At 68.5% G+C, this 115,343-nt stretch carries 99 protein-coding genes and 3 tRNA genes (2 of these 102 only partly in view); 38 read left to right on the forward strand and 64 right to left on the reverse strand.

The annotated features are described in order from the left end of the window. Positions 1-9, reverse strand: the start of a protein-coding gene (locus ASG69_RS04645) for an NAD(P)-dependent oxidoreductase (RefSeq protein ID WP_056440816.1). The gene continues 858 nt to the left of window position 1, outside the view; only the first 9 of its 867 coding nucleotides appear in the window; its start codon is at positions 7-9; its stop codon lies off the left edge, out of view. Positions 10-123: 114 nt separating this feature from the next. Here ASG69_RS04645 and ASG69_RS04650 point away from each other — a divergent pair, with 114 nt between their 5' ends. After that, complete coding sequence (locus tag ASG69_RS04650) at positions 124-1,635, forward strand: MFS transporter (protein ID WP_027505920.1); 1,512 nt, start codon at positions 124-126, stop codon at positions 1,633-1,635. 78 nt (positions 1,636-1,713) lie between these two features. Here ASG69_RS04650 and ASG69_RS04655 read toward each other — a convergent pair whose 3' ends face one another. The 3 genes from ASG69_RS04655 to ASG69_RS04665 form a co-directional block, all read right to left on the reverse strand. Next, the gene (locus ASG69_RS04655; protein ID WP_027505921.1) at positions 1,714-3,180 is read right to left on the reverse strand and encodes a glutamate synthase subunit beta; all 1,467 of its coding nucleotides are present in this window, start codon (positions 3,178-3,180) and stop codon (positions 1,714-1,716) included. Beyond that, complete coding sequence (gene gltB, locus ASG69_RS04660; protein WP_056440819.1) at positions 3,173-7,774, reverse strand: glutamate synthase large subunit; 4,602 nt, start codon at positions 7,772-7,774, stop codon at positions 3,173-3,175. Before gltB ends, ASG69_RS04655 begins: the two co-directional genes overlap by 8 nt. 444 nt (positions 7,775-8,218) lie before the next feature. Then, positions 8,219-8,304: transfer RNA gene (locus ASG69_RS04665), tRNA-Leu, on the reverse strand. Positions 8,305-8,579: 275 nt separating this feature from the next. On the opposite strand from ASG69_RS04665, the gene ASG69_RS04670 reads away from it, so the two are divergent. The 7 genes from ASG69_RS04670 (at position 8,580) to pknB (ending at position 18,563) form a co-directional block, all read left to right on the forward strand. Further along, positions 8,580-10,184 carry a DUF3662 and FHA domain-containing protein gene (locus ASG69_RS04670; RefSeq protein WP_056440822.1) on the forward strand — a complete coding sequence of 535 codons (1,605 nt, stop codon included), beginning with the start codon at positions 8,580-8,582 and terminating at the stop codon, positions 10,182-10,184. A gap of 138 nt (positions 10,185-10,322) precedes the next feature. Continuing rightward, positions 10,323-10,784, forward strand: a complete 462-nt coding sequence (locus ASG69_RS04675) for an FHA domain-containing protein FhaB/FipA (RefSeq protein WP_027505924.1) — start codon at positions 10,323-10,325, stop codon at positions 10,782-10,784. Further along, entirely contained in the window at positions 10,781-12,241 is a 1,461-nt protein-coding gene (locus ASG69_RS04680) for a PP2C family protein-serine/threonine phosphatase (protein WP_056440824.1), read from the forward strand. Before ASG69_RS04675 ends, ASG69_RS04680 begins: the two co-directional genes overlap by 4 nt. Then, complete coding sequence (locus ASG69_RS04685) at positions 12,241-13,725, forward strand: FtsW/RodA/SpoVE family cell cycle protein (protein ID WP_056442124.1); 1,485 nt, start codon at positions 12,241-12,243, stop codon at positions 13,723-13,725. Before ASG69_RS04680 ends, ASG69_RS04685 begins: the two co-directional genes overlap by 1 nt. Beyond that, positions 13,722-15,209, forward strand: a complete 1,488-nt coding sequence (locus ASG69_RS04690) for a penicillin-binding transpeptidase domain-containing protein (RefSeq protein ID WP_027505927.1) — start codon at positions 13,722-13,724, stop codon at positions 15,207-15,209. Before ASG69_RS04685 ends, ASG69_RS04690 begins: the two co-directional genes overlap by 4 nt. Before the next feature lie 7 nt (positions 15,210-15,216). Next, complete coding sequence (locus ASG69_RS04695) at positions 15,217-16,632, forward strand: serine/threonine-protein kinase (RefSeq protein WP_082544262.1); 1,416 nt, start codon at positions 15,217-15,219, stop codon at positions 16,630-16,632. Continuing rightward, on the forward strand, positions 16,629-18,563 hold the full coding sequence (gene pknB / locus ASG69_RS04700) for a Stk1 family PASTA domain-containing Ser/Thr kinase (protein WP_056440827.1): 1,935 nt from the start codon (positions 16,629-16,631) through the stop codon (positions 18,561-18,563). The genes ASG69_RS04695 and pknB overlap by 4 nt, the downstream gene beginning before the upstream one ends. An 18-nt stretch (positions 18,564-18,581) precedes the next feature. Here pknB and ASG69_RS04705 read toward each other — a convergent pair whose 3' ends face one another. Beyond that, positions 18,582-19,214: an aminodeoxychorismate/anthranilate synthase component II gene (locus tag ASG69_RS04705; RefSeq protein WP_027505929.1), complete on the reverse strand. Its 633-nt coding sequence runs from the start codon at positions 19,212-19,214 to the stop codon at positions 18,582-18,584. A gap of 126 nt (positions 19,215-19,340) precedes the next feature. Between ASG69_RS04705 and crgA the strand changes: the two genes are divergently transcribed. Together crgA and ASG69_RS04715 are read left to right on the forward strand one after the other, a co-directional pair. Then, a complete protein-coding gene (gene crgA, locus ASG69_RS04710; RefSeq protein ID WP_027505930.1) occupies positions 19,341-19,604 on the forward strand; it encodes a cell division protein CrgA in 264 nt (87 codons plus the stop codon). A gap of 78 nt (positions 19,605-19,682) precedes the next feature. Further along, positions 19,683-20,144 (forward strand): PH domain-containing protein, encoded by a 462-nt coding sequence (locus ASG69_RS04715; RefSeq protein ID WP_027505931.1) that lies wholly within the window; start codon positions 19,683-19,685, stop codon positions 20,142-20,144. On the opposite strand, the gene ASG69_RS04720 is transcribed toward ASG69_RS04715, so the two are convergent. Next, positions 20,141-21,034 carry a rhomboid family intramembrane serine protease gene (locus ASG69_RS04720; protein ID WP_056440830.1) on the reverse strand — a complete coding sequence of 298 codons (894 nt, stop codon included), beginning with the start codon at positions 21,032-21,034 and terminating at the stop codon, positions 20,141-20,143. The two genes, ASG69_RS04715 and ASG69_RS04720, sit on opposite strands and share 4 nt — an antisense overlap. Positions 21,035-21,073: 39 nt before the next feature. Next, the gene (locus ASG69_RS04725; protein ID WP_027505933.1) at positions 21,074-21,601 is read right to left on the reverse strand and encodes a peptidylprolyl isomerase; all 528 of its coding nucleotides are present in this window, start codon (positions 21,599-21,601) and stop codon (positions 21,074-21,076) included. Positions 21,602-21,642: 41 nt separating this feature from the next. Here ASG69_RS04725 and ASG69_RS04730 point away from each other — a divergent pair, with 41 nt between their 5' ends. Continuing rightward, a complete protein-coding gene (locus tag ASG69_RS04730) occupies positions 21,643-22,005 on the forward strand; it encodes a hypothetical protein (protein WP_056695686.1) in 363 nt (120 codons plus the stop codon). Between the two features lie 14 nt (positions 22,006-22,019). Here ASG69_RS04730 and ASG69_RS04735 read toward each other — a convergent pair whose 3' ends face one another. From ASG69_RS04735 to dnaA, 14 genes are all read right to left on the reverse strand, one after another. Next, positions 22,020-23,336 (reverse strand): alpha/beta hydrolase, encoded by a 1,317-nt coding sequence (locus ASG69_RS04735; protein WP_056440833.1) that lies wholly within the window; start codon positions 23,334-23,336, stop codon positions 22,020-22,022. A gap of 110 nt (positions 23,337-23,446) precedes the next feature. Further along, positions 23,447-24,442, reverse strand: a complete 996-nt coding sequence (locus tag ASG69_RS04740) for a GGDEF domain-containing protein (protein WP_231476347.1) — start codon at positions 24,440-24,442, stop codon at positions 23,447-23,449. Positions 24,443-24,563: 121 nt separating this feature from the next. Continuing rightward, positions 24,564-24,636 (reverse strand) — tRNA-Ala (locus ASG69_RS04745). A gap of 132 nt (positions 24,637-24,768) precedes the next feature. After that, a tRNA-Ile gene (locus tag ASG69_RS04750) sits at positions 24,769-24,842 on the reverse strand. 98 nt (positions 24,843-24,940) lie between these two features. Then, positions 24,941-25,891, reverse strand: coding sequence for a DUF3566 domain-containing protein (locus tag ASG69_RS22060; protein ID WP_082544263.1), 951 nt, complete (start codon positions 25,889-25,891; stop codon positions 24,941-24,943). Continuing rightward, positions 25,888-28,410: a DNA gyrase subunit A gene (gyrA, locus tag ASG69_RS04760; protein WP_027505935.1), complete on the reverse strand. Its 2,523-nt coding sequence runs from the start codon at positions 28,408-28,410 to the stop codon at positions 25,888-25,890. Before gyrA ends, ASG69_RS22060 begins: the two co-directional genes overlap by 4 nt. Before the next feature lie 37 nt (positions 28,411-28,447). Continuing rightward, positions 28,448-30,487 carry a DNA topoisomerase (ATP-hydrolyzing) subunit B gene (gene gyrB / locus ASG69_RS04765; protein WP_027505936.1) on the reverse strand — a complete coding sequence of 680 codons (2,040 nt, stop codon included), beginning with the start codon at positions 30,485-30,487 and terminating at the stop codon, positions 28,448-28,450. Between the two features lie 253 nt (positions 30,488-30,740). Next, on the reverse strand, positions 30,741-31,835 hold the full coding sequence (locus ASG69_RS04770; RefSeq protein ID WP_056442127.1) for a PDR/VanB family oxidoreductase: 1,095 nt from the start codon (positions 31,833-31,835) through the stop codon (positions 30,741-30,743). Positions 31,836-31,861: 26 nt separating this feature from the next. After that, on the reverse strand, positions 31,862-32,725 hold the full coding sequence (locus tag ASG69_RS04775) for a metal-dependent hydrolase (RefSeq protein ID WP_235578854.1): 864 nt from the start codon (positions 32,723-32,725) through the stop codon (positions 31,862-31,864). Between the two features lie 154 nt (positions 32,726-32,879). Beyond that, the gene (locus tag ASG69_RS04780; RefSeq protein ID WP_027505939.1) at positions 32,880-33,425 is read right to left on the reverse strand and encodes a DUF721 family protein; all 546 of its coding nucleotides are present in this window, start codon (positions 33,423-33,425) and stop codon (positions 32,880-32,882) included. Next, a complete protein-coding gene (gene recF / locus ASG69_RS04785) occupies positions 33,422-34,687 on the reverse strand; it encodes a DNA replication/repair protein RecF (RefSeq protein WP_056440835.1) in 1,266 nt (421 codons plus the stop codon). The genes ASG69_RS04780 and recF overlap by 4 nt, the downstream gene beginning before the upstream one ends. Continuing rightward, complete coding sequence (gnd, locus tag ASG69_RS04790) at positions 34,688-35,593, reverse strand: phosphogluconate dehydrogenase (NAD(+)-dependent, decarboxylating) (protein WP_027505941.1); 906 nt, start codon at positions 35,591-35,593, stop codon at positions 34,688-34,690. Between the two features lie 46 nt (positions 35,594-35,639). After that, the gene (gene dnaN, locus ASG69_RS04795; RefSeq protein WP_027505942.1) at positions 35,640-36,824 is read right to left on the reverse strand and encodes a DNA polymerase III subunit beta; all 1,185 of its coding nucleotides are present in this window, start codon (positions 36,822-36,824) and stop codon (positions 35,640-35,642) included. 498 nt (positions 36,825-37,322) lie between these two features. Then, the gene (gene dnaA / locus ASG69_RS04800) at positions 37,323-38,885 is read right to left on the reverse strand and encodes a chromosomal replication initiator protein DnaA (protein WP_027505943.1); all 1,563 of its coding nucleotides are present in this window, start codon (positions 38,883-38,885) and stop codon (positions 37,323-37,325) included. A 549-nt stretch (positions 38,886-39,434) separates the two neighbouring features. On the opposite strand from dnaA, the gene rpmH reads away from it, so the two are divergent. The 9 genes from rpmH (at position 39,435) to ASG69_RS04845 (ending at position 46,036) form a co-directional block, all read left to right on the forward strand. Further along, complete coding sequence (gene rpmH / locus ASG69_RS04805; protein WP_027505944.1) at positions 39,435-39,578, forward strand: 50S ribosomal protein L34; 144 nt, start codon at positions 39,435-39,437, stop codon at positions 39,576-39,578. Between the two features lie 24 nt (positions 39,579-39,602). Then, positions 39,603-40,025 carry a ribonuclease P protein component gene (gene rnpA, locus ASG69_RS04810; RefSeq protein ID WP_051613399.1) on the forward strand — a complete coding sequence of 141 codons (423 nt, stop codon included), beginning with the start codon at positions 39,603-39,605 and terminating at the stop codon, positions 40,023-40,025. A 65-nt stretch (positions 40,026-40,090) separates the two neighbouring features. Next, positions 40,091-40,414, forward strand: coding sequence for a membrane protein insertion efficiency factor YidD (gene yidD / locus ASG69_RS04815; protein WP_374197732.1), 324 nt, complete (start codon positions 40,091-40,093; stop codon positions 40,412-40,414). A gap of 4 nt (positions 40,415-40,418) precedes the next feature. Beyond that, positions 40,419-41,522: a membrane protein insertase YidC gene (gene yidC / locus ASG69_RS04820; protein ID WP_027505946.1), complete on the forward strand. Its 1,104-nt coding sequence runs from the start codon at positions 40,419-40,421 to the stop codon at positions 41,520-41,522. Between the two features lie 71 nt (positions 41,523-41,593). Next, positions 41,594-42,199: a Jag family protein gene (locus ASG69_RS04825; protein WP_081821301.1), complete on the forward strand. Its 606-nt coding sequence runs from the start codon at positions 41,594-41,596 to the stop codon at positions 42,197-42,199. Between the two features lie 187 nt (positions 42,200-42,386). After that, the gene (rsmG, locus tag ASG69_RS04830; protein WP_056440841.1) at positions 42,387-43,091 is read left to right on the forward strand and encodes a 16S rRNA (guanine(527)-N(7))-methyltransferase RsmG; all 705 of its coding nucleotides are present in this window, start codon (positions 42,387-42,389) and stop codon (positions 43,089-43,091) included. 37 nt (positions 43,092-43,128) lie between these two features. Next, the gene (locus ASG69_RS04835) at positions 43,129-44,124 is read left to right on the forward strand and encodes a ParA family protein (RefSeq protein WP_056440844.1); all 996 of its coding nucleotides are present in this window, start codon (positions 43,129-43,131) and stop codon (positions 44,122-44,124) included. Next, positions 44,121-45,113 carry a ParB/RepB/Spo0J family partition protein gene (locus ASG69_RS04840; RefSeq protein ID WP_056440847.1) on the forward strand — a complete coding sequence of 331 codons (993 nt, stop codon included), beginning with the start codon at positions 44,121-44,123 and terminating at the stop codon, positions 45,111-45,113. The genes ASG69_RS04835 and ASG69_RS04840 overlap by 4 nt, the downstream gene beginning before the upstream one ends. 212 nt (positions 45,114-45,325) lie before the next feature. Then, the gene (locus ASG69_RS04845) at positions 45,326-46,036 is read left to right on the forward strand and encodes a hypothetical protein (RefSeq protein ID WP_056440849.1); all 711 of its coding nucleotides are present in this window, start codon (positions 45,326-45,328) and stop codon (positions 46,034-46,036) included. Positions 46,037-46,066: 30 nt separating this feature from the next. Here the strand turns inward: ASG69_RS04845 and ASG69_RS04850 are convergent, their stop codons facing one another. The 8 genes from ASG69_RS04850 to ASG69_RS04885 form a co-directional block, all read right to left on the reverse strand. Continuing rightward, on the reverse strand, positions 46,067-47,251 hold the full coding sequence (locus ASG69_RS04850) for an N-acetylmuramoyl-L-alanine amidase (protein WP_027505952.1): 1,185 nt from the start codon (positions 47,249-47,251) through the stop codon (positions 46,067-46,069). Between the two features lie 187 nt (positions 47,252-47,438). Further along, on the reverse strand, positions 47,439-47,771 hold the full coding sequence (gene trxA / locus ASG69_RS04855; RefSeq protein WP_027505953.1) for a thioredoxin: 333 nt from the start codon (positions 47,769-47,771) through the stop codon (positions 47,439-47,441). A 45-nt stretch (positions 47,772-47,816) separates the two neighbouring features. Continuing rightward, positions 47,817-48,806: a thioredoxin-disulfide reductase gene (gene trxB, locus ASG69_RS04860; protein WP_056440853.1), complete on the reverse strand. Its 990-nt coding sequence runs from the start codon at positions 48,804-48,806 to the stop codon at positions 47,817-47,819. 134 nt (positions 48,807-48,940) lie between these two features. After that, positions 48,941-49,618: a hypothetical protein gene (locus tag ASG69_RS04865; RefSeq protein ID WP_056440855.1), complete on the reverse strand. Its 678-nt coding sequence runs from the start codon at positions 49,616-49,618 to the stop codon at positions 48,941-48,943. Positions 49,619-49,678: 60 nt separating this feature from the next. Continuing rightward, positions 49,679-50,257: an RNA polymerase sigma factor SigM gene (sigM, locus tag ASG69_RS04870; protein ID WP_056440861.1), complete on the reverse strand. Its 579-nt coding sequence runs from the start codon at positions 50,255-50,257 to the stop codon at positions 49,679-49,681. Between the two features lie 76 nt (positions 50,258-50,333). Next, on the reverse strand, positions 50,334-54,155 hold the full coding sequence (gene murJ / locus ASG69_RS04875) for a murein biosynthesis integral membrane protein MurJ (RefSeq protein ID WP_442971094.1): 3,822 nt from the start codon (positions 54,153-54,155) through the stop codon (positions 50,334-50,336). Positions 54,156-54,281: 126 nt separating this feature from the next. Further along, positions 54,282-56,654, reverse strand: a complete 2,373-nt coding sequence (locus ASG69_RS04880) for a DUF6049 family protein (protein WP_156380469.1) — start codon at positions 56,652-56,654, stop codon at positions 54,282-54,284. A 38-nt stretch (positions 56,655-56,692) separates the two neighbouring features. Next, positions 56,693-57,355 (reverse strand): NUDIX hydrolase, encoded by a 663-nt coding sequence (locus tag ASG69_RS04885; protein ID WP_082544265.1) that lies wholly within the window; start codon positions 57,353-57,355, stop codon positions 56,693-56,695. Between the two features lie 78 nt (positions 57,356-57,433). On the opposite strand from ASG69_RS04885, the gene ASG69_RS04890 reads away from it, so the two are divergent. Continuing rightward, positions 57,434-58,885 (forward strand): CCA tRNA nucleotidyltransferase, encoded by a 1,452-nt coding sequence (locus ASG69_RS04890; protein WP_056440866.1) that lies wholly within the window; start codon positions 57,434-57,436, stop codon positions 58,883-58,885. On the opposite strand, the gene ASG69_RS04895 is transcribed toward ASG69_RS04890, so the two are convergent. Further along, entirely contained in the window at positions 58,830-60,170 is a 1,341-nt protein-coding gene (locus ASG69_RS04895; RefSeq protein ID WP_235578855.1) for an MFS transporter, read from the reverse strand. The genes ASG69_RS04890 and ASG69_RS04895 overlap by 56 nt on opposite strands. Before the next feature lie 73 nt (positions 60,171-60,243). Between ASG69_RS04895 and ASG69_RS04900 the strand changes: the two genes are divergently transcribed. Then, positions 60,244-60,849, forward strand: a complete 606-nt coding sequence (locus ASG69_RS04900; RefSeq protein WP_027505973.1) for a YqgE/AlgH family protein — start codon at positions 60,244-60,246, stop codon at positions 60,847-60,849. Positions 60,850-60,863: 14 nt separating this feature from the next. Here ASG69_RS04900 and ASG69_RS04905 read toward each other — a convergent pair whose 3' ends face one another. Together ASG69_RS04905 and ASG69_RS04910 are read right to left on the reverse strand one after the other, a co-directional pair. After that, entirely contained in the window at positions 60,864-62,240 is a 1,377-nt protein-coding gene (locus ASG69_RS04905) for a glutamate decarboxylase (RefSeq protein WP_056440868.1), read from the reverse strand. 49 nt (positions 62,241-62,289) lie between these two features. Continuing rightward, entirely contained in the window at positions 62,290-62,919 is a 630-nt protein-coding gene (locus tag ASG69_RS04910) for a UdgX family uracil-DNA binding protein (protein WP_027505975.1), read from the reverse strand. 73 nt (positions 62,920-62,992) lie between these two features. Between ASG69_RS04910 and ASG69_RS04915 the strand changes: the two genes are divergently transcribed. Together ASG69_RS04915 and ASG69_RS04920 are read left to right on the forward strand one after the other, a co-directional pair. Continuing rightward, entirely contained in the window at positions 62,993-63,886 is an 894-nt protein-coding gene (locus ASG69_RS04915) for a glucose 1-dehydrogenase (RefSeq protein ID WP_056440870.1), read from the forward strand. An 82-nt stretch (positions 63,887-63,968) separates the two neighbouring features. Continuing rightward, complete coding sequence (locus ASG69_RS04920) at positions 63,969-64,370, forward strand: hypothetical protein (RefSeq protein WP_027505977.1); 402 nt, start codon at positions 63,969-63,971, stop codon at positions 64,368-64,370. On the opposite strand, the gene ASG69_RS04925 is transcribed toward ASG69_RS04920, so the two are convergent. After that, positions 64,345-65,343: a bile acid:sodium symporter family protein gene (locus ASG69_RS04925; protein WP_235578856.1), complete on the reverse strand. Its 999-nt coding sequence runs from the start codon at positions 65,341-65,343 to the stop codon at positions 64,345-64,347. The two genes, ASG69_RS04920 and ASG69_RS04925, sit on opposite strands and share 26 nt — an antisense overlap. Position 65,344: 1 nt before the next feature. Then, positions 65,345-65,758 carry an SdpI family protein gene (locus ASG69_RS04930; protein WP_027505979.1) on the reverse strand — a complete coding sequence of 138 codons (414 nt, stop codon included), beginning with the start codon at positions 65,756-65,758 and terminating at the stop codon, positions 65,345-65,347. Between the two features lie 66 nt (positions 65,759-65,824). On the opposite strand from ASG69_RS04930, the gene leuS reads away from it, so the two are divergent. Beyond that, positions 65,825-68,680 (forward strand): leucine--tRNA ligase, encoded by a 2,856-nt coding sequence (gene leuS / locus ASG69_RS04935; RefSeq protein ID WP_056440874.1) that lies wholly within the window; start codon positions 65,825-65,827, stop codon positions 68,678-68,680. 11 nt (positions 68,681-68,691) lie between these two features. On the opposite strand, the gene ASG69_RS04940 is transcribed toward leuS, so the two are convergent. The 4 genes from ASG69_RS04940 to ASG69_RS04955 all read right to left on the reverse strand — a co-directional run bounded on the left by ASG69_RS04940 (position 68,692) and on the right by ASG69_RS04955 (position 72,661). Next, positions 68,692-69,486: a DNA/RNA non-specific endonuclease gene (locus ASG69_RS04940; protein ID WP_056440880.1), complete on the reverse strand. Its 795-nt coding sequence runs from the start codon at positions 69,484-69,486 to the stop codon at positions 68,692-68,694. A 141-nt stretch (positions 69,487-69,627) separates the two neighbouring features. After that, complete coding sequence (locus ASG69_RS04945; protein ID WP_027505981.1) at positions 69,628-71,133, reverse strand: tripartite tricarboxylate transporter permease; 1,506 nt, start codon at positions 71,131-71,133, stop codon at positions 69,628-69,630. After that, positions 71,133-71,681: a tripartite tricarboxylate transporter TctB family protein gene (locus ASG69_RS04950; protein WP_056440883.1), complete on the reverse strand. Its 549-nt coding sequence runs from the start codon at positions 71,679-71,681 to the stop codon at positions 71,133-71,135. Before ASG69_RS04950 ends, ASG69_RS04945 begins: the two co-directional genes overlap by 1 nt. Next, the gene (locus tag ASG69_RS04955; RefSeq protein WP_235578857.1) at positions 71,678-72,661 is read right to left on the reverse strand and encodes a Bug family tripartite tricarboxylate transporter substrate binding protein; all 984 of its coding nucleotides are present in this window, start codon (positions 72,659-72,661) and stop codon (positions 71,678-71,680) included. The genes ASG69_RS04950 and ASG69_RS04955 overlap by 4 nt, the downstream gene beginning before the upstream one ends. 177 nt (positions 72,662-72,838) lie before the next feature. Here ASG69_RS04955 and ASG69_RS04960 point away from each other — a divergent pair, with 177 nt between their 5' ends. Continuing rightward, complete coding sequence (locus ASG69_RS04960) at positions 72,839-73,225, forward strand: universal stress protein (RefSeq protein WP_027505984.1); 387 nt, start codon at positions 72,839-72,841, stop codon at positions 73,223-73,225. 24 nt (positions 73,226-73,249) lie between these two features. Here ASG69_RS04960 and ASG69_RS04965 read toward each other — a convergent pair whose 3' ends face one another. Then, positions 73,250-73,921, reverse strand: a complete 672-nt coding sequence (locus ASG69_RS04965; protein WP_027505985.1) for an SDR family oxidoreductase — start codon at positions 73,919-73,921, stop codon at positions 73,250-73,252. Between the two features lie 9 nt (positions 73,922-73,930). Next, entirely contained in the window at positions 73,931-74,389 is a 459-nt protein-coding gene (locus tag ASG69_RS04970; protein WP_027505986.1) for a MarR family winged helix-turn-helix transcriptional regulator, read from the reverse strand. 99 nt (positions 74,390-74,488) lie between these two features. Between ASG69_RS04970 and ASG69_RS04975 the strand changes: the two genes are divergently transcribed. From ASG69_RS04975 to ASG69_RS04985, 3 genes are read left to right on the forward strand one after another with little or no spacing between them, the layout of a single operon-like run. Continuing rightward, entirely contained in the window at positions 74,489-74,995 is a 507-nt protein-coding gene (locus ASG69_RS04975; protein ID WP_027505987.1) for a VOC family protein, read from the forward strand. A 45-nt stretch (positions 74,996-75,040) separates the two neighbouring features. After that, on the forward strand, positions 75,041-75,640 hold the full coding sequence (wrbA, locus tag ASG69_RS04980) for an NAD(P)H:quinone oxidoreductase (RefSeq protein ID WP_027505988.1): 600 nt from the start codon (positions 75,041-75,043) through the stop codon (positions 75,638-75,640). A gap of 30 nt (positions 75,641-75,670) precedes the next feature. Continuing rightward, positions 75,671-76,453 carry a pirin family protein gene (locus ASG69_RS04985; RefSeq protein ID WP_027505989.1) on the forward strand — a complete coding sequence of 261 codons (783 nt, stop codon included), beginning with the start codon at positions 75,671-75,673 and terminating at the stop codon, positions 76,451-76,453. A 14-nt stretch (positions 76,454-76,467) separates the two neighbouring features. Here ASG69_RS04985 and ASG69_RS04990 read toward each other — a convergent pair whose 3' ends face one another. Next, positions 76,468-77,898, reverse strand: coding sequence for an amino acid permease (locus tag ASG69_RS04990; RefSeq protein WP_056440890.1), 1,431 nt, complete (start codon positions 77,896-77,898; stop codon positions 76,468-76,470). 23 nt (positions 77,899-77,921) lie between these two features. Then, on the reverse strand, positions 77,922-78,863 hold the full coding sequence (locus tag ASG69_RS04995; protein ID WP_156380437.1) for a universal stress protein: 942 nt from the start codon (positions 78,861-78,863) through the stop codon (positions 77,922-77,924). A 133-nt stretch (positions 78,864-78,996) separates the two neighbouring features. Here ASG69_RS04995 and ggh point away from each other — a divergent pair, with 133 nt between their 5' ends. Next, positions 78,997-80,334, forward strand: coding sequence for a glucosylglycerate hydrolase (gene ggh, locus ASG69_RS05000; protein WP_056442140.1), 1,338 nt, complete (start codon positions 78,997-78,999; stop codon positions 80,332-80,334). Between the two features lie 27 nt (positions 80,335-80,361). Here the strand turns inward: ggh and ASG69_RS05005 are convergent, their stop codons facing one another. Beyond that, on the reverse strand, positions 80,362-82,416 hold the full coding sequence (locus ASG69_RS05005) for a PhoX family protein (RefSeq protein ID WP_056440896.1): 2,055 nt from the start codon (positions 82,414-82,416) through the stop codon (positions 80,362-80,364). A gap of 153 nt (positions 82,417-82,569) precedes the next feature. On the opposite strand from ASG69_RS05005, the gene ASG69_RS05010 reads away from it, so the two are divergent. Further along, the gene (locus tag ASG69_RS05010) at positions 82,570-83,400 is read left to right on the forward strand and encodes an alpha/beta fold hydrolase (protein WP_056440899.1); all 831 of its coding nucleotides are present in this window, start codon (positions 82,570-82,572) and stop codon (positions 83,398-83,400) included. 46 nt (positions 83,401-83,446) lie between these two features. Here the strand turns inward: ASG69_RS05010 and fdhA are convergent, their stop codons facing one another. The 3 genes from fdhA to ASG69_RS05025 form a co-directional block, all read right to left on the reverse strand. Then, a complete protein-coding gene (gene fdhA / locus ASG69_RS05015; RefSeq protein ID WP_056440903.1) occupies positions 83,447-84,667 on the reverse strand; it encodes a formaldehyde dehydrogenase, glutathione-independent in 1,221 nt (406 codons plus the stop codon). A 112-nt stretch (positions 84,668-84,779) separates the two neighbouring features. Next, positions 84,780-85,535: an amino acid ABC transporter ATP-binding protein gene (locus ASG69_RS05020; RefSeq protein WP_056440906.1), complete on the reverse strand. Its 756-nt coding sequence runs from the start codon at positions 85,533-85,535 to the stop codon at positions 84,780-84,782. Positions 85,536-85,538: 3 nt separating this feature from the next. After that, positions 85,539-87,362, reverse strand: a complete 1,824-nt coding sequence (locus ASG69_RS05025; RefSeq protein ID WP_037185965.1) for an ABC transporter substrate-binding protein/permease — start codon at positions 87,360-87,362, stop codon at positions 85,539-85,541. A gap of 190 nt (positions 87,363-87,552) precedes the next feature. Between ASG69_RS05025 and ASG69_RS05030 the strand changes: the two genes are divergently transcribed. Further along, positions 87,553-88,917 (forward strand): ammonium transporter, encoded by a 1,365-nt coding sequence (locus tag ASG69_RS05030; RefSeq protein ID WP_027505997.1) that lies wholly within the window; start codon positions 87,553-87,555, stop codon positions 88,915-88,917. A 3-nt stretch (positions 88,918-88,920) separates the two neighbouring features. Here the strand turns inward: ASG69_RS05030 and ASG69_RS05035 are convergent, their stop codons facing one another. The 4 genes from ASG69_RS05035 to ASG69_RS05050 form a co-directional block, all read right to left on the reverse strand. Continuing rightward, positions 88,921-89,688 (reverse strand): LLM class F420-dependent oxidoreductase, encoded by a 768-nt coding sequence (locus tag ASG69_RS05035; RefSeq protein WP_027505998.1) that lies wholly within the window; start codon positions 89,686-89,688, stop codon positions 88,921-88,923. Between the two features lie 52 nt (positions 89,689-89,740). After that, a complete protein-coding gene (locus tag ASG69_RS05040; protein WP_056440909.1) occupies positions 89,741-90,259 on the reverse strand; it encodes a TIGR04338 family metallohydrolase in 519 nt (172 codons plus the stop codon). Next, entirely contained in the window at positions 90,256-91,071 is an 816-nt protein-coding gene (locus tag ASG69_RS05045; protein ID WP_056440912.1) for a DUF2786 domain-containing protein, read from the reverse strand. The genes ASG69_RS05040 and ASG69_RS05045 overlap by 4 nt, the downstream gene beginning before the upstream one ends. A gap of 113 nt (positions 91,072-91,184) precedes the next feature. Then, a complete protein-coding gene (locus ASG69_RS05050) occupies positions 91,185-94,634 on the reverse strand; it encodes an ATP-binding protein (RefSeq protein WP_156380438.1) in 3,450 nt (1,149 codons plus the stop codon). A gap of 134 nt (positions 94,635-94,768) precedes the next feature. Between ASG69_RS05050 and ASG69_RS05055 the strand changes: the two genes are divergently transcribed. Next, the gene (locus ASG69_RS05055) at positions 94,769-95,311 is read left to right on the forward strand and encodes a hypothetical protein (protein WP_056440918.1); all 543 of its coding nucleotides are present in this window, start codon (positions 94,769-94,771) and stop codon (positions 95,309-95,311) included. Positions 95,312-95,378: 67 nt separating this feature from the next. On the opposite strand, the gene ASG69_RS05060 is transcribed toward ASG69_RS05055, so the two are convergent. From ASG69_RS05060 to ASG69_RS05075, 4 genes are all read right to left on the reverse strand, one after another. Further along, complete coding sequence (locus ASG69_RS05060) at positions 95,379-96,470, reverse strand: inositol-3-phosphate synthase (RefSeq protein WP_027506003.1); 1,092 nt, start codon at positions 96,468-96,470, stop codon at positions 95,379-95,381. Then, a complete protein-coding gene (locus tag ASG69_RS05065; RefSeq protein WP_027506004.1) occupies positions 96,463-97,101 on the reverse strand; it encodes a PadR family transcriptional regulator in 639 nt (212 codons plus the stop codon). Before ASG69_RS05065 ends, ASG69_RS05060 begins: the two co-directional genes overlap by 8 nt. 127 nt (positions 97,102-97,228) lie before the next feature. Continuing rightward, positions 97,229-98,068: a DUF1707 SHOCT-like domain-containing protein gene (locus ASG69_RS05070; protein ID WP_056440921.1), complete on the reverse strand. Its 840-nt coding sequence runs from the start codon at positions 98,066-98,068 to the stop codon at positions 97,229-97,231. A gap of 9 nt (positions 98,069-98,077) precedes the next feature. Continuing rightward, complete coding sequence (locus ASG69_RS05075; RefSeq protein ID WP_162246736.1) at positions 98,078-98,875, reverse strand: DUF1707 SHOCT-like domain-containing protein; 798 nt, start codon at positions 98,873-98,875, stop codon at positions 98,078-98,080. Between the two features lie 138 nt (positions 98,876-99,013). Here ASG69_RS05075 and ASG69_RS05080 point away from each other — a divergent pair, with 138 nt between their 5' ends. The 3 genes from ASG69_RS05080 to ASG69_RS05090 all read left to right on the forward strand — a co-directional run bounded on the left by ASG69_RS05080 (position 99,014) and on the right by ASG69_RS05090 (position 103,942). Beyond that, positions 99,014-99,433 (forward strand): DUF5318 domain-containing protein, encoded by a 420-nt coding sequence (locus ASG69_RS05080; RefSeq protein ID WP_056695695.1) that lies wholly within the window; start codon positions 99,014-99,016, stop codon positions 99,431-99,433. Between the two features lie 655 nt (positions 99,434-100,088). Next, positions 100,089-102,179 carry a transglycosylase domain-containing protein gene (locus tag ASG69_RS05085; RefSeq protein ID WP_081821327.1) on the forward strand — a complete coding sequence of 697 codons (2,091 nt, stop codon included), beginning with the start codon at positions 100,089-100,091 and terminating at the stop codon, positions 102,177-102,179. Between the two features lie 245 nt (positions 102,180-102,424). Next, a complete protein-coding gene (locus ASG69_RS05090; RefSeq protein ID WP_082544267.1) occupies positions 102,425-103,942 on the forward strand; it encodes a glycosyltransferase family 87 protein in 1,518 nt (505 codons plus the stop codon). On the opposite strand, the gene ASG69_RS05095 is transcribed toward ASG69_RS05090, so the two are convergent. The 7 genes from ASG69_RS05095 to ASG69_RS05125 are packed head-to-tail and all read right to left on the reverse strand — an operon-like array spanning position 103,905 to position 111,405. Next, on the reverse strand, positions 103,905-104,372 hold the full coding sequence (locus tag ASG69_RS05095) for a universal stress protein (protein ID WP_027506008.1): 468 nt from the start codon (positions 104,370-104,372) through the stop codon (positions 103,905-103,907). The two genes, ASG69_RS05090 and ASG69_RS05095, sit on opposite strands and share 38 nt — an antisense overlap. A gap of 22 nt (positions 104,373-104,394) precedes the next feature. Further along, positions 104,395-105,624 (reverse strand): TerD family protein, encoded by a 1,230-nt coding sequence (locus ASG69_RS05100; protein ID WP_235578858.1) that lies wholly within the window; start codon positions 105,622-105,624, stop codon positions 104,395-104,397. 38 nt (positions 105,625-105,662) lie between these two features. Further along, complete coding sequence (locus ASG69_RS05105; RefSeq protein ID WP_056442152.1) at positions 105,663-106,490, reverse strand: hypothetical protein; 828 nt, start codon at positions 106,488-106,490, stop codon at positions 105,663-105,665. Between the two features lie 44 nt (positions 106,491-106,534). After that, entirely contained in the window at positions 106,535-107,644 is a 1,110-nt protein-coding gene (locus tag ASG69_RS05110; RefSeq protein ID WP_056440927.1) for a cysteine protease StiP family protein, read from the reverse strand. Continuing rightward, the gene (locus ASG69_RS05115) at positions 107,641-108,903 is read right to left on the reverse strand and encodes a phosphoribosyltransferase family protein (RefSeq protein WP_235578859.1); all 1,263 of its coding nucleotides are present in this window, start codon (positions 108,901-108,903) and stop codon (positions 107,641-107,643) included. Before ASG69_RS05115 ends, ASG69_RS05110 begins: the two co-directional genes overlap by 4 nt. Positions 108,904-108,911: 8 nt before the next feature. Continuing rightward, positions 108,912-110,096: an HpcH/HpaI aldolase/citrate lyase family protein gene (locus ASG69_RS05120; protein WP_056440932.1), complete on the reverse strand. Its 1,185-nt coding sequence runs from the start codon at positions 110,094-110,096 to the stop codon at positions 108,912-108,914. A gap of 16 nt (positions 110,097-110,112) precedes the next feature. Continuing rightward, a complete protein-coding gene (locus ASG69_RS05125) occupies positions 110,113-111,405 on the reverse strand; it encodes a hypothetical protein (RefSeq protein ID WP_056440935.1) in 1,293 nt (430 codons plus the stop codon). A gap of 77 nt (positions 111,406-111,482) precedes the next feature. Between ASG69_RS05125 and ASG69_RS05130 the strand changes: the two genes are divergently transcribed. After that, positions 111,483-112,058 carry a TerD family protein gene (locus ASG69_RS05130; protein ID WP_027506015.1) on the forward strand — a complete coding sequence of 192 codons (576 nt, stop codon included), beginning with the start codon at positions 111,483-111,485 and terminating at the stop codon, positions 112,056-112,058. 171 nt (positions 112,059-112,229) lie between these two features. Beyond that, positions 112,230-113,342 (forward strand): DUF475 domain-containing protein, encoded by a 1,113-nt coding sequence (locus ASG69_RS05135; RefSeq protein ID WP_056440938.1) that lies wholly within the window; start codon positions 112,230-112,232, stop codon positions 113,340-113,342. A gap of 10 nt (positions 113,343-113,352) precedes the next feature. Here ASG69_RS05135 and ASG69_RS05140 read toward each other — a convergent pair whose 3' ends face one another. The 3 genes from ASG69_RS05140 to ASG69_RS05150 form a co-directional block, all read right to left on the reverse strand. After that, positions 113,353-113,664, reverse strand: coding sequence for a helix-turn-helix transcriptional regulator (locus tag ASG69_RS05140; RefSeq protein ID WP_081821310.1), 312 nt, complete (start codon positions 113,662-113,664; stop codon positions 113,353-113,355). Positions 113,665-113,831: 167 nt separating this feature from the next. Then, a complete protein-coding gene (locus ASG69_RS05145; RefSeq protein ID WP_056440941.1) occupies positions 113,832-114,413 on the reverse strand; it encodes a GNAT family N-acetyltransferase in 582 nt (193 codons plus the stop codon). Continuing rightward, a protein-coding gene (locus ASG69_RS05150) for a glycosyltransferase 87 family protein (protein ID WP_056440943.1) crosses the window boundary here: on the reverse strand, positions 114,410-115,343 show its 3' portion. The gene runs 476 nt beyond the window's last position; 934 of the gene's 1,410 nt are visible here — the last part of the coding sequence; its start codon lies beyond the right edge, outside the window — the gene reads right to left on this strand; the stop codon is at positions 114,410-114,412. Before ASG69_RS05150 ends, ASG69_RS05145 begins: the two co-directional genes overlap by 4 nt.

Raw genomic sequence — 115,343 nt, forward strand, 5'->3', positions numbered from 1 at the left:
CACCCGCATGTTCGTTCCCTCTCACCGGCTGGAGCGGATTCTTTTCCGACCCGCTCCGTGTGTTGCAATGCAGGGTGTTCCCCTCACGGAGCACCACCACACGCACTCTCGAACGGATCACGCATGACCAGCACCGACACGCCCGCCACCGAACGGGCGGGGCGTCGCGAGTGGTGGGGTCTCGCCGTCCTCGTCGTCCCCATCGTCCTCGTCTCGATGGACATGTCGGTCCTGTACCTCGCCCTGCCCTCGCTGACCGAGGACCTCCAGCCGAGCAGCTCGCAGCAGCTGTGGATCCTCGACATCTACAGCTTCATGCTCGCCGGCCTACTGGTCACGATGGGCTCCCTCGGCGACCGCATCGGCACCCGTCGGCTGCTCATGATCGGGTCGCTCGTCTTCGGCATCGCGTCCGTCGCCGCCGCCTTCTCGCACACCCCGGAGGCCCTCATCGCCTCGCGGGTGCTTCTCGGAATCGGCGGCGCCACCCTCGCGCCGTCGACACTGTCGTTGCTGCGCAAGCTCTTCGTCGACCCCGTGCAGCGCGGTGTCGCCATCGGAATCTGGACGGCCGGATTCGCCGGCGGTGGCTCGTTCGGCCCGGTCATCGCGGGCGCGCTGCTCGAGTACTTCTGGTGGGGCTCGGTGTTCCTCATCAACATCCCGATCATGGTGGTCCTGCTGATCGCCGCGCCGGTGATGCTGCCCGAGGCGAAGAACCCGAACCCCGGCCGCTTCGACCTGCCCGCCGTCGGCGCCTCGATCGTCGCGATGCTCGGTATCGTCTACGCGCTCAAGCACGCCGCGCAGAACGGCCTCGACTGGCAGGTGGCCGCCGCGCTCGCGGTGGGGCTCCTGGTCGGCTGGTGGTTCGTGCGACGTCAACGCGCGAGCACGCACCCGGTCATCGAGTTCGACCTGTTCCGCACCCCGGCCTTCTCCGTCGCGGTGATCGTCATCCTCGTGTCGGTCTTCATCATCACGGGCTTCAATCTGATGCTGTCGCAGTATCTTCAGCTCGTCATGGGGCTCGGAACCCTCGAGGCGGGACTGTGGTCGCTGATCCCGGCGATCGCGACGGCCACCGCCTCACTGACGGCCCCCCTGATCATGAAGCGCCGCCCGCCGGCCGTCATCCTCGTCGGCGCCATCTCCGTGATGTTCGTCGGTGCCGTCGTGATCGGTGCGGTGGCCCTCCCCTCGGACGTCGGGTCGGGCGCCACGCTCGCGATCCTGCTGTGCGGCATGGTGATCGCTGCGTTCGGTGTGGGTACCGGCACGACGTTCGGCTCGGATCGGGTGCTCGCCACCGCGGCACCGGAGAAGGCGGGCGCGGCCGGTGCCGTGTCGGAGACGGGTGCGGAACTCGGTGGGGCACTGGGCATCGCCGTGCTCGGCTCCATCAGCGTGGCCACGTACCGCCTGGTGCTGGGGCCCGCCGACACGTCCGGAGACGGCACGCTCGCCGGCACCCTGGCCGAAGCCGGCCGGATGTCACCCGACGTCGGGCCCGACCTCGCGTCCCGCGCCCGCGAGGCGTACGTGGACGGCATCGTCGCCGCGTCCGGGGCCACGCTCGTCACGCTGCTGATCGCCGGCAGCGCGGCCGCCGTCCTGTTCCGTCGAGCGCGCTGACGCACCGACTCCCGACACAGAACACCCCCTGCAGCAGGCTGCAGGGGGTGTTCTGTTCGTACCGGGGGTGTGGGCTCGCTACCGCTGGGGTGCCTGGGTGGGCACGATCGGCGCGGGCAGCGCCGTCTTTCCCATGAGGAACGAATCGACCGCGGACGCGCAGGAGCGGCCCTCGGCGATGGCCCACACGATGAGCGACTGACCGCGGCCCATGTCGCCGGCCACGAAGACACCGTCGACGTTGGTGTTCCACTTGTCGGTCCGCGACACGTTGCCGCGCTCGTTGAGGTTCACTCCGAGATCGGTGAGCAGGCCCGGCTTCTCGGGCCCGGTGAAGCCCATCGCGAGGAACACGATGTCGGCCTCGAGGTGGAAGTCCGACCCCTCGACCTTGGCAAAGCGACCGTCCTTGAACTCGACCTCGTGCGCGTCGAGTCCGGTGACCATGCCGTTCTCGCCCGTGAAGCGCTCCGTGTTGACGGAGAAGACGCGCTCGCCACCCTCCTCGTGAGCCGAGGACACGCGGTAGACCAGCGGGTACGTCGGCCACGGGGTGGATCCGGCGCGCTCCTCCGGCGGGCGGGGCATGATCTCGAACTGGTGGACGCTGGCCGCGCCCTGACGGTGCGACGTGCCGAGGCAGTCCGCGCCGGTGTCGCCGCCGCCGATGATGACGACCTTCTTGCCCTTCGCCGTGATGGGCGGCTGGCCGTACTGGTCGACGACGTCGTCGCCGAGCTGAACACGGTTGGCCCAGGGCAGGAACTCCATCGCCTGATGGATGCCGCCGTACTCGCGGCCGGGGACCTCGAGGTCGCGGGCCTTGGTGGCACCGCCCGACAGGACGACCGAGTCGAACTCCTCTCGGAGCTCGTCCGCGGTGATGTCGACACCGACGTTGACACCGGTTCGGAAGATGGTGCCCTCGGCCTCCATCTGCGCCAACCGGCGATCGATGTGGCGCTTCTCCATCTTGAACTCGGGGATGCCGTAGCGCAGGAGTCCGCCGATGCGATCCGCTCGCTCGAACACGGTGACGGTGTGGCCGGCACGCGTGAGCTGCTGCGCTGCAGCGAGACCCGCGGGACCGGAACCGACGACGGCCACCTTCTTGCCGGTGAGGTACGTCGGGTAGACGGGCTGGACCCATCCCTCGTCGAAGGCGCGATCGATGATCTCGACCTCGACCTGCTTGATGGTCACCGGGTCCTGGTTGATGCCCAGGACGCACGACGCCTCACACGGAGCCGGGCACAGCCGGCCCGTGAACTCCGGGAAGTTGTTGGTGGCGTGCAACCGGTCGATGCTCTCGCGCCACCGGTCCTTGTACACCAGGTCGTTCCACTCGGGAATCAGATTCCCGAGCGGGCACCCGTTGTGGCAGAACGGAATGCCACAGTCCATGCACCGGCTGGCCTGGGTGCGGAGGGTGTCCGTGGAGAAGTCCTCGTACACCTCCTTCCAGTCCATCAGGCGCAGGTCGACGGGGCGCCGCGACGGGAGCTCCCGCGACGTGTTCTTCAGAAATCCTTGTGGATCACCCACGAGCTGCCTCCATGATCGCCTCGTCCACGTCCGCGCCGTTCTTCTCGGCCTCGGAGATCGCGAGCAGTACCTTCTTGTAGTCGCGGGGCATCACCTTCACGAAGTGATTGACCTGCTGCGACCAGTCCGCGAGGATGCGCTCGGCGACCTCGGACCCGGTCTCGTCACGATGCCGCGTGATCGCATCCTTGAGCCACGCGAACTCGTCACCCTGGAGCTCCTCGATGTCGACGAGCTCGGTGTTCAGGTTGTCCTCGAAGGTCGAGTTCGGGTCGAAGACGAACGCCACACCGCCGGACATGCCGGCACCGAAGTTGCGGCCGGTCTCGCCGAGAATGACGACCTTGCCACCGGTCATGTACTCGCACCCGTGGTCACCGACACCCTCGACCACCGCGACGGCGCCCGAGTTACGGACGGCGAACCGCTCACCGACGACACCGCGGATGAGCGCCTCACCCTCGGTGGCACCGAAGAGGATCACGTTGCCGGCGATGATGTTGTTCTCGGCGACGAAGCTCGAGTTGGCCTGGAGCGACGGGCGTACGACGATCCGCCCACCGGACAGACCCTTGCCGACGAAGTCGTTGGCGTCGCCCTGCAGTCGCAGCGTCATGCCCTTGGGCACGAACGCTCCGAAGCTGTTACCGGCCGATCCGGTGAAGGTGATGTCGATCGTGCCTTCCGGCAGACCGTCCTCGCCGTACGCCTTGGTGACCTCGTGGCCGAGCATCGTGCCCACGGTGCGGTTCACGTTGGTGATCCGCGTCGAGAACTCGACCTTCTCGCCCTCGTCCAGTGCCTCGCGGCTCTGCGCGATGAGTTGCTGGTCGAGAGCCTTGTCCAGTGCGTGGTCCTGCGTGCCGGTGCAGTAGAGATCCTGGTTCATGAACGCCGACTCCGCGACGTCCAGGATCGGCGACAGATCGAGCTTCGACGCCTTCCAGTGATCCTTCGCCGCGGTGGTGTCCAGCAGCGCGACCTGGCCGATGGCCTCGTCGAGCGTGCGGAAACCGAATTCCGCGAGGTACTCGCGGACCTCCTCGGCGATGTACAGGAAGAAGTTCTCGACGAACTCCGGCTGACCGGCGAACCGCTTGCGCAGCAGTGGGTTCTGCGTCGCCACGCCCACCGGGCAGGTGTCGAGGTGGCAGACGCGCATCATGATGCAGCCCGAGACCACCAGCGGCGCGGTGGCGAAGCCGAACTCCTCACCACCGAGCAGCGCGGCGACCATGACGTCGCGACCGGTCTTGAGCTGACCGTCGACCTGCACGACGATGCGATCGCGAAGACCGTTGAGCAGCAACGTCTGCTGGGTCTCGGCCAGGCCGAGCTCCCACGGTGCGCCGGCGTGCTTGACCGACGTCAACGGGGTGGCGCCCGTGCCGCCGTCGTGGCCCGAGATGAGCACCACGTCCGCGTGCGCCTTGGAGACACCGGCGGCGACCGTACCGACACCGACCTCGGAGACGAGCTTCACGTGGATGCGCGCCGACGGGTTGGCGTTCTTCAGGTCGTGGATCAGCTGAGCCAGATCCTCGATCGAGTAGATGTCGTGGTGCGGGGGCGGCGAGATGAGGCCGACACCCGGCGTGGAGTGACGCACCTCGGCCACCCACGGGTACACCTTGTGCGCCGGAAGCTGGCCGCCCTCACCGGGCTTGGCGCCCTGCGCCATCTTGATCTGGATGTCGGTGCAGTTGGTCAGGTAGTTCGACGTGACACCGAAACGACCCGACGCGACCTGTTTGATGGCCGACCGACGCCAGTCACCGTTCTCGTCGGGGAGGAAGCGTGCGGTGTCCTCGCCGCCCTCACCCGAGTTCGAGCGACCACCGAGGCGGTTCATCGCGATGGCCAGCGTCTCGTGCGCCTCGGCCGAGATGGAGCCGTAGCTCATCGCACCCGTGGAGAAACGCTTGACGATGTCGCGTGCCGACTCGACCTCGTCGATCGGAATCGGGGTGCGACCCTCGGTCTTGAAGCGGAACAGTCCGCGCAGCGACGCGAGCCGCTCGGACTGGTCGTCCACCATGCGGGTGTACTCCTTGAACACGGAGTACTGACCGGTGCGGGTGGCGTGCTGGAGCTTGAACACCGTGTCCGGGTTGAACAGGTGGTACTCGCCCTCGCGGCGCCACTGGTACTCGCCGCCCGTCTCGAGCTCGCGGTGCGCGCGCTCGAACTTGTTGTCCAGGTACGCGACTCCGTGACGCACCGCGACGTCGGCCGCGATCTGGTCGAGGTCGATGCCGCCGAGCGGCGACTGCACGCCGTAGAAGTACTCGTCGACCAGGGCCTGCGACAGGCCGATGACCTGGAACAGCTGGGCGCCGGTGTACGAGGCGAGCGTCGAGATGCCCATCTTCGACATCACCTTCAGCACGCCCTTGCCGGCGGCCTTGATGTAGTTCTTGACGGCGCTGTCGTAGTCGATGCCCTGCAGGGTGTCGCGGTCGATCATGTCCTCGATCGACTCGAACGCCATGTAGGGGTTGACCGCTGCGGCACCGAAGCCGACGAGGGTGGCCATGTGGTGGACCTCGCGGGCGTCACCGGCCTCGACAATCAGCCCCACCTTGGTGCGGGTCTTCTCCCGGACGAGGTGGTGATGCACGGCCGAGGTCAGCAGCAGCGACGGGATCGGTGCCAGCCGTTCGCTCGACTCGCGGTCGGACAGGATGACGATGCGCGCGCCGCCGTCGATCGCCGCGGAGACCTGCGAACGAATGATCTCGAGCGAACGACGGAGTCCCTCACCGCCTTCGGCGACCGGGTAGAGGCCGCGGACCACCACGGAGCGCAGTCCGTCCTGGGTGCCGTCGTCGTTGATGTGGACCAGCTTGGCCAGCTCGTCGTTGTGCAGGATCGGCGACTTCAGCACGATCTGCCGGCATGCTTCGGCACTGGGCTGCAGGAGATCCCGCTCGGGACCGATGGTGCCGCCGAGGCTGGTGACCACCTCTTCCCGGATGGCGTCCAGGGGCGGATTCGTCACCTGGGCGAACAGCTGGGAGAAGTAGTCGAACAGCATGCGCGGGCGGTTCGAGAGCACGGCGACGGGCGTGTCGGTGCCCATGGACCCGATGGCCTCGGCGCCGGCCTTGGCCATGGGAGCGACCAGCATGGTCAGTTCCTCGGTGGTGTAGCCGAAGATCTGCTGACGGATCAGCACACGGTCGTGCGTCATGTGGACGTGCGGGCGCTCGGGCAGGTCGTCGATCTCGACGAGACCCTCGTCGAGCCACTCCTGGTAGGGGTGCTCGGCGGCGAGCTCGTCCTTGATCTCGTCGTCGCTGACGATGCGGCCCTGCGCGGTGTCCACCAGGAACATGCGGCCGGGCTGCAGGCGAACCTTGCGCACGATCTTCGACGGCTCGATGTCGAGGACGCCGACCTCGGACGCCATGATGACCAGGCCGTCCTCGGTGACCCAGAGACGGCTCGGACGCAGGCCGTTGCGGTCGAGGACCGCGCCGATGACGGTGCCGTCGGTGAAGCACACCGACGCCGGTCCGTCCCACGGCTCCATCAGAGTCGAGTGGTACTGGTAGAACGCCCGGCGAGCCGGATCCATCTTGTCGTGGTGCTCCCACGCCTCGGGGATCATCATCAGCACGGCGTGCGGCAGGCTGCGACCGCCGAGGTGCAGGAACTCCAGCACCTCGTCGAAGCGCGCGGTGTCCGACGCTCCGTGCGTGTTCACCGGGAAGATCTTCTCGAGCTTCTCCGGGCCACCGAAGACGTCCGACTCGATGAGGGCCTCGCGGGCACGCATCCAGTTCTCGTTGCCGGTGACAGTGTTGATCTCACCGTTGTGCGCGACACGGCGGAACGGGTGTGCCAGCGGCCACGAGGGGAACGTGTTGGTGGAGAAGCGCGAGTGCACCAGACCGAGGGCACTGACGACGCGCTCGTCCTGCAGATCGAGGTAGAAGCCTCGCAGCTGCGGCGTCGTGAGCATGCCCTTGTAGACGATGGTCGACGGCGACAGCGACGGGAAGTACACGGACTCGCGTCCGGGACCGTCCTTGCCGGGGCCTTCGAGGCCGAGTTCGTGCTCGACGCGCTTGCGCACGACGAACGCGCGTCGCTCGAGATCGATGCCGGACAGTGCACGGTCGGGAGCGGCGACGAACAGCTGGCGGAACGTCGGCATGGCGTCGCGCGCCAGCGCGCCCAGGGAGGCGTCGTCCGTCTCGATGTCGCGCCAGCCGAGAACCTCGAGGCCCTCCTCGGTCACGACACGCTCGACACCGGCGACAGCCTCGGCGGACGCGGCGCGCGCCTGCGGGAGGAACGCGATACCGGTTGCGTAGGAACCCTCGGGCGGCAGATCGAAGTCGACCACGGCGCGGTAGAACGCGTCGGGGACCTGGATCAGGATGCCGGCACCGTCACCCGTGTTGGGCTCGGCACCCGCAGCGCCGCGGTGTTCGAGATTGATCAGCGCCGTGATCGCCTTGTCGACGATGTCGCGGCTCCGTCGGCCGTGCATGTCGACCACGAACGCGACACCGCAGGAGTCGTGTTCGTTGGCGGGATCGTAGAGGCCGCGCGCTGATGGGTACCGGTGTCCGGGAAGCTGCATGTGTCTTGCCTAACTGACGAGTCGAGCCAAGATCCGCGAGAGCGCGGCCACGTCCGAGATTCGACGCGAGCCACCGCGGGGCGATGCGAGAGCGGGTTCACCGTTGAACACGCACTCCGATGGGGCTCCGGCCACTCTCGGACAACGATCCGTTCCGAGGTGGTGACCGAGTGTTTTCGGGCAGGGGCGATCCTTGTGGGTCGACCCCGCAGCTGAACGATAAGTCAGGAACCGGTCGAATTCACAAATCAGGGCATCCTCATTCGGGCCTGACCTGGTCGTTCCCCCGGTGGTGTGGGTGTGTGCGCGACGTTGCGCGGTACCTCGGCGTTCGTTCACGAGAATACTCCGGGAGCGCACGAGCTCGACGTCGGAGATCTCACACCGAGACGTACGTCCGATGAAAGACTACTGGCCGTAGCGATTTCTCGGCTACGGCCAGTGTGGTGGGCGAAGGGGGACTTGAACCCCCACGTCCCGAAGGACACTGGCACCTGAAGCCAGCGCGTCTGCCATTCCGCCACTCGCCCGAGCGACGGGACGAGATTAACACGACCCGTCACTCGGGCAGAAATCCATACCGTCGGTCCGGGTTTCCGGTCCCGAGGCGGGGCCGGGAACCGGTTCCGGGCGTATAGCATGGATCGGTAGTCGCACGACGGAAGGACACGCGAGGCCGCACGGCCTGCGCGGACGTCGGCGGCGTGGACGCCTCGGGGACGGTTCCAGCATCATGAGTCTCCGACGCACGGACGCAGTACCGATGTGAGACGCAGTACCGACGAAGACGGAGAAGGAGGGTGTCGTGGGAGTGGTTCAGCGATTCGAGAGAAAGCTGCAGAGTGCTGTCGGTGACGCCTTCGCTCGCGTCTTCGGTGGCGGTGTGGTGCCGCAGGAGGTCGAGGCGGCCCTCCAGCAGGAGGCCACCATGTCGGTCCGCACGCTGGACGGCGGACATCTGCTGGCACCCAACGCCTACGTCATCACCATCAGCCCGTCGGATCACGACAGGCTCGCGTCCGACCACGACCTCACCACTCGCGCCTTCTCACGCCATCTCCAGGACTTCATCACCGACCAGGGATGGCAGACGTACGGGCGCGTGGTGGTCCGCTTCGAACCGTCCACCACACTGCACACGGGACAGTTCCGCACGTCGGGAACAGTCGATCCCGACGCGTCACCCCAGCAGAGCGCTCCACCTCACCAGTCCACTGCACAAGACCGACCGTCGTCGACATCAGGAGCCGGCCCCATGACCCAGAACTCAGGGACTCAGAACCAGGGCGACGAGCCCGACCGCGACAACGATCGGCCCGCATCGGGCGTCGCCGCCCGTGCCCCTCGCAACGGCAGCGCGTACCCGTCCGAGGCGTACGACCCCGAGGCGTCGGGCCGCGTCGACCCGGCGGCGGAGAACCGGGTGCGCCCGCCCCGCGCATACGGCGACTCCGAGCAGGACGCCCGCGGCTACGGCCGCCCGCCCGCCGGTCAGGAGCAGGGCGGATTCGGACGCGCACCGTACGGACAGGGTCACGATCAGCAGGGCTACGGCCAGGCCGGGTACGACCAGCAGGGCTACGGCCAGGCCGGGTACGACCAGCAGGGTCACGAGCAGGGCGGCTACGACCAGGGATACGGACGCCAGCCGCAGAACCGCGCCCCCTACGACTCGCGTGCCTACGGCCAGCAGCCTCCCGCTCAGCAGCCGTACGACCGCCAGGCCTACGGACAGCCGGCGGCGGATCCGCGCGGTCACGGCCGTCCTCAGTACGACCAGGGTGGACCCGATCCCCGCGCCTACGGCCAGCAGGGCTACGACCAGGGCGGGTACGACCAGCGCGGCTACGACCAGGGTGGTTACGACCAGCGCGGGTACGACCAGGGTGGTTACGACCAGCGCGGCTACGACCAGGGCGGCTACGACCAGCACGGTCAGGATCAGCACGGTCAGGACCGTCAGCAGGCGTACGGCGACTACGACCAGCGCGGCTACGCCGACGGTGGCCAGGCCGCACAGCCGCGGGCGTACGGCGCTGCGGCGGCGTACGACCAGCCGGCCACACAGGGCTACCAGCAGGTCGCGGACGGGGACGACTACGACCGCCCGGCCGCGTCTCGCGGGCTCGCCGCCACCCTGCAGCTCGAGGACGGCAGCGGCCGTCACTACCAGCTGCGCGAGGGCGGCAACGTCGTCGGTCGCGGCCAGGAGGCCCAGTTCCGGCTCCCCGACACCGGCGTCTCGCGTCGGCACTTCGAGATCCGCTGGGACGGCCGGGTGGCCATGCTGTCCGACCTGGGTTCCACCAACGGCACGACCGTGAACGGTGCACCGGTCCAGGACTGGCAGCTGGCCGACGGCGACATCGTCCGCGCCGGACATTCGGAGATCCTCGTCCGCATCGTCTGACACGACCGGACCGGCGACGGGTGCGGCGGCCGACACCGGCCGTCGGCGCCTGCCCTTATGATGCTCCGAGACGGGACGTCCCCGGGCGACCGAGAAAGCCGTGACCCGGCTTCTGGTGACACGAGGAGGTGACACGCTGTGCAGGGATTGATTCTGCAGCTCACTCGAGCTGGCTTCCTCCTGATCCTGTGGTTGTTCGTCTGGGCAGTGCTGCGCACCCTGCGGTCGGACATCTATGCGGCCTCCGGGCTGCGGGTGGCACCGCGCTCCCGCACGTCACCGGTGTCGCTGCAGGGCCGCAAGGCGAAGGTGGCCAAGCAGCTGGTGGTCACGCAGGGTTCGCTGGCCGGTACCCGCATCACGCTCGGGTCGCAGCCGGTCCTCATGGGTCGGGCGGACGACTCGACGTTGGTCCTCACCGACGACTACGCGTCCACGCGCCACGCACGGCTGTCTCCTCGCGGGGGTGACTGGTACGTCGAGGATCTCGGTTCGACCAACGGCACCTACCTCGACCGGGCCAAGGTCACGACGGCGGTGCGCGTCCCGCTGGGCACGCCCGTCCGCGTCGGCAAGACCGTGATCGAGCTGCGCCCGTGACACTGGTTCTCCGCTACGCCGCGCGCAGCGATCGCGGTCTCGTGCGATCCAACAACGAGGACTCGGTCTACGCCGGTGCGCGCCTGCTCGCTCTCGCCGACGGCATGGGAGGGCACGCCGCCGGTGAGGTCGCGTCCCAGCTCATGATCGCGGCGCTCGCCCACCTCGACGACGACGAGCCGGGAGACGATCTCCTGGGCAAGCTCGAACGGGCGACGCGCGAGGGCAACGCCACCATCGCCGAGCAGGTCGAGGAGGATCCCGAGCTCGACGGCATGGGAACGACCCTGACGGCGATCCTGTTCGGCGGCAGAAAGATCGGGCTCGTCCACATCGGAGACTCGCGTGCCTACATGCTGCGCGACGACGAGCTGACGCAGATCACCCGAGACGACACGTTCGTCCAGTCCCTGGTCGACGAGGGCCGGATCACGGCCGAGCAGGCGCACTCGCACCCGCAGCGGTCGCTCATCATGCGCGCGCTCACCGGTAACGAGATCGAGCCGACGCTCACGGTGCGGGAGGCCCGCGCCGGGGATCGGTATCTCCTGTGCTCGGACGGCCTGTCCGACGTCGTCAGCAGCGAGACCATCGCCGACACGCTCCGCGAGGGCGAGAACGACGAGTGCGCCGATCGGCTCATCGAGCTGGCGCTGCGCAGCGGTGGCCCCGACAACGTCACCGTCGTCGTCGCCGACGTCATCGATCTGGACTACGGCCAGTCGCACCCCATTCTCGCCGGAGCCGCGTCGATGTCCGACGAGGAGGACGCGCCGCCGCCGAACACGGCAGCCGGCCGCGCCGCCGCCATGCGGCCGCCCCGCACCACCCCGAAACGTGTCGTGACACCACCGCCCGTGCCGGAGAAGAAGTCGCACAAGCTCCGGTGGTCACTCGCCGGCCTCGGCGTGGTCGCCCTTCTCGTCGTCGGCCTCGTCGTGGGATGGCAACTGCTGCAACGTAACTACTACGTCGGAACCGACGACGGTCGCGTGGTGGTGATGCGCGGAGTCTCCGGTTCGGTGCTCGGCTTCTCGCTGCAGGAGGTCGATCTGGTCGGCTGCGTCCGCGACGGGGCCACGGCCACCGAGGACGCGACGGTCGAGCTGCGCGCTCCCGGCGACGCCGACTGCACGATCCTGGGTGTCGACGATCTCCAGCCCTCGGCACGCGAACAGGTGCGCTCGGGTCTGCCGTCGGGCACCCTCGACGACGCGCGCACCCAGGTGGCGCGACTTGCGTCCGGTGACCTGCTGCCCCCGTGCACGCCGCCGGCGAGCGCAACCACCACGCCGAGCGCCACCCCCGAGGCCACGCCTGCTCCCACGGCCGCACCGCCCGCTCCGGACCCGGCGGTGCCCGTCGATCCGGCGGCTCCCGTGACCACCACGATCGAGCCCACCCCGGCACCGACGCCGACGCTGGTGGCGGGCCAGACCTGCAGGACGGGTTCGTGATGTCCGCTCCGAACCTGCCGACCCCGAACCGGCCCACCCCCAGCCAGTCGTCCGCCTCGTTCCCCAGCCCGCCCGGTGGGTTCGCCCCCGCCCCGCCGCAGTCGACGAGACGCGGTGTCGAGGCGGCACTGCTCGGCGCGGCCGCGGTCATCACCACGGTGTCGCTGGTGCTCGTCGAGGCGAGCCAGGAGCAGGCCATCACCTGGGACCTGGCGAAGTACGGCCTCGCCTACCTCGCGATGTTCGCGGTCGCCCACGCCGCGGTCCGTCGATTCGCCACCCACGCGGATCCGCTGCTGCTCCCGGTCGTCGCCATGCTGAACGGGCTCGGACTGGTGCTCATCCACCGGCTCGACCTCGCGGCGCAGCAGTCGGCGGTGTACCTCGGCATCGAGGAGCCGTCGGCCGACGCCACGCAGCAGGTGCTGTGGACGGCCCTGGGCATCGCCGGGTTCATCGCTGTCCTCGTGCTGATCCGCGACTACCGCACCCTCGCGCGGTACGGCTACACCCTGGGCCTCGGCGGTCTGGTGTTCCTGGCCCTGCCGGCCGTCCTGCCCTCCTCGTTGTCCGAGGTCAACGGCTCGAAGATCTGGATCCGGTTGCCCGGCTTCAGCATCCAACCCGGTGAGTTCTCGAAGATCCTGCTGCTCATCTTCTTCGCCTCGGTGCTCGTGGCGAAGCGCGAGCTCTTCACCACCGCGGGCAAGCACGTGCTCGGCATGGACTTCCCGCGCGCCCGCGATCTCGGCCCCATCGTCGTCGCGTGGATCGTGTCCATCGGCGTCCTGGTGTTCGAGAAGGATCTCGGCACGTCGCTGCTGATCTACTGCACGGTCCTGGTGATGATCTACGTCGCCACCGAGCGCGTCGGCTGGATCGTCGTGGGTGTAGCGCTGCTCCTGCTCGGCTTCCTGCTCGCGTACCAGTTCTTCGGGCACGTGAAGATCCGCACCGACACGTGGCTGGATCCGTTCGCGGACTACAACGACACCGGCTATCAGATCTCGCAGTCACTCTTCGGTCTGGCGACCGGCGGCATGGGCGGTACCGGGCTCGGCAGTGGCCGGCCGTCGCAGGTGCCGTTCGCGAGCACCGACTTCATCATCGCGACCATCGGCGAGGAGCTCGGCCTCATCGGCCTGGCAGCCGTGTTGATGCTCTATCTGGTCTTCGTGCTGCGCGGGCTGCGCACCGCCCTCGCGGTGCGCGACAGCTTCGGCAAGCTGCTCGCCGCCGGACTGTCCGTCACCATCGCGGTGCAGCTGTTCGTCGTCGTCGGCGGCGTCACCAAGCTCATCCCGCTCACCGGTCTCACCACACCGTTCATGTCCTACGGAGGATCCTCGCTGCTCGCGAACTACGCTCTGGTCGCCCTGCTCATCAAGATCTCGGACGCTGCGCGGGCGCCCGTCGTGCCGCAGAGACGCGGGCCGGCGGCTCCGATCGGTGACGCTCCCACCGAGGTGGTGAAGCGCCCGTGAACACTCCTCTGCGCAGAGTCGCCATCGGCGTCATGGCGATGATCGTCGTCCTGCTCGCCAACGCGACGTACGTCCAGGTCATCAAGGCGGACGACCTCCGAACGGATCCGCGGAACTCGCGGGTGCTGCTCGACGAGTACGCACGCCAGCGTGGGCAGATCTCGAGCGGCGGCCAGGTGCTCGCGGCCTCCGTCGCGACGGACGATCGCTACAAGTACCTGCGGACGTACCCCGCCAACCCCGCGGCACCGTCCAGCCCGGCCGCCAACGCACCGGTCACCGGCTTCTACTCGATGCTGTACTCGAGCACCGCTCTCGAACGGTCCGAGGACGCAGTGTTGAACGGCTCGGACAACCGACTGTTCGGCAAGCGGTTCTTCGACCTGCTCTCCGGTCGCGACCCCCGCGGCGGCAACGTCGTCACCACGATCGATCCGGTGATGCAGCAGGTCGCCTACGACCAGTTGACGTCGAAGGGCTACACAGGCTCCGTCGTGGCCATCGAGCCGTCCACCGGCAAGATCCTGACGATGGTGAGCACGCCGAGCTACGACCCCAACGAGCTCGCGACGCACGACGGCGAGACGTCGACGCAGGCGTGGGAGCGACTGAGCAGCGATCCGGGCGAGCCCCTGGTCAACCGCGCGGTCTCCCAGACCTACCCGCCCGGTTCGACGTTCAAGGTGGTCGTCACCGCGGCCGCGCTGGCGGCCGGCTCCACCCCGGACACCCAGCTCACGGCGGCGCCGACGATCACGCTGCCCGACACGTCGACGACGCTCGAGAACTACAACGGCTCCACGTGCGGCGGCGGCGCCACCGCGTCGTTGCGCGAGGCGTTCGCGCGCTCGTGCAACACCGCCTTCGTGGAACTCGGTATCGACGCCGGCACCCAGAACGTCAAGGACGCCGCGTCCGCGTTCGGCATCGGCGAGGCGAACCAGGCCGTGCCGATCCCGGTCGCCGACAGCACCGTCGGGGAGATCCCGGACGACGCCGCCCTCGGTCAGAGCAGCATCGGCCAGCGCGACGTCGCACTGACACCGCTGCAGAACGCCGAGATCGCGGCCACCATCGCGAACGGTGGCGTGCGCATGGCGCCGCACATGGTGGCCCAGCTGCAGGGTCCGGATCTGTCGACCCTCGACACCACCGAGCCCACGTCACTGGGCCAGTCGATCTCTCCCGAGGTCGCGTCCACGCTCACCGATCTGATGGTCGGCTCGGAGAACAACTCCGGCGGCGAGGGCAAGATCGCGGGGGTGCAGATCGCATCCAAGACCGGCACCGCCGAGCACGGCAGCGATCCGCGCAACACCCCTCCGCACGCCTGGTACATCGCGTTCGCGCCGGCACAGGACCCGAAGATCGCCATCGCGGTCATCGTCGAGAACGGTGGTGACCGCGCACTCGCCGCCACCGGTGGGTCCGTCGCGGCACCAGTGGCGAGAGCAGTGCTCGGCGCCGGATTGCAGGGGAGGTGAGCCCCGCATGAGTGGAGGCCTGGGTAACGGAGCAGTGGTCGCCGACCGCTATCGACTGCTCCGACTGATCGCGACCGGTGGAATGGGACAGGTCTGGGAAGCGACGGACAACCGGCTCGATCGCCGCGTCGCCGTCAAGATCCTCAAGCCGGAGTTCTCGGACGACCCCGAGTTCGTCGAACGGTTCCGTGTCGAGGCGCGCACGACCGCGCTGTTGAACCATCCCGGCATCGCCAACATCTACGACTACGGCGAGGTGCGGGACGCCAACGGGCAGTCGCTCGCGTATCTCGTCATGGAGCTCGTCATCGGCGAGCCCCTCAACACGGTGCTCACGCGCATGGGTCGGCTTCCGCTGGTCCACGCACTGGACATGCTCGAGCAGACCGGCCGCGCCCTGCAGGCCGCGCACCGCGCAGGCATCGTCCACCGTGACGTGAAGCCGGGCAACATCATGATCACGCCCGACGGGACGGTGAAGATCACCGACTTCGGCATCGCGAAGGCCGTGGACGCCTCGCCCGTCACGCGGACCGGCATGGTCATGGGCACCGCGCAGTACATCGCTCCCGAACAGGCGCTGGGTCAGGACGCGACGTCCGCGTCCGACGTGTACTCGCTCGGCGTCGTGGGCTACGAGGCCATCAGCGGGACCCGTCCGTTCGTCGGCGACGGCGCGCTGACGGTCGCGATGAAGCACGTGCGGGACGCCGCGCCGCCGCTTCCCGGCGATCTGCCGCAGCCGGTGCGGGAGCTCATCGAGATCACCATGACCAAGGACCCGGCCGCACGGTACGAGAACGGCGGGGAGTTCGCCGACGCGGTCGCTGCCGTGCGCGCCGGCCGGCGCCCGCCCGCCCCGGGCACGGCGTCCGGTACCGGTCGGGTCGCCCCGCCCGTCGGCGCCGTCGGTGGGCCGTCCAGCACCCGCATGATGACCACGTCCGCCACCGGCTACGCCGCCGCGGCAGCGGCCACACCACGATCACCGGAACCTGATCGTGACCGCGAATCGGGCATGACCCCCGGGCAGAAGGCCCTGGCCTGGGCTGCCGGTGGACTGCTCCTGCTCGCCGCCGTCGTCGCGTTCGGGCTGTTCGTCTTCACCGAGAGCAACGGTTCGACGCCCGTCGTCACCTCGACCACCACGGCGGCGCCCACCACGGAGCCGACCACCACCACGACGCGGCCGACGACCACCACCACCGAGCCCACGACGACGACCACCACCACCACCACCACGACCACCACGACGACGGAACCGACGACGACCACCACCGAGCCCACGACCACCGAGCCGACGACCACCACCACGACCACGACCGACGGGGGACTGTTCACCATCCCCGGTCTCGGCGGCGGGAACGGCAACGGCAACGGGGACGGCAATCCCTTCAACTACGCACCGGGAGGATCGCGATGACCACACCGCGCAAGCTCTCGTCCCGGTACGACCTCGGGGAGATCCTCGGTTTCGGTGGCATGTCGGAGGTCCACCTCGCGAAGGACGGCCGTCTCGATCGCGACGTGGCCATCAAGGTGCTGCGTCAGGATCTGGCACGCGATCCCACGTTCTACCTGCGGTTCCGCCGCGAGGCACAGAACGCTGCGGCACTGAACCATCCGGCGATCGTGGCGGTGTACGACACGGGTGAGGCGGAGACCGAGACGGGTCCGCTGCCCTACATCGTCATGGAGTACGTCGACGGCGACACGCTGCGCGACATCGTCCGCGCCGAGGGGCCGATGGCTCCCAAGCGTGCGATGGAGGTCATCGCCGACGTCTGCGCCGCCCTCGACTTCAGCCACCGCAACGGCATCGTGCACCGCGACGTCAAACCGGCCAACGTGATGATCAACCGCGCCGGTGCGGTCAAGGTCATGGACTTCGGCATCGCGCGGGCCATCGCCGACAGTTCTTCTCCGATGACGCAGACCGCTGCCGTCATCGGTACCGCCCAGTACCTGTCGCCAGAGCAGGCTCGCGGCGAACAGGTCGATGCGCGATCCGACGTCTACTCGCTGGGCTGCGTGCTGTTCGAGATCCTGACGAGCGAGCCGCCGTTCACGGGTGACTCCCCGGTCGCGGTCGCGTACCAGCACGTCCGGGAGGATCCGCGACTGCCGTCGTCGGTGAATCCGGACATCCCGCGGGAGCTGGACTCGATCATTCTCAAGGCGATGAGCAAGAACCCGGCCAATCGGTACCAGAGCGCCGCGGACATGCGCACCGATCTCATCCGCGTCCTCGGTGGCCAGCGGCCCAGTGCGCCGATGGTGATGAACGACGAGGATCGCACCACCATCCTCGGCTCGATGGATGCGCCGCGGCCCGGCGCTCGGCCGGCGTCCGACAACTCCGGCGAGCCTCGCCGGATCGCCCGCCACGTGCATCCCGACGCGGACGACGACGGGGACCGACCGCGCCGCAAGGGCGTTCGCGTCGCCGTCATGGCGCTCGCCGCCCTCGTGGTCGTCGGCATCGTCGGCGTCTTCCTGTGGAATCTCGGCCCCGGTGCGGAGGCCCGTTCGGTGACCGTCCCGGACGTGTCCGCGCAGACCGCCGACGCCGCCCGCACCACCCTCGAGAACGCGGGCTTCCGCGTCGACGTCCAGCAACGCTCCGACGCGACGGTGCCCGAGGGGTCCGTCATCGGCACGCGACCCGTGTCCGGCACGACGGTCGACGAGAACAGCACCCTCGTTCTCGAGGTGTCCACCGGTCCGGAGCAGATCCAGGTCCCCCAGCTGGCAGGACTGACGCAGAGCGCTGCGGAACAGGCACTGGTGCAGGCCGGTCTCGCTCTCGACCCGTCGATCGGCCGGGCCGCGTCGTCTCGCGCGGACGTCGACAAGGTCATCGGTCAGGAGCCGGCTCGCGGATCGTCGATGGCTCAGGGCTCGTCGGTACGCATCACGCTCGGATCGGGACCGCGTCAGGTGCGGGTACCCGACGTGGTCGGTCAGAACATCGAGGTCGCTCAGCCCAACATCGCGGGTGCCGGTTTCCTCGTCGACCGCCAGAACGTCGACTCGACGCTCCCGGCCGGTCAGGTGGTCGCCACGACGCCCACGGGCGGCAGCAACGCCACCGACGGCGACACCGTGGTGGTGCGGGTGTCCAACGGATCGCAGTTCGAGATCCCGGACCTGGCAGGCCAGACCCCGGTCCAGGCCGTCGACCTCCTCCGCGCCGCCGGCTGGGAGGGCACCATCGCCGAGATCGACCAGGTCGACGTCCAGACGTCGGACCTCACGCAGGTCAACCGCGTTCAGCAGCAGGCGGTCGCGCCGGGGACGGCCATCGCCAAGACGGCGCGCGTCAACGTGACCGTCGGCAAGTTCGGGCTCTGACCCGACGCGGCGCCGTGCTCAGACGCGGGCGGCGCTCTCGAGCTCGGCCACCAGGCCCGGTTCGGGAGCCTCGCCGCACACGGCGAGCCAGTTCGCCAGCATGCGGTGACCACCCTGCGTCATGACCGACTCGGGGTGGAACTGCACGCCGTGGATCGGCAGCTCCCGGTGGCGCATCGCCATGACGATGCCGCTCTCGGTGCGCGCGGTCACCTCGAGGTCGTCCGGGATCGTGTCCTCCCGCACCGTCAACGAGTGGTAGCGCGTCGCGGTGAACGGATCCGGCAACCCTGCCAGCACGCCGTCTCCGGAGTGGTGGACGACGCTGGTCTTGCCGTGCAGCAGTTCCGGCGCGCGTTCGACCACACCGCCGAAGGAGGCACCGATGGCCTGGTGTCCGAGGCACACGCCGAGCAGGGGCGTTGCCGACGAGGCGCAGGCCTGCACCATGTCCATGGTGACGCCGGCACGCTGCGGCGTGCCGGGTCCGGGACTGAGCAGCACTCCGTCCACCTCCGCCACGGCGGCCTCGACATCGAGCACCCCGGGGTCGTCGTTCCGCAGCACTCGGGCCCGTGTCCCCAGCTGGCCGAGGTACTGGACCAGGTTGAACACGAAGCTGTCGTAGTTGTCGACGACGAGGATGCGCATGTCACAAGACTAATGCCGCACGGGTGGGAGCTCGGCTGCAGGTTATCGTGGACGTGAGTAGTGAGCGTCCCCACCGTGGCTCACACCCGCCCGCCTGCAGTCCGGTACGAGAGTTCGAGGTCATCCATGCCCAAGTCGAAGGTCCGCAAGAAGCCCGACTACACGATCGATCCGGCGTCGCGGACGCCCGTCAAGGTCAAGGCCGCGCCGTCGAGCACGCTGTATCTGTCGGTCATGTTCGGTTTCATGGTGCTCGGTCTGGTGTATCTCATCGTGTACTACCTCGCCCAGGACAGCATCGGCTGGATGTCGGATCTGGGGGCCTACAACCTGCTGATCGGTTTCGGTTTCTGGATCGTCGGTCTCGTCATGACGATGAAATGGCGCTGACCGGGGCTTCCTCCGCCATGCGCGCCGAAATTACACGGGTGTTGTTCATCCACACTGTGGATAACTTCTGTGGATAACTTGTCCACAGGTGGTCGCGAGGCACCGCAGTCCTGGTCCACACCCCTCGCCGCCGTGGCCGCGCTGGGGGTGGGAGCCGCTGCACTCGCCGCCGCTGCCGTCGCCACGACGGGTGATCCGGCCGGCCGCGCGCTCATCGGACTCGCCGCACTGGCAGCCCTGGCGCTGGCTGTGCTGGCCGCGGTCCAACGTCCGAAGTTGAGTGTCGACGGCGACGTCCTGCGCATCAGAACTCTGCGCGGAACCCGCGACTACGGGCGCGACGACGTGCTCTCACTGCGTCTGGTCCCGTACCCGCGGCTCGGTCGACGGGTTCCGATGCTGGAGATGGACGTGACCGACGGCGACGACGAGCGACTCGTCATCTTCGGTCGCTGGGACCTCGGGGCCGATCCGCGCGCCGTGTTCGACACCCTCGAGCTGCACGGGTGGGTCGACGCGGGCTGGTCGCAGCGGGACTAGCCCACCACGAGAGTCGGAGCGAGCGTCGCGGCACGCAGACCGATCAGCGCCAGGGCGAGCAGCCCGACGCCGGCGATGCCGAACCATCCCAGTCGGCGTGACCGACGAGCGTCCGAACCGGTGACGAACAGCACCGCGGCCGTGGCGGCGGCACCGGCGGCGAGCCCGCCGAGGTGTCCCCACAGGGAGATACCGGGGATCGCGATGCTCAGCACCACGTTGAGCCCGATCACGACGAGCACCGGGGTGGGGCTGCGGCGCAGTCGGACGAGGATCACGGCCTGTGCACCGAGGAGGCCGAACACGGCGCCGGATGCTCCGACCGTCGCCACCAGGGGGCTGGACAGCCACATCACCGCCGCGGCGCCGCCCAGCAGCGCGACGACGTACACGGCGAGGTATCGCGAGCGTCCGAGCACCAGTTCGCAATCACGCCCGATGACGTACAGGGCGAACATGTTCACGGCGAGGTGCACGATGCCGGAGTGCAGGAAACCACTGCCCAGGATGCGGACGGCATCGCCGTCGGCCACCAGGAGCGGAACGAGCTGCCAGCTGCGGAACAGCGAGCTCGACTGGTTCGCCAGGCCGCCGGACTGAGCGGCCGTGAGGGCGAACACGAGGATGTTCAGTGCCATCAGCGCGTAGGTGACGACGGGGGTGGAGACGGTCCTGCTGACACCGCCGGCCATCGTGCGGGCACGCGGGATAGACCCCGCAGCCTGTGCCACGCACTCGACACAGTGCTGACCCACCGCGGCCGGCCGCAGGCATTCCGGGCAGGCCGGTCGGTCGCACCGGGTGCAGGACAGGCCGGTGGGCCGATCGGGGTGGCGCACGCAGGCAGGGAGGGGCGGCACCGGAGCGCCGCCCCATCCTGGTTCCGTCATGTCACACCGATCTCGCGACGGGGGACCGTGTCGGTCGAATCAGGCAATGGTGACGGATTCGATGACGACGTCGTTCACGGGGCGATCGCCGCGGCCGGTCGCGGTCGAGCCGATCTCGTCGACGACCTTCTGCGACGCGGGATCGATGACCTCGCCGAAGATGGTGTGGCGACGGTTGAGATGCGGAGTCGGGCCGACGGTGATGAAGAACTGCGAACCGTTGGTGCCAGGGCCCGCGTTCGCCATGGCGAGCAGGTACGGACGGTCGAACGACAGCTCGGGGTGGAACTCGTCACCGAACTTGTATCCGGGACCACCCGTGCCGGTGCCGGTGGGGTCACCACCCTGGAGCATGAAGCCCGCGATGACGCGGTGGAAGATCGCGCCGTCATAGAAAGGTCCCTCGGAGGAGCCCGACGCGTTCTTCGTGCTGTAGTCCTTGGTGCCCTGCGCGAGACCGACGAAGTTCTCGACCGTCTTCGGCGCGTGGTTGCCGAAGAGGGCGATCACGATGTCGCCGTGATTCGTGTGCAGGGTCGCGGTCTGAGTCTGTAGAGGTGAGGTCACAACACCATCGTGCCACCCGGGGAATGTGCAAGGGTGAACGGATGACGTCAACACCCGACAGTGCCACCGCCAAGAAGGCGCTCGGCATCGCCCGTGACACCGCCCTCACGCTCGCGAAGGGCCCCGCAGCAACAGGTTTCGTCGTCACTCGCAAGGGGGTGTCGGTCCTCCGGTCACGACGCGCCCAGCAGCGTGCCGCTCGTCCCGCACCCGTGCGTGCGGCGGCGCCCGTTCGACGCGGTCGGTTCGTGCCCGGCCGCCGCGCCGGCGTGATCGGACTGCTCGTCCTCCTCGGCGCCGGCGCTGTCGCGTTCTCCCGCTCGCGCCGCACCGAGCTGCCCCCTCCCGCCGCCGAGCCGCCGAGCCTGGGCACGCCGACGACCAACGGTCACCAGGCGCCCTGACACTGCTCCGCCGGTCAGAGCACCCCGAGCACGAACCGCGCCACGTCGGCCAGGTCCATGGTTCGTGGGGCGGGTGGGCTCGGCACTCCGGCCACCACCTCGGCCACGGCCCGTGCCGACACGCTTCCCGGTTCCAGGTAGTCGGCATGGCCCACGGTGCCCACCGTGTCCAGCGCCTCGGTCTCGGGTCGCTCGCTGGGATCGGGCCCGAACCGTCCCAGGTCGGCGACGGGGTCCCACGCCGCCTCGGCGACGTGCACCGGGCCCGGCGCGGCTGCGGCGGCGCGGTCGCTCCATCCGGGCGAGCCCATCACCACCACGGCGTCGACGGGGACACCGGCCTCGATGGCCTGCGCCGCGACGACGGTGCCGTAGGAGTGCGCCACCAGCGTCACCTCCGGAGCGTCACCACCGTGTCGACGATCGCCGAGCGCCGCGAGAACGCCGACGAGTGCGGGTGCGCCGGCCGCGGCCGGTGCGGTCGAGGCGACGCTGCGCCCGGGCTCGATGAGCTCCGTGTTCCATTGCGGCGCTTCGTATCCGAGCCATGACACACCTGCGGTGACGGAGCCGGGTGACAGCGCACCCGCCTCGGTGACGAGTGCCGCCGTCTCGCCGTCGTGTCGCGCGATCGACCCCGCCACCGTCGTCCCGGCGCCCGGAACCACCACCGCCACCCGATCCGCACCGTCGAGGTCGCCGACGGACACCGCCGCCAGGGTGCGGCGCGCACCCGCCTCGTAGTGCACGAGACGGCGCTCGGGTCGCGCGAGCACCTCGATCAGCGCGTCGACGGCCGCCAGGCGCTGCCGCGTCTCGGCGAGTCCCGCGTCCACGTTCGAGAACGCGCCCCCGAACGCGGCGTCGTCGAGTCGCGCGGACAAGTCCCGTTCGGCGACGACGAGGCGCTCACGGTCCTCGGCCATCCGCGCCCGGTTGGCGGTGTCGAGCACCGCCACGGCCCTCGTGGGCGCCGACTCCGGCGGCGCGTCTCCGCCTGCCCTGGTCAGGTCCTCGGCGACCGTGCGATCCAGTTCGGCGAGGGCGCCCGTCCGATCCGCGGGATCCCATCGCGACAGGGCTGCACGGTCGTCACCCGCGCGGGCGAGGACGTCCGCGATCCGACCCAACACGTCCGCTCGCGTCGACAGCTCCGCCGCCGTACCCACGACGCCCGACCGAGCGGCGTCGGCCGCCGCTCCCTCCCACCCGGGCAGCCGCCCGATCGCGGTCGTGCGATCGACCAGCACGCGCAGGCGAGTCCCCGCGGACACCACCCTCGTGTGCATGCTCCACATGTCCGGTGCTGTCCAGACCACCGACTCGCTCACGCCGACCCCCGTCGTTCTCGGACGGCACGTGACGGCCGCCTCGAGCGGACAGTGGACCAGATGGAGCCGGCGGGCCTCGCTGCGTCGTCCACAGCCCGGGGAACGAGCCGTCAGCGCCGCTCAGCAGGCACTCCGGTGTCCTCGATGACGGCCCTGGGCACCGGCGTGGACATCTGTTGGGCACCTCGGCTGCGCTTGGCCTTGTAGAGCTCGGCGTCGGCGGCCCGGTAGATCTCCGACCACTTGCGCACGGTGGGCATGCAGACCAGTCCGACGCTCCACTCGGCCGAGTGCGCTGCCCGCAGCCGCTCCAGAAGGGTCGCCGCCTCGCCCTCACCGGTTCCCGGCATGAACAGCACGAACTCGTCGCCGCCGAGACGGCCCAGGACGTCGCCCTTGCGCAGCTGGCCGCGCCACGCTGCCGAGACCCGCTCGAGCAGTACGTCGCCGGCGATGTGCCCGTAGATGTCGTTCACGGTCTTGAAGTTGTCGAGATCGAGAACCGCCATGCTCACCGGCAGACCACGAGAGGCGAAGACCGGGAGCAGTTTCTCGACGCGGTCCTCGAGGCCCTGACGGTTGAGGAGTCCGGTCAGGGCGTCCCGCGACGCCGAGTGCCGCATGCGCCGCGAGTGGGAGCCGAAGAACTCGGCGGCGGCCACGATGCCCAGCGCGGTGAGGACGTAACCCACCATCGGCATGGTCGACGGCGACAGCGCGGCCGCCACGACCGATCCCACCGTCAGCACGCTCACCCACACCCAGCCGCCGCGCTCACTCCAGTACCCCGCGAGCTGCATGCCCAGGAACATCGCCGCCTGACTCAGCAGCAGGTACGCCACCGGTCCGTCCGACGTGAGGAACATCGCGCACAGCGACGCGACGGCGCCGCCCGTCACGATGCCCAGCGTGCGAGGCGAGGTCGGACGCGGGCCGAAGTGCAGGACGGCCGCACCGAGGAGTTGGAGACCTGCAGCGAGGACCATGACCACGGTTCCGGTGGTCGTGCCCGAGAACGCGACGGCTCCGGCGATGAAGAGAACCGCGGTGGGACACAGATAGACCACCATCGCGGTGCTCGCTTCTGTTCCTCGTCCGGGGTTCACGCGTCAAGTATCGACGATGAGGCGCGCAGTGGTGGACGAAGCATCGCCGGTGGGCATGGTGACATGTCCAGAGACGAGAACACCCTGCTCCGACATGCGGAACAGGGTGTGGTCGTGACTGTGGAGCCTAGGAGATTCGAACTCCTGACATCTGCCTTGCAAAGGCAGCGCTCTACCAACTGAGCTAAGGCCCCGGATCGACATCCGGCAGACGATGCCACCGCGTACTCTCCACGCGGATCGCGCGAACAGTGACGGCAACGACGACCGACGTCACGAGGGCGGGGAGAAGAATCCTCACGGACATCCTTTCTCGCTCTCGTTCGTGGGCCTAGGAGGACTTGAACCTCCGACCTCTTCCTTATCAGGGAAGCGCTCTAACCGCCTGAGCTATAGGCCCGCACTCGGCTCGCAGAGCACGGTGGAACGTGCTGTGCTGACCGAGGAACGAGATTACCGCACACACGGCGCGAGACCAAAACGCCGGTGTGCGGTGGGTCAGTCCCGGTCCGCCAGCGTCACTTCCAGGCCGCCGACGAGGTCGGAGCACAGGTTGTAGATGAACGTGCCGATGGTCGTCAGTGCTGTGAACAGCACCACGTTGATGAGACCGATGACGGCGGCGTAGCCGAAGATCTGGCCGGCCGACACCAACCCGGACTCGCCGGACGTGGCGACGATGTCGGAGAACGCATTGTTCAGTCGATCCCACACGCCCATGCCGTCGAGCACCATGTACAGCAGCCCGACGGCCACCATCCAGACGAAGAACAGCGACACGGAGATCACGAGCGACAGCTTCAACATCGACCACGGATCGATCTTGCGCACCTGGACGGTCGCGCGCAGCGGCTCACCGGACTCCGACGGTCGCGCCGTCATCATCGGGGTGGCGCGCTCGGTGCGCTGCTCCTCCTGCTGCGGGTGACGGACCGTCGAGAGGTCCGGCATGTCGGTGGGCAGGTCGTTCCGCGCTATGTTGCGCGTCGGCCCGTCGATCACCGCAGCCTTGGCCGTCGCCTCGGCGGGACGCCCCTGGCGGGGACGGTCCTGACCGTCCGTCGGACGTGCAGCGGGCTGCACGGTCGTCCGGGCCTGACCCTGGTCCGGACGAGCTTGCTCAGGAGCGCGGCCCGCCGGAGCGGGACGGCTCTGCAGGTTCGTCTGCGGCTGCCGCTGAGGTGGCTGCTGCTCCCGCACGGGAGCCTGCTGGGAGTCCGGTGTCCGAGCCGGACGGGGACCCTGATGGCCGGGGTCCTGCCGAGCGGGGTCCTGCTGCACCCCGTCCTGGCGCGCGCCGTCCTGCTGGGCAGGCGGCCACGCCGCGGGCGGGCGAGGTGCCGGGGGTCCACCGGCAGGCCGTGGGGCCTGACGGTCGGACGTGGTGCTCGGCGCGGGGCGTCCGTTTCCGGTGGACCCGGGCTGTTCGGGAGTACTCACTGCGCTCATGACTCCTTGGATCCGTCGGCCTCGGCGATCGCGAGGTCCTCCGGCTCGTCCGCGTTGCGTGCGATGGCCAGCAGGTTGTCGCCGTCGCCGAGGTTCATCAGCCGAACGCCCTTGGTCTGGCGTCCTGCCTTGCGAACCTGACGAGCCGCGGTGCGGATGACACCGCCGCTCGAGGTGATGGCGTAGAGCTCGTCGTCGTCCTCGACGATGAGCGCTCCCACCAGGGTGCCACGACGCGGGTCGTACTGAATGGTCAGCACGCCCTTGCCACCGCGGCCCTGCGGGGGGTAGTCCTCCATCGCGGTGCGCTTCGCGTAGCCACCGGACGTGGCGACCAGCAGGTACGTGCCGTCCTTCACCACGTTCAGGGAGAGCAGTGCGTCCTCGCCGTTGAAGCGCATTCCCTGGACACCCGAAGTGGCGCGGCCCATCGGGCGCAGCACCTCGTCGGTGGCCGAGAAGCGGATCGACTGGCCCTGAGCGGACACGAGCAGCAGGTCGTCCGAATTGGTGCACAGCACGGCTCCGACCAGCTCGTCGTCGCCACGCAGGTTGACGGCCACGATGCCACCGGAACGGTTGGAGTCGAAGTCGGCCAACTTGGACTTCTTCACCAGACCGGCCTTCGTCGCGAGCACCAGGTACGGCGCGTCGTCGTAGGTCTTGATCTGGATGATCTGCGCGATGCGCTCGTCGGGCTGGAACGCCAACAGGTTGGCGACGTGCTGTCCGCGGGCCGTGCGGTTGGCCTCGGGGAGCTCGTACGCCTTGGCCCGGTAGACCCGGCCCTTCGTGGTGAAGAACAGGATCCAGTCGTGCGTCGAGCAGACGAAGAACTTGCTGACGATGTCGTCCTGCTTGAGACCCGCGCCCTGCACACCCTTGCCGCCGCGCTTCTGCGATCGGTAGAGGTCGGTCCGCGTGCGCTTGGCATACCCCGTCTCCGTGATGGTGACCACGACGTTCTCACGCGCGATCAGGTCCTCGTCGCTGACGTCGCCGTCGGCCGCGATGATCCGGGTACGACGATCGTCGCCGAACTTGTCGACGATCTCCTTCAGCTCCGAGCGCACGATCTCCCGCTGACGCTCCGGACGGTCCAGGATGTCCTGCAGGTCCGCGATCTCGATCTCGATCGCGGCGAGCTCGTCGACGATGCGCTGCCGTTCGAGCGCGGCGAGGCGACGCAGCTGCATCGCGAGGATGGCGTCCGCCTGGATCTGGTCGACGTCGAGCAGGTCCATCAGGCCCTGGCGTGCGACATCGGCGTCGGCGGACCGGCGGATCAGCGCGATGACCTCGTCGAGGGCGTCGAGCGCCTTCACCAGTCCGCGCAGGATGTGGGCCCGCTCCTCGGCCTTCCGCAACCGGTACCGCGTACGACGGACGATCACGTCGAGCTGGTGGGTCACGTACAGCTTGATCATCTGGTCGATCCGCAGGGTGCGCGGAACGCCGTCGACGATCGAGAGCATGTTGGCGCCGAAGCTCGTCTGCAACTGGCTGTGCTTGTAGAGGTTGTTCAGCACCACCTTCGCTACCGCGTCGCGACGCAGCTTGATGACGATGCGCATACCGACGCGGTCGGACGACTGGTCCTCGATGTCGGAGATGCCGGCGATCCGGCCGTCCTTGAGCTGCTCGGCGATCGAGGCGATCATGTTGTCCGGGTTCACCTGGAACGGCAGCTCGGTGACGACGATCTGCGTGCCGCCGCGCTCCCCCTCCTCGATGTCGACCACGCCGCGCATGCGGATCGATCCGCGACCGGTGCGGTACGCGTCCTCGATGCCCTGCGATCCGACGATGAGACCGTGAGTGGGGAAGTCGGGTCCCTTGATCCGCTCGATCATCGCCTCGAGGGCGACCTCTTCACTGGCCTCGTAGTTGTCCAACATCCAGTACACACCCTCGGCTAGTTCCCGAAGGTTGTGCGGCGGAACGTTGGTCGCCATGCCGACCGCGATTCCGCCACTGCCGTTGGCGAGCAGATTGGGGAAGCGGGCGGGCAGCACGGTCGGCTCGAGGGTGCGGCCGTCGTAGTTCGCGATGAAGTCGACGGTCTCCTCCTCGATGTCCGCGAGCATCTGCATCGCGAGAGGAGTGAGCCGACACTCGGTGTACCGCATGGCCGCCGGGCCGTCGTTGCCGCGGGAACCGAAGTTGCCCTGACCGTCGACGAGCGGGTACCGCATGGACCACGGCTGCGCCATGCGCACGAGGGTGTCGTAGATCGAGCTGTCGCCGTGGGGGTGGTAGTTACCCATGGTCTCGGCCACCGGTCGAGCCGACTTCACGTATCCGCGATCGGGCCGATATCCGTTGTCGAACATGGCGTACAGCACGCGGCGGTGCACGGGCTTGAGACCGTCGCGCACCTCCGGGAGTGCTCGACCGACGATGACGCTCATCGCGTAGTCGATGTAGCTGTTCTGCATCTCCTGCTGGATGTCGACCAGCTCGATGCGGTCGGACGTGGGTCCGTCGCCGCCGGTGGGGGGCAGGGTGGTGTCTGTCATTGCATTCTCCTAGCGCGGCGCTCGGGGCGCGGAGCGCCTATACGTCGAGGAAACGAACGTCCTTGGCATTACGGGTGATGAAGCTGCGGCGGGCCTCGACGTCCTCACCCATGAGGATGGAGAAGAGTTCGTCGGCGGCGGCAGCGTCGTCCAGAGTCACTTGACGCAGCACGCGCACGCTCGGATCCATCGTGGTCTCCCACAGTTCCTTCGCGTTCATCTCGCCCAGGCCTTTGTAGCGCTGGATGCCGTCGTCCTTGTTGATCTTCTTGCCCGACGCCAGGCCGGCCTCGATCAGTCCGTCGCGCTCCCGATCGGAGTAGGCGAACTCGGGATCCGCACCTCGCTGCCACTTGAGCTTGTACAGCGGCGGCATGGCCAGGTAGACGTAGCCGTGCTCCACGAGAGGCCGCATGAAGCGGAACAACAAGGTGAGCAACAGAGTCGAGATGTGCTGGCCGTCGACGTCGGCGTCGGCCATCAGCACGATCTTGTGATAGCGCAGCTTCGCGATGTCGAACTCGTCGTGGATGCCGGTGCCGAACGCCGTGATGATCGACTGGACCTCGGTGTTCTTGAGGACACGGTCGATGCGGGCCTTCTCGACGTTGATGATCTTGCCGCGCAACGGAAGAATGGCCTGATACATCGAGTCGCGACCGGACTTGGCGGAACCGCCGGCCGAGTCGCCCTCCACGATGTAGATCTCGCACTTCGACGGATCGTTGGAACGGCAGTCCGCGAGCTTGCCCGGCAGTCCACCGATGTCGGTGGCGCTCTTGCGCCGCACCAGATCTCGCGCACGACGAGCAGCCGTGCGCGCCTGCATCGAGGCGACGGCCTTGGAGATGATGAGCTTGGCCTCGGCGGGATTCGCCTCGAACCAGTGCGTGAGGTGTTCGCCGGCGGCCTTCTGCACGAAGGACTTCACCTCGGTGTTGCCGAGCTTGGTCTTCGTCTGGCCCTCGAACTGCGGCTCACCGACCTTGACGGAGATGATGGCGGCGAGACCCTCGCGGATGTCGTCTCCGGTGAGGATGCCGTCCTTCTCCTTGACGAGCTTCTTCTCGTTGGCGTACTTCTTCACGACGTTGGTCAGCGCAGAGCGGAAACCCTCTTCGTGCGTACCGCCCTCGTGCGTGTTGATCGTGTTGGCGAACGTGTGCACGGACTCCGCGTACGTCGAGTTCCACTGCATCGCGATCTCGAGTTCGTGGCCCGGGCCCTTGGCCGAGAAACCGATGACCGACGGATGCTGCGGCGTCTTCGCACGGTTGATGTAGCGGACGTAGTCCTCGAGACCACCGGGGTAGTGGTAGGTCCGGGTCTTGATCTTGGCCGGTGCTCCCGACGGCTCCTCGGCGTCCGCCTTGGGCGTCTCCGCCAGCTCGCTCTCGGAGGCCTCGTCGGCGATGCGCTCGATGTCCGAGGCGCGCTCGTCGGTGAGGACGATGGTGAGTCCCTTGTTCAGGAACGCCATCTCCTGCAGGCGACGCGCGACCGTGTCGAACTTGAAGACGGTCTCCTCGAAGATGTCCGCGTCCGGCCAGAACGAGATCGCCGTACCCGTGCGCTTCGTCGGCTCGCCCTTGATCAGCTCGCCGGGGACGGATCGCGTGTAGGTCTGCTCCCAGTGGAAGCCGTCGTTGTCGACCTGCGCGAGCAGGGTCGTCGACAGAGCGTTGACCACGGAGATACCCACGCCGTGCAGGCCGCCGGACACCGCGTAGGAGTCGGAGTCGAACTTGCCGCCGGCGTGCAGCTGAGTCATGACGACCTCGATGGTCGGGATGCCCGAGGAGTGCATGCCGACGGGGATACCGCGACCGTCGTCGACGACCCGCACGCCGCCGTCGGCGAGAAGGGTGACCTCCACCGTGGTGGCATGACCTGCCATCGCCTCGTCGACGGAGTTGTCGACGACCTCCCAGATCAGGTGGTGCAGGCCGCGCTCTCCGGTGGAACCGATGTACATACCGGGTCGCTTGCGTACCGCCTCGAGTCCTTCGAGGACGGTGATCGACGACGCGTCGTATTCCTTCGGCTTGTCGCTCTTGCCTGCCTTGGGGTCAGCCACGGTCAGCTGTTCTCCTTCTCGACTACGCTCCCCCGACACTCACCTCGCTCGGTGTGGACGGCAGAGGACCTCGACCCGAAAAAATGCGCTCGGGGACGCATGCCCCTCGCGCTCGGTGGTCTTTACCGGTCCATCGTACCGGTAAAGCGTGGGTCGCGGCTCACGTCGACACCCGAAACGGCCCCTCATTGCGTCGGAGACGGACTTTTCTCGTGTTCCGCGGCTCATTTCGTGGGTACGAGGGCTCCGCGCGTCAGAGGTCGAGCGTCAGCCGCTCGCCCGCGGAGCGCGACACACAGATCAGCATGTGATCCTCGCGCTCGTCGTCGGCGAGGCGTCGGTCCCGGTGCTCGGGAGCGCCGGCCAGAACCTTCACCTTGCACGTTCCGCAGAAGCCCTGGCGGCACGAGTACGGCACACCCGGGACGACCTCGCGGATCACGTCGAGTGCCGTCCGGTCCGCCGCGACGTCGAGCACCGTCCCGGACGACGCGAGTTCGACACTGAACGGGGATCCGGCAACGACGGGCGGCGGCGAGAACCGCTCGTAGTGCAGACGCGTCGCCCCCGTCGCCGGGACACCCCCGCGCACCAGAGCCAGCATCGGCGGCGGACCGCAGCAGTAGACGGATCCGCCGTCCGGCGCGTGGCGGAGAAGATCCGCCGCGGTGGGCAACCCGTCGACATCGTCGGTCCGGACGGTCACACGCTCCTGGTCCCACGTCGACACCTCGTCGAGGAACGGCATCGACTGCCGTGAGCGTCCGCTGTAGACCAGATGCCAGTCCATGCCGAGGGCACGGGCCCGCCGCACCATCGGGATGATCGCGGTGATGCCGATACCGCCGGCCACGAACAACGCGGATCCGGACGCGTAGAACGGAAAAGCGTTGCGCGGACCGGTGACCGAGAGTCTGTCTCCCACCTCGAGGGTGTGCATCTCGGCCGAACCGCCGCCGCCGTCCGGTACCAGTCGCACCGCGATCGAGTACGCGTCCTTCTCGAGCGGGTCACCGCACAGCGAGTACTGCCGGCGACGCCCCGAGGGGAGCACGAGGTCGAGGTGGCTGCCCGGATGCCACGGCGGGACGTCGCCGCCGTCGACTCGACGAAGCGTCAGCCCGACCACGTTCTCGTCCCGGCACAGCGTGAAACGCTCGGAGACCGCCATCGTGTGCGTCCGCGTCTGGACCGGCGCCGCACGCGCCTTGTACTTCGAGTGATCCAGGATGGCGAACAGCTTGTCCAGCCCGTCCGTGATCTGCGCCAGCGACTCGTCCATGCCGCCCTTGCCGAGCAGATCCTCGGGAATCGTCCGGGACGCGCGGTACTCGCGCACGGCCGCCATGGCTCGTGCGAACGTGCGATCGCCCATCAGACCGTGGCGGCCCTCGCCGCCGGGGAGGTGGCGAGGTACGCGACTGCCAACGAGGTGGATCCCTCCTTGGACGGGTGGTAGTCCTTCCGCAGGTACCGCACGGACGCCTTGCCGACGGCCTTGGCGGTGGGGAACAACCCGCGCTGCGTGACGGCCCTGATCTGCTTCAGCGTGTAGCTGCGCTGATCGTCCGTCAGCGTCGGATCGTTCTTCATGAGGAAGCGGAGACCGCGGCCCCACATGACCACGACGGTCGGTGCGACGAGAAGGTAGGTACGCGTGCGGCGGAACCGACGCGTGTCGAAGTACTGCAACACGTCGTAGGCCACGGCGCGGTGCTCCACCTCCTCGGCCCCGTGCCAGCGCACGAGGTCCAACATGCGGGGATCCACGTTCGCCTCGTCCAGGCCCTTCTCCGTCAGCACCCACATGCCGAGGAACGACGTGAGGTGCTCGATGGCGGCGATGAGGGCCAGGCGCTCGACGAGGCTGTTCTTGGTGTTCGTCGACCTCTTGTCGAGAGCGACCCGGAAGACGTACTCCATCTGCTTCACGTACGGCGCCGGGTCCAGGCCCTGGTCGGCCAGGAACGTGTGGATGCCGGAGTGCGCCTGCGCGTGCATGGCCTCCTGGCCGATGAAGCCGATCACGTCGGCGCGGAGCTTCTCGTCGTGGATCAACGGCAGCGCCTCCTTGAACACGCGCACGAACCACTCCTCGCCCTCGGGGAGGAACAGGTGCATCACGTTCATGAGGTGCGTGGCCAGGGGGTCACCGTCCATGTAGTGCATGCGCATGGACTCCCAGTCGAACGAGACGTTGCGCGCCTGCAGGACGACGGGTCCTGGATCGTCGTTCATCATCGGGTCCTTTCGTGGCTGATCATTCGATCATTCGCCGCAGAGCGCGAGTTCGGATCGGATCCACCGTGACGCTGTCCCCGATCACCACGTCCGGTCGTTTCCCCGTGAAACGCTACGCACCCTCGTGACATCGATCAATGGGCCCGGGGGTTCACCCGTAGGTGTCACGAGGTCCGCGACCCGACACGTGACGGTCGCCCTTCTTCCAACTGGGCGCAGCCGGGCCGGTGATACGGAGCGACGTGACCACACCGTGGCCCACGGACGCGGCGATCTTCGCGAGGATCTGCGACTGCATCAACCGCAACTGGGTCGCCCACGCCGTGGACTCCGCCGACACCGCCAGCACGCCGTCCCGGACGGACACCGGCTCCGCGTGTGCCGCGATGTCCTCACCCACCACCTGGGGCCACCGGCCGAGCACCGTGCCCTCGTCCACCTTCGCCGACCAGCCACGCGACGCGGCGAGCGTCTTCGCGAGCGACCCGAGTGCCTGCGGATCACGGTCGTCGGGCCTCGAGCCGGACCAGGTGCGCGACCGTCGCGGCCGGCGTTGCGTCGACGCGCGACCCTGCCCCACGGCCTTGCCGTTGGCCTTGGCCGCCGCACGCGCGTTCTCGAGCGCACGCCGCGCGATGTCCGCTCCGCGCAGCGGGGGCTCGGCCGGATCGCTGCCGGACGGCGTCTCGTCCGTCATGACTCCTCCTCCACGTGGCTCGTGTCGACATCAGTATCGGACGTGCCTCCGACAGAATCCGACCCGGACACCTCGGTCAGTTCCGATCTGCGTGCACCCTCGGTCTCGTGGGCACGCACGTCCATGCGGCGCGCTCGCAACTCGGGCGGCACGTCCTCGGGCACCGCCGCGGTCACCAACACTTGCTCCGCCGTCACCGCGACCCCCGCCAGGGCGGTCCGCCGCGCACGATCGAGTTCGGCGAAGACGTCGTCGAGGAGGAGCACGGGATCCGAACCCTCGGAACGCAGCAACTCGAAAGCGCCGAGCCGCAGGGACAGTGCGAAGGACCACGACTCGCCGTGACTCGCGAACCCCTTGGCAGGATCGGTTCCGAGTACGAGGTCCAGATCGTCACGATGCGGGCCGACGAGGGTGACCCCGCGTTCGATCTCCCGTGTCCGCATCACCGAGAGCTGTTGCAGGAAGGCTTCTTCGAGCACCTCGACGTCGTCCGGTTCCTCCGTTCGATCCAGCGCGAGCATCTCGGGGGGCATGGCGTCGGCGAGACTGCTCCGGTACGCGATGGCCGCAGGCCGCGACGACGGTGCGATCCGGCGGTAGGCGTCGACGACGAAGGGACCGACGTCGCGTACCGCGCGCAGCCGGTGCTCCACGATCTCGGCACCGAAGCCGGCGAGCTGCCCGTCCCACACGTCGAGCGTGGCCAACGCGTTCGCGCCGTCGCTCGACGACGATCCGCGTCGCAGAACCGCGCTCGCGCTCTTCAGGAGCGCGGACCTCTGCCGGAGAACGCGGTCGTAATCCGCACGGACAGCGGCCATTCGAGGAGACCGCGCGACGATCAGCTCGTCGAGATAGCGGCGCCGCTCGCTCGGATCACCGCGCACCATCGCCAGATCCTCGGGTGCGAACAGCACCGTGTTCAGGATGCCCAGCACCTCCCGTGTCCGCCGCACCGGAGAAGTGTTGATGCGAGCGCGATTGGCCCGCCCGTCGTTGATCTCCACGTCGACGGTGAGCTCGCGACCGAGGTTGACGACGGACGCCCGCACGAGAGCGCGTTCCGCACCCGTCCGGACGAGCGGAGCATCGGCCGACACCCGGTGCGACGACAGCGTCGCGACGTACCCCAGTGCCTCGAGAATGTTGGTCTTCCCGTGGCCGTTGGGACCGACGAACACCGTCACCCCCGGCGCGAGATCCACCGAGAGTTGTTGCCAGGAACGAAAATCAACCAGAGTCGCCGAGCGGACGAACACTTACGCGCCGGTGCTCTCCGTGTTGGGGGCACGCTGCACCGCGTGTCCACCGAACTGGTTGCGCAGCGCGGACACCGCCTTCATGGCGGGCGAATCCACCTGTCGCGACGCGAATCTCGCGAACAGTGCCGCGGAGATGACGGGAGCCGGCACCGAGTGTCGGATCGCCTCCTCGACGGTCCAGCGTCCTTCACCGGAATCCTGTGTGTAGCCGGAGATGTCGGTGAATCCCGGATCTTCCTGCAGAGCCTTCACCAGGAGATCGAGCAACCACGACCGTACGACGGTGCCCTTGGTCCACGCACGCACCACACCGGTGACGTCCTCGATGAGATCCTCCGCGGCGAGGAGCTCGTACCCCTCGGCGTAGGCGTGCATGAGGCCGTACTCGATACCGTTGTGCACCATCTTCGCGTAGTGACCCGCGCCCACCGGGCCGGCGTGGACGAAGCCGTCCGCCCGCTCGCCCTCAGGACGCAACGCATCGAACACGGGCATGGCGCGCTCGACGTCCGCAGCAGCACCGCCGACCATGAGGCCGTACCCGTTCTCCAGGCCCCAGACGCCGCCCGAGACGCCGGCGTCGACATAGCCGATGCCCTTCGCGGACAACAGTTCCGCGTGCACCGCGTCATCGGTGAAGCGCGAGTTGCCGCCGTCGATCACGAGGTCGCCCTCGGACAGCACGCCGGCCAGAGTGGTGACGGTGTCGCGTGTGACGGGGCCGGACGGCACCATCACCCAGACGATGCGGGGAGCGGGGAGCGCGGCGGCGAGGGCCTCGAGCGACTCGACGTCGGTGACCTCCGGCCGCGGATCGTAACCGGTGACCTCGATGTCGTGGCGCCGCAGGCGCTCACGCATGTTGAAGCCCATCTTGCCGAGACCGACCAACCCGATGTTCATGCGTGGCTTCCTTTCGATGGACCTGCGCCGGTGCCTCGCGAGCGACTCAGCCCGGAAGGCGTACCGGCATGAGCAGGTACGTGTACGCACTCTTCGGTGCGCTGAACGTTCCGGTCTCGTCCGGCTCGAGCTCGTCCTCACCCGCCGGGCGCAGCACTGCGGGCCGGCTCGGTGTGGTGAACCCGAAGGACACCCGCTCGGAGTGCAGCGAGTTGAGACCGTCGATGAGATACCCGGGATTGAACGCGATCACCAGGGGCTCGCCCTGGAAGTTCGCCTCGATCGACTCCTCGGCCCGGCCTGCATCGTCGCCGCCGGCGGACAGAGTGACCGTGTCGGCCGAGAACTCGAGGCGGACCTGCGCCCCACGCTCGGCGAGCAGAGCGACACGCTTGATGGCCTCGAGGAGGGGAGCGATGGGCACGCTGGCGACCGCGGTGTGCTCGGACGGCAGCAACTGCCGGAACTTCGGGAACTCTGCGTCGAGCAGACGGGTGGTGGTGCGGCGGCCGTCGCTGACGATGCCCAGGAGGCCGTCGTTGCCGATGTGCGATGCGGAGCCCAGAGCGAGCTCGACGCCCGATTCCGCGCCGCCACCAATGCTTTTCGCGGACTCGGACAGGGTCTTGGCGGGGATGAGGACCGCGGCGGCCGTGCCGGGTGCGGCCGGAGTCCAGTCGAGTTCGCGCACGGCGAGACGGAACCGGTCGGTAGCGGCGAGCACCACGGAGTCGCCGTCGATCTCCATGCGGATACCGGTGAGCATCGGGAGCGTGTCGTCACGGCCCGCGGCGATGGCCACCTGGCTGATGGCCTCGGCGAACACGTCGACCGGGACGGTGCCCGTCTGCGACGGCAGTTCGGGGAGTTGCGGGTAGTCCTCCACCGGCATCGTGGGAAGAGAGAACTTGGCACTGCCGCACGTGATGAGCACCTTGGTCCCGTCGACCGAGACGTCGACCGGCTTGTTCGGCAGCGAGCGCGTGATGTCGGCGAGCAGCTTGCCCGACACGAGCACCTGGCCTCCGCCGGCGACCTCCACGGGAACGCGTACCTGGGCCGACACCTCGTAGTCGAAGCCGGAGACCGTCAGTCCGGAGTCGTCGACCGACAGCAGCACACCGCCGAGGACGGGAACCGCGGGACGGGACGGGAGCGATCGCGCCACCCAGGCCACCGAATCGGAGAAATCTTCTCGAGCAACTCGAAACTTCACACTGCCAAGCTCCATCGCCCGGTTGATCCTCTCGCTGACCTGCTCCACACGAGTCGGTGGGCAAACCACACCGTATGCCCTCGAGCGCGTGCTGAAAAGTCGGGGTTCGTCTCGATCCGAGGCCTCGGAGGCGGCTGTGAATGGATCCGTCCCCACCCTGTTTTCAAAGAGATGTTCCTAGGAAGAAATACAAGCAGTAGTCATAGGTCCTGTGGAATCTGTGGACCGACCCTGTCCGGTGCTGGTGGCACGGCGTGGCGGCTCGAGGATGAACCCGGGCATCACGACGGGCTCGGTGCGGGTCACATGTGGACGGACGGTGGACTCGGTGCGAACTACAGATTTCATCCCCGGGGTATCCACGTTATTCACACAGTTGTCCACAGGTGTGTATCGAGCAGAATCGGCCCGGATCCCGGCCGAACTCGTCTCCGTTCGGGGCTCCGTATCGACGAGAACGGCCGCCCGCATCGCCGCGGGGGCGAGTCGAACGGCCGTGGACACTCGGAGGGGTCAGCGCTTGGAGCGCTGCTTCACGCGAGCGGTGAGCTCCTGCACCTGGTTGTACGTACGGTGCCGCTCGGCCATCTCCTTGCGGATCTTCTTGTCGGCGTACATGACGGTGGTGTGGTCACGGCCGAACGTCTGACCGATCTTGGGCAGCGACAGATCGGTCAGCTCGCGGCACAGATACATCGCGATCTGTCGCGCCTGCGCCAGCGCGCGGGCCTTGCCGGGGCCGCACAGTTCCTCGATCGAGGTGTCGAAGTACTCCGCGGTGACGGCCATGATCGTCGCCGCCGTGATCTCCAGTCCCGTCGAGTCCGGCATCAGATCTCGGAGAACAGCCTCGGCGAGCGCGGTGTCCAGGTTGTGCCCGTTGAGCGACGCGAAGGCCGTGACTCGGATGAGCGCGCCCTCGAGCTCACGGATGTTCCGCTCGATCCGGCTCGCGATGAGTTCGAGCACCTCGTGGGGCACGTCGAGGCGGTCCATCTGCGCCTTCTTGCTCAGGATCGCGATACGCGTCTCGAGCTCGGGCGGTTGCACGTCGGTGATGAGGCCCCACTCGAAGCGGGTGCGCAGTCGTTCCTCGAGGGTCGCGAGCTGCTTGGGCGGCCGATCGGAGGAGACCACGATCTGTTTGTTCGCGTTGTGCAGCGTGTTGAAGGTGTGGAAGAACTCCTCCTGGATACCTTCCTTGCCCTCGATGAACTGGATGTCGTCGACCAGCAGGACGTCCGTCTCGCGGTAGCGGCGCTTGAACGCCACCTTGCGGTCGTCTCGAAGGCTGTTGATGAAGTCGTTCGTGAACTCCTCGGTGGACACGTACTTCACACGCATGCCGGGAAACAGACGTTGGGCGTAGTGGCCGGCGGCGTGCAGCAGGTGCGTCTTCCCCAGTCCGGACGCACCCCAGACGAACAGCGGGTTGTACGCCCGCGCCGGAGCCTCCGCGATGGCGACGGCGGCCGCGTGGGCGAACCGGTTGGAGGCGCCGATGACGAAGGTGTCGAACGTGTACTTCGCGTTGAGGCTGGTGCTGCCCGTCGGAGTGGACGTCGAGCGCGGCGGCACCGTGTACGAGGTGGGCCACGAGTTCTGGACGCTGGTCAGAGCGTCCCGGTCGTCGTCGACCTCCTCGTGATCGCCGTAGTCACTGCTCTCGGAGTCGGACGGCTCGCCCGCGGTGGACTCGGTGAGCAGGCGTCGGCGATACACGGGTGCACTGTGTGCGGTGTCGGGGCGACGTTCGGTGTCGACGGGCGTGGGAACGTCCGAGAGGTCGGCGTCGGCTCCGGGCGCCAGCCGGACACCGAGTCCCTCGACCGGGCGGTCGAGGTGGCGACCGAGGGCCGCGAGGATGGGTTCACGCAGACCGCGCTCGACCGCCTCCTGCGCGATCGGCGACGGAACCGAGAGCAGAGCGAAACCTTGCGCCAGAGTGATGGGGCGGACGAGAGCGAGCCACGCCTTCTGGGCGCGAGACAGGGAGGACCCCGAATTCGACTCCGCCGTGAGCTCGGCGACGACGCTCGGCCATACAGCGGCCAAGACGTCCGGATCGTCCTCCACGGTGCCTCCCCAGGGCCGTGGCGTGACCGCGGCCGTCGATGATGCTGCGGTGCCTCGAGGGCCCCGCCGACGACACGAATATGCCACCCGACCTGTGTTTCCACATAATTATCCACAGCTGTGGACAAACGACACCGGTGTAGCTCGACGGCATCTCGCACGGAGACGGCCCGGAGCAGCGGCGTTCTGACCTGCGGCGATGCAGAGCCTTGGTGAGAGATCCCCACCGACGGGGCGAGACGTCGTCACCCGCACAGCGAAGTTAGCAGGCTCGTCGGTGCACAACAAGACGAACGGTCCTCTCCTGCCTCCGCGAGGTCGTCGTCGTGGTCGAGGCGTGTCATCGTGACAGGAGCACCGTCCCCGGGGTAGCGCGGTTTGACCTCGTTCGACGCCGTCAGTACCCTCGAACGGTCACCCGCGACATGCGTGGATCGGTCCTGCCGTTCTCCTGCGCGAGTGGCCACCGAACTCGAGTTCGCCGAACTCGCGACCATCAGCACACCACCGGCAGTCCTCGGGACTGCCGATATCTCGAGGAGTACCACCGTGGCCAAGGGCAAGCGGACGTTCCAGCCGAACAACCGTCGTCGTGCACGCGTGCACGGTTTCCGTCTGCGCATGCGCACGCGTGCCGGTCGCGCGATCGTGTCGGCTCGTCGCGGCAAGGGCCGCGCGTCGCTGACCGCCTGATTTCCCGGTAACCGGAACGCTCGGGTGTTACCTGAGCAGCATCGGCTGCACCAGTCGTCGGATTTCCAGGCGACGGTGCGCCGCGGCCGCCGTACAGGACGCCACGACATCGTCGTGCACCTGAGGTTCCGGGGGGACGAGAACGCTCTCGTCTCTTCCGGACACCCGCGTTTCGGGCTCGTGGTCAGTAAAGCAGTGGGGCCGGCGGTGACTCGACACAGAGTCGCACGCCGGCTTCGTCATATCTGCAGCTCGATGCTTCCTCTCGTCGAGTCGGATGTCGACGTGGTCGTGCGGGCACTGCCCGGAGCAGCGACCGCGGCGTCCTCCGAACTCGAACGCCAGCTGGCGTCGGGTCTGCGACGACTCGGAGCGATGCGCGCGATGAACTCCTCTCACCCGGTTCCCGCCGAGCGCCCCCGCGCCCTCGGCCGGTCCGAGACGTGATGACGGAGTCCGCGAATCCGGTCCCGGTCGAGCCTGCGTCCGACCGGAGCCTCCTGCGTTGGCTGATGTCTCTACCGGCCCGATCGGTCATCCTCCTCATCGAGGGGTACCGGTCCTACATCTCCCCTCTTCGCCTTCCGACGTGTCGATTCACGCCGACGTGCAGTGAGTACGCCGTGGAGGCGCTCCGCACCCGTGGGTTCGTCGTCGGTGCCGTTCTGGCGGTCGTCCGCCTCCTGAAGTGCGCGCCCTGGCACCCTGGTGGGTGGGATCCCGTTCCACCCCCGCGTCGTCTCCGGGGTGGTGCCGACGCGGTGCCCACCGACACCGACCACGCTTGCCCGCAGTCTCGTGACCCCGTGAGGGTGAATCAACAGAGGAGTACATAGAGCAGTGCTCGACTTCATCTACTACCCGGTATCCGGAATTCTCTGGGTCTGGCACAAAGTGTTCGGCGCCGTGCTCGGCGCGGACAGCGGTTTCGCCTGGGCGCTGTCCGTGGTGTTCCTCGTCTTCACACTGCGTCTGATCCTCTACAAGCCCTTCGTCAAGCAGGTGCGGACGACGCGCCAGATGCAGGAACTTCAGCCGCAGATCAAGGCTCTGCAGAAGAAGTACGGCAAGGACCGTCAAAAGCTGGCCGTGGAGATGCAGAAGCTCCAGAAGGAGCACGGCTTCAACCCGATCATGGGTTGCCTCCCCGTGCTCGCACAGGCGCCGGTGTTCATCGGCCTGTTCCACGTGCTCCGGTCGTTCAACCGCACCGGCACCGGAATCGGGCAGCTGGGTCTGAGCCCGGAGGTCAACGCCGAGACTCCGAACTACTTCTTCAGCGTCGAGGACGTCCAGTCCTTCCTGTCGGCACGTCTGTTCGGTGCGCCCATCTCGGCGGCCATCACGTCACCCGAGTCGCAGCTGCGCGCGTTCGAGCCGTTCGGCGGCATCCCGTCGATCGGTCCGATCCTCGCCGTCTCGATCCCGCTGATGATCATCGCCAGCATCGCGACCCACCTGAACTCGCGCGCGTCGGTGGCGCGTCAGAGCGAGGCAGCTGCGGCCAACCCGCAGTCCGCGATCATGAACAAGCTCGCCCTGTACGTGTTCCCGCTCGGCGTGCTCGTCGGTGGCCCGTTCCTCCCCGTGGCCATCCTCCTGTACTGGGTGAGCAACAACGTGTGGACCTACGCGCAGCAGCACCTCGTCTTCGGTCGCATCGACAAGGAAGAGGCGGCGAAGAAGGAAGCCGCTCTGGAGCGCCGGAACGAGAACGCTCCGAAGCCCGGTGCGCGCCCTGACGCTCTGAAGAAGAAGCCGGCACCGGGAGCCAAGCCCACCCGCGCCGTCGCGGCAGAATCGACCACGGACACCGGCAGTGACACGGCATCATCGGAGTCGAACCCGACACCGGGCACCGCGGCCACCAACGGCGCCACCACTCCTCGGAAGAAGAAGACTCCTCCCGGCAAGGTGCGACCCAAGCAGCAGAAGCGCCGCTGATCCGGCCGTCGTGACCCTGCCGGTCCGCCCGCGGACCAGAACCACGTGAAGTGATACGAGTGCGAACGGAAATGGACGACAACGTGACCATCGATTCGAAGACGGACGAGCAGAGCACACCCGAGGTCGAGGCCTCGGCAGACGACACCGTGGTGGCCGCTGCTCCCGTGACCCCGGAATCAGACACAGAGGCGGACGAGCCCGAGGGTGACGCCGAGGACTACCTCGTCGAAGAGGGCGAGATCGCGGGCGACTACCTGGAGCAGTTGCTCGACGTCCTCGACTTCGACGGCGACATCGACCTCGACGTGGAGGGTGACCGTGCAGTCGTCAGCATCGACGGCGGCAAGGATCTCAACAAGCTGGTCGGTCGCAAGGGTGAGGTACTCGACGCACTGCAGGAACTGACGCGTCTCGCTGTGCAGCAGTCGACGGGCGACCGCAGCAAGCTGATGCTCGATGTGGCCGGATGGCGTGCGGGCCGCCGCGAGGAGTTGACGCGACTGGGAACCGAGGCCGCTGAGCGCGTCGCGGCGTCCGGTGACAGCGAACCTCTGGAGCCGATGACCCCGTTCGAGCGCAAGATCGTGCACGACGCTGTGGCGACGATCGCCGGTGTGACGAGTGAGAGTGACGGCGTCGAGCCGAATCGACACGTGGTCGTCGTCAAGGAGTGATCTGACGACGGAGTCGACAAGGGGCGCGGTCCACGGACCGCGCCCCTTTCTCGTGCCCGGGGTCGGACGACGTCTCGGCGGGTGAGGAATGTCTGCGGTCGTCACTAGACTGCCTCCAGCGCGTGGCGCCCGGCGTCAGCAGAATTACACGAGTGTGGTTCACGACCACTCAGGACGACGCGAGAGGATGTTTCACGTGGAACATGAGGAAGAGTCCGCGACTCCAGCGTGGGTCGACGATGCCATCGTTCGAGTGTTCGGTGACCGTGCCGACACGGCTCGGGCGTACTACGACTCCCTGAAGGGTGACGGTGTCGTCAGAGGATTGATCGGTCCGCGCGAGGTCCCTCGGCTGTGGGAGCGTCATCTCCTGAATTGCGCCGTGATCGGAGAGCTCATGCCCGAGGGCGCCAGCGTGGTCGACGTCGGCAGTGGTGCCGGGCTGCCAGGGATCCCTCTCGCGATCGCTCGACCGGATCTGTCCGTGTTCCTCGTCGAGCCGCTCCTACGGCGCACGGTGTATCTCGCAGAGATCGTGGAGCAACTCGGTCTCGACGTGACGGTGGTGCGCGGACGAGCCGAGCAGCCGGGCGTCATCAAAGAAGCCGGCGGTTGTGACATCGTCACGTCGCGTGCGGTTGCCCCGTTGGAGAAGTTGGCGCGCTGGTCCCTGCCCCTCGTGCACGAGGGCGGCGTGATGCTCGCCTTGAAGGGCAGCACGGCGCAGGAGGAGATCGATCGCGACTCCGGGACGCTCACGCGGATAGGCGCGAAGAACTTCCAGGTGTTGCAGTGTGGTGAGGGCGTCGTTCCCACACCGACTATCGTTGTACGCGCGGAGCGCGCTGTGCGTGGTAACCGCGTCCCCAAGTTCTCCGCCGGCTCACGCTGACGTCTGCGTGGATCGATCGTTGTCGAAGGAGCAAGTCATGTCGGGTGAATCCGAAGCCGCTGTTTCACGTGAAACACCCGCCGTCGACGTTTCACGTGAAACACGATCGGCATCGGAGTCCTACGGCTACCCCCCCATCACGTCGGACGACACCCCCATCGGTGCGGCGGCGCAGCGCGCGAGCCAGGTTCTGCACAAGAGCGGCGTCGCTCTGCCGCGACCCCCGGTTCGGAGAGTGCTGACGATCGCCAACCAGAAGGGCGGCGTCGGCAAGACGACGACGGCGGTGAACATCGCCGCGGCACTCGCCGTGCAAGGACTGTCTGTTCTGGTCGTCGATCTGGATCCCCAGGGCAATGCGTCCACGGCTCTCGGCGCCGTCCACACGTCGGGCACCCCGTCCAGCTACGAGCTGCTCCTCGGTGAGATCACCGCCGTGGAGGCCATTCAACGCAGCCCGAAGAACGATCGCCTGATGTGCATCCCGGCGACGATCGATCTGGCAGGCGCCGAGATCGAGCTGGTCTCCATGGTGGCTCGCGAAGGTCGACTCAAGACCGCGTTGTCCAGCGCGGCGCTCGACGATCTGCAGATCGACTTCGTCCTCATCGACTGCCCGCCGTCGCTCGGACTCCTGACCGTCAACGCGATGGTCGCGGCAACGGAGGTGCTCATCCCCATCCAGTGCGAGTACTACGCACTGGAAGGCGTCGGTCAGCTGCTGCGCAACATCGAGTTGGTCCAGGCGCACCTCAATCCGCGTCTGCACGTGTCCACCGTGATCCTCACGATGTACGACGGCCGAACCAAGCTCGCCGACCAGGTGGCCGACGAGGTGCGCAAGCACTTCGGTGATGCCGTACTCAAGTCGGTGATTCCTCGCAGCGTGAAGGTCTCCGAAGCTCCCGGATACGGAATGACCGTCTTGGACTACGACCCGGGTTCACGTGGCGCCATGTCCTATCTCGACGCGGGGCGTGAGATGGCAGCGCGGAGCGCGAGCATGAACGCAGCAACGGAGGGAACGGCATGAGTTCGACCAAGAAGGGCGGTCTCGGCCGCGGTCTGGCGGCTCTCATACCGACATCCCCCGGTCAGAGTTCCGGCCTGGGATCGGCGGCCGCGGACGTCGTCATCGGTGGCGAGTCCCGCACGGCGACGGCTCCGTCCCCCACTCCGCCGTCCATCGAGGAGGACGACCTCTCGCCCGCCGGCGCGGTCTATCGGGAGATCGCACCCAGCAAGATCGAACCGAATCCGAAGCAGCCGCGCTCGGTGTTCGAGCAGGAAGCGCTCGACGAACTGGTGCACTCGATCCGCGAGTTCGGCCTCATGCAGCCGATCGTGGTCCGCCAGATCGGCGACGATCGCTACCAGTTGGTCATGGGTGAGCGCCGATGGCGGGCGAGCCAGGAAGCCGGACTCGACGCGATTCCGGCGATCGTGCGCGAGACAGCCGACGACACGCTCCTCCGCGACGCGCTCCTCGAGAACATTCATCGGGTCCAGCTGAACCCACTCGAAGAGGCGGCTGCGTACCAGCAGCTCCTCGAGGAGTTCGACGTGACGCACGATCAGCTCGCTGCGCGGCTGGGTCGATCACGCCCCGTCATCACGAACATGATCAGGCTTCTACGGCTCCCCATTCCCGTACAGAGGCGCGTGGCGGCGGGCGTTCTGTCCGCCGGTCACGCTCGAGCACTGTTGTCGCTCGAGGCGGGCGCCGCGGCACAGGAGGAGTTGGCGGCACGCATCGTGGCCGAGGGCATGTCGGTGCGAGCCACCGAAGAGGCGGTGACTCTCGCGAATCGGGAGTACCCGGCTGCGCCGGCCCCGGCTCCGAAACGCAAGCCGATCCAGATGCCGGGTCTGCAGGACGTCGCGGAGCGGCTCTCCGAATCGTTCGACACCCGTGTCACCGTGAGCCTCGGCAAGCGTAAAGGCAAGATCGTGGTCGAGTTCGGCTCCGTGGACGACCTTCAGCGCATCGTGGAGATGATGGAACGCCAGAAGTCGTCGTGACCGCGTCGATCGCGGGTACGGCCACCCACGCTCTTTTCGTCACTGTGACGTAACTTCGCCATCGAAACCGAAAGTCAGTGCACTGCTTCGACTTTCGTCTGGCAGGCGACGTGGTGTCCTCGGGAGAGGCCTATCGCTTATCCTGAAGGGGCACACACAGTCGCGGAGGCTCGTCGCCGCCGCGAGTCGGGGTACGGAGGCTGAGTCAACGCGTGTCGATCGTCGTCTCCACACTCACCCTCGGCGGATTCGATGCGCTGCCGGCACACGACCGCCAGTGCGTCTTCTGGACCATGGATCCCGCGGCCCCCTCCACGGCGACTCTCGTCGACACCGAATTCGAGAAGGAAGCGTGGCTGTCGATGGTCATGCTCGAGTGGGGTCCGTGCGGACAGGTCGCCACCGATGTCGCGGGCGCCGATGTACCGGCGTCCTCCGACTCGGTGGGGTGCGCTCTGTACGCACCTCCCGGCGCCGTGCCCCGAGTCGCGCACTTCCCCACCGCACCGGTCAGTCCGGATGCAGTCCTGTTGACGTCGCTCTACTCACCGCTGTCCGCGGAGGACGGTGACGGAATTCGGGACACGCTCCTGCACGCAGTGGTGCGCGATCTCGTCAACCGTGGTGTGCGAGCTCTCGAGGCGTTCGGAGTCCGGCTCGAGGATTCCGAGGTCGACGAACGCCGGTCCCTCATCGACACCCCGCCGTGCGGGGAGGCGACCTGCATGATCGACGCCGACTTCCTCGAGAAGTACGGCTTCGAGGTCGTGGCTCCGCATCACCGGTTCCCGCGGCTCCGGTTGGAGCTCGATCGGGACCACGGGTGGAAGGAAGACGTGGAGGCTGCGCTCGAGCGGTTGCTGGAGGCTGCAGCACTCACCGTGGTGGAAGCCGATGCTCGCGTGCCCGTCGGGGCTCGCTGAGCGACGTCCGGCCGGCCGGACGGAGGAGTGTCAGGCACCCTCGGCGACAGACAGCTCGTAGGCGAGCAGCTCGGCGAAGGTGAACGTTCCCGTCGGCTGATCGTCCTGGCCGAGGAGATACAGGCGCTTCACCGCGACGAGCACGGCCTCCGCGATGATGTCGCGCATCCGCGGATCGGCGAGTACTTCGACGTCCTCGTGGCTGGTGAGGTAACCCAGCTCGAGCTGCACGGTCGGCATGTTGGTCAGACGCAGCAGGTCCCACGTGCGACCGTGACTCCGGCAGTCCTGCAACGAGGTCCGTGCCACGATCTCACGCTGGATGTAGCTGGTGAGCACCTGACCGATGAGCGACGCGGAGCCGTGTGAATTGCCGAAGTGGAAGCTGGCCACACCGTGCGCCACCGGCGACGGGTAGCTGCTGCAGCGCAGCGAGATCATGAGGTCGGCGCCGATACCGTTGGCGGTCTCGGCACGCTCAGCCGTGCTGGGATCCGCGGACCGGGCACGCGACAGGTACGTCTCCATACCGGTCGCCGCCATGCGCCCCTCGAGCCGTCCGGCGAGATCCCACAGGATCGCCTCCTCGGTCAGCGGACCGTCGGGGGTCTGGACGACCATGCCGGAGTTCACGCCACCCAGTCCCGGGTCGATCACGATGCGCTTGCCCGTCAGCTGCGGTCCCGACCGACGGACGAGCTCCTCCTCGGAGATCGCGTGCGGCGATCCGCCGGTGACCCTGGTGCCGAGCAGGTCGAGGGCACGCAGGGTGGCGGGTCCACAGATGCCGTCGGGCGACAGTCCGATCTCGCTCTGGAAGGACGACAGACCCTCGTGCGTCTCGCCACCGAAGTAGCCGTCGACCCGTCCGTTGTAGAACCCGAGGTCCTGCAGGCGACGCTGCAGGGTGGCGACGTCGTCGCCGTACAGCGGAGCGGAGAGCTGGTAGATCAGGGTGCGGGCGCCGAGTCGGAAGGATGCCTCCTTCACCGAGCGGTACGTGGCGGTGTCGACCTCGCCGGTGACCAGGAGGCCGCGCTGCTGTTGGAACGCGCGGACGGCCTCGTCGAGAGCGGCGTCGAACAGGACGTCCGGCTCCGCCCAGGCAGTGTCGCCGTCCACCGCGGCCGAGGGAGGCAGGAAGCCGAGACCCGAGAGGATGTCCCGGACCTCCGCGACGGCTGGACCTCGATCGCCGTGGCGGAGTGGCTTCATACTGTCGTCGACCCTTCTTCGTGACCGGTCGCAACGGCGACCGGCGGTACACGTCCCCGGTGGGTGTTCCTGATGGACGATTGTCTCAGAAGATCATGCTCCTCCCACAATCGTCCCGGCCGCAGAACGCACACACGCCCGGCGTGTCATGGACAGGCCGGGCGTGTGGTGGTGCGGGAATGTCAGGTCAGGCGAGGACGCCGTCCAGGTCGCGCAGCAGCGCGGCCTTACCCTTGGCTCCGACGATGGTCTTCACGGGCTCACCGTTCTGGAACAGGATCATGGTGGGGATGGACATCACCTTGAAGTCACGCGCTGCCTGCGGATTCGCGTCGATGTCGAGCTTGGCGACGGTGATCTTGTCCGCGTGCTCTCCGGCGATCTCCTCGAGCACCGGTGCGACCATCTTGCACGGTCCGCACCACGTCGCCCAGAAGTCGACCAGGACGGGCTTCTCGCTCTGCAGGACCTCGGTGGCGAAGGTGTCGTCACTGATGGTGACGGTGTTCTTGTCGGTCATGTTCTCGTGCCTCTCGTGTGCCGGACGTAGCGGAATGGACGGTGCTCAGACACTCACGACGTCGACGTCGCGGTCGGCGTTCTCGAGCGTGTTCTCGGTGATGTCGCCCTGGTCGGCGAGCCAGCGCTCGGCGTCGATGGACGCGGCGCAGCCGGTACCGGCCGCGGTGATGGCCTGCTGGTAGACGTGATCCACCAGGTCGCCGGCCGCGAAGACACCGTCGATGGAGGTGGACGTGGTGGGCGCCTGAACCACCACGTAGCCCGCGTCGTCGAGCTCGACCTGTCCGCGGACGAGCTCGGAGCGGGGGTCGTGGCCGATGGCGACGAACACGCCGGTGACATCGAGGACGCGCTCCTCACCGGATCCCGTGTCACGGATCTTCAGACCCGTCACGCCGGACTCACCCTGCACCTCGACGACGTCGGCGTTGGTGACGAACGTGATCTTCTCGTTCTCCTTGGCGCGCTCGAGCATGATGCGCGACGCACGGAACTCCTCGCGGCGGTGCACGATGGTGACCGAGCGCGCGAAACGGGTGAGGAAGGTGGCCTCCTCCATGGCGGAGTCGCCACCACCGATGACGGCGATGTCCTGGTCGCGGAAGAAGAAGCCGTCGCATGTCGCACACGCGGAGACGCCGCGGCCGAGCAGCGTCTGCTCTCCGGGAACACCGAGGTAGCGTGCGGCGGCACCCATGGCCAGGATGATCGCGCGGGCACGGTACTCGGTGCCGTCGACGGTCACGGTCTTGACGTCACCGGTCAGTGACAGCTCCTCGACGTCCTCGGTGCGGATGTCGGCGCCGAAACGCATGGCCTGCTCGCGCATCTGCTCCATGAGGTCGGGACCCATGATGCCGTCACGGAAGCCGGGGAAGTTCTCCACCTCGGTCGTGGTCATCAGCGCGCCGCCGAACTGGGTGCCCTCGAACACCAGGGGCTTCAGCTCCGCGCGAGCGGCGTACACCGCAGCGGTGTAGCCGGCGGGACCGGACCCGACGATGATCAGGTCGTGGATGTCCGAAGTAGTCATCTTCGCCTTCCGAGATCGTGTGTGGAACCAGGGTCGGCGCTCCAGCGCTCGCCCTCTGATGCCCTCAACACTAGGTCAGGAGACGTTGTTCCCTCACTCGAGGCAGGCGGCCCGAGGCGACGGCACCGGGCGTGTCAGCCGATCTCCGCGCGCGAGACCGTGTCCGGATCGTCCGGACCGCAGGAGTCGCCCACAGCGACCGCGACGAGCGAACCGGGCGTGGTCCCGGCCGTGACGAGAAGGGTCGCCTCGATGCCGTCCAGGGTGACCGGGCCGGATCCGACCACCGTGGCCGACGCCGGGATGCCGTTGGCCTCGAGGCAACCGGCCAGCACGGCGGCATCGACGAAGCGGCCTCGATCGACCGACCCGACGACGGACAATACCGTGCGGTCGTCGAGTGGCCGGGCCGAGGCGATCACCTGATCACCGCCCCCGACCGTCTCGATGGACGCGAGTGCCAGGCCGGCACCGGCCCCCACCAGCGCGACGATCGCCGCGGCCGCCGCGATGATCGGGATCCGGGTGCGTCGGCCCGAGCGTCGTGCCGCCAACTCGTCCCGCGGTACTCCGGTGAGTGCGCCGTGCAGTCGCGCGGCGACGTCGGGCGGCATCGTGACACCGGCGGTGAGATCGGCGCCCCGTGCGCGCACCATGTCGACGACGGCGTCCAGGTCGGCCAGACGGGCCGCTGCCTCGGGATCGGTCTCGACGCGCTCGCGGATGCGGGCGGCCTCGTCCTCCGGGAGCAGGCCCGCGTGCAGGTCGGCGAGGAGGTCGGGAGTGAGGGGAGCGCGGTCGGTCACGGACACGTCACCGCCTCGTCTGTCGCCATGACAGATTGGACGCCCGCGGCGGGTCCCCGGTTCCCCTCACTCGTCCGAGTTCTGCACACGGACGGAGGCGAGGACGACGGCGAGCTTCTGACGGCCCCGGGCGCAACGGCTCTTGATCGTGCCGACGGGAACCCCGAGCGCCGCGGCGGCATCGGCGACGGAGTACCCCTCCATGTCGACGGCGACGATCGCGGCGCGCTGGTCGGGAGGGAGTGAGAACAGTGCCTTCTCGACGACGAGGGAGAGATCGACGTCGGCGTAGCGGTCGAAGGGATCACGTGGCTCGCGGGTCTCCTCCCCGAGCGGCACGGTGGGTCGGACGCGATTGCGGCGGATGCGGTCGAGGCACGCGTTGACGACGATCCGGTGCAGCCAACTGCGGACGGCGGCGTCCGCACGGAACGAGGCGGCGGTGCGGTGCGCGGACAGCAGCGCCTCCTGGAGGGAGTCCGCCGCGTCCTCCGCGGAGTAGCTGGCCCTCCGTGCCGTGAGCCAGAGATGGTCCTGGTGGCGTCGTACGAGCACGGCGAAAGCCGTCGCGTCCCCCGCGATGTGCGCCGCGAGCAGCTCGCCGTCCGTGGCCTCACCACCCGCGACTCCCCCGATTTGTCGCACCCGCGGAGGCTAGCCCAGAAACGAACCGTCCGAGCTGGTCACGAAATCTGTTGTGACAGCGCACGACACGCGGCGATCAGGATGCTGCGGAGACCCCGATGTCCGCGATGGTGCTCTGGTTGCCGCCACCGGCTGTGCTGAGATCCGTGATCCAGAACAGCACGTACCGGACGGGGCCGTCGGGTGTGACGGCGATGTCGGTGAGGCCGTTGCCGAGCGTCGCGGACCCGATCACCTGGGTCTCGTCCAGGCTGGGTGTCGCGCTGGTGGCCGACCGGATCTCGACGACCGTGCCGGGCGACGGCGAGTTCACGTAGACGCTGGCGGGAGTGGTCTCCTGGTCGAGCGTCGCCATGATGCCGACGCCGGACTTGAGGGACGGGAACGGGTTGAAGTACGAATCCGTCTCCCACACCGTCCCCGCGTCGTTGTCGGCCACGTTGTCGACGGTGCCCGGGTTGTCCGGGGTGCCCTGCGGCGAGAAGACGTCGATGGACGACAGAGCGACGGGCACGGTGGTCGGCGCGGGTGCCGCCTCTCCGGGCGCGGCCGGAGCCGACGCGGACGTCGTGAGCCCGAAGTTCTGCTCGGTGAGAGGTTCGTCGGAACCGCCGCCGGCGAACAGGTTGGCGAGCCACCAGCCGACGAGGCCGAGCACCACGACAGTGAGGACTCCGAGGCCCACCAACGCGGCGACCATGACGTTGGAGCGGTCCGCGGGCGGCTCGTCGTCGGGGTCGGCGAGTGCGTGACCGGTCGATCCGGGCGGCCGCTGACCCAGCCGCAGTGCGGGGATCATCTCGGTTTTCTCGTTGACCACCGCGGCCTGGCCGAGGATGTGCTGCACGGTGGCGGCGGTCCGGATGCCGCTGTTCTGCTCGAGGGCACGCACGGCGACGGCGGAGATCTCGAACGGTACGTCGGGGCGGATCTCGCGGGGCTCGACGGCCGCACCGGACGCCGTGCGATCGGCGATGCGCATCCCGCCGACGGTCGCGGGGCCCGACGGGTCGCCCAGGGGCCACCGCGCGGTGATCAGGGCGTAGAGCATCGCGCCCAGTCCGCGTACGTCGGAGCCGGGATCGGCATCGCCGAAGGTGGCCGGGAACGCGAGAACGGCGTCACCCTTGATGCTGATGCGCACACGGTCCGGGTGGTCGATGGACAGTGCGCCGCCGCCGCGATGGGCGGCCTCGGCCGCAGCGGCCAGCGATTTGATGGCGTTGGCGGCGCCCAGGGGCGACGGTTCCGTGTCGGCCATCTCGCGCAGGGATCGTCCGCGAGTCCACTCCGCGACGACGATGCCGCCCGAGCTGCCGCGGACGACGTCGAGGACGCGGGCGAGACCGGGCGAGTTGATCCGGCCCAGGCGCAGAGTCCGGGACAGCACGGCCTGCGGGCCGTCGGCGCGCTCGGGGGCCTCGCCGGTCGATCGTTGGTCGGCGTCGACGAACGTCAGGGCCACCTCGCGGTCGAGCTTGACGTCGTGGGCCTGCCAGAACTTGAGGCCGCGTGCGCCGCCATGCGGTGCGAGAAGGCGGTATCGCCCGCCGGCGACCGACGCGCCGGGGATGAGCTTCGGTCCGCGCAACGGTGTGCGGGGCGACTCGGCGACGGGGACGGCCGGGGGCAGCGTGGGCGATCCGACCGGCATGACGCCGGTGTCGACGAGTCCGGACTCGGTCTCGTCGGCCGTGCGCTCGGTCTCGGTGACGTCGCCCTGGCCGGACACGTCGGGGCTCGACTCGATCGGATCCGTGGTGGACGCGTCGTGCTGCCGGTCGGTGTCCTCGGACGACCCGGTGGCGGCATCGGAGTCGGCGACGCGACGGTCGTCGGTGGACACGCCACCGGGCTGAGCGGCGTCCTCGGCCTCGGACGGCGTACGCCCCCGTGCACCCTCGTCGTCGGTCACTGACACTCCTTCGTCACTACTGGTCGTGAACGCGCCGGTGTACGCGGGGATGATCGTCGTCTCCGACTCGTCTCCGGTGTACATCGGCGCCCGGGAACCGCCGTGTGCTCGCGGGTCCACTCGCCTGTCAGGGTACGGGAGCCGACCCGCGCCGGTGGCCCGACCGAACCCCTCGGTCGGCCGACCCACCGGGGGCATGTCGGGGCCGCCGATCGCGGGGATCAACTCGGTCTCCGCGTACATCGGATCGGTCCCGACATGCGCTGTCGTCACAGGTCCGGACGTCACGGCCGGGGCGCGGCCGAGGCGACGCGCCACCGCGACGGTGATGGATTCGATTTCCGGGATCCGTGCCCGGTACAGGCACAGACCGGTGATCAGCAGCATGACAGCGCCGTCGAAAGCGACGCGGAGCAGCGCGCCCGGTCCGGTCAGACGGTCGAGCCCGAGGGCCGTGTCGGCCGCGAACACCGCGAGCATGCCGATCGCGGTGGAGATCAGCGTCGCCGCGACCGTGCGCCGGACTCCCGCGAGTCGTAGTTCGCCGAGGCTGCGACGCAGCAGCATCCATCCGATGATCGCCCCGGTGATGTAGCCGAGACCGTTGGCCGCGCCGAGCAACAGGACCACGGATCGATCCGACGTCGCCAGGAACGGCGTCAGGGCGGACAGCGCGATCTTGACGCCGGTGATGCCGAGAACGATCCACGTGGGCGTCCACGCCTGCTCGCGGGCGTAGAAGACCCGCAGGTGGATCAGGACGAGCGAGTAGGGAACGAGGGTGAAGGCCGACCAGCTGACGGCTTCGCCGAGTCGCTCGGCGTCGGCTGCGCCGAAGTTGCCGTAGCCGTACAGAGCCTCACCGACCTGCGGGCCGGCCACGGTGAGGAAGCCGATGACCGGGATGAGCGCGAGCATGGTCATCCGGGTGGCCACCGACAGGTCGTCGACGACGGCCGGGGTGTCCTTAGCGGCGGCGTTGCGGCTCAGCCGGGGCATGATCGCCGTCAGCACCGTCACGCCGAGCACGCCGTACGGCAGCTGCAGCAGGATCCAGGCCTGGTTGTAGATGAGCGGGCCGGCGGGGTCGACGTGCGAGGAGATGCGCGTCGCGAACACCATGCCGGCCTGACTGATGACGACGTAGAGCACGATCGCGACGGCCATGCCGCCGAACTGACGCAGCCTGTCGTCGAGCCCCCACAGCGGGCGCAGATCGATCTTGTTTCGCCGCAGCGCGGGCACCAGACTCAGGGCCTGGACCACGACGCCGAGCGTGATGCCGACGCCCAGCACCAGCAGCTTCGGGTCGCTGATGCGCACCGGATCGAGAGAGATCTCGCCCGGTACGACGAGGTAGATCACCAGGACGGCGAGCACCACCAGGTTGTTGAGCACGGGTGCCCAGGCACCGGGCTTGAAGTTCTGCCGAGTGTTCAGGATCGCCGTGAACAGTGCGGAGAGGCCGTAGAACAGGATCGCGGGCAACAGCAGGAGAAGGAGTGCGGTGGTGAGGCCCGTGTTCACCTGGCCGTCCTCCGACAGGAAGACGTAGCGCGTGAGCAGTGGCGCCGCGGCCGTCGCCAGCACCGCCGCGAGGATCAGCATGGTCAGCGCAGCCGTGAAGAGCCTGCGCACGAAAGCACGGCCGTTGTCGGCGTCCTCGCTCTCCGCCCGCACCAGCACCGGCACGACGATGGCCGTCAGCACGGCACCGAGGACGAGCTCGGCGATCATGTTGGGGATGACACTCGCGACGGTGTACGACGTGGCGACGGTGGTGCCCAGCACCGTCACCAGCAGCAGTTGCTTCGCGAATCCGGTGATGCGGCTGATCAACGTCGCGAACGCGATCGCACCCGTCGCGGAGAGCAGGCGGGAGGAGCTGGAGCCGGACGCCGGCTGCGGTGACGCCGCGGCCGGGGGGATGCGGGTCGGGGCGGCAGGACGGACCGGGGGCGCGACGCTCGTGGGCACCATCATCGGATCCTGAGCCGCGTCGGAGCTGCGCTGCTGCGCCCCATCGGAGCTGCGCTCCCAGGGCGCGCGAGGCGCCCGCGGTACGGCGTCCCGTCGCCCGTGAGGAATGCTCCCCGTCATCGAGAATCCTTACTGTTCGTCGGCGGGATCCGGTTGGCCCCGGAACCGGTGCCACAACCGTCGGCCCGCGAGCAGCAGCAGGAGCGCACCGGCGCCTGCTGTGATGATCGCCAAAGCACGACCGTACGCATTGGACCGCACATTGACGGTCGCAGCCTGCCCGAGTCGCGTCCCGTCGGTGGTGCTCAGGGAGAACTCCACCACCATCTTGCGCGAATCGCTCACTCGAGCGGGAATCTGCAGAGAACGACTTCCCCGTGGGGGCAGCTGCTGCGGGCCGATGTTTTCGATCTGCATCGCGTCGGGCGCGTCGACCGCCAGGTCGACGGTGATGCCGATGGGCAGATCGTTCCGCGCGACCAACAGCAGCGGGCTGGCCTCCGAGGCGAGGGTGAAGACACCGCCGGGCGCGAGGATCGTCACGGATCCGTACAGCCGGTCCAGGCCGGCGGCAACGTCGGCGGCACGGCGGCGCGCGGCCTGTTCCGACTCCCCGCGCTGCCCGCCCCGACGATCAGACGTGGTCATCGCCCGCAGGAGATCCTCCCGCAGCGGAGCGACGTACAGCGCGGGCGAGATCGCGGCACGCGAATCGTCGATCAGCGCGGCCGCCAGCGCACCGATGCGGGCGTTCTGGGCAGCCACGACATCGCGGACATCGGCCGGTGCGCCGTCCTCCACGGCCGCGTCCGGGTAGTCCGACTCGGCCGCCTCCAGCGGAGGCGGGACCGCCAGCAGGTCGGACAGGGAGCGCGGCGTCGCGAGTCCGCTACGGAACAGGCCCGCGATGGTGCCGAGCACCGCGGAGGCCTCGTCGCGGTCGGGAGTCCAGGTCTGTGGCGGCGCGACGGTGAGTGATCGTGGGCCGTCCGTGGCAGCGACCGTGTCCGGGGCGCCGGCGTTCAGCGCGTCGAAGTGCAACGCGCCGAGCGCGTCCTGCAATCGGGCCGTGCGCGAGTCCTCGGCGACGTCGTACACCTGCTCACGCGGTGTCACGGACGGGGTCGTCGGGTGCTCGCCCACCGCGGACAGCGCGGTGGAGACCTCGGTGTCGTAGAGCGCGGCACGCAGCGGAGGGGTGCCCGCATCGGTCGCGAGGGTCACCGTGTCGGGCGTACTGACGGTCTGCACGGCGTCCTGTGCGAGCAGTGCGACCGTCCGGCCCGACGCCGCGACCATGGCCGCCCCCGCATCGTCGAGAGCACCCGCGTCCGGCCACAGGACGTCGCGGCGGGACGTGACTCCGAGGATCGAGTCGGCGACGTCCGCCGGCGTCGTGATCGCGGCAGAGGTCAGAACCGGGTCGGCCACGGCGGCGACGGCCGCGAGATCGGTCTGGGCGAACGGCACCGCGGTGACACACATCGAGGACGCGAGGGTGCGGACGCGATCGAGCCACGACGCGGCGGCGACGGCGCCGCTGCCCTCGGAGGCAGGGCCGGTGGGATCGGCCGGGTCGTCGACCACGAGGTAGCCCCGCGCCATGCTCGAGACGGTGACCAGCAGGTCGGGATCGACGGCGAGACATGTCGAGGACGCGAGTGCGCCCTCGGTGTCGACGGTCGGTCCGGTCGCGAACTCCAGTGCCGACACCAGTCCTTCGAGTCGACCGCCGGCGGAGAGCGAGGCGGCGAGGTCGTCGTCGTTCAGTCGCACCTCCTCGTCGACGGTGCCGGGCAGGCCCGCCGCCAGGTGTGGGCGGTCGGCCAGCGGCCAGAGCAGCGTCGTGGCGACGGGGCGTCCCGTGTCCGGTGGAAGCGGAACGGCATCGGGAGCGGCCGGATCGAGCACCGTGGTGTCCCGCGGCAGACCCGCGACGGGAAGCAGGAACGCGGCGTCGTCGAGCCGTGCCTCCTGCCCGTACTCGGGGTTGCCGTTGACGTTCACCATCATCGGATAGACACCCGGCCGATCCAGACGCAGCGACGGTCCGGTGGTCGAGCGCAGCGGCAGGGTCAGCTCGAACGGCAGCGTGTCGCCGCGTTGCAGCGCGGTGTCCGATCCGTCGCCGGTGAGCGACTCGAAGGGCCCGACCGTGTCGAAGCGGTCCTGATCCTCGGTGAGCGAGGTCCGGAGTTCGTCGGCCGTGCGTACCGCGGGTGCTCGCTGCAGCCGGACCGAGATGTCGCTGACCGCGCGGTCCCCGACGTTGGTCACCGTTCCCGTGACGGTGACGACCGGCGCACTGCTGGTGGAGACGGTGGTCGGCGTGACCTCGTCGACGGAGATCGACAGGAACGTGCCGTCGATCGAGGTGTCCGGTGGCGCCAGCGTGGCCGAGGGCGACGGTGTGCTCCGCGTCGTGGTGGGGTCACTGGCCGGGGTGGAGGGTTGCGCTCCCGCGGGGACGGTCAGCCAGGCGAGCACGGCGAGGATCGCCATGACCACGGCGAGGCGCCGGGCCGTCGGTGCGGACCGGGTCATTCGGCGGCGGGAAGGTCGGAGACCGGTCGGGGGGAGGCGGGAAGGTCGGAGACCGGTCGGGGGGAGGCGGGAAGGTCGGAGACCGGTCGGGGGTTCTGCGTGTCGGCGGACTTCTCGCGCGCCATCGAGTCGATCATCTCGCCGGCTCGCTCGGCGAGCTTGCGCTCGTCGGCGTACGCGAGCCGGGAGTGCAGTTCGCTGAGCGGCACCCAGGCCACCTCGGTGACCTCGACGTCCTCGTCCGACAGTTCGCCGCCGAGGGATCGCAGCAGGTAGTGGTGGACGGTCTTGTGGACGCGTCGTCCCTCGGTCACGAACCAGTAGTCGATGCTTCCCAGGGGCGCGAGGACGGACCCGGTGATGCCGGTCTCCTCCTCCACCTCTCGCTCGGCCGTCTGCTCAAGCGTCTCGCCCTGCTCGATGTGACCCTTGGGCAGCGACCACAGCAGTCGGCCTCGTCGGTCGGTGCGACCGATGAGGGCGGCGCACTGGCCGTCGCGGGGTCCGTCGAGTCCGTCGACGACCAGGCCGCCGGCCGAGGTCTCCCGAACGGTGCGCAGTGTGGGTTTGTCGGCCCCTCGTGTTCCGGGGTCGGCGGCGGCGCGAGGACGCCGTCGCACACCGCGACGTGTTCTCTTGGCTCGCTCGGCACCGGACACCCGATCGATACTAGTTCCGTCCGCCCTGCTCCCGGTGGGACGCACCGCGAAGTGCGCGCCTCGGTAGGGTGTGACGTCGTGCCTCCCCCGCCTGCCACCGATCCGGACCGCCGCGCACGGCTCCTCGCGTCGGGTGCCGTGGCCCTGCGCGCGCACGACGACATCCTCGGTCCGCTGGGGTGGCTGTTCGCTGCGGCGGGCCACGAGTTGTACCTCGTCGGCGGGAGCGTCCGGGACGCTCTCCTGGGCCGCTTGAGCAGTGACCTCGACTTCACGACGAACGCTCTGCCCGAGCACGTGCAGGCGCTGCTGGCGGGCTGGGCCGACCATCAGTGGGACACCGGCATCGACTTCGGCACCGTCAGTGCGGTCAAGCACGGTCGGCAGATCGAGATCACGACGTTCCGGAGCGACAAGTACGACCGGGTGTCCCGGAATCCGATCGTGCAGTACGGCTCGACGCTCGAGGACGACCTGGTCCGGCGCGATTTCACACTCAACGCCATGGCGGTGCGGATCGGGCCGGACGGGGCCGGCGAGTTCGTCGATCCCCTGGGTGGCCTGGACGCGCTGCTCGAGGGAGTCCTGGACACGCCGACCACCCCGGAGGCGTCCTTCGACGACGATCCGCTCCGGATGCTGCGCGCTGCGCGGTTCGTCGCCCAGCTCGGCTTCACGATGCTGCCGCGGGTCCGCGCGGCGATCGAGAACATGGCGGAGCAGATCGACCGGATCACGGTCGAACGCGTCACCGCCGAGCTGGACAAGCTGATTCTCGGCGAGTTCGCCGTCGACGGCATCGACGCCCTGTGCGAGACGGGGATCGCGGCACGCATCCTCCCGGAGGTGCCGGCGATGACGCTCGAGATCGACGAGCATCACCAGCACAAGGACGTCTATCAGCACTCCCTCACGGTTCTGCAGCAGGCGATCGACCTCGAGGACGGCGATCCGGACCTGGTGCTCCGATGGGCGGCGCTGCTCCACGACATCGGCAAGCCCGACACCAAACGCAACGAGCCCGGCGGCGGGGTGAGCTTCCACCACCACGAGGTGGTGGGCGCCAAGATGGTGCGTCGCCGCCTGCGCGCACTGAAGTTCCCGAAGAAGCTGACCGATGACATCGCGCAGCTCGTCTTCCTTCATCTGCGTTTCCACGGCTACGGCAAGGGTCAGTGGACCGATTCGGCCGTGCGTCGTTACGTCACCGACGCCGGCGATCTGCTGCCCCGGCTGCACAAGCTGGTCCGTGCCGACTGCACCACCCGCAACAAGCGCCGTGCAGCGTCCCTGCAGGCGACGTACGACGATCTCGAGCGGCGTATCGCGGCACTCGCCGAGCAGGAGGACCTGGCCAGGGTGCGTCCGGATCTGGACGGCAACGCCATCATGGAACTGCTCGGCATTCCGGCCGGCCCGCAGGTGGGAGAGGCGTGGAAGTTCCTGAAGGAGCTTCGTCTCGACCGCGGGCCGCTCAGTCGTGAGGATGCGGAGAAGGAGCTCCTGGCGTGGTGGGCCGCGAGGTCCTGACGCCGATCCGGAGCGCGATCGCCGCTGCCGCCGCGTAGGCGACGACGCCGGCGACCACGCAGACGACGGCTGCGGACGTGTCGACCGCGGTCGACCCCGGACCGATCACGAGGGCCGCGCCCGCCACGGCGCCGACGAACGCCACGTTGAACACGGTGTCCTGTACGCCGAAGACGCGTCCGCGGGTGTCGTCGTCGATGTCCGTCTGCATGGCCGCGTCGGCGGTCAGCTTGACCGTCTGACCTGCGAACCCCAGGAGAAAGGCCGCGAGGATCAGCAGGTCCGGCACCAGCCCGACGACGAGGGTGGCCTGGGTGAGCGTGGCCAGGACCAGCGCACCGACCACGGTGCGCGTGCGGCCGAGGCGCGGCAGGAGAACGGGCGTGCCGAGTGCGGCGAGGAACATGCCCGCCGCGGCGGCACCCACCGTCAACCCGAAGCCCGCCACACCGCCGGGCAGGACGGACGAGCGCGCGCCCTCGCGCAGCACCAGCACCATCACGAGGGTGTCGATGCCGAAGGCAACCCGGTGGGCACCCACTCCCACCAGCGCGGCGGCGACGGACGGGGTACGGCGCACCGCGACGAAGCCGGACACCCAGTCGGCGAGAACGCGGCGGGTCGGGGCGGACACCGAGGCGGCGCCGGGACCCAGCCGTCCGGAAGCGAAGCCGCGCGCGAGGAGAGTCGCCGCGACGGCACCGACGGCGGACACGGCCGTCGCGAGGGCCGTGGCCCGATCCGACGGCCCGACGAGTCCGAGCACCAGGACAGCCACCGACGCGCCGACGGCGGAGACGACTGCGCCGACGGTGACCAGGGCGGCGTTGGTCGCGACGAGCGATCGCACCGAAACGACGTGCGGTAGCGACGCGGACAGGCCCGCCAGGACGAACCGGCTCACTCCGACGACGGCGAGGGCCGTGATCAGGACGGCCGTCGTCGAGGCGCCCGCGACGAGTTGCCCGGTGGCGCAGAGGATGAGGAGCGACTTCACGATGCCTGCGCGGGCGAGCACGGTCGCTCGATCGACGCGGTCGAGGATCCGCGCGGCGAACGGGCCGATCAGCGAGTACGGCAACAAGAGCACCGCGAAGCCGGCGGCGATCGCAGCGGGATCGCCGCCGCGCTGCGGGTCGAAGAGAATCGCGCCTCCGAGGGCGGCCTGGAACATGCCGTCGCCGAACTGAGAGGCGACACGCAGCGCGACCAGACGAGGTGCTCCGGGCTCGTGTCGGACGGATCGCAGCGCGTCGACGGCGCCGGTCCGCTCCGTTCGGGTCACGCGGGTGACACTAACCGCCGCCTCGGCGCGTCATCTCTCGCACTGTCGAGGCTGCCGGTGCCATGATGAGGAGGTGGCACACGCAGAAGAACCGGAGGACCGGACCGCGTCGGCCGATCAGGTGGTGCGGCCGGGATCGCTGCTGGTCTCGTCCACGGAACTCGTCGAACCGACGTTCCGTCGCACCGTGGTCTACATCATCGAGCACAACGACGCCGGCAGCCTGGGCGTCGTCATCAATCGGCCGAGCGAGACCGCTGTGCACAACGTGCTCCCGCAGTGGTCGGATCTCGCGGCGTCCCCGAAAGCGCTCTACGTGGGCGGACCCGTCAAACGCGACTCCGCGCTGTGTCTGGCCACGCTGCGGTCCGGCGTGGACGTCGACGACGTGCGGGGCATCCGTCGAGTGGACGGCCGTGTCGTGATGGTCGACCTGGACTCCGACCCGGCCGCGATCGCCCCGCTGGTGGAGGGCATGCGTATCTTCGCCGGCTACTCGGGATGGACGCTCGGACAGCTCGAGGGAGAACTCGAGCGGGACGACTGGATGGTGGTGTCCGCGCTGCCGTCCGACGTCGTGGGCCCGCCGCGCGTCGATCTGTGGGCGCAGGTGTTGCGCCGTCAGCCGCTGCCGCTGGCGATGCTGGCGACCCACCCGATCGACGTCGACCGGAACTGAGACCGAAGTTCTCGTCAGTGGGCGAAGTGCCGAGCGTGCGAGTGCCCGTCGCCGTCGGTGGAGAGCGACGCCAGGACGGCGTCGATCGCTTCGCACAGCATCCTACCCAGGTCTGCCGAGAATCCCTCTCGCACAACAATTCTCAGGACCGAGACCGACTCGGCGCGGGCCGGCATGGTGTACGCGGGAACCTGCCACCCGCGGGCGCGGAGTTCGTGAGAGACATCGAAGACGGAGAAGCCGCAGTTCTCCCGCAGCGCGAATGCCACCACCGGGATGTCGGACCCGTCGGAGATGACGTCGACGTCGCCGTGCTCGCGCAGGTGGTCGGCGACGCGGGTCGCGGTCGAGCGCAGCGAGGTCATGACATCCGTGTAGCCGGCGCGGCCGAGGCGGAGGAAGTTGTAGTACTGACCGATCACCTGATTGCCCGGGCGTGAGAAGTTCAGGGTGAACGTCGGCATGTCACCGCCGAGGTAGTTGACGCGGAACACGAGGTCCTCGGGGAGGTCCTCCTTCTCGCGCCACACGACGAATCCCAGGCCGGGGTAGGTCAGTCCGTACTTGTGACCACTGGCGTTGACGGACTTCACGCGCGGCAACCGGAAGTCCCACACCAGATCCGGGTTCAGGAACGGGACCACGAAACCGCCGCTGGCACCGTCCACGTGAATGGGGACGTCCGGCCCGCCGGCCGCGGCGATCTCGTCGAGCACGGCCGAGATCTCCTCGACCGGTTCGAGTTCGCCGGTGAACGTGGTCCCGAGAATCGCGAGCACGCCGATGGTGTTCTCGTCGACGGCGTCGCGCACCTGGTCGGCCGTGACGACGTAGCGGCCCGGCTCCATGTCGAGGTACTTCGGCTCGACGTCGAAGTAGCGACAGAACTTCTCCCAGACCACCTGGACGTTCGTCCCCAACACGAGGTTGGGCCGACCGGTGTCCGCACCGGCCGCGGTCCGACGTGCGCGCCACCGCCATTTCAGTGCCAGACCGGCGAGCATGACGGCCTCGGACGAACCGATCGTCGAGACGCCCGTCGCGCTGGACGGATCGGTCGGGTCGAGCCCGGGCGCGTTCCAGAGATCCGCCACCATGTTGACGCACCGCTCCTCGATCGCCGCGGTGGCCGGGTACTCGTCCTTGTCGATCATGTTCTTGTCGAACGTCTCGGCCATCAGCTTCTCGGCCTCGGGCTCCATCCACGTGGTGACGAACGTGGCGAGGTTGAGGCGGGAACTGCCGTCGAGCATCAGCTCGTCGTGGATGAAGCGGTAGGTGACGTCGGGATCCATGCGGTCGTCCGGCAGTCGCAGCGCCGGAACGGGATCGTTGGCCAAGCGCCCGGTGTAGGCAGGAGAGATCGTTCCGTCGCGCGGGATTCTCGTCACGACGCCACGCTACTGCGGTGACCGGGGCGGTGCCTGTGAACTTCCGGTGTCATTCCAGAAGTGATGCGGCCACTCGCAGATCGGCGACGAGTGCGTCGAACGCGGCATCGCGTTCGTCGTCCGGCGCTCGGAGGACGGCCGACGGGTGCGCGGTGGCAACAGCTCTCGCCTCGCCCACCTCGAGGACGCGCCCCCGGTCGACACCGATCCGGAACGAGGTCCCCAGCATCGCCTGCGCCGCCGTCGCGCCGAGGAGGACCACGACGGACGGGTCGACGGCGCGGATCTCCGCCTCGAGCCACGGGTGACACGCGACGACCTCCGAGCGCAGCGGCTTCTTGTGGATGCGCCGCGGGCCGCGGTCGGCACGCGTGAATTTGAAGTGCTTGACCGCGTTGGTGACGTAGGTCAGCTCCCGGTCGATGTCCGCCTGCGCCAGAGCACGATTCAGGAGCGCACCCGCCGGGCCGACGAAGGGCTGTGCCCGTCGATCCTCCTGATCACCCGGTTGCTCGCCGATGAGCATCATGCGAGCGGACGGGGTGCCGGCTCCGAACACCGTGTTCTCCGCGGGCTCCCACAGGTCGCATCCCCGGCAACTGCGGGCGGCGTCGGCGAGAACGCGGAGATCGTCGGACTCGGGCACGAAGGTGCCTGCGCCGGGAAACTTCGGGGCCATGTCTTCGGTGGTACCCGCCACGGACCCGGTGACACGTGTTTGGCACCCCCCACGGCCGGGGCATGCCACGGCGATGACCGACCAGTACACGTTCACCGATCCCGTCACCCAGTACCGACAGGACGGGTACCCCGAGCAGCACCAGGATCCGCCGGGCCTCGCCGCGGAACTCGAGCCCAAGGCCGACCACGGTGAGGGCAGCTACCGCGGCACCGGCCGGCTGACCGGGCGCAAGGCACTGGTCACCGGTGCGGACAGCGGCATCGGCCGCGCCGTCGCCATCGCGCTGGCCCGCGAGGGCGCCGACGTCGTTCTCAACTACCTGCCGTCGGAGGAGAAGGACGCGCAGGAGGTGGCCGACCTGGTGCGCACCGCCGGGAGGACCGCGGTACTCGCTCCCGCCGACCTCACGGACGAGTCCGCGGCTCGCGGCATCGTGCGCACCGCCGTCGAGAAGTTCGGTGGCATAGACCTTCTCGTGAACGTCGCCGGCAAGCAGCAGTACGTCGAGAAGCTCGAGGATCTGAGCCCGGAGCAGTTCGACGCCACGTTCAAGACCAACGTGTACGCGCTGTTCTGGATCATCCAGGAAGCGGTTCCGCACATGCCGGCAGGATCGACCATCGTCAACACCAGTTCGATCCAGGCGTACACGCCGTCACCGGGACTCGTGGACTACGCGACGACCAAGATGGCGATCAACACGATGAGCAAGGCGCTGGCGCAGCAACTCGCTCCTCGTGGGATCCGCGTCAACGTCGTTGCTCCCGGCCCGTTCTGGACGCCCCTGCAGGCGTCCGGTGGACAGCCCACGTCGGCGCTGCCCGAGTTCGGCCAGGAGACGCCGCTCGGTCGTGCGGGTCAGCCCGCCGAGTTGGCCGGTGCCTACGTGTACCTCTCGTCGGCCGAGTCCGGGTACGTCACCGGCGACACGCTGAACGTCAACGGCGGCATGCCGACGCCGTAGTCGCCCGATCGTGGACTTCCGGCCCCGCATTCCGGGGTCGGGAGTCCACGATCACCGGAGCCCTCAGGCCTACCCTGGTGACATGACCGACTTCTCGTCCGACCAGGCCGCGTCGTTGCCCGATGCGGAGGTACTCGATCTCGTCGTTGCACTCACGAGTGCTCGCCCGGCGCTGCGGGCGGTGTACGACGCCGCGCTGGGCCTCACCCCGGAAGCGTCCGTCGATCCCGACATCGTGCCGCGCACGCCGTCGGTGACCGACATCCCCCAGGTTCCGACGGACCCGGGGTTCACCGACGCCGGAGTGCCCACCTTCGACGCGGTGCGCGAACGCATCGACGGGCGTTCGGGGCGCGCGGTGGGTTCCACCGAGCTGGACGCCGAGAGCGCGGTCGGACGCACCGAGGCGGAGAAGTTCGCCGAGCGGGAGCGTGCCGGCAAGGCGCGCCTCGACGAGATCAGGAAGTCGATGCAGCGTCCCTGATCGCCTCGCGCTCGTAGCGGCCCGCCAGGACGGCGCACACCACGAGTTGGATCTGGTGGAAGATCAGCAGGGGAAGCACGATCACTCCCACGGGTTGCCCGACGAAGAGCACGGAGGCGATCGCGATGCCGCTGGCCAGGCTCTTCTTCGAGCCACAGAACACCACGACGATGCGGTCGTCACGCGTCATGCGGAGCGCGCGCGCGATCCCGGCAGTCGCGGCGAGGACGATAACGAGCAGGGCGCTGCACAGGAGTACCACCGCCACGATCTGCCACGGCGTGGTGGCAGCCCAGACTCCGTCGACGCGCGACGCGCTGAACGCGGCGTAGACGATCAGGAGGATCGATCCGCGGTCGACGAGCAGCGTGGTGGACCGATGCCGCTCCACCCGTCCTGCGAGCCATCGCCTCGCGAACTGTCCGGCCACGAACGGCAGCAGGAGTTGGAGCATGATGTCGACGATCGATCCGGCATCGATGCTCGCACCGCCCGTCGTGCTCATCAGCAGGACCACCAGCAGCGGCGTCGCGAACACTCCGATGATGTTGGACAGCGACGCGCTGACGACGGCGCCGGCGACGTTACCGCGGGCGATCGAGGTGAAGGCGATCGACGACTGGATCGTGGACGGAACGAGGCAGAGGTAGAGCATCCCGGTGTAGAGGTCGTCGGTCAGCAGCCCCGGCGAGAGCACCCGTACTCCGAGCCCGAGGACCGGGAACAGCAGGTACGTGCAGGCCAGAACGACCCCGTGCAGTCGCCAGTGCCGGACTCCGTCCATGGCGTCACGCGGAGACAGTCTGATTCCGTACAGGAAGAACAGCAGGGCGATGCCGATCGTGGTGACCCACGACAGGACGTCCGCTGCGGTGCCGGAGACCGGGAACACGGTGGCCGCGATGGCAGCAGCGAAGATCGCGAGGACGAAGCCGTCGAGCGCTCTGATGGTGCCTGTCAGGGAGGACGCCACGTCAGGACGGCTGGCACGCGTCCTTGAGGCTGCACGAGATGCAGCTGTGGCCGCATCCACCGGTCTCCTCGACCGGCACTGCGGCCGCGGCGCGGGTGCCCATGGCACCGCCGTACGCAGCGGTGACGAGCGCGGCGACGGTGGTCAGCACGGCGGCGACCACGCCGAAGATGCCGCCCGGCGCGAGGGTCGCCACTGCGCCGACCAGCAGGAAGACCGCGGCGGCGGCCGTCGTCGGGCCGGCGACTCGGTTGGCGACGGTGAACGTCTCGTCCGAGCGCATGCTCGCTTCCGTTCGGACTCCGGCGACGGAGTTGCGCTTCAAGCGGCCGGTCAGACCGAGGAACGCCACCGCGCCCAGCGCCACGGCGCCGACGAGGAGTACGAGCAGAAGGATCACGGACACGACAATCACGAGCACCACTTTACGGCGTCGTGGCCGGGCGTCCGCGTGCGGATCGTCACGCTTTACGCTGGTCGGGTGAGTGAACACGGCGACATCTCCCCCGACACGACCCCCGGCCACCGCTACACGGCGGATCTGGCGGGTTCCCTCGAGTCGCGCTGGCAGGAGCGGTGGGCCGCCGAGGGGACGTTCGACGCACCCAATCCGGTGGGCGAGCTCAGCACCGGCGATCCGGTTCCGACCGACAAGTTGTTCGTGCAGGACATGTTCCCGTACCCGTCCGGCAGCGGTCTGCACGTCGGCCACCCGCTCGGTTACATCGCGACGGACGTGTTCGCCCGCTACCACCGCATGCAGGGCCGCAACGTGCTGCACACGCTGGGTTACGACGCCTTCGGCCTGCCCGCCGAGCAGTACGCGGTGCAGACGGGAACGCACCCGCGCACCACCACCGAGGCGAACATCGCCAACATGCGCCGGCAGCTGGGGCGGCTGGGACTCGGTCACGACACCCGCCGCTCGCTCGCCACGACGGACGTCGACTTCTATCACTGGACGCAGTGGATCTTCCTGCAGATCTTCGATTCCTGGTACGACACCGAGGCCGGTAAAGCACGACGGATCGTCGAGCTCGAGGAGGAATTCACCTCCGGTGCTCGGACTCTGGACGACGGGCGTGCATGGGCCGATCTCTCGGTCTCCGAGCGTCGCGACGTCATCGACGGTCATCGTCTGGTCTACCAGTCCAACTCGCTGGTCAACTGGTGCCCCGGTCTGGGCACCGTGCTGGCCAACGAGGAGGTCACCGCCGACGGTCGCAGCGACCGCGGCAACTTCCCGGTGTTCCGGAAGAACCTGCGCCAGTGGATGATGCGGATCACCGCATACTCCGACCGGTTGATCGACGACCTGGATCTGCTCGATTGGCCGGACAAGGTCAAGACGATGCAGCGCAACTGGATCGGGCGCTCCCGCGGCGCCGAGGTGACGTTCGTCGCCGGTCTGCCGCACGGGTCCGGCACCGCCGACATCGACGTGTTCACCACCCGCCCCGACACGCTCTTCGGCGCCACCTACGTGGTGCTGGCACCCGAACACCCGCTGGTGGACGACATCACGGCGGCGGCATGGCCGACGGACACCGACGAGCGCTGGACGCACGGTGAGGGAACTCCCGTGCTCGCGGTCGGTGCCTACCGTCGTGCGATCGCAGCCAAGTCGGACCTCGAGCGCCAGGAGAACAAGGAGAAGACCGGTGTGTTCACCGGCGCCTTCGCCGTCAACCCCGTCAACGGCGCGTCGGTGCCGGTCTTCATCGCCGACTACGTCCTGACCGGCTACGGCACCGGTGCCATCATGGCCGTCCCGGGTCACGACCAGCGTGACTGGGAGTTCGCCACGAAGTTCGGACTGCCTGTGGTGCAGGTCATCTCGGGTGGCGCTGTCGACGAGTCCGCGTGGACCGGCGACGGCGAGCTGATCAACTCCGATTTCCTGGACGGCCTCACCGTGGACGCGGCCAAGGCGCGTGTCATCGAGCACCTCGAGTCCGAGGGCCGCGGCAGGGGCACCATCCAGTACAAGTTGCGCGACTGGCTGTTCGCCCGTCAGCGGTACTGGGGCGAGCCCTTCCCGGTGGTGTACGACGCGGACGGCAAGGCGCACCCGTTGCCGGATTCAGCTCTGCCGGTGGAACTTCCCGAGGTGGAGGACTACGCACCCGTGTCGTTCGACCCGGACGACGCGAACAGTGAGCCGTCTCCCCCGTTGGCGAAGGCGACCGACTGGGTGAACGTCGAGCTCGACCTGGGCGACGGGCTGCAGACGTACACGCGCGACACCAATGTCATGCCGCAGTGGGCCGGTAGCTCGTGGTACCAGCTGCGCTACATCGATCCGACCAACTCCGAGCAGATGTGCGCTCCGGAGAACGAGGCGTACTGGATGGGACCGCGCCCTGACGTTCACGGCGAGAACGACCCCGGCGGCCTCGACCTCTACGTCGGCGGCGTGGAACACGCTGTGCTGCACCTGCTGTACGCGCGGTTCTGGCACAAGGTGCTGTTCGATCTGGGGCACGTCAGCTCGAAGGAGCCGTACCGCCGCCTGTACAACCAGGGGTACATCCAGGCGTACGCGTTCACCGACGCGCGCGGCGTCTACGTCGCGGCCGACGAGGTGGAGGAGCGCGACGGCGGGTACTTCCACGACGGGCAACCCGTCACTCGTGAGTACGGGAAGATGGGCAAGTCCCTGAAGAACTCCGTCTCCCCCGACGAGATCTTCACCGAGTACGGCGCGGACACCCTGCGCATGTACGAGATGTCGATGGGTCCGTTGGACACGTCCCGGCCGTGGGCGACCAAGGACGTCGTCGGCGCGCACCGCTTCCTGCAGCGCGTCTGGCGTCTGGTGGTCGACGAGGAGACCGGCGCCGTCCGGACCACCGACGCGACGCCGAGCGACGCCACGCTGAAGGCTCTCAACCGGACCGTCGAGGGTGTCGACGCGGATTACGCTGCTCTGCGCGACAACACGGCCGGCGCGAAGCTCATCGAGTACACCAACCACCTCACGAAGGAGTACCCGCAGGGCGCACCTCGGGACGCCGTCGAGCCGTTGGTGCTGATGCTGGCTCCTCTCGCACCACACATCGCCGAGGAACTGTGGAACACGTTGGGACACAGCGAGTCACTGGCTCACGGTCCCTTCCCCACGGTCGACGAGAAGTGGCTCGTGGACGACACGGTGGACTACCCGATCCAGGTCAACGGCAAGGTGCGCAGTCGTATAACGGTGGCGGCCGACGCGTCCCGCGAGGACGTGCAGGCGGTGGCCCTGGCCGACGAGAAGATCGTCGCGCTTCTCGACGGCAAGGATCCGAAGAAGGTCATCGTCGTGCCGGGCAGAATGGTGAACATCGTTCTGTAGCTCGACCGACCTCACCACACCAGGTCGTCGGCTCCCTCGATCTCGCGCCATTCGACGGGCCGGACGCCGGGAACCAGGGCGAGGCGATCGGCCGCCGTCAGCTCGGCCATCGCCAGGCCGGTCGCAGCGGCGATGTCGATGATCGGCACCTGATACGTGCGGTACGCCCCGAGCGGAGGAATGTCGCGGGCCAGGACGCCGCGTTCGAGGATGGGCGCCAGCGATTCCGACTGGTCGAGCACGTAGCCGGTCGCCGCGAGCACGTCGTTCTGCCACCAGGCCGCGATCTTGAAGAAGCGCCGCGGTATCGCGACACCGCGGTACACCGGATCGTCCTCGGCGAACACGCAGCCGCTGAAGACGGAGATCGTCTGCCCGTACGTCCGCGCGTGCTCGAGCACGTAGTCCTCGAGGCCGAGCCAGAGAGTCTTGGACTGGTTCAGTGTCGCCGTCTGCGGTCCGCACACGGTGTAGTGGAAGGTGTCCTCGTTGGCCTGCTCCGCGACGTCGAGCGTGCCCCACACGGGATCGCGTCGTCGTACGAGGTGCCCACGGTCGATGTCGTTGTTCGCGTACAGCTCCGGGCCCGCCTGCGCGGTCGCCGGCAGTCGCGGATCGAGGCGCCAGTCGTCTCTGCGGTCCACCTCCTGCAACGCGCCGCCGTCGATGTTCACCGCGGTCACGGCGGCGAGGCGCCGTTCGGGGTCCATCGACACGGAGAAGTGCGTGTAGGTCAGGACGGTCAGGTCCGGCCGGGCGGGGAGCGGCAGCGGGGTGGTGGACAGGAAGGTCTCGTCGTATCCCATGCCGTCATTCAGCCACGGTGGGGTGACACGGGGGTGAACACCCACGAACCCCCCGCGAGTACGTCCTGATTGTCGTGATCAGCAGCTGGATCACGACACTGTCGACGTACTCGCGAGGGGTGAGGGGTGAAGCGGGGTGCTCTAGAAGTCCACCTTCGCCCGCGACCGCACCTTCGTCACGATGGAGAAGACCACCGCGATGACCATCAGCGTGTACAGCACGACGGTGATGCCACTGCCGACGAGGACGGAGACGTCCCCTTCACTGACGGCCAGGGCTCGTCGCAGCGAATCCTCGGCGAGCGGTCCCAGGATGACGGCGATGAGCACCGGCGCCAACGGGATCCCGAAGCGGCGCAGCATGAATCCGATGATGCCGAGTCCGAGCATGGCGATGAGGTCCACGATCGAGGCGCTCACCGCGTAGACGCCGAGCGAGGCGAACACGGTGATGCCGGCGTACAGGTAGTTCTTGGGGATCTTGAGCAGCTGCGCCCACAGTGGGGCGAACGGCAGGTTCAGGATCAGCAGGACCACCATGCCGACGAAGAGGCTGGCGAGCAGTGCCCAGACGACCTCACCGTTCCGCTCGAACAGCAACGGTCCCGGTTGGATCCCGTACTGCTGGAACGCTGCGAGCAGGATCGCTGCCGTCGCCGACGTGGGGAGCCCGAGGGCGAGAAGTGCACCCATCGCGGTACCGGCGGTGGAGTTGCCGGCGGCTTCCGGTCCGGCGACGCCGCGGATCGCGCCCTTTCCGAACATCGGGTTCTTGCTGCGTCGGTCCAAGCGGCGCTCGGTGCCGTAGGCCAGGAAGCTCGGCACCTCGGCGCCGCCGGCGGGGATGACGCCGAAGGGGACACCGAATGCGGTGCCGCGCAACCATGCAGGCATCGCTTCGCGGAACTCTGCCTTGCTCAGGAAGGGTCGACCCTTCGACGGGATCAGCGTGTTGTCGTCGGGCTTGCCGATCTTCGAGGCGATGAAGATGACCTCGCCGAGGGCGAGCATCGCGACGGTGATGACCACCACGGAGATGCCGTCGAACAGTGCGGGTACCTCGAACGTGAACCGTGATGCGCCGGAGGGTCCGTCGATACCGATGACGGCGAGTGTCAGGCCGATCAGCAGTGCGCTCAGACCCTTGAGGACGGAGTCGGACACGACTGCGGACGTCGCGATGAAGGCGAACACCGCCAGGGCGAAGTACTCCGCGGGTCCGAAGTTCGTGGCCAGGTCGGCGAGCGTCGGGGCGAAGAACACCACCAGGGTGGTAGCGATGATGCCGCCGATGAAGGCGCCGATGGCGGAGGTGGCCAACGCTTGTGGGGCGCGGCCGTTCTTCGCCATGCGGTGCCCCTCGAACGTTCCCGCGATCGCCGTGCTGTTTCCGGGGGTGTTCATGAGGATGCCGGAGATCGAGTCACCGAACAGGCCGCCGAAGTAGACGCCGGCGAACATGATGAGCGCCGAGGTGGGCTCGAGGGTGAACGTCACGGGTAGGAGCAGGGCGACAGCCATGGCCGATCCGAGACCGGGAAGGACACCCACCGCGGTGCCGAGCAGGGCGCCGACGACGACCCACACGATGTTCATGGGCGTCAGCGCGGTGCCGAAGCCGTCGATGAGATTGGAGAGTGCGTCCATCAGAACACCGCCGCGAGGATGCCGCCGGGCAGCGTGAGCCCGAGTCCACCGGAGAAGACCAGCTGGACGACGGACGACATGACCAGCGCCACACCGGCGTCGAAGACGAACCGGGTGCCGCCGAGTCCGATCGAGACGCCCCAGAACAGCAGCGCACCGGCGAGAACCCATCCCAGCGGATTCAGCAGGGCGATGAACAGGGCGATCGAGCCGACGGTGATGCCGACGGAACGCCAGTTGGACACGGTTCCGGTGTTGGGCTCGCCTGCCTCGTCGACGCCGAGGTCGACCTCGTCCGGAGTGCGCAGCAGTTGAACCGCGACGAGCACGGCGATCACGAAGCACAGTCCCGCGATGATGGCCGGGAAGACCTGCGGGCCGGGCGATGTCGCGGTGTCGGGTACGTCCATGGTGACGGTGCCGTAGATCAGGAACAGGCCGAGGGCGACGAGAAGCGCCGACACCACCAGTCCGCTCCGGCCGTGGAGGAAACCACGATCGGTATCGGGCGGCGTTTCCGCCCGCGTGGTCGAAACACTCTCACTCATACCAGGCCCAACTCTCGGAGGATGTCGGTGATGCGGGTCTGTTCGACCTCGAGGAAGTCACCGAAGTCGTCCCCGGTGACGAAGGACGGCTTCCACCGGTTGCGCTCGATGGCGGTGTCCCACTGTTCGGTCTCCTGCATCTCGGTGACGATCTCGATCAACGTCTGCCTGTCGGTGTCCGAGATGCCGGGAGGTGCGACGAATCCGCGCCAGTTGACCAGGTCGACGTCGTACCCGAGTTCCTTGAACGTCGGGGTGTCGATCCCGTCGACGGGCTCGGGTGCCGCCACCGCGAGGGCGCGGACGTTCCCGGATTCGATCTGGTCGCGGAAGTCGTTGTATCCGCTGACGGCGATGCCGACGGTGTTGGACAACAGCGAGGTCAGCACCTCACCACCGCCGGAGAACGCGATGTAGTTGATCGCTGCCGGATCGATGTCGACCTGCTGTGCCAGCTGGCCGGAGACGATGTGGTCGATACCGCCGAGCGAGCCGCCGCCGATGGGGAGACCGCCGGGGTTGGCCCGCCATGCGGCGATGAAGTCCTCGAGGTTCTGGTACGGCGAGTCTCGCGGTACGACGAAGACCTCGAAGTCCTCGGCCATCTTGGCGATGGGCACGGTGTCCTGCAGGGTGATGTCGGAATCGTTGATCGCGATACCGCCGAGCATGACCGTGCCGGTCACCATGACCGTGGTCGACTGGCCCGTGAGATTCTCGAGCTGACTGAGCCCGATGGTCCCGCCGGCTCCGGGGACGTTCACCACCTGGGCGTTGTTCACGATGCCGTCGGAACGGAGTGCTTGCTGCGACTCACGCGCCACCAGGTCCCATCCACCTCCCGCGGCGGCGGGAGCGATCAGGGTCAACTTGGCGCGGGCGTCGGATCCGCTGGCGCTGCCGGCCGCGTCGATGCCGGCGACGGCGACGACGGCGACGACAGCGAGCGTGCCGAGCGCGCGCTTCACTGTGATCTGCATGGGCACGACAACTCAGGAGTGGTTTCGGTCACATCAGGAGGCTAGGTTCTGGATGTCCGAATAGTCCAGGGAATCCGAGTTGTGGCCATAGTGTGCACGGACGAATACCGCGAAACGTACGTCGCCGCGACGGAATCTCGGTGAACCTGGAGTCTCCCCGATGTGAAAGGCACCGTCATGACCGTTGCAGTAGCGATGAATTCGACACCCGAAGGCCGTGAGGCGCTCGTGCAGGGACAGGCGGAGGCGACGCTGAGGGGAACCGATCTCGTCGTCCTGTCGGTGATCGACGCCGATTCGGTCACCACCGCCCACCGGGACGCAGCCGAGGCGCAGGCACGTCAGGTGCTGGGAGAGAACTCCTTCACGGTGCGCGTCGAACCCGACGGCGGCGATCCGGCGGGGGCTCTCGTCGATCTGGTCTCGGATGTCGGTGCCACGCTGGTGATCATCGGATCACGTCGCCGAAGCGCGGTCGGAAAGTTCCTGACCGGCAGCACGGTTCAGCGCGTGTTGCTCGACAGTCCGGTCCCCGTGCTCGTGGTCAAGGCGAACGAGCACTGAGTCACGCTCGCCCCTGATCCCCGATCACCGTGTGCGCAGGACGATCTCGGTGGGATGCGCATCGGCAGGGGTGTCCACGGCCTGGCGGACGGCGCGGGCGACGGTCTCGACGGTGAGGTACTTCGAGGCGTCGTACTCGTCGCCCTCGCCCGCGACGATCGCGCGCTGCATGTCGGTGTCGATGCGCCCCGGGTGGACGGACGTCACGCGCAGGGTCGGCTCCTCGAGGCGCAGTGCGTCGCCGAAGGCCCGCAGCGCGAACTTGCTCGCGGCGTAGGCACTCCACCCCGGGTTGGCCCTGATGCCGGCGCCCGAGTTGATCAACACGACGTGGCCGCCGGCTGCTCGGAGCGCGGGCAGCAGGAGGCGGGTGAGCTCGGCCACCGCGAAGACGTTGGCCTCGAACGTGTGTCGCCAGTCCGCGAGCGTCAGCGTCTCCACCGTGCCGAGGTCGGCGACGCCCGCGTTGTGCACCAGGACGTCGAGGCTCGTGATGTCCGCGGTGGCCGCGGCGAGAGCGTCCGCATCGGTGAGGTCGACGGGCCACGGCCGCGCGCTGATCAGTTCGTCGGAGATGCCCGCGACGGAGTCGGCCGTCGATCCCCCGACCCAGACGTCGTGATCGGCGGACAACAGGCGAGCGATTCCCGCTCCCAGTCCGCGGGCGGCTCCGGTGACGAGTGCTGTGCGTGGCATACAGCGAGGCTATCCGGCGCCCTTCTGGATGTGCGTCCGCATGTCCGAGTACGCCCTCGCGAAGGTCGCGACGTCGTCGTCGGTGAGGACGTCGAACATCGACGCCCGGACGGCGCCGACATGGCCGGGGCTCGACGCCGCGAGCTTGTCCATACCCGCGTCGGTGAGTTCCGCGAGCATCCCCCGACGGTCGTCCTCGCACTCGACGCGGACGACCCAACCGGCGTCGACGAGTCGGGTGATCGCCCGGGTGACGCCACTGCGGGTGGTGGTCACCGCATCGGCCAGGTCGCGCATCCGCATCTGTCGGCCGGGTGCCTCCGAGAGCACGACGAGCAGCTCGAAGTCGGTGAAGGAGATCCCGGAATCGCGCGTGAGCTGCCGATCGAGCGTCTGCATCAGCAGACGCGTCGCGTCGAGGTACGAGCGCCAGGCGCGCTGCTCGTCCTCGGTCAGCCACTGAGTCATGACACGAGTCTACCCAAGTAGTTGACAGCGCAACCATAAGCGGTACTGTTCTCGGTAGTTGACAACGCAACGATTCGATCGAAGGCGGAGACGATGAGCATGACAGCCGACGAGCAGCAGCGCTCGGACGAGTTCGAGGCCCGGCGCGACCGACTGCGGGGCCTGCACCTGCAGCCTGCAGAATCCCGCCCGACGTCCTCGGCGCGCGGACTGCACCACACCGCGCTGATCAGCAGCGACGTCGAGCAGACCATCCTGTTCTACCAGGGTGTGCTCGAGTTCCCACTGACCGAGTTGATCGAGAACCGCGACTACCCCGGCTCGTCGCACTTCTTCTTCGACATCGGGAACAGCAACCTCCTCGCCTTCTTCGACTTCCCCGGCCTCGACGTCGGCCCCTATGAGGAGGTGCTCGGCGGACTGCATCACGTGGCCATCAGCGTGGAACCCGACCGCTGGGAACACCTGCGCACCAAGCTGACGGATGCGGGCGTCGAGCTCACGGAGCACAGTGGAGTCTCGATCTACTTCCGTGATCCCGACGGTGCACGCCTCGAACTCATCGCCGACCCGCTCGGCGAGATGTACGGCCACCACGTTCTCTGAGTCCGAATCACCCCCGAACCACGTCCCACTTCCGAAAGGTCACTCATGACGAAGCTCGCGATCCTCTACTACTCCTCCACCGGCCACGGCACCACGATGGCGGCCGAGCTCGAGAAGGCCGCTCAGGCGGCCGGCGCCGAGGTGCGCGTCCGGCACATCGCCGAGACCCGTGACCCGGCGACCTTCGCCGAGAACCCCGCCTGGACTGCCAACTACGAGGCCACCAAGGATCTGCCGGCCGCCACCGGTGACGACATCGTGTGGGCCGACGGCGTCATCTTCGGCTCGCCGACCCGTTTCGGCAGCGTTGCGTCCCCGTTCCAGACCTTCTTCGACACGCTCGGTGGCCTGTGGGCCCAGGGCAAGCTCGCTGACAAGGCCTACGCCGCGTTCACCTCGAGCCAGACGGCCCACGGCGGCCAGGAGACGACCATCGTCAACCTGTACACCTCGCTCATGCACTTCGGCGGCATCCTCGTTCCCCCCGGCTACACCGACGGACTGAAGTTCGCCGACGGCAACCCCTACGGCGTCGGCCACGTCACCGGACCCGACAACCAGAACGAACTGGACGACGCGACCCGCGCCGCCCTCGGACATCTCGCCACCCGCGTCGTCACCATCGCGGGCAAGCTCGCTCGGTAGTCTCACTTCCCATCCCGAGAAGGGACCCCCATGACGACCTCCACCGCACCCGAACTCGACGTCCGTCGCGCCGACGACCGGCCGGCCACGAACATCGGCTGGCTCGACTCGCACCATTCGTTCTCGTTCGGACATCACTACGATCCCGACAACACCCACCACGGGGTGCTGATGGTGAACAACGACGACATCGTGGACGCGGGTACCGGTTTCGACACGCACCCGCACCGGGACATGGAGATCGTCACGTGGGTCCTGCAGGGATCCCTCGTGCACCAGGACTCCATCGGGCACAACGGGCTCATCTACCCGGGGCTCGCCCAGCGGATGAGCGCCGGCACGGGAATCCTGCACTCGGAGAAGAACGACTCGTGGCGTCTCGCGTCGACGGAGAACCCGTCGCAGAAGCATCGGGACCCGGTGCACTTCGTGCAGATGTGGGTCGTGCCCGACGAGGCCGGCATCACCCCCGGGTACGAGCAGCTCGAGATCGACGACGAACTGCTCTCGGGCGGGCTGGTTCCGGTCGCGTCGGGAATGGACGCCTACAAGGACCACTCGGCGATCCGCATCAAGAACAAGTACGCCGCGATGCACGTCGCACGGTTGCGTTCCGACACCCCGGCTCAGGACCTCCCGGATGCTCCGTTCCTGCACGTCTTCGTCGCCCGCGGCGAGGCCTCGCTCGAGGGCGTGGGCCTGCTGCGCGAGGGTGACGCGGTCCGCATCAAGGGCGGTGGCGGACAGACACTGTCGACGACGTCCGCAGCCGAGGTCATCGTCTGGGAGATGCACGCCACCATCGGTCGCTGACCGTCACGGTTCGATCAGCCCTGGAGCCTGTTCGGCTCCAGGGCCGATCGCCGTCGCGAGTAGGTGAAGTAGAGCACCGACGTGGCCGCCAGCCAGACCGCGAAGAGGATCCACGTCTGGATGTGCAGGGTGCTGATGAGGTACAGGCATGCGCAGATCGACAGGATCGGGAGCACCGGGTACAGCGGGACCTTGAAGCCGCGCTCGATGTTCGGCTCGCGGCGGCGCAGGATGATCACTCCGGCGGAGACGACGATGAAGGCCACGAGCGTGCCCATCGACACCAGGTCCGCCAGGAAGTCCAGTGGCAGGAAACCCGCGAGCAGGGACACGAAGAACGCCACGATGATCGTGTTCTTCACCGGTGCGAGGCTGCGAGGGTTCACCTGCGAGAACACCTTCGGGATCAGACCGTCGCGGCTCATCGCGAACAGGATCCGAGTCTGCCCGTAGAGGGTGACCAGCGTGACCGAGAAGATCGAGACGACGGCGCCCGCCGACAGCACGATCGACGGCCAGCTCGATCCTGTGACGTACTGAAGGATCTCGGCGAGACCGGCCTCCTGGCCCTCGAACTCGGTGTACTTCTGCGCGCCGATCGCCGACATCGTCACCAACAGGTAGATCAGCGTGACCACCACCAGCGCGCTGATGAGCGCGATGGGCAGCGTGCGCTTGGGATTGTGCACCTCCTCGCCGGCCGTCGACACCGCGTCGAGTCCGATGAACGAGAAGAAGATCAGGCCGGACGCCGCACCGACACCGGCGACTCCGAACGGGGCGAACGGTTCCAGATTCTCGAGACTGAATCCCGTGAAACCGACGATGGCGAACATCGCGAGGATGCCGATCTTGATGACGACCATGACGGCGTTCGCACGAGCGGACTCACTCGTTCCGCGGATCAGCAACACGGCGCACAGCGCGACGAGAACGATGGCGGGCAGGTTGACGCCGAAGCCGGCGCCGTCCCCGGGTGCATGCGACAGCACGTCCGGAATGCGTAGTCCGACAGTACGATCCAACAGGTCGTTGAGATACTGGGACCACAGCACCGACACCGCGGCCGTCGACACGCCGTACTCGAGGATGAGGCAGGCGCCGACGAGGATCGCGACGAACTCGCCGATGGTGGTGTACGTGTAGGTGTAGGTCGACCCGGAGGCCGGGATCGACGACGCCAGCTCGGCGTAGCAGAGCGCCGTCAGGCCGGCCGTGACGGCGGCGATGACGAACGAGAAGATGACCGCGGGACCCGCCACCGGGACGGCGGACGAGAAGATGAAGAAGATGCCGGTGCCCACGGTCGAGCCGACGCCGATGCACGTCAGCTGGAACGTGGTGATCGACCGCTTCAGCCGACCTTCGCCCGTCGTTTCCAGGGCCGCGATGTCGCTGATCGACCTGCGCCGCAGCAGTCCCGAACCGTTGCTCGGATCGCTCATGTTTCCTCCACTATCGGCGTGGTTCACCGAGCGAATCGGCTTCCACGGGGAACGACCAGAATCGGAACAGGGCTGTGCCGCAGAATCTTCGACGCGGTGGATCCGAGGAACACCCGGGCGAGAGGTCCGAGGCGGGACGAACCGAGCACCAGCAGGTCCTCGGGCCCCAGCTCGACCGAGTCCACCACGTGCTGCCAGTCCCCGCCGGAACCCACCGCGCACGTAGGGGACAGGGCCGGGTAGGCGGACGTGACGTCCGACGCCGCGGAGTGCAGCATCTCGGTGGCCTGCTCGCGCCACTGCGACGTCACCAGATCCTCCGCGTCGTAGCCACCGAAGGGGGGATACGTCGTCGAGCGTCGTGGTGCGAACGCCACCAGGCGCAGCGCGATGTTCCAGCGCACCGCGAGAGCCGCCGCGGAGTACAGCGCATCCTTGGCTTCCGGGGTCCCGGTGTAGGCGCAGGAGATGCGGGCGACGGCGTCGGTGCGGCGGCGCGCGCCGCGCGGCGCCAGTGCCAGCGGAACAGCCGACGAGTGCAGCAGCGTCTCGCTCGTGCTCCCCGGCGTGAAGCGATCGTCGGGACCGTCGGAGCTCCCCAGCACCACCAGGTCGGCATGGTGAGTGGCCGCCGCCGCGGTGAGTGCGGCCGACTCGGCGGCGTTCTCGGCGAAGAAGGCGGAGGGCGATCCCAGATCGGCCGGAGTGAGCAGGTCCGCCATCGCCGCATCGGCCCGAGCGGCCGCATCCGTGCCGCGCTCCTCGAGCCAGCGTCGGTACTCCGCGTCCACGTGCGCCATCGACGGGAACGGCCACGTCCGCGGCAGGACGGTGCACGTGCGGACCGTCATCGCGCCGCCCGCGGCCCGAGCGGTGGTCGCCATGCGCGCGGCCAGACCCAGCGCATCGTGACCGGAGTCGTCCGGCAGCCACCCGACCAGCGCGGACATCGACGCGGTCGACACACCCACCACCCCCGACCAGTTGCCCCGGCGCGTTCGACGCCGATGGCTCAGTATGCGACCGACGCGCCGGGCCCGCACCCCGACTCACCGGCGCGTCCTGCAGGATCGCGCCGTCCGACGGATGATGTCTCCCATGGCCGCCCCCGGATTCACCCCGACTCAGCTCGCGGCACGGGCCGCCTATCTCCTGCGCGGCAACGATCTGGGCACCATGACCAGCGCGGCTCCGCGTCTGTACCCACACATGTGGAGCTGGGACGCCGCCTTCGTGTCGGTCGGGCTCGCCCCGTTGAGTGTCGAGCGGGCCGTCGTCGAGCTCGACACCCTGTTGTCCGCGCAGTGGTCCAACGGCATGATCCCGCACATCGTCTTCGCCAGCGGTGTCGACGGATACTTTCCCGGGCCCGCCCGCTGGCAGGTGAACGAACTCGCCGCGCACGCACCCGTCGGCGTCCACACCTCGGGCATCACGCAGCCCCCCGTGCACGCGATCGCCGTGCAGCGCATTCTCGATCACGCCCGTCGACGTGGGCGGACCACGCGGCAGGTCGCCGGTGAGTTCCTCGATCGGCGATGGCCGGATCTGGTGCGGTGGCACCGCTGGCTGGCACACGCACGCGATCAGAACCACACGGGGCGCATCACGCTGTACCACGGGTGGGAATCGGGCATGGACAACTCGCCGCGCTGGGACGCGGCGTACGGGAAGGTGATTCCGGGGGCGGTGCCGCCGTACATCCGGGAGGACACGTCCATCGTCACCGACTCGTCGCAGCGCCCGAGCAACATCGAGTACGACCGCTATCTCTGGCTGCTCGAGGAGATGAAACTCGCCCGGTACGACGATCTCGCGCTGAACAGTGCCATGAGCTTCGCGGTGGAGGACGTGTTCGTCAGCGCGATCTTCGCCGTCGCCTGTGACGTGCTGGCCACCATCGGCGAGGACCATTCCCGGCCTCATGCGGACGTGCGGGACCTGCGCGCCTGGGCCGACCGGTTCCGGAGCGGCGTCGTCGCCACCACCGACGCGCGTTCCGGCGCGGCTCGGGATCGCGACGTGCGGTCCGGGGAGTGGATCAAGACCGACACGATGGCGATGTTCGCGCCGCTGCTGTGCGGTGGGTTGCCTCGTGACACCGAGCGGGCGCTGCTGCGACTCTTCGAGGGTCCGCGCTTCTGCGGGCACCCGGACTTCAAGTACGCCGTTCCCCCGTCGACGTCGCCGATCTCGCGGGACTTCCGACCTCGCGAGTACTGGCGCGGTCCCGTGTGGCCGGTGGTGACGTGGCTGTTCTCGTGGGCCTTCGCTCGACGTGGGTGGTCGGAGCGGTCGGCGATGTTGCGCGAGGAGGGGCTGCGGCAGGCCAGCGACGGCAGCTTCGCCGAATACTACGAGCCGTTCACCGGAGAGCCGTTGGGAAGCATGCAGCAATCGTGGACCGCGGCCAGCGTGCTCGACTGGCTGGGCTGACCGCGGTCCACGACGGCAGGGAGAAGGTCAGACCTTCCACACCGCGACGACCGACGGACGGGGCTGCGAGTCGCCACCGTCGGGCCAGTGCGAGGCGGGGGCGTCGGCACTGGCGTCGTCCTCCTCGCCCGGGTGCTGCACGCTCACGACGACACGCTGCTCCTGCACGATCGGACCGCAGGTCTCGGCGCCATTCGGCACGGTGAGGAACTGCTTCGTCTGGCCGCGGCGGTCACCGTCGAGAACCACCGAGAACAGGCCGTCGTTGGAGTCGAGGGCGTTGCCGTCCGTCGACACCCACAGGTTGCCGTCGGCGTCGAACGCCAGGTTGTCCGGGCACGAGATCGGGCTGACCTGCGACTTGTCGAAGCCACCGAAGTAGGTGTCGGCGGCTGCGGGATCGCCACAGACGAGCAGAAGGTTCCACGTGAAACTGGTCCCGGCGTGGTCGTCGTCGAGCTCGAGGACCTGGCCGTTCTTGTTCTTGTCCCGCGGATTCGCCTCGTCGGCGGCGGCCTTGCCCTCGGTGCCTCGGTTCGAGTTGTTGGTCAGCGCCACGTACACCTTGCCGGTGACGGGGTTCGGCTCGAAGTCCTCCGGCCGGTCCATCTTGGTGGCGCCGACCTTGTCACCGGCGAGGCGCGTGAAGACGGCGACCTCCTCGGCGGACATGCCGTCGACCAGGGACTCGCCGCGGCCGTCCTCGCCGGTACGCAACAACGGGATCCATTCGCCCTTGCCGGCGAACTGTCCCGTCGTCGGGAGCTTTCCGGAGCCGTCGATCTGGTCGGGCGCGTCACCGGAGAGCGTCGCGACGTAGAGGGTTCCGGCGTCGAGAAGCGTCACGTTGGACCGCAGTGCCGCAGCGCCGGTGCCCTGCATCATCTTCCGGCTGGAGACGAACTTGTACATGTAGTCGAAACGCTCGTCGTCACCGCTGTAGGCGACCACGGTGCCGTCGTCGGTCACGTGGATGGTCGCGGCCTCGTGCTTGAACCGGCCGAGCGCCGTGTGCTTGATCGGCGCTGCGGTGGGATCCCACGGGTTCACCTCGACGACCCAGCCGAAGCGATTCACCTCGTTCGGCTCCTGCGCCAGATCGAAGCGCTTGTCGAATCGCTCCCACTTGCGCTCGGACGCAGCACCTTCCACGCCGTAGCGCGCCAGACGCTCGGCGACCACGGGGTCGGTCACACTCTCGGCGTTGGCGAAGTACTGGTTGATGTTCTCCTCGCCGGACAACACGGTGCCCCACGGGGTGACGCCACCGGAGCAGTTGTTGAACGTGCCGAACACCCTGGTGCCGGTGGGATCGGCGGAGGTCTTGAGGAAGTCACTGCCGGCCGCGGGTCCGGTGAGGACGAACTCGGTCGATCCGGTGATGCGACGGTTGTAGCGGCCCATCTGCGGGGTGAGCTTGCCCGAGCCGTTCTCACCGGCCACCTGGACCACCGAGAGACCATGGGCGGCAAGGCCGATGGCGACCTGCTCCGCGGTGGGGTTCTCCGCGTCGTACCCCTTGAAGAGGAACGGTTCCGTCGTGTACTCGTGGTTGACCACCAGCAGGTACTCGGTGGACGACCCGTCGATCGGCAGCAGACCCGCGAAGTCGTTGTTGAATCCGAACTGCTTCTCCTGGGCCGCCGAGGTCTGGTTGTCGAACTCGAAGGCAGGCGCACCCTCGACCACCGGGTCGCCCCACCGGATGACGACGGCCTGCTCGTAGCCCTCCGGGACGACGACCGCGTCCTCGGTGTTGGGCGCGACGGCGGCGAAGTCGAGTCCACGCGGCTCCGGGGTCGGGGTGGCCGACGCGGTGGTGGCCGTGCCCGAGTCCTCTGTGCCGCACGCGGCGAGGGCGCTGGTGGCGCCGACGGCCAGCACGGCCATCGCACTACCGCGCAGGATGCCGCGGCGCGTCATCGCCGTCTTGACGATGTCGCCGAAGTACTCGCTCGACGACGTGTTGGGCACCTCGTGGAAGCAGGCGTCGCCGCACTTGTACTTGCACGTCAGCGACGACCGCGAGGAGCTGCCGTCGTGCTGATGGGAGACGATCAGGGGAAGCGGAATCGTGGTCACCGGTCGACCGTAGAAGTGCCGGGCAAAAGGCAAAGGGAAGGTAAGCAACTCCCCGGGTGCAGGAAGGTGAACGGTGGGCGAACGTGTGTCGTCGGGGCACGCTCCGGGTAGACCGAGAGCGACGCGGAGACACCGCGACGAAGGAGGCACGACATGCCGATGCTCTCGGTGGGAGTCGAGAACGACGCCCCGATCGACCTGCACTACCAGGACCGAGGCGAGGGCGCGCCGGTGGTGTTGATCCACGGCTGGCCGCTCAACGAGCGGTCGTGGGAGCCCCAGATCGTCGCACTGCTCGACGCGGGCCACCGCGTCGTCACGTACGACCGGCGTGGATTCGGCAGCTCGTCGCAGCCCGAGTCCGGTTACGACTACGACACGTTCGCCGCGGACCTGTCGGTCCTGCTGGAGACGCTCGACCTGCGGGACGTGACGCTGGTGGGTTTCTCCATGGGCGGCGGCGAGGTGGTGCGCTACCTCGCGAAGTACGGCAGCGACCGCATCGCGAAGGCGGTGCTCGCCGGTGCTGTTCCCCCGTACCTCTACAAGTCCGAGGACAACCCCGACGGCGGCTTGGACGACGAGACGATCGCGGGTTTCGAGAACGGCGTCGAGGAGGACCGCAACGCCTTCCTCGACGGCTTCGCCACCAACTTCTTCAGCGCGAACGGCGAGCTGAAGGTCTCGGAGGAGGATCGTCAGTACGCGGTGGACATGGCGGCCGAAGCGTCGACACCGGCGATCCTCGGGTGCATCGAGGCGTTCGCGCGCACCGACTTCCGTGAGGACATGCCGAAGATCGACGTCCCCACCCTCGTCATCCACGGCGACGCGGACGCCATCGTTCCGTTCGAGGTGAGCGGTAAGCGCTCACACGAGGCGATCGCGAACAGCACTCTGGTACTCGTCGAGGGCGGCCCGCACGGGTTCAACACCTCGCACCCGGATCGGTTCAACCAGGAACTGCTCGCGTTCCTGGGCTGACGCGCACTCGCGAGGTGGGCGCGACAGCCCACCTCGCGAGAGTCGGTCAGGCCGCGCCGAGGAGCCCGTGGGGGTCGAGCACGAACTTCGTGGCCTCACCGGAGTCGAAGTCGGCGTAGCCCTGCGGAGCCTGCTCGAGTGAGATAGCGCGTGCGTTGACGGCCTTCGCGATCTGCACGCGATCGTGCAGGATCGCCATCATCAGGCCGCGGTGGTACTGCATCGTCGGGCACTGTCCGGTGGCGAAGGACAACGACTTGGCCCACCCGGTGCCGAGGCTCAGCGACAACGCGCCGACCTTGGCGGCTTCGTCGGATGCGCCGGGATCGCCGGTGACGTACAACCCCGGAATTCCGAGCGAACCACCCGCCGTCGTGATGTCCATCAGCGAATTCAGCACGGTGGCCGGCGCTTCCGTCGCCGACCCGTCACCGTGACCGCGTGCCTCGAAACCGACGGCGTCGACGCCGCAGTCGACTTCCGGTACCCCGAGCAGCTGCTCGATCTGATCCTTCGGATCGCCCTTGCTGACGTCGACGGTCTCGCAACCGAAGCTTCGTGCCTGCGCGAGCCGGCTCTCGTTGAGGTCGCCCACGATGACGACGGCGGCGCCGAGCAGTTGCGCACTGGCTGCGGCGGCGAGCCCGACCGGACCGGCGCCGGCGATGTAGACCGTCGATCCGACGCCCACTCCGGCGGTGACGCAGCCGTGGAAGCCGGTGGGGAAGATGTCCGACAGCATCGTCAGGTCGAGGATCTTCTCCATGGCCTGGTCTCGGTTCGGGAACTTCAACAGGTTCCAGTCCGCGTACGGCACCATGACGTATTCGGCCTGGCCGCCGACCCAGCCGCCCATGTCGACGTAGCCGTAGGCGGCGCCGGGACGATCAGGATTGACGTTCAGGCAGATGCCGGTCTTGCGTTCCTTGCAGTTCTTGCAGCGACCGCACGCGATGTTGAACGGCACCGAGCACAGATCACCCTGCTTGATGAACTCCACGTCGCGGCCCACCTCGATGACCTCGCCCGTGATCTCGTGCCCGAGCACCAGGCCCTCGGGTGCCGTCGTGCGGCCGCGAACCATGTGCTGATCGCTGCCGCAGATGTTGGTGGACACCACCTTCAGGATCACTCCGTGCGGGCACTCGCGGCCCACACTCGCCGGGTTCACGCCGGGCCCGTCTTGCAAGGTGAAGCTGGGGAAGTCGATGTCGACGACCTCGACCTTCCCGGCTCCGGCGTAGGCGACGGCTCTGTTGTCGGCCATGTTTTCAGCTCCCGTTCGAGGTAGAGCGCCGACATTCTCGAGTGCGAATGTCGGCATCTCTCTCGACCGTACGCGGGATGCTGTGCGCCGCGTCACATTCGCGGCTCGGGGATCAGAGCACTTCGGACAGGAACCTCTGCAGTCGCTCGGTCTGCGGGTCGTCGAACAGCGCTGCGGGCGGGCCCACCTCGACGGCGCTGCCGTGGTCCATGAACAGCACGCGGTCGGACACCGAGCGGGCGAAGCCCATCTCGTGCGTGACGACGACCATCGTCATGCCGCCGGTCGCGAGGTCCGCCATGAGGGCGAGCACGCCCTTGACGAGCTCCGGGTCGAGGGCGGACGTGGCCTCGTCGAAGAACATCACCTGCGGTTCCATGGCGAGTGCTCGCGCGATGGCCACGCGCTGCTGCTGACCGCCGGAGAGGTTGCCCGGGCGCGAGCCCGCTTTCTCCTTCAGGCCCACCTTGTCGAGCTGGGCGAGTGCGGCGGCGTGTGCGTCGTCCTTGCTCAGTCCCTTCAACTTCCACGGACCGAGCGCGACGTTGTCGAGGACGGTGCGGTGCGGGAACAGGTTGAACTGCTGGAACACCATGCCGATGCGCTGGCGCAGCGCGTCGGGATCGTCCTTCAGCACCGAGCGTCCGTCGAGCAGGATGTCGCCCTGCTCGGGCTCGTGCAGTCGGTTGAGCACACGCAGGAGCGTGGACTTGCCCGACCCGGACGGTCCGATGACCGTGGTGGTGGCTCCTGCGGCGACGTCGATGTCGACGCCCCGTAGGACCTTGTTGGTGCCGAAGGACAGGTGCAGGTCACGGCCGGCGAGTGAGACGCCGGTCAACGGCTCGGTCGAGGGTGCGGTGGTCATGTGTCAGCCTCTTTCCACGACGATGGCCTGCTCGACCGGGTCGAGTGTCTGCTCGGCCTTGCCGACGCGCAGACGCTTGTCGATGTAGTTGACCAGGTGGGTCAGCGGGACGGTCATCGCGAGATAGACGAGTCCGGCCGCCACCAGGGGTGACAGGTTTCCGGTCTGCGCGTTGAGGTCTCGGCCGACGGCGAACAGTTCGCGCTGCGTCGCCAGCAGACCCAGGAAGTAGATCAGCGACGAGTCCTTGATCAGCGAGATGAACTGGTTGACGAGTGCGGGAAGCACGCGCCGGACACCCTGCGGCACCACGACCAGGCGCATCGAGCGTCGGTAGCTGAACCCGAGAGCACGCGCTGCCTCGATCTGCCCCTTCTCGACGCTCTGGATGCCGGATCGGAAGATTTCGCCGATGTACGCGGCCGCGAGCAGCGACAACGCCACCGCACCGAGCCAGTACGGGTTGTTGCCGGTGAGCCCACTGACGACGGGTCCGATGCCGAGACCGATGACGAGGATGATCACGACGGCGGGCAGTCCGCGGAAGATGTCGGTGTAGACGCGTGCCGGCCAGCGCAGCCAGCGGGTGCGGGACAGGCCCGCCAGTGCGAGCAGCATGCCGAGAACCGTGCCGATGATGCCCGATGCCAGCGCCAGGATCAGTGTGTTCGGCAGGCCGGTCTTCAGCAGGTCCGGCAGCGCCTGCTTGTAGAGGTTCCAGTCGAAGAACGTGTCGCCGAGCTGCTCGAACGTCGACTTCGGTGCGACGGCCTGCGCGGCGGGAGCGTTCGCGTCGTTCTCGGCGGCGATGGCCGCGAAGTCGGGAAGCTCGGGCTGCGGCGCTGCCTTGCTACCGGGCTTGAATCCTTCCGGGAGTTCGCGCGGCACCCAGTCGGAGTACAGCTGGGCCCAGGTCCCGTCCTCGATGATCGCGTCGAGGCCGGAGTTCAACGCGTCGATCAGCGGCTGGTTGTCCCGCGCGACGGCCCACCCGACGAAGTTGTTGAGGCTGAACGTGTTCTGCGTGATCGCGGTCCCGTCCTCCGGCTTCACCAGGCCCTCGGCCTGCTGCGACGGTGCGACCCAGGCGTCGATCTGTCCGGTGCGGAGATTTGCGTACGCGGTGTTGTAGTCGGGGAACTTCACCGGGTCCAGGCCCAGGGTGTTGACGACGTAGTCGTCCTGCACCGTTCCCTGCACGACGCCGATACGGGTGTCCGGCCCCAGGTTCTCGAAGGCGGTGATCGGTCCGCCGGCCTTCGCGACCAGGGAGAAGTAGCCGAAATCGTAGCCGTTGGTGAAGCCGACCGTGTTGCGCCGCTCGTCGGTGGTGGTGATGGACGACGACCCGACGTCGAAGCGTCGGCCGGCGACCTGCGCGAGCAGACCCGAGAACTCGGTGCCCGAGAAGTTGATCTGCAGGCCGAGCTTCGCGGCGACGGCCTTCAGCAGCTCGTTGTCGTAGCCGGTGTAGGTGCCGGAGCCGTCGACGCAGATGCTCGGCGGCGCGTCGGAGAGCGTGCCGACGGTGAGCTGGCCGGGCGTGATCAGTCCGAGCTGCGAGGTGTCGATGCGATCGAGCGGCGTGACCGACGGCGTCGTGTACCGATCCTCGGTCGCGGCGGCGGCCGCGGCGTCGAAGTTGGTCGGCGTGGACGACGCGCTGTCCACACCGGGAGGTGAGCACAGTTCGGTCGGTGCCGCGGCAGCGGACGAGGAGCCGTCCGACGAGCCGCCGTCCGAGGTGCCGCAGGACGCGAGGAGGACGGCGAGGAGAAGTGTGGAGACGAGGACGATGAGTTTCCGTCCCACGCGGTGCGCAAGCATGAGATGAACACTAGGGCTCACGTGCCGGGATCACCGAAACGTCGAACGCGCAATGGTTGTGCTCAGTGATCTGTTGCCGGTGATCGCCGTGGGGACCGCTCCGACCAGGGGTCTAGTCTCCGTCGGGGCGCACGTCACCGACTATCCAGGACGCCTGGAGGGTGTGCGCCGGGGGACGGAAGGTGTTCGTATGTACTCCAGTCTCGAGTACCCGCTGACGGGCGCTCCGGATGCCGGCAACACGGCGTGGGTTCTGGCCAGTGCCGCGATGGTGCTGTTGATGACTCCGGGGCTCGCGTTCTTCTACGGCGGCATGGTGCGCGTGAAGAGCGTGCTGAACATGATGATGATGAGCCTGTCGGCCATCGGGGTCGTGTGGGTCCTGTGGGTCCTGTTCGGATACTCGATGGTGTTCGGCGACGACAGCGTCGGTGGGTGGATCGGGGACCCGACGCAGTTCGCCGGCCTCACCTCGTTGATCGGCGGCAGCTTCGGAGCCGGGGGCGGCGCGGTCGAGATCCCGCTGGTGGGAACCGTTCCGGCGCTCGCCTTTGTGGCCTTCCAGGCAGGCTTCGCGATGGTCACCGTGGCGCTCGTGTCCGGCGCCGTCGCCGACCGGATGCGTTTCATGCCGTGGGTGATCTTCGCCGGCCTCTGGGCGACACTCGTCTACTTCCCCGTCGCACACTGGGTGTTCGCGTTCGACGGTGTCACCGCGGAGACCGGGGGCTGGATCGCCAACCAGCTGAAGGCCATCGACTTCGCCGGGGGCACCGCGGTGGAGATCAATGCCGGCGCGGCCGGACTGGCGCTCGCCCTGGTCGTCGGCAAGCGTCGTGGGTGGCCCCGCGAGGCGATGCGGCCGCACAACCTGCCCGCCGTCATGGTGGGTGCCGGGCTGCTGTGGTTCGGCTGGTTCGGCTTCAACGCCGGATCGTCGCTCGCGGCGGACGGCGTCGCCGCGGTCGCGTTGGTCAACACGATGGGCGCGGGCGCGATGTCGATGGTGGCGTGGCTGGTGGTCGAGAAGATCCGCGACGGGAAGGCCACATCCTTCGGCGCGGCGTCGGGTGTCGTCGCCGGTCTGGTGGCCATCACGCCGTCGTGCACGGCCGTCACCCCGATCGGCGCTCTGGGCGTCGGCGCTGCCGCCGGTGTCGCCTGCGCCCTGGCGATCGGCCTCAAGTACCGCTTCCGGTACGACGACTCGCTCGACGTGGTCGGAGTGCACCTGGTCGGTGGCATCGTCGGCACGCTCATGATCGGCCTCCTCGCGAGCAGCGACATGCCGCCCGGTGTCGACGGCCTGTTCTACGGCGGCGGCGTCACGCAGCTGGGTCGACAGGTGGTCGCCGTCGTCGTCGTTCTCGCCTATGCGTTCCTGGTCACCGCGGCCATCGCCACGGTGCTGAAGCTGACCATCGGGATCAGAGCGGATCCGCAGCACGAGACGGACGGCATCGACGAACACGAGCATGCCGAGTCCGCGTACGAGTTCGCCTCCTCGCACGGCGGACACGGCAGCTCGGGGCTGTTCGGAAAGCAGTCCGGCTGACTGTCAACCCTGGTGCGACCGCGCCCAGGAGATCGCGCCGGTCAGCTCGGTGAGGTCGTAGTCGGGGCCGTTGACGCCGACGGTGAAGAGGGTGGCTCCGGCGTCGACGAAGGCCTGCGCGTCGTCCGCGCCCGGCCACGCCACCGATCGCTCGATCTGCGACACGTCGCGGCCGACGGTCTCACCGTGTCCGGCCAGGACCTCGGACTTGTGCTTCAGCGCGTCCAGGTCGGCGAAGCTGTGCCAGACGTCGGCGTAGCGGGCGACCATCTTGAGCGTCTTCTTCTCACCGCCGCCGCCGATGAGAATCGGGATGTGGCGAGTGGGCGCCGGATTGCCGACGGCGAGACGCGAGGTGATGCGGGCGAGACTCTCGTCGAGCAGTGCCAGGCGTGAGCCGGCGGTGCCGAAGTCGTAGCCGAAGTTGTCGTAGTCCTTCTGGTTCCACCCGGCGCCGATGCCCAGGATCAGCCGTCCTCCACTGATGTGGTCCACGGTGCGCGCCATGTCGGCCAGCAGGTCGGGATTGCGGTAGCCGCCGCCGGTGACGAGCGCGCCGATCTCGACGTTCGAGGTCTGCTCGGCCCAGGCGCCCAGCATCGTCCAGCACTCGAAGTGGGCGCCGTCGAGGTCGCCGTACAACGGGTAGAAGTGATCCCAGTTGAAGACGATGTCCACGCCGGCGTCCTCGGACCGCAACACCGCGTCGCGGATGAGGCCGTAATCGGGGGCGTGTTGGGGCTGAAGCTGAACTCCGATGCGAACGGACATGTGTGATCCTTCGGTGAGTGCGCTGGCTGTCGCTTCCATGGTGCCCGGCCTGTCAACCGATGCGCACTCCACACGAGTGCATCGTCGCGCGGAGGACGAAACCTGCCTCGGCGCCGATGATCTCCGAGACCAGGGTGAGATAGCGATCGACGAACGCGCCGCCGTGGGCCGGTTCGGGGTGGTCGTCCGGATCGCCGGGTTCCAGATGGTGCGCGATCTCGTGCAGCACCACCATCTCGCGCAGGGCCCAGGCGCGTCCCCGTACGTGGAGTGGGACAGCGATGGTGGCGGTGTCGACCTCGTAGTGCGCGGCGCCCGCGCCCGAGCGGGCCCGGACCCGTACCGGGACGGCCGCGCGTGGCCACTCGCTGCGCACCCAGTCCAGAGCGGTGACGCCGTCGACGTAGGTCTGGACCGAGTCGAGCGAGGCGAAGCGCCGCTCGATCGGCAGGGTGACCGTGGACCCGAGGATCTCGACGGTGCGCAGGCCCCGTTCGTCCGCGCGGTCGAACATGGTGCGGACCTGATGCTCGGCGTCGTAGACGCGGGAGCGCTGGCTGTCGCGGGTCACCGTTCGAGTTGTCCTCGGGGGCCGCCGATCTCGCTCTGATTGCCCAGGCGTGCACGTCGACCGGCGTGGTCTCCGGCTCGCCGAGCCTCCGACGAGTACGAGCGACCCGAGCTGCCGCGCCAGGTACCCCGGGCGGTGGAAGCGGACCGGTAGAAGTCGCGCAGCTCGATCTCCTTGTCACGCAACACCAGTGCGGTGCCGGCCTCGGGAGCTTCCGTGGCGACCGCCTCGGCCTCGGCCTCCTTCTTGACGGCGGCCAGGCGCTCGCCGACCCGGTGCGCGAACGCGGTCTGGAACTCGATCCTGGCAGTGACGCCGGCGAGCGGCGCCCGCTCGACCGTGCGATAGCGCCGGCGTCCTCGGACGACGGTGACCTCACGGTCCACGGTGGCGTCCCGGTACGCACCCGACGAGATGTACGTGTCGCTCGCGCGCACCATCTGCACGAGCAGGCTCGCGTACAGGGCCTCGCACGTGTCGATGTCGCTCTCGAACCCGTACGCGAAGACCTGCGTCGACGACTGCGCCACGTCGCACTGCACGTCGTTCGCGCGGGCGATGGCCACGAACAGCAGGACGTAGGTGCGCAGGCCCTTCTTGCCGTGCTCCCCGATGTGGACGACGCGCTGCACCGGCGTCGCCCGCTTCTCGCGCGAGGCGGTGTGCGAGCGTGCCACGGCCAGATCGACCGAGGCGGCGGTCGCGAGACGCTGTGCGGCCTCCATGAACGCCTCGGCCTCGTGGGGATTGTCCGTGGACTCGGCCTGACGCAGAAGCCCACCGATGCGGGCCACCATCCTGTCTGAACTCACGGGCCGAGAGTACGCCCGGACCAGCCGTGAGCCGGGCCCACCGAGCGTCCCCGGGGACGGCCGTCCACAGGCGCTCGCAGGGTCTTGCGGACGGCCGCGTCGGCGAGTAGCAGTCAGCGCTCGGAGTTCTCCACCAAGGCCGCGACGGCGTCGATGCGCCGCCGGACCGCCGAGGCTCCGATGACGTCCGCACGGGTGCGGGCCGACGCCAGAGCGCGGGCCGCGAGCCGTCCGGTGCGGGCGTGCTCGATGCGGAGACCGAGATACGCGTCCTCCGCGCTCCATCCCTCGAAGCCGCGGGCGACGTGCAGGCGCCGCGCGGCGTGCAGATGGCGACCCGCTCGCTCGACGTGACCGGTGGCCAGGGACGCGTCGGCCAGGTGGTGGTGCACCACGCCGAAGACGCTCGGGGCGACCGACACGGTCTGCTCCGCGTAGGGCAGCAACCGTTCGTACACGTCGGTGCACACCAGTGTGTTGCCCACCGTGGCACCGGCACGGGCGATGAAGGTCATCGACATCAGCCAGAGCATGTCCGGGGCGATCGCCGCGAGCCGTTGCTCGTCGTACCAGTTCATCAGCTCGCGCGCCTCGTCCATGCGTCCGACGTCGGCGAGCGAGGACGCCACGACCGGGCGGAACGCCGGGATCAGGTCGAACATCGTGGCCATCTCGTCGCGCCGATCCGCGAAGTGCCGGAGATCTCCGCGCATCGTCCGGAGGGTGAGGATCGACGTGTGTTCGCGGCCGTAGGTGTGGCTGCCGAGCGCGGCGTCGGGCGTCTCGCAGATCCGTGCCAGCACGGTCTCCGCGCGCACCAGTCGTCCTGCCGACACGTCCACGCCGAACTTGGAACACACCATGGCCCAGGTCATCTCGGGGTCGCCCGCGAGATCGGCCCGGGTCACCGCCGCGAGTGTCGAGTCGGCGCCGCCGAGGTCGCCGAACGCCTGCTGGGTCCTGGCCAGGATGGTGGCGGCGGACGGATCGCGATGCCGCCGAGACGATGTCGACTCCAGCTCGACGAGACGTGTCATCGCCTCTTGGCGCAGATCCCAACACTGGGGCACCAGGAGGCACCACAGCATCGCGCGCAGCGCCGCCTCGAGGGCACTGCGGTCTCCCACCGAATGCGCCAGCGTCACAGCCTGTTCGAGAAGGTCGCGGCGTTCCTTCCAGTCATCGGTCCAGCTCAGCTCCATGGCCAGCAGAACCAAAACCTTGGCCGTGGCGGCACTGTTCGCGCGGCCGGAGTCCTCGAGGACGTGCAGTGCGTCGTGCAGGCTGTCGAGTCGTTCCGGCAACGGGTCGAACATCTGGAACAGGCCCGCACCACTGATCGTGTCCGCCAGCGTCGCGTCGACCTGCAGGTCGACGTCGCCCAGTCTCCGCGCCATGGCGATCGCGTCGAAGAGAGTGGCCCGGTAGGACCGGTCGATGCACTTGCGCTGCGCCCGGCCGAGGTCGATCAGCAGTCGGCACCGCTCGCGGGAGTCGCCGTGCGGCACCATCTTCCGAAGGGCGGTCCGGTACCCCACCACCGCGTCCTCGTACGCTGACACCGCGTAGGCGGCGTCGCCGGCACGCCGCGCGTAGAGCGCGGCCTCGGAGCGGTCGGAGTCCAGCGCCCTGCCGAAGTGGTACGCGATGCGCGCGAGTTCGTCGGCGGTGGTGTCGGCACCGAGATCGACCAGGGCCCGAGCCACGTCGGAGTGCATCTGCGCTCGCCGCGCCCCGGGTATCGCGTCGTACAGAGTCGACTGCACGAGAGCGTGTCTCATCACCAGCTCGTCGTCGGTGTCGCCGGCGACCAGGAAGTTCACGGCCAGCAGTTCGTCGAGGGTCTCGGCGAAACGGAGATCGGACGGGATCGTCGAGGCGGCCCGCAGCAGCGGGCGCGAGACCGTCACCCCGGTCACCGCGCACAGTTCGAGCAGAGTGACTGCGTCACAGCTGAGTTCGCGACTCGCGAGACGCACCGCGTCCGTGACCGTGAAGGGGAGCGAGCCGCCGGGTTCGCGCTCGTGTGCCGCGATGACGGCTGCGACCAGCAGGGCGGAGCCACCCGTCCGTGCCACGATGGCCTCGGGGTCGAGGGTCGAGTTCTGCTCGCGAAGGAGGTCGTGCACCGCGGCCAGAGACAGTCCGCCCAGGGTGATCTCGCGGAACCCCGCCGACAACCGGATGACGTCGAGGGTCGCCTGGAGTTCCGGGGACACGAGGTTCTCGTCCCGCATTGTCGCGAGGATGCAGAGTCGGTCGTTCTGCGTCGACCGCGCGAGATGGCGGACCAGGGCGGCCGTCGTGCCGGAGGCCCACTGCAGGTCGTCGATCACGAGCAGGGTCGGGGCCTGTCGAGCGGGCCCGACGAGCCACCGCTGCACCGCGTCGGACGCCCCTGTGCGGTCGTCGTCCACGTGCGGGGGGATGAGGTCCCCGAATCGACGTGCGGCCCCGGGGATGATGCCGAGGATGTCGGCGCCGTTGGTCCGCAGCCACTGACGCGCTCCGATGACGCCGCGCGAGTCGAGGTCGCGGGTGACTGCCTCCACGAACGGTTCGTACGGGATGGTCGAGTGTTCGCTGCAGCGACCCGACACGACGTCCGTGCCGGCGGCGCGGGCACGCTGCATGACGGCGCGGGCGAGTGACGTCTTCCCTGCCCCCGGCGGACCCGAGACCAGGAGAAACCGTCCATGACCGGCAGCGGCCGCCTCGAGGTCCTCGACGATGCGGCTCATCTCGACATCGCGTCCGACGAAGGCGGATCCCACCGGCGGCTCCTCGCGCTGCGCTGGGGTGGTCTCGGTATCGTCCTCCAACAACTCCAGGTACAACGACTGGGTCTCGCGTGAGGGGCTCACCCCGAGCCGGTCCGCCAGCACCGCTCGGCATCGCGCCGCCGCCCCGAGAGCCTGTCCGCGGTCGCCCAGTGCCACGTAGCCACGCATGGCGATGCGGTACGCGCTCTCGCGCAGGGGGTCGGCTGCCAGCAGGGACTCCGCGGAGGACACGGCGTTCTCGAACGCACCGAGATCCATCGACGCGGTGGCGTCCGCTTCGAGGGCCGTGAGCCGCAGGTCGTCGAACTCTCGCCGGACGTCGTCCGCCCACGCGCCGTGGGCTCCGACGAGCACGGGTTCGGCGAGCAGACGCAACGCCGTCCGGGCATCGCGGGCACGGTCCGCGGGTGATCCCTCCGTGCGGCGGCACGCGTCCCGGATCTCCTCGAGATCGACCGTGGTGTCCGGCGGAAGAGTCAGACGCACCATGCCGGTACGGGACACGATCGACGTACCCGCGATGTCCGCGGCGTCGAGAACGTCCCGCACCTTCGAGATCACCCCACGCAGCACAGAATTCCAGGTGCGCGGCCGCTCCTCGGGCCAGAGCAGGTCCGCCAACTCGTCGTGCGAGACCTCTCGATGGCGATTGAGCGTCAGATACGACAGCAGTTCGACGCAGCGCGGCCCACCGATGATGCGGGGATCGACCACCCGAGAGCCACGCTCGACGGTGACGGCACCGACGAGTCGGACGGAAGCGGGTGAGTCACTCGTCACCTGACAAGTCTAGTCAGCTGTGCGTATTTGCGCCGCACGCAGGCACTTTTGCACTTCTTGTGCACGCGTCGGGCACGGTGAGTACAGGAGAATCCGGCCGACCCGGCCGGCGCACGACCCTCAGGAGCGACCCCATGCCTCGAACCTCCGTCACGGCCTGCCTGCTGGCGGGGTCCGTCGCCTCGCCCCTGTGCCCACAGCGGAGCCACCGACTGGGTTCCGGCCCGTCCTGCGGTACCGCGGACGTCGCGTCCGACGGGATGTTCACCTACTCGCGTACGGCGTCCGTGGACCGGTGGGAGGACGACCCGTCGTCCTTCGGCTCCGATCGCTTCACCATCGTCGTCACCGACGGGGACCACGAGGTGGGGGAGATCGTGATCACGCCGGTGTTGTCCACGAGTGCGACGGAACCGATCACGGCCGTCGGCGTGGTCACCACCGAGGGCACCGTCGTGACGTACGAGCACGACGCGGCGGCGTCCGCACGTCGCCGACCGCTCACGGAATCGTCTCCTCCGCGGGGGCCGCGCGTGACGGGTGCGCATCATCGACTCGCCGTCGTCCGCTTCGGTACCGAGACCTGCGATCAGACGTTCCAGGTGTTCGTGTCCGACGGTGTCCGCGGCACCACGTCGTACCTGCTCGGCGTCCCCGACGGCCCGCTCGACCGGTGAGACGCCGACGGGGCCGCCGCGGCCGAGTGATCGACCGTGACGACCCCGTCGGGACGTTCGCGAGTGGCTACTGCTCGTCGGAGCCGATGATGAACGCCTCGAGCTGCTGACGAGCGATGTCGTCGGCGAGCTGCTTCGGCGGGCTCTTCATCAGGTACGCGGACGCGGGCACGACAGGTCCGCCGATTCCGCGGTCCTGAGCGATCTTCGCTGCGCGCACGGCGTCGATGATGACGCCGGCGGAGTTCGGGGAGTCCCAGACCTCGAGCTTGTACTCGAGGTTCAGCGGGACGTCACCGAACGCGCGACCCTCGAGGCGGACGTAGGCCCACTTGCGGTCGTCGAGCCAGCCGACGTGATCGGACGGGCCGATGTGCACGTCCTTCGCATTGAACTCACGCTGCAGGTTGGACGTGACGGCCTGCGTCTTCGAGATCTTCTTCGACTCGAGGCGCGTGCGCTCGAGCATGTTGAGGAAGTCCATGTTGCCGCCGACGTTCAGCTGCATCGTGCGATCGAGCTGGACGCCGCGATCCTCGAACAGCTTGGCCATGACGCGGTGGGTGATGGTGGCACCGACCTGGCTCTTGATGTCGTCGCCGACGATGGGCACACCGGCGTCGGTGAACTTCTTGGCCCAGACCGGATCGGACGCGATGAAGACGGGCAGCGCGTTGACGAACGCGACCTTCGCGTCGATGCAGGCCTGCGCGTAGAACTTGTCGGCTTCTTCGGATCCGACGGGCAGGTAGGAGACGAGCACGTCGACCTTCGCGTCACGCAGTGCCTGCGCCACGTCGACCGGCTCCGCGTCGGAGATCTCGATGGTCTCCGAGTAGTACTTGCCGATGCCGTCGAGTGTCGGGCCGCGCTGGACGCTGACGTCGCTCGGGGGCACGTCGGCGATCTTGATGGTGTTGTTCTCGCTGTTGAAGATGGCTTCGGACAGATCGAAGCCGACCTTCTTGGCGTCCACGTCGAACGCGGCGACGAACTCGACGTCGCGGACGTGGTACTTGCCGAACTTCACGTGCATGAGGCCGGGAACGGTGGTGTTCTCGTCGGCGTCCTTGTAGTACTGCACGCCCTGAACCAGGGACGACGCGCAGTTACCCACGCCCACAATGGCCACGCGCACCGCAGTGCTGTTGTCACTCATGGTCGGGTTCTCCTTCTTTTCCGTATCGGGTGGCCGGAGCCGACGTGCTCTCCGGGTGTGCCACGGCCGAGGTGTCGGTCGTGGGTGCGGGCGGTGGACTCTCCGAAGTGATCGCCATTGCCTCGGCAGCGATCAATTCGTTGAGCCACCGCACTTCGCGCTCGCTCGACTCGAGGCCGAGCTGATGCAATCCGCGCGTGTACCTGTCCAACGACCCACTTGCTCGGCCGATGGCGTCGCGGAGCCCCTCACGGCGCTCCTCGACCTGGCGACGCCGACCTTCGAGTATCCGCATCCGCGCCTCAGCGGGGGTGCGCCCGAAAAAGGCCAGGTGTACGCCGAATCCATCATCTGTGTAGTTCTGCGGACCCGTGTCCGCGACCAGCTCGGTGAACCGAGCTCGGCCGGCCGGCGTGAGTTCGTAGACACGACGTGCCCGACGCTTGACGGCGCCCTGGACTCCGGGGTTCTCGACGATGAGCCCGTCCGCCTGCATACGACGCAAGGTGGGGTAGAGCGAACCGTACGAGAAGGCCCGGAAGGCACCGAGAAGTCCGGTGAGTCGCTTACGAAGCTCGTAACCGTGCATGGGTGTCTCCAGGAGCAGGCCGAGGATCGCCAGTTCGAGCATGTGCGGTCCCCTTCCTGTTCCGACCCGAGTCCGCGTCGAGATGACGCTCGCTCACTATAACCGCCACATGTATCGGGCCGATATATGGGGGTACATGTAACTGTCGAGAACATGAACACGGGCCCCGTCAGGGACGGTGGGGGCTGACCCGCGTGACCTCACCGGCCAGGGTGGCCTGCAGGTATCCACCGCGGCCGTCCGCATCCGCGGCGTAGACCAGTACCTCCGGCACTCCCTCGTTGCGCACGATCACGTGGGTGACCGACGCGTCCGGTACCTCGACGAACGACGCGGAACCCGCCATCAGGCCCGCCAGTGCCGCGACGTCGAGCACGGTGAGGTCGAAGGGCAGCTCGTCCGTCTCCCTCGGGCTCGTGGCGGTGGACTCCTCGAAGCCGCCGCGGACCGACACGTCGCGCACGCGGTCGCTCTCGGCGAGGCGCGTCAGAGAGGCGCGATCGTCCGACGGGTACAGCACCAACTCGGTGACCTCGGGGTCGCCGAATCGTGTGATCCACCGGTCGCGGAAGTCGGCCAGGCCCTCCGGGGTGTCGAACACGAAGGGTCGCGCGACGATCGGCGTCGCGGTGCCCGCGGCCGTCGCTCCCGGGCCGACGGACGACGACGGAGCCGTGACGCTCGGCGACGACGGTGCATCGGATCCGCGGACCGCCAAGACTACGGCGACTCCGAGGACGAGGACCACCACGAGCAGACCCACGATCACCGGGCGCCGGGACGGTCCGGGTGCGGGCCGTACCGCCTCGGGCAGCGGTACGTCCGCCTGCAGATCGGCGGCCAACGCGTGGAGATCGCCCAGTGTCGTCGCCGTTCTCGCCGCCGCCACCCGTGACCGGTGCTCGTCGAACGTCAGCTGCCCGTCCGCGTACGCGGTGTCGAGAGCGGTCGCGACCACCGCGCGATCGATGTCACGGGCGCGCAGCCGTCGATCCTGTCCGGTCGCCATCGTCGTCTCCTACGCGGTCGGATCGAACGGGGTGACGCTGAGGAAGTCGCCCGACAGGGACGCCTCGAGGTATCCGTCCTCGTTAGCGGCCTCGTTGCTCGCGTGCAGGCTGATCGCGGGGCCGGCGCCGGTGTCACGGACGAACAGGTACAGCGAGTCGATCTCGGCGATGTTCAGGCTCGCGCCGGCGCCCAGAACCAACCCGCCGAGCACGCCGGGGCCCAGGTCGGCGAGGTCGACGGTCGCCGTCTCACGGTCCCTGTCCGCGTCGTCCGACTGTCTCCACTCGCCGTCGCGGTACTGATAACGCCTCTCCCGGCCCGGATCGTCGGGACTCGGCGCCCTCAGCAGCGCGTACTCGGAGTAGAACATCAGCTCGTCGACGACGGTGGTTCCCAGCAGCATGCCCGTCGACGCCACGATGTCGTCCATCGCGCGCGGTTCGAGGTTGCCGGCCGAGCCGTAGGTGCCGGTCGCGCTGTCGTCGGACGCACAGGCGCGGACACCGAAGAACAGGAGTGCGGCGACGACCAGGAGAACAGCCCACCGGATCACCGCGCTCAGCACGCTCGGCCGACCCCGACGGGAGAGCCCCGCGGCTGCCGCCCCGGGCGACGCCATCGGAGCCAGGTCCGACTCGCCCTGCAGATCGCCGATCAGATCGTGGAGGTCCTCGAGCCCACGTGCATCGGTGGCGAGGGCGATGCGGGTGGCGTGCTCCTCGGCGTCGATCTGGCCGTCCGCGAGCGCACGGTCCAGCGCGGCGCACGCGTGCACTCTGTCCTGGTCACGCGCTCTGACACCCACAGATCGGACCGTCGGCATCGCCAGATGGTAGGCCCGTGGACCGGGTCCCTCGAGTGCTCCGGCTCCACGGCTCCGCTCCAGCGCACGGGACGGGGTCGAGCACCACCCCACCTCGACGGCGCACGTACTCTGGTCACCGTGAGATCACAGCGGCAGGTGGTGGACTACGCGTTGCAGCGCAAGTCGCTGCTCGCCGAGGTCTACTCCGGACGAACGGCGATGGCCCAGGTCTGCGACGCCGATCCCTACCTCCTCCGAGCGGCGAAGTTCCACGGTCGGCCGTCCACCGTGGCGTGCCCCATCTGCCGGAAGGAGCAGCTCACGCTGGTCTCCTGGGTGTTCGGGGAGAAGCTCGGGACGATGAACGGCTCGGCCCGGACCGCGGACGAGCTCACCCGACTCGCCGGCACGCAGGAGGAGTTCTCCGTGCACGTCGTCGAGGTCTGCCGAACCTGCAGTTGGAACCACCTCGTGCAGTCGTACGTCCTGGGGGCCGTTCCGGCGCCCAAGAGCCCCCGCACACGCTCCGCCTCCCGCCGACGCACGGCCAGTGAGTGACGGATGCAGGTCGTCGGCGGTACCGTCCGTCGGTGGTCCCCCGCGCAACCGAGTCGAACGAGCCCGACGCACACGTGACCGTCGCCACCTGGTCACACGTGCGTCCTGACAGTGGAGTACGTGAGTGAGTTCCCCCTACGACAGTTCCGGTGACGATCGCGGGCGTCCGTCCGGCCGCCACGGTCGACCCGACGGGCCCGGGGAACCACCGCGTCACGGGCGCCCGAGCCACGAGCCGGTCCGCGATCCCCAGCAGCGGCCGTCGGGCCCACCCCCACCGCGTGCGCCTCGCCGGGACGGCCCCGGTGGTCCCCCGCCGAGCTGGCCGCCGGCCGATCACCCGCGGCGCCCGGCCTACGGTCCGCCGTCCTACGACGATCGTGGACCGGACACCACCCAGATTCCCCCGACCGCGCCCCCGCCGCGGTCGCAGGCGTTCTCGCAGCCGCGCCCGTACTCGGACGATCCACGGGCGACCGACGTTCCACTTTCCCGGCCCGTGACGTCCCACTCGCGTGGCGACGCCGACGGTGACCGGGACCGGTTCGGTGGAGGACCCACCGAACCGCCATCAGGAGGTACTGCCACGAAGACGAAGAAGAAGTCGAAGTGGAAGGTCCTGCGGCGCACGCTGTACGGCTTGATCGCGCTGGGCATGGTCGTTCCGGTCCTGGTGTTCATGGTCGCGTACGTCGTCGAGGACGTTCCGCGCCCCGGTGACATCAAGACCAACCAGGTCGCCACCGTCCTCGCGTCGGACGGAACGTCCGTCCTCGGCACGGTGGTCCCTCCCGAGGGCAACCGCACCGACGTCGAGATCGGACAGATCCCCGAGCACGTCCGCAATGCGGTGTTGTCGGCCGAGGATCGCGACTTCTACTCCAACCCCGGATTCTCGGTCACCGGCTTCGCACGCGCCGCTCGCGACAACGTGCTCGGGCGCGACAGCGCCGGTGGTGGATCCACCATCACGCAGCAGTACGTGAAGAACGCGCTCGTGGGGTCCGAGCGGACGCTCACCCGCAAGATGCGCGAGCTGGTCATCTCCTCGAAGATGGCGCGTCAGTGGACCAAGGACGACATACTCGCCGCGTACCTCAACACCATCTACTTCGGCCGCGGCGCGTACGGCATCGCGGCGGCGTCGAAGGCGTACTTCGACAAGCCCGTCGAGCAGTTGAGCGTCGAGGAGGGTGCCGTGCTCGCGGCCACCATCCAGCAGCCCTCCGGACTCGATCCGGAGAACAACCCGACGGGTGCGCAGAGCCGCTGGAACTACGTCCTCGACGGCATGGTCACGATGGGTGCGCTCGATCAGACCCAGCGTCAGGCGATGCAGTACCCGCAGTGGCGACCGCTCGCCTCGGTGGACAGCGGCGACGCCGCCGACGCCGGCCCGAACGGACTGATCAAGAACCAGGTGCTCAAGGAGCTCACCGCGTCGGGCATCAGTGAGCAGGACCTGAACACCGCCGGACTGCAGATCACCACGACGATCGATCCGCAGGATCAGCAGGCCGCCATCGACGCCGTGAACTCCAACATGGAGGGCGAACCGTCCGAGCTGCGCACGGCGTCGGTGTCGATCGACCCCCGCACCGGTGCGGTGCGCTCGTACTACGGCGGTGTCGACGGCCGCGGCTTCGACTTCGCGCAGTCCGGCCTGCAGACCGGTTCGTCGTTCAAGGTCTTCGGCCTGGCGGCGGCTCTGGATCAGGGCATCCCGCTGTCGCAGATGTACGACAGCTCGCCGCTGACGGTCAACGGCATCTCTATCGGCAACGTCGAGGGCGAGTCCTGCGGCACCTGCACCATTGCCGAGGCGCTCAAGCGGTCGCTCAACACGAGCTTCTACCGGTTGCAGCTCAGCCTCGACGGCGGCCCGCAGGCAGTGGCCGACATGGCGCACCGCCTCGGTATCCCGACCGAGGTCGAGGGCATCGGCGAGACCCTGACCGAGCCGAACGGCGCCGGCCCCAACAACGGCATCGTGCTCGGGCAGTACCAGTCCCGTGTCATCGACATGGCCAGCGCCTACGCGACGCTCGCCGCATCGGGTACCTACCACGCACCGCACTTCGTGCAGAAGGTCGTGACGGCCGACGGCACCGTGTTGCTCGATCGCGGAGCGGACCCCGGCGAGCAGCGGGTCGACCCTGCCGTCGCGGACAACGTCACGGCGGCCATGCGTCCCATCGCGGGCTACTCGAACGGCCACAACCTGGCCGAGGGACGCGCCTCCGCCGCGAAGACCGGCACCGCGCAGCTCGGTGACACCGGCGAGAACAAGGACGCCTGGATGGTCGGGTACACGCCGTCTCTGGCGACGGCAGTGTGGGTCGGTACCGAGCAGGGCCTCCCGCTGGAGAACAGCTACGGCGGACCCATCTACGGCTCCGGACTTCCGTCGGACATCTGGAAGGACACGCTCGACGCGTCCCTCGAGGGCTCGCCCGTCGAGTCGTTCCCCGCACCGGGTGCGATCGCCGGCCAGGCCGGTGTGCCGCAGTACTCGGCACCCGCGCCGACACGGACCGCGGCGCCGCCCACGTCCTCTTCCGCAGCGCCGGAGCCCACGACGCCGGAGCCCGTCGCTCCGCCGGTCGTCGTCCCGTCGCAGGTCGAGATCCTGCCGGGCATCACCATCCCGGTTCCCGGTCTGGCCCCGGCGCCGGCGGAACCTTCCGCCGTCACCCCGCCCGACGACGGGGCGGCTCCGGAGCCGGCCACGCCGCCCGGCGGCTAGGGGTGACGGGCAGGCCGGAGGCCGGTCGGGATTCGGCGGGCAGGCCGGAGGCCGGTCGGGATTCGGCGGGCAGGCCGGAGGCCGGTCGGGATTCGACGGGCAGGCCGGAGGCCGGTCGAGTTTCGGCGGGCAGGCCGGAGGCCGGTCGGGACGACTCGTCCGACGAGTTGTTGGCGAGTCCGGGTGAGTTGGCGACGGATCGACGCTCCGCTCGTCGGCGCGATCGGCCGAGTCTGACCGACCCCATGGTTGCGGAGTTGTCGACGGTGGTCGGCGGCCCCGTCGGCAAGCACGCATTGGTGGGGCGGCAGCGCCACATCACGCCACTGCGCGTGATCTTCGCGTTCACGGTCGTGTTTCTCGCGCTGGGCTGGTTCGGCAAGGCCGCGTGCATCCAGCAGGCCCCGAACGGCCCCGGCGGCGAGCTGGGACTCGACTGGAGCGGGAGCCGTCAGTACGTCGCGATGTGCTACTCCGACGTGGTCCCCCTCTACGGCGCGGAGCGCCTCGATCAGGGCGCGTTCCCGTACAAGAAGTCGTGGGAGGAAACGGGTTCCGACGGTTCCACGATCACCCGGTACATGGAGTATCCGGTGGTGGCGGGGCTGTACCAGTACGTGTCGATGCAGGTGGCCCACGCGTGGTCTGCGGTCCCGTGGTTGCCGCAGGCGCTCACGGTCGCGCTGTATTTCAACGTGGTGGCGTTCGGCTCCGCCCTCGCCTGGATCGTGACGATCTGGGCGACCACGATGTTGGCGGGACGTCGGGTGTGGGACGCCGCGCTGGCCGCGTGTTCCCCTCTGGTGATCGTGCACGTCTTCACCAACTTCGACGCCCTCGCAACGGTATTCGCCTCCGGTGGGTTGCTGGCGTGGGCGCGACGCAGGCCGGTGCTGGCCGGTGTCCTGCTCGGCATCGGGGGCGCGACGAAGCTCTACCCGCTGTTCCTGCTCGGTCCGCTCCTCGTGCTGTGCATCCGCACGGGGAACATCAGGGACTGGTCGCGGACCACGGCGGCGGCGCTCTCGGCGTGGGTTCTGGTCAATCTGCCCATCGCACTGCTGTTTCCGCGTGGCTGGTCGGAGTTCTTCCGACTGAACTCCGACCGCGGCGCCGATCCGGACTCGCTCTACAACGTGGCCCGGTCGTTCACCGGCTGGGCCGGATTCGACGGCCCGCTCGGTCCCGGCGAGAAGCCGGTGATCCTCAATCTCGTGACGGCGCTGCTCTTCGTGGTCGTGTGCCTCGCCATCGGCTGGGTGGCGCTGACGGCTCCGCGGCGTCCTCGCCTGATGCAGCTGTGTTTCCTCGTGGTCGCCGGTTTCCTGCTGACGAACAAGGTGTGGAGTCCGCAGTACTCCTTGTGGCTGGTGCCGCTCGCGGTCCTGGCTCTGCCGCACCGGCGAATCCTGTTGGCGTGGATGACCATCGACGCACTCGTCTGGGTTCCGCGGATGATGTACTACCTGGGCGTGGCCGACAAGGGTCTGCCCGAGCAGTACTTCACGGCGACCGTCCTGGTGCGCGATCTCGCCGTCGTCGGATTGTGTGTCCTGGTGGTGCGGCAGATCTACCGGCCGGTGGACGATCTGGTGCGTCGCAGCGGCGACGACGATCCGGCCGGTGGTGTGCTCGACGGAGCACCCGACGCGTACCCGTCGTGGGTGCCGGCGATGGTGCGTCCGCGGCCCGTCGAGGTTCCGATCGCGGATGCGGCGCCACCGCCTAGGGCACCACGGTCACCGGCCACCGACCCAGCTTGACCAGTCGGACGGCGACGGAGCCGAAGATGCGGTGCCCGGCAGACTCGGACGTGCCCACGACGATCGCGTCGGCACGCAGTTCGTCGCCGACGGCGGCGAGTCCCATCGCCGGGTCGCCGCGGAACGTCCGGAACTCCCAGTTCACGTGCTGGTGCTCGCCGAAACGCACCACGTGGTCGCGGATCTCGGTGAGCAGCTGGTCCGCCACCTGGCTCCCCGAGTCGTAGACCACGCCGCTCGCCTGCGCGAAGGCGCCGGCCGCCAGCGTCTGCACGTAGACCAGCACGAGCTTGGAGTGCTGCCGGCGCGCCAGTCCGGCGGCGTACGCGGCCGCCCGCCAGGAGGAGTCGGAGCCGTCGAGGCCCACGACGATCAGCTTGGGGCCGTCCACTCCGTACTCGAAGACGGAGGGATCGTTCGACGAGGTCACGACCCGAGCCTACGACTCCTCGTCAGGAGAGGTACGGACGGAGCTGCGGCAACGCTTCGCCCGCGTGCTTGGCGTTGATGCCGTCGCCGATCGCCTGCAGCTTCCACTCGCTCCCGGCTCGGTACACCTTGGCCATGACCAGCCCGGTGAACGGCATGCCGCCCTGCAGCGTGAAGCGTGCCAGCTCGGTGTTGATCGTGTTGTCGACCAGGCGGGTGAAGGCGTTCGCCACCTGCTCGAACGTCTGCCCGCGGTACGAGGTCACGATGAAGACGATCGAGCTCACATGGGCGGGCACCCGCGTCAGGTCCACCGTGATCACCTCGTCGTCGCCCTCGCCCTCGCCGGTGAGGTTGTCGCCCTGGTGGACGATCGACCCGTCCTTCGACCGCAGCTGGCCGAAGTAGACGACGTCGGCGTGCTTGTCGCCGGAGAACATCAGCGCCGAGGCGTCGAGATCGACGTCCGCGCTGCGCCCGCCTCCGAAGAAGCCGGCCTTCTTGATGGGGTCCCAACCGAGGCCCATGCGGATGGTGGTCAGTGCGACGCCACCGTCCTTCTTCAGCGTCACCTTCTGACCCTTGGTGAGGCTGACGGGCCGAGCCTTCGTCAGGCTCACCTCGGCGGGGGCCGCGGGCGCAGAAGGTGCCGGGGGTGCCGCGGGCGGCGGCGTGGGGGCCGGCGGAGGTGTGGGAGCGGCAGGCGGAGGTGTGGGTGCAGCAGGCGCAGGCGCCGCTGCGAAAGCGTCGTCCACCGAGACCCCGTGGTCACCGACGAGAGCGGCGAACCCGCCCGCGTAACCCTGGCCCACGGCACGGACCTTCCAGCCGTCGCCGCGCCGGTACAGCTCGAGCGCGATGACGATGGACTCCGTCGTGAGGCCGTCCACGGTGTACGAGTAGAGCGTCGCACCGGTGCCGCCGTCGATCACGTGGGCGGTGGGCGCGGAGACGCGTCCGAAGCTGCTCGACGAGTCGTCGAGCGTGACGACGACTCGGATCTGCGTGATGTCGGCCGGGACCGCGGCGAGGGTCACGGCGACTTCCTGCGGCCCACCCTGGCCCGGAACCAGCTGCACACCGGGGCCGGAGGGCTGGTTGAAGAAGACGAAGTCGGCGTCGGAGCGAACCTTGCCGCTGTCGGTGACGAGCAGGGCGGAGATGTCCGCCGGTGCGGTCAGCTCGAGACCGATGCGAACGGTGGCGGTGGACAGAGGAGCATTCTGTCCCTTGGTCAACGGCTGTGCAGCCACGTCTCGTCCTCTTCCGGGGTGGTCGGGTACGTCCGAATTCAGCGTACGTGTGTCGGCGGGGCAGCGGCGGAGCCCGACGTGCCGGCCGTTGCCCGGAACCAGTGCAGGATCTCCTCGCTCGCAGCACCGCCGGACCGTTCGGTGACCACCAGCCCGGGGGCGTCCCACTGCAGCAGTTCCAGTTCACCGTGCCGCGGACGGATGGCGGCGGTCGCGGCACGAAGCATCTCCGCGTCGAGGGCGCCGTCCCCGGCGGCGAGCACCGGGGCGTCGGCCTCCAGCGTTCCCGCGTTCACGCACCGTCGGCGCACCTCGGCGACGGCATGCGACTTGCACACCGCGTCGGGCATCGCATAGACCTTGCGGCCCTGCCGGGACACGCCCCAGCCGCGCTCGGTGCACCAGTGTGCGAACTCGTCGACGAAACCCTCGGGCATCGTCTCCACGTTCACGACGAGGTAGCAGAACAGATCGTCCGCCGTCCGCTGCGTGAGCACCCACGAGTCGTCGCCCCGCCGTGTCATCTCCGCGGTCACCTCCGCGAGCGGCACCGCGGACCCGGCGACGGCGTCCTCGACGGCGCGGCGCCAGTCGAGATCCGGCTCACCGTCGACGAGGATGGTGGCCCCGTTGGTCGTGATCGCATGCCGCCAGGGTGCTCCCGGCAGGGCGATGCGTCGGAACTGCTCGACGGTGCGCGTCGTGGTCGGCACCACCACGACCTCGGACGCGAGGCTGGTGAGCAGGTCGGCGGCGCGTGTGGTCATGTACGACAGCGGAGCGCCCTCGTAGTACTCGACGCAGCGCACGTCGTCGTCCTGTCCGTCCGTGCGACCCTCCGCCAAGGCGGTGGCGCTGTAGATCATCGTGCGGTCGAGATCGGTCGCGACCAGTGCGGTCCTCGCCTCGGTCACGAGACGTCCCGGACGAGACCCATGCAGGAGTAGGCGAGATCGGGAACGACGTCCACGGGCACTCCCCTCGCCTCGGCGAGCATCCGGATGTGGCGGTGCTCCGGCGCCCGCGCGTCGCGCACGAGAACGCGCCACGGGACCCGGCGGAGCAGCACGCGGGTGGTCTCTCCCACTCCGGGTTTGACGAAGTTGACCGTGCTGATGCCGTACTCCTCCCGTACACGCTCGACCGAGGCCCAGCCACTCCACGTCGGTGTCCGGTCGGCGGACCGTACCGTCGACAGTCCCTTTGCCACGGCGTCCGCGGTATCGTCGAATCTGGCGGACACGCTGTCCAGCAACAGGTTCGACACGTCCACCGCGGCGAGGTCGGCGTAGAACTTGGCGCCGTGGAACTCACCGGGCCCGATGAGCGTGTCGTTGAGCACGGTGCGGGAGATCAGGCCCGACACCGTCGAGTTGAGGCATGCCGACGCGATGAGGAAGTCGTCGCGGGTGCCGTAGGTGGTCACACAGTGCCCGGGGTCCGCCAGTACCGCGAGCCGGTCGTCGAAGCGGGGGCCTCCCGCCCGGTGCACCGCGTCGAGGGCGGCGGTCAATTCCCGAGTGATGGCGCCCTTGCCGGTCCACCCGTCCACGAAGACGACGTCGGCCGGGTCGTGGTGACGGGCGAGATGATCCAGTGCGGCCGAGTCGATTCCGCGATCGCGCACGATGGACACGGCGTAGTGCGGCCACGTCAGACCGCGCACGTCTCGCGCCCAGCGGCGCATCAGGATGCCGATGGGGGTGCCGGCGCGGGCGAGAGAGGCGAGCACCAGGTTCTCACCGCGCTCGGCGATCACCAGATCGGTGACGATGCCGACCGCGGTGGCGAGGCGCGTCGCGCTCTCCTCCAGGACGGTGGCGAACAGGTCGCGGTAGGCGGCATCGGGTTGATACTCGACGGGCAGGCTCTCGGCGTAGTGCGCTGCGCCCGATTGGATCTGCTGCTCCCGCGACGCGGTGTCCGCCTCCAGCGAGACGTGCGAGAGATCCTTCAGGAGCCAGGACACCTCGCCCGCCGCGTAGGACCCGAACGCCGGACCGTGCAGCGGTGCCGTCATCGAGACTCCGTCCGCAGCGAGTGCGGATCCGCCGCCACCACGGCGACGGTGACGTCGATACCGGTGCGGGTGAGGGCGTCCACGAGACCGTCCGGACCCGTCAACGCCTCGGTGTCCGCGGGCGGATCCACGACGAGAAGAACGGGGCTCGGCGCCTCCTCGTCCGGTACCCGAGCGTTGTAGAGATGACGTCGGCCACCGGCCGCGGGTTCCGGTGCGACGAACGAGAAGCCGCGCCGCAGCGGGTAACCCGGCTCGTCGAGCACATGAGCGGGTGAGCGGGTGGTGGTCTGGAACAGGGTCGGCGTTCCGCGGTCCGACAGTGCGCGGGCGATGCGGAGCGGGAGGTACATCAGTTCCTCGTGCCCGATCACGACGGTGGTGCCCGAGCCGAGGTGCGGTCGCAGCAGATCGGCCGACTCCTCGACCGCGGCGTCGAAGGCGGCGACGTCCTCGGCCCGAAAACCGTGGCGACCGCCGTCGGGCACTCCGGCCGGCCAGGGCACGTCGACCCTGGTGACGGTCCCTCGGTGGGGAGCATCCACCGGTGCAGACGCAGCGGGTAGCGCTTCCACGACGGCGATGATGTCGTCGGGCAGATGCACGGTGCCCGTCGCGAGCGACACCGAGTCGATGACCACCCCGAGTTCCGCAGCGACGCGGTCGGTCTCGCGGCGCTGATCCGCCGAGCGCATGTCGACGAGCGAGGCGATCACGTAGCGCGCCCGCGGCGCGAGTGCGTGCACCGCGCGAATGGCACCGAGGGCCGTCGTTCCCGTGGAGATCTCGTCGTCGACCAGGACCATCGGGAGGTAAGAGGGCAGGTCGCGCTCCGGATCGGTGGGTAGGAGGCGATGATCCGTCGCGTGCGAGTGGCCCTCCTCGAACTCACCGTGCACGGCGAATCCCTCGACGGGTCGACGGGTCGAGTGGATGTAGGACCGTGCGCCGAGGCGCGTCGCCACGCAGTGACCGAGTCCCGTCGCGGTCTCGGCGAATCCGAGTACCACCACGCCGTCGTCGTGCCCGGCGAGCACGTCGGCACACAGGGAGCCCAGGAGCTCACCTGCTCGGATCACCTCGGCCGGGTCCTGCGGGATGTGTTTGCCCAGAACGGTCGACACCAGCAGGTGTGCTCGGCGCGGGTTGCGCCGCAGCCCCGGCTGCACCAGGTCGCCCACCCGCCGGCCCACCGACGAGGTGCCGTGCTCGAGGACGAGCCCCAGTTCCGCTGTCGCCCAGGGCAGTCGACGGTCCATCGCGCGGCTCATCGTGCAGTGCCGGTCGTGGACGCGGGACGCCTGGCCAGTGCCTGCATCACGTCGACGAACGACACACCCTCGGCGGTGACGCCGAAGACGGCGGCCCGGCGCAGCGTCTGCTCGGCCCACGGCCGGTGCGGGCCGAGTTCGTTCATCTTGTTGCCGTAGCCGGAGGCGAGGACGCCGCCTCCGCCGGAGGACGACGCGATGGCCTGTGCATCCTGATACTCCTCGTGGGTGACCACCGACAGCGAGTGCACGGCGGCGACGTGGGACGGGTGGATGACGGTCTTGCCGTGCAGCCCGTTGGCACGGTCGAGCGCGACCTCACGGAGCAGACCGTCGATGTCGCGGCTGACCAGCTGCTGGCGGAAGCGGACGGCGTCGTGCTCGGCGAAGGGCGTGGCTCGCAGCATCGGGCGGAACAGCCGCTCGTGGTCGGCGAAGTACTCCCAGACCGGGCCGGTGACGACGAAACCCGTTCCGTCACTGCGCCCGAGGTGATTGACGATGGCGCCGATGGTGTCCGCGACCACCCGCACGTCGTAGATCGTCAGGTCGCGGTCGCGTCGGATCCCGAAGGCGCCGCTCATGTCGGTGGCACCGACTCGCACCGCCAGGACGCTGTCGCGGTATCGGTCGAGCACGTCACGTGCACCGGCCAACTCGTCGTCACGGGTCTCCCGGTAGACCATCTCGCGGGACTCCATCACGGGCATGACCACCAGGTGTCTGCCCGCTGCGGCCGACCGAGCGGCCACCTCCTCGAGAAACTTCTCGCCGCTCTCCGGCCGGAACTTGGGAAGAACGAAGCCGTGCAGGACGTCGATGCCGGTGGTGAGACGGTCGCAGACGTGGTGCATGTCCTCCGCCGTGCGGACGCGGACGAAGACGGCGGCCTCGGGCGGATCGACGGCGAGTGCGTCCAGCGCGGCGACCACGTGTCCGCGCGCCGCTTCGAGGTCGGCGTCGGCAACGGCGTCCTCGAGATCGAGCACGACGGACCGGGAGCCCTCGGCCGCGCGCTTGCGTACCGTCTCCACCAGGTTTGCCCTGGTGGCCGGGACGTAGAGCGTGGCGCCCAGGGCGAGCGCCCGCGTCGTGAGGTCGCTCTCCGCGGTCACGGCGACGGGCGGGCGGTGGAACAGGTACTCGAGTGTGGCGGGTTCCAGGTGAGAGAAGTGCTGCACTGCAACCCCTTTCGTATCAGGTCCGACTCTGTCGGCCGCGGATGCGGTCGACCACACCGGAGATGAAGTCCTCGACGGAATCGAGTTCGCGCAGGTACGCCCAGTAGTCGGGCCGGCCCGTTCCGAGTGCCGCGGCGGCCCTCTCGATCCGTGCGAGCTGAGCATCCAACACCGAGCCCCATTCGGCAACCAGTCCCCGGTCGACGGCCAGCAGCTGCGCGTCGCGCAGCCGGAACCGGACGCGCCGATCCACGGCCCCGGGGTCGTCCCGCACCTCGCGCAGGCGTGCCAGGCGTCCGGTGACGGCCTCGATGTCCGCCTCCGCGTCGGCCAGATGCTGCCGTGCGGCGGTGATCCGGTCGAGTGCCTCCTCCGGGTCGCCTCGGTCGCGTGCGGTCGCCGCGTCGTCGATGTCGCGGGCCGCCTCGACCATGTGGGTCTCGCAGTTCTCCCGAGCTCGGGAGAGATCGTCCGAGCTGGCGGCCACGAACTCGCGCAGCAGGGCGGAGTAGGCGGGCGCGATGTACTCGGCCTTGGTGCCGACCGCCTGGAGCCGAGTGCGGACCGATGCCAGGGCGGTGGACGCCGATCCGGCGCGGCCGGGTGCCTCGGCGAGTGCCTGGCGGAGATCGTCCGCGGCGGAGCGCACCTGCGCTGCGCGGCCGGTGACCGCGGTGCCGCTGCCCCCGGATTCCGCCGCCGCGAGACCGTCCAGTGCACGGTGTACCGCGGCGACGGCGTCACGCACGGAGCGATAGGAGTGGTGCGGTTCCGATCCGGTGACGGTTGCCAGTACCGAGGTCGCCGCGGTGCGTGCGTCGTTCGCCAGGCGCGGGACCGCGGCGTACTCGAGCGTCGCGTGCTCGAGCCGTGCCCGGTGCGCCTCGTAGAACTGGTCGACCGCGGCGCTGGCGGCGGAGAGGTGGGCGATGGCGGTGGCGAAGGCGTCGTACGCCTCCTCGCTCGCGTCGGACTCGGGGCGCTCCGTGGCCGCCAGATACGAGGCACCCGCTGCGAAGCACTGCTCCTCCACCGGCCGCCAGCGCGCTCGCAGACTGTCGTCCGACCTGCCCAGTCGTTCCAGCGCGTCGACCCCCGCGGATGCGATCGACTGACGCTTGTCCATGTCGAGGAAGGTCCGGACCGTGTCGGCCCGGATGGCGGCGACCGCCTCGGTGCGCGCCCGGCCGCGGCTCAGGCGCCCGGGCCAGCGGTGTGTCACCCGCCCGATGGTACTGGCGGCGCCGTTCTCGGACGCGCCGGCGATCTCGAGTCGCACCGGCTCGCGGGAACGCTGGTGCGATGCCACACGTTGGGGGTATGAACGCGAGTGGACAGCACTTTCCAGCACGCGACCGGTAGCACGCAACCGAAAGGACTCGAGCCATGGGCGTCAGCCTGACCAAGGGTGGCAATGTCTCCCTCACGAAAGCCGCACCGAACCTCACGGCCGTCTCGGTGGGTCTCGGATGGGACATCCGCACGACCACCGGCACCGACTTCGACCTCGATGCCAGCGCCATCGCGCTCGGTACGGACAAGAAGGTGGTCAGCGACCAGCACTTCGTGTTCTTCAACAACCTGAAGAGCCCCGACGGGTCGATCGAACACACCGGTGACAACACCACCGGTGAGGGCGACGGCGACGACGAGGTCATCAACGTCGAGCTCTCCGCCGTGCCGCCGAACATCGACACCATCAACTTCCCGGTGTCCATCTACGAGGCCGACGCACGCTCGCAGTCGTTCGGCCAGGTCCGCAACGCCTACATCCGCGTCGTCGACAAGTCCAACGGCACCGAACTCGCCCGCTACGACCTCAGCGAGGACGCCTCGACGGAGACCGCCATGGTGTTCGGCGAGCTCTACCGCAACGGTGCGGAGTGGAAGTTCCGCGCCGTGGGACAGGGCTACGCCTCCGGTCTGGCCGGCATCGCCCGCGACTTCGGAGTGAACGTCTGACCCCTGTGAAGGAGTAATGTCCCGCTCGACGGGGCATTCGGTCCGAGTACCGGAGAGTGTTGCGCGTCGTCCTCGTCGGACGGCGCTGCGACACTCTCCGTTGCATGTGGGGGCAACGACGCCCCGTCGCCGGAGCCCGCAGGGATCGACACCAGAGAAAGGCCACCACCCGTGGTTCTACGCATCTTCGGATGGTCGTTCGCGATCACCGCGCTCGCCATCGTGGTGGCCTTCATCTACGGGAGCTGGCAGGCCGTCGCTCTCGTCGTGATCCTCGGCATCCTCGAGGTGTCGCTGTCCTTCGACAACGCGGTCATCAACGCGACGGTCCTGCGCCGGATGAGCGAGTTCTGGCAGAAGATCTTCCTCACCATCGGCATCATCATCGCCGTCTTCGGTATGCGGCTGGTCTTCCCGCTGGTCATCGTCTGGGCCGCGTCCGGCCTGGGCCCCGTGGCGGCGCTCCGTCTCGCGCTCAACCCGCCCGCGGACGACGCCGCCTACTTCCCCGACGGCAGCCCGTCGTACGAGACGCTGATCACCGACGCGCATCCGCAGATCGCCGCGTTCGGTGGCATGTTCCTGCTCATGCTGTTCCTCGGCTTCATCTTCGAGGAGCGCGAGCACACCTGGCTCTCGTGGATCGAGAAGCCGCTGGCCAAGGCCGGCAAGCTCGACATGATGTCCGTGATCGTCGCCGGCATCCTGCTGGTTCTCGCGGCCGAGTTCATGGCGGAGGACGACAAGATCTCCACGGTCATGGTGTCCGGCGTGCTGGGCATGGTCACCTACATCGCGGTGAACGGCCTCGGCAATCTGTTCCACGTCCCCGGTGAAGACGAGGAGGAGGCCTCCGGCGGGCCGTCGGACCTCGCGAAGGCCACCGGCAAGGCCGGCTTCTTCCTGTTCCTCTACCTCGAGGTCCTCGACGCGTCCTTCAGCTTCGACGGCGTCATCGGCGCGTTCGCCATCACCGCCGACCCCATCATCATCGCCCTGGGCCTCGGCTTCATCGGTGCGATGTTCGTGCGGTCGCTCACGGTCTATCTGGTGCGCAAGGGCACGCTCGACGACTACGTGTACCTCGAGCACGGCGCCCACTGGGCCATCGGCGCACTGTCGATCATCCTGCTGGTCTCGATCGGCGTGCACATCAACGAGATCATCACCGGACTCGTCGGTGTGGTCCTCATCGGACTGTCGTTCCTGTCCAGCGTGCGCCGTAACCGGCGCCTCGCGGCCGAGGGGCATGCCGACGACGCCAAGGTGCACATCCAGGAATGACGGGCGGACCTCAGAGTTCGTCGATGTCGATCAGGCCGTCCTGCAGGGCCCGCGCGACCAGGGATGCCTTGGTCGGTGCGGGCCGGCCGACGGCCGCGTACTTCTGACGGATCCGCGTCAGGTGGGTGTTCACCGTTCCGAGCGAGAGGAACATGCTGGCCGCGACGGCCGGCTTGGAATCGCAGCGGAACCAGCTGATGAGCACCTCGATCTCACGAACCGTGAGGTTGGGGCGCTGGTAGGTGGTGCTGTCGGTGTGGCCATGCGTGCGAACGGTGGCCGAGCCGTCCTGATCCGGACGGCGCCATGTCGTGGTCGTCACTGGTGTGCCCTTGTTTCTCGTGTCCCTGGTTTCGGTCGAACTGCCGGTTTCTTCAGCAGTCTCTCACCGAACAGTCGGTTTTGTCATCGTTTCCCGGAGAATGACTCGTCACGAACTCTGCCGGACGAGTGCACACATTCTGTAAAAGGCGCAGGTCGACGGACGGCTCAGCTGTCGATGCGGCTGCGCAGAACGTCCCGGGCCGCCGGCCATTCGTCGTCGGTCATCGAGAACAGCGCCGTGGTGCGCCACGTTCCGTCGACGCGGCGACGATGCTTGCGCAGCAATCCCTCGAAGTGTGCGCCGAGCTTGCCGATCGCCGCACGGGACTGCTCGTTCAGTGCGTCGGTGTGCCACTCCACCCGCACCACGCCGGCGGAGCCGAAGGCGTGCTCGAGCAGAAGGAACTTCGACTCGGGGTTGATCCTGGTTCCCTGGGCCGAGCGCGAGAGCCAGGTGTATCCGATGGCGACGCTCCGATTCGAGGCGTCGATCTGATAGTAGGACGTCGTGCCGACCGCGACGCCGGTACGCGCGTCCCGCTGCAGGAACGCCCGCCGCGCCGTGTCCGCGAGGGCGGTGTCGATGTACGCGCGGGCGGTCGTGTCGTCGGACACGACGGATCCGGTCCAGCGGAAGATCGCGGGGTCGTCCGCGGCCGCCGCGAGCTCGCCCGCGTGATCGGGCGTCAGTGGCTCGAGGTGCACGTGCTCGCCGAGCAGGGGGACGGGATCGAACGGCGTGCTCACACGGGTACCTCCGCTTCGGCGTCGGTCCGGCGGCGCGGGGACCGGGTGGGACGGGCGTCGAGAGTGCGGCGACGGGACCGTGCGAACAGGACGACGAGAACGACCAGCAGCACGGCGCGCACCCACACCCCGAACACCACGACGTTCTCCTCGGTGGTCGCGTCGCTGCCACTCGACAACGCGGCGAAGTACCGGAAGACGCCGACACCGAGTACGACGTCGGTGATCAGGTAAGCCGTCACCACGTGCCAGGGAACGTGCAACAGGACGAAGAACGGGACGAGCCACAGCGTGTACTGCGGTGAGTGCACCTTGTGGAACAGAAGGAACGCCACGAGCATCACCGCGCTGGTCTGCACCCAGGGGTAGGTGCCCTCCGCGAGACGTCGACGCCAGCCGAACCACAGCGCGGCGGCGAACGACACCAGCACCAGCAACGGCGAGAGCACCGAGACCAGGCTCTGGTACGCCTGGTCGTTGGCGGCGCTCATGTCCGGCGTCGCCGACGGCACGTCGTAGAGGATCCGCAGTCCCCAGTACCAGATCGAGTTGGTCGTGATGTCGGCCTGCCGCATGCCCTGGAAGGCGAACGACGCCCGCCATCCGTCGTAGCCGAGGATCGCGAAGGGCAGGTTGACGGCGGCCACCACGGCAGCGGCGACGGCGATCACTCCGGCCGCCCCGCGCACGTCGAGTCGGCGCGGCGACCGGCGTGCGGACACGGGGGACTCCACCCCGCCCACGCCCCCGGCCAGGACGTACGACGCGAGCGGGAGAACGAAGGCGCCCGGATAGAGCTTGAGGCAGAAGCCCACCGCCAGGAGTGCCGACGCAAGATACGCCCGACGTCGGAGCGGCATGCGGGTGGACATCACATACACGGCGCCGACGGTCGTCGCCACCACGGGGAGTTCCCAGTTGTGGAACGCG

This window comes from Rhodococcus sp. Leaf225 (assembly GCF_001426145.1).
GTDB lineage: Bacteria > Actinomycetota > Actinomycetes > Mycobacteriales > Mycobacteriaceae > Rhodococcoides.

What these genes read in the sequence shown, in the direction of transcription:
- ASG69_RS04650 (WP_027505920.1), top strand. Translation starts at nt 124, where the DNA reads ATGACCAGCACCGACACGCCCGCCACCGAACGGGCGGGGCGTCGCGAG.
- gltB (WP_056440819.1), bottom strand. Translation starts at nt 7,774, where the DNA reads ATGCAGCTTCCCGGACACCGGTACCCATCAGCGCGCGGCCTCTACGAT.
- ASG69_RS04685 (WP_056442124.1), top strand. Translation starts at nt 12,241, where the DNA reads ATGTCCGCTCCGAACCTGCCGACCCCGAACCGGCCCACCCCCAGCCAG.
- ASG69_RS04695 (WP_082544262.1), top strand. Translation starts at nt 15,217, where the DNA reads ATGAGTGGAGGCCTGGGTAACGGAGCAGTGGTCGCCGACCGCTATCGA.
- pknB (WP_056440827.1), top strand. Translation starts at nt 16,629, where the DNA reads ATGACCACACCGCGCAAGCTCTCGTCCCGGTACGACCTCGGGGAGATC.
- ASG69_RS04705 (WP_027505929.1), bottom strand. Translation starts at nt 19,214, where the DNA reads ATGCGCATCCTCGTCGTCGACAACTACGACAGCTTCGTGTTCAACCTG.
- crgA (WP_027505930.1), top strand. Translation starts at nt 19,341, where the DNA reads ATGCCCAAGTCGAAGGTCCGCAAGAAGCCCGACTACACGATCGATCCG.
- ASG69_RS04720 (WP_056440830.1), bottom strand. Translation starts at nt 21,034, where the DNA reads ATGACGGAACCAGGATGGGGCGGCGCTCCGGTGCCGCCCCTCCCTGCC.
- ASG69_RS04730 (WP_056695686.1), top strand. Translation starts at nt 21,643, where the DNA reads ATGACGTCAACACCCGACAGTGCCACCGCCAAGAAGGCGCTCGGCATC.
- ASG69_RS22060 (WP_082544263.1), bottom strand. Translation starts at nt 25,891, where the DNA reads ATGAGCGCAGTGAGTACTCCCGAACAGCCCGGGTCCACCGGAAACGGA.
- gyrA (WP_027505935.1), bottom strand. Translation starts at nt 28,410, where the DNA reads ATGACAGACACCACCCTGCCCCCCACCGGCGGCGACGGACCCACGTCC.
- ASG69_RS04770 (WP_056442127.1), bottom strand. Translation starts at nt 31,835, where the DNA reads ATGGCGGCCGTGCGCGAGTACCGCGCGTCCCGGACGATTCCCGAGGAT.
- ASG69_RS04775 (WP_235578854.1), bottom strand. Translation starts at nt 32,725, where the DNA reads ATGAACGACGATCCAGGACCCGTCGTCCTGCAGGCGCGCAACGTCTCG.
- ASG69_RS04780 (WP_027505939.1), bottom strand. Translation starts at nt 33,425, where the DNA reads ATGACGGACGAGACGCCGTCCGGCAGCGATCCGGCCGAGCCCCCGCTG.
- gnd (WP_027505941.1), bottom strand. Translation starts at nt 35,593, where the DNA reads ATGAACATCGGGTTGGTCGGTCTCGGCAAGATGGGCTTCAACATGCGT.
- dnaN (WP_027505942.1), bottom strand. Translation starts at nt 36,824, where the DNA reads ATGGAGCTTGGCAGTGTGAAGTTTCGAGTTGCTCGAGAAGATTTCTCC.
- yidD (WP_374197732.1), top strand. Translation starts at nt 40,091, where the DNA reads ATGTCTCTACCGGCCCGATCGGTCATCCTCCTCATCGAGGGGTACCGG.
- ASG69_RS04825 (WP_081821301.1), top strand. Translation starts at nt 41,594, where the DNA reads ATGGACGACAACGTGACCATCGATTCGAAGACGGACGAGCAGAGCACA.
- rsmG (WP_056440841.1), top strand. Translation starts at nt 42,387, where the DNA reads ATGTTTCACGTGGAACATGAGGAAGAGTCCGCGACTCCAGCGTGGGTC.
- ASG69_RS04835 (WP_056440844.1), top strand. Translation starts at nt 43,129, where the DNA reads ATGTCGGGTGAATCCGAAGCCGCTGTTTCACGTGAAACACCCGCCGTC.
- ASG69_RS04840 (WP_056440847.1), top strand. Translation starts at nt 44,121, where the DNA reads ATGAGTTCGACCAAGAAGGGCGGTCTCGGCCGCGGTCTGGCGGCTCTC.
- ASG69_RS04850 (WP_027505952.1), bottom strand. Translation starts at nt 47,251, where the DNA reads ATGAAGCCACTCCGCCACGGCGATCGAGGTCCAGCCGTCGCGGAGGTC.
- trxA (WP_027505953.1), bottom strand. Translation starts at nt 47,771, where the DNA reads ATGACCGACAAGAACACCGTCACCATCAGTGACGACACCTTCGCCACC.
- trxB (WP_056440853.1), bottom strand. Translation starts at nt 48,806, where the DNA reads ATGACTACTTCGGACATCCACGACCTGATCATCGTCGGGTCCGGTCCC.
- murJ (WP_442971094.1), bottom strand. Translation starts at nt 54,155, where the DNA reads ATGATGGTGCCCACGAGCGTCGCGCCCCCGGTCCGTCCTGCCGCCCCG.
- ASG69_RS04880 (WP_156380469.1), bottom strand. Translation starts at nt 56,654, where the DNA reads ATGGCGATCCTCGCCGTGCTCGCCTGGCTGACCGTCCCCGCGGGAGCG.
- ASG69_RS04910 (WP_027505975.1), bottom strand. Translation starts at nt 62,919, where the DNA reads ATGGCCCCGAAGTTTCCCGGCGCAGGCACCTTCGTGCCCGAGTCCGAC.
- ASG69_RS04915 (WP_056440870.1), top strand. Translation starts at nt 62,993, where the DNA reads ATGACCGACCAGTACACGTTCACCGATCCCGTCACCCAGTACCGACAG.
- ASG69_RS04920 (WP_027505977.1), top strand. Translation starts at nt 63,969, where the DNA reads ATGACCGACTTCTCGTCCGACCAGGCCGCGTCGTTGCCCGATGCGGAG.
- ASG69_RS04940 (WP_056440880.1), bottom strand. Translation starts at nt 69,486, where the DNA reads ATGGGATACGACGAGACCTTCCTGTCCACCACCCCGCTGCCGCTCCCC.
- ASG69_RS04945 (WP_027505981.1), bottom strand. Translation starts at nt 71,133, where the DNA reads ATGGACGCACTCTCCAATCTCATCGACGGCTTCGGCACCGCGCTGACG.
- ASG69_RS04950 (WP_056440883.1), bottom strand. Translation starts at nt 71,681, where the DNA reads ATGAGTGAGAGTGTTTCGACCACGCGGGCGGAAACGCCGCCCGATACC.
- ASG69_RS04955 (WP_235578857.1), bottom strand. Translation starts at nt 72,661, where the DNA reads ATGCAGATCACAGTGAAGCGCGCGCTCGGCACGCTCGCTGTCGTCGCC.
- ASG69_RS04960 (WP_027505984.1), top strand. Translation starts at nt 72,839, where the DNA reads ATGACCGTTGCAGTAGCGATGAATTCGACACCCGAAGGCCGTGAGGCG.
- ASG69_RS04965 (WP_027505985.1), bottom strand. Translation starts at nt 73,921, where the DNA reads ATGCCACGCACAGCACTCGTCACCGGAGCCGCCCGCGGACTGGGAGCG.
- ASG69_RS04970 (WP_027505986.1), bottom strand. Translation starts at nt 74,389, where the DNA reads ATGACTCAGTGGCTGACCGAGGACGAGCAGCGCGCCTGGCGCTCGTAC.
- ASG69_RS04975 (WP_027505987.1), top strand. Translation starts at nt 74,489, where the DNA reads ATGACAGCCGACGAGCAGCAGCGCTCGGACGAGTTCGAGGCCCGGCGC.
- wrbA (WP_027505988.1), top strand. Translation starts at nt 75,041, where the DNA reads ATGACGAAGCTCGCGATCCTCTACTACTCCTCCACCGGCCACGGCACC.
- ASG69_RS04985 (WP_027505989.1), top strand. Translation starts at nt 75,671, where the DNA reads ATGACGACCTCCACCGCACCCGAACTCGACGTCCGTCGCGCCGACGAC.
- ASG69_RS04990 (WP_056440890.1), bottom strand. Translation starts at nt 77,898, where the DNA reads ATGAGCGATCCGAGCAACGGTTCGGGACTGCTGCGGCGCAGGTCGATC.
- ggh (WP_056442140.1), top strand. Translation starts at nt 78,997, where the DNA reads ATGGCCGCCCCCGGATTCACCCCGACTCAGCTCGCGGCACGGGCCGCC.
- ASG69_RS05010 (WP_056440899.1), top strand. Translation starts at nt 82,570, where the DNA reads ATGCCGATGCTCTCGGTGGGAGTCGAGAACGACGCCCCGATCGACCTG.
- fdhA (WP_056440903.1), bottom strand. Translation starts at nt 84,667, where the DNA reads ATGGCCGACAACAGAGCCGTCGCCTACGCCGGAGCCGGGAAGGTCGAG.
- ASG69_RS05020 (WP_056440906.1), bottom strand. Translation starts at nt 85,535, where the DNA reads ATGACCACCGCACCCTCGACCGAGCCGTTGACCGGCGTCTCACTCGCC.
- ASG69_RS05025 (WP_037185965.1), bottom strand. Translation starts at nt 87,362, where the DNA reads ATGCTTGCGCACCGCGTGGGACGGAAACTCATCGTCCTCGTCTCCACA.
- ASG69_RS05030 (WP_027505997.1), top strand. Translation starts at nt 87,553, where the DNA reads ATGTACTCCAGTCTCGAGTACCCGCTGACGGGCGCTCCGGATGCCGGC.
- ASG69_RS05035 (WP_027505998.1), bottom strand. Translation starts at nt 89,688, where the DNA reads ATGTCCGTTCGCATCGGAGTTCAGCTTCAGCCCCAACACGCCCCCGAT.
- ASG69_RS05055 (WP_056440918.1), top strand. Translation starts at nt 94,769, where the DNA reads ATGCCTCGAACCTCCGTCACGGCCTGCCTGCTGGCGGGGTCCGTCGCC.
- ASG69_RS05060 (WP_027506003.1), bottom strand. Translation starts at nt 96,470, where the DNA reads ATGAGTGACAACAGCACTGCGGTGCGCGTGGCCATTGTGGGCGTGGGT.
- ASG69_RS05065 (WP_027506004.1), bottom strand. Translation starts at nt 97,101, where the DNA reads ATGCTCGAACTGGCGATCCTCGGCCTGCTCCTGGAGACACCCATGCAC.
- ASG69_RS05070 (WP_056440921.1), bottom strand. Translation starts at nt 98,068, where the DNA reads ATGGCGACCGGACAGGATCGACGGCTGCGCGCCCGTGACATCGATCGC.
- ASG69_RS05085 (WP_081821327.1), top strand. Translation starts at nt 100,089, where the DNA reads ATGGTCGTTCCGGTCCTGGTGTTCATGGTCGCGTACGTCGTCGAGGAC.
- ASG69_RS05090 (WP_082544267.1), top strand. Translation starts at nt 102,425, where the DNA reads ATGGTTGCGGAGTTGTCGACGGTGGTCGGCGGCCCCGTCGGCAAGCAC.
- ASG69_RS05105 (WP_056442152.1), bottom strand. Translation starts at nt 106,490, where the DNA reads ATGATCTACAGCGCCACCGCCTTGGCGGAGGGTCGCACGGACGGACAG.
- ASG69_RS05110 (WP_056440927.1), bottom strand. Translation starts at nt 107,644, where the DNA reads ATGACGGCACCGCTGCACGGTCCGGCGTTCGGGTCCTACGCGGCGGGC.
- ASG69_RS05115 (WP_235578859.1), bottom strand. Translation starts at nt 108,903, where the DNA reads ATGGACCGTCGACTGCCCTGGGCGACAGCGGAACTGGGGCTCGTCCTC.
- ASG69_RS05130 (WP_027506015.1), top strand. Translation starts at nt 111,483, where the DNA reads ATGGGCGTCAGCCTGACCAAGGGTGGCAATGTCTCCCTCACGAAAGCC.